The following is a 109,640-nucleotide window of genomic DNA, read 5'->3' on the forward strand; positions in this document are numbered from 1 at the left end:
CCCCCCGAAAAGCAACAAAAGCGCTCCCTCCCGAAGACCAAAAGGTCGTCGGCAATCCAGCTGCCCGAGTCGATTGAGGCCGCGGAACTTAGCGATGAGATCCGACCGAAGCAAGGGCCTTTCGGCCTCGTTTCGAGCGTCTTCGTCAGCGCTGTTCCGAGCGAGGGGCGCATATAGGCGCGTGACGAAAGGATGACAAGCGTGAATCCGCACGCCCCTTCCAGGACCCGCGCAAGACCTGGGGATGACCCGCCCCGGGGCCGCGCCGAGCGGTCTCCACGCCCTTTCTATAGAGAGCCCAATGGAGCGCCTGGCAGGCCCCGCGCCTTGAACCGCCGCCGCCCCATCGCCACTTCCTGGAGACGTTGCGGAATCGGGGCGCCGCTCCAGGGCCCCGGACCTCCGCGAACGAAGTCGCTTGAAGCGAAGGACTTCGCATGACCCGGACGATCCTGTTCGACAGCCCCTTTCTCCTGGGCTTCGAACACACCCGAGATTTGATCGAGCGCGCCGCCAAGGCCGCCGGCGAGAGCTACCCGCCCTATAATGTCGAGCAGACCGACGAGGGGGTGCGCATCACCCTGGCCGTGGCCGGTTTCTCGCCCGACCAGTTGCAGGTCACCGTCGAGGGCGGCCAGCTGGTCGTCGCCGGCCGTCGCGACGGCGACGGCAAGAGCGAGATCGACCGCGCCTACCTGCACCGGGGAATCGCCGCTCGCGGCTTCCTGCGCACCTTTGTGCTGGCGGAGGGCATGGAGGTCTCGGCCGCCACCCTCGAGCACGGCCTGCTGCACGTCGACGTCGCCCGCCCGCCGCCCGAACGACTGGTCAAGAAAATCCCCATCCGCTCGCAGGGCTGAGGCCCTTCGCAATCGCCCTTCCGAAGCTCGGCTGAACCGCGGGGCCTTCGGGGCGTTCCACTATCGAAGGAGGTGGTCACATGACGCCCAATTCGCACACGCCGTTCTTCTCGACCGAGGCCTTCGCCGCGCTGGGCGCACCGGACCTCGTCTATGTGCGCCCGATCAAGGCGGCCGAGATCCTCGCCGACGCCCCCGAGGGGGTGGAGGACTTCGATCTGGCCCCCGACCAGACGCTCTATGCGGTGTGCCGGGCCGACGGGGCCCGCCTGGCGGTGCTGACCGACCGCGACGCGGCCGTGGCGGCCGCCCTGGCCCACGAACTGGCGCCAGTCTCGGTGCACTAGATCTTCGGACCGAAAGACGGCCCAAACGAAAAGGGCGGCGGATCCTGCGATCCGCCGCCCTTCTTCTTTTATGCGACTACCGACCTCAGTTGAGGTTGGCGGCCGGCGCCTGCTGCTGGCGGAACATGGTGATGGCGATCAGGCGATCCCAACCGACCAGCGACACCAGGTGCGCGTAGATCTGGGCCAGGGCGCCCGTCGACTGCAGTTCCTTCAGCTTCTCGATCGGCAGAGCGTTCAGCTTGTCTTCCGAGACGCCGTAGTACTCGGCCACGACCTGCGGCTCGGCCGGCTGGCCGTCGGCGCCCTGCGGGGTGAAGGTGGCCTTCTTCAGTTCGAAGAGGTCGTTGTCCTTCAGCAGCTGCACGAACGAGTCGGTGCGGCGGCGTTCGACTTCGAAGTCGTCGCAGAACTTGATGCAGTTCTGGGTGTATTCGGTCGGCTCGCCCTTGGCGTCGAACAGCGGGGTCTCGCCGCCTTCGGCCAGCAGGTTCGAACCGCGGTCGATGCAGACGATCATCCGGCCCTGGGCGTCGTCATTGGCCAGCACGAACGGATAGCGGCGGACATAGGCCGGGATGTAGACGCCGACTTCGGTCGAGCCGTCGGCGTGGATGAACAGGTTCTCGCCCTGGTTCAGACCCATCACCGCCAGCGGAACGCGCTCGTCGCCGGCGAAGATGATCGGATAGGACAGGCCCGCGGGGCCGAATTCCGTGACCGTCAGCGGCACGGCGGTGCCGGCGGCGGCGAAGCCGTAGGGCTTGTCCCGGTGGACCAGGCCCAGCGCGCCATGCTGCTCGCGGTTCAGCGGCTCGGGCGTCGAGTAGAAGAGAACGTTGCCGGTGATGCCGCCGGCGGACTGGGTCGTTTCCATAAGAAGCTCTACAGAAGGGCTAAGAAGAACGGACGCTCTATCGCTTAGGCGGCCTTTGGTGGTCAGCGCTTCTAGCCGATCTGCGATATCCCGGCAATCGACACCTCCGGAGAGGGAATCTCCGTCCCGACCCTCGCCTGGCGAGCGAAGGCCGGAACCCAGGCCGGCCTAGAACTTCCAGGCGATCCCGGTACGGATTGAACGACCCGGCGACGGGGCGATGTCCTTGAGGAACGAGGCGTGCTCGCGCACCTCCTCGTCGGTCAGGTTGCGGCCTTCGAGGAACAGGCGCAGCGGCTCGTCGGCGAAGGGCTTCACCGTCACCTTCAGGTTCACCACCGTATAGGCGTCGGTCGGCAGCTCGTAGGTCGCCACGCGGTCCTGCTCGACGACATGGCGCACTTCCAGCTCGCTCTCGACGCGCGAGACGGTCCAGATCGCCCGGCCGGTCACCGACCACGGCGGGATGCGGGCCGGCGCGCCCAGGTCGGTGGAGCCGCGCACATAGTCGGCCACGCCTTCCAGGCGCACGGCCTGCTCGCCCGAGCGCCAGGCGTTCCAGCCGACCTCCAGCTCGGCGCCGTGGAACTTGGCGCCGGTCTGGTAGTACTGGAACACCGGCAGGTTATCTTCCTCGGCGCCGGTCGGGGCTTCCTCGATGAAGTTGTCGTACCAGGCGCCCCACAGGTGGCCCTCGACGCGCAGGCGCGCGCCGGTCCAGCGATAGGTGCCCTCCAGCGAGGTGACCTTCTCGGAATCGAGGCTGTCGTCGCCCTTCTCGTAGCCGCCGGTGCCCGGGTGCGGGCCGTCGGCGAACAGTTCGAACTCGGTCGGGGCGCGGCCGTTGCGCGACAGGGTCAGGGCGTAGAACTGATGCTCGGCGGGCTTGTAGAACACGCCCAGCGAGGCCGAGACGTTGTCGAAGTCGCGCTTCTGCGTCGCCGTCTCCAGCGAGCGGGTGTCGAAGCGCAGGCCCGCGTCCACGCCCCAGTCGCCGCGATCGAGGCGCTGCAGGGTGAAGACGCCGTATTCCTTGATGTCGACGCTGGGCACGAAGGCCTCGTCGCCGATCGCCTCGAAGCTGCGGCTCAGGGCCTGGAAGCCGATGGCGCCCTGGTGGCCGTCATGCTCGCGATGGACCAGCTCGACGCGGCCCTCGGTGCCGTCCGACAGGAAGCGGGTGCCGACCTCGCCGTCCTCGACGCTGACCTCGGCGTGTTCGTAGTCCGCATGCCCGATGGAGACGCGCACCTTCTCGAACCACGGATTGTCGAGCTCCTGCTCGCCGCGCAGGTCGTAGCGGGTCTGCTGCAGGTGGATCGAGACCGGGCCTTCGGCGTCCGGGTCGATGGGGGCCAGGATCTGCTCGTAGGGCACGCCGTAGGTGGTGTCGGTGCGCTTGACCGACAGGCCGAAGAAGCCGCGGTCGTGCACATAGGAGACGCCGGCGCCGTAGGCGTCCATCTCGACGTCGGTGTTGCGGACGGTCTTTTCCGGATCGACGGTCAGGCCGTCGCGGGCGGCCAGACGCGAGGAGACCGGCGAGGTCGGGACCGAATAGTCGTCGCTGCGGCGACGATCGGCGTCGACGGCGAAGACCAGCGGGCCGGCGTTGAACTTGGCCGCGCCGCTGACGCCCCAGCCGTCGTCGACGGAAGAGGCCGAGGCGGCGATGCGGCCCTCGATGCCGTTCTCGGCGCGGCTGGCGGGCACGCGATCGTCGATCATGTTGACCACGCCGCCGATGCCCGAGCCGCCATAGGCCAGGGTGGACGGGCCGCGCAGCACCTCGATGCGCGAGGCCTCGGCCGGGTCGGAGGCCACGGCGTGGTCGGGCGACAGCGACGAGGCGTCGACCTGGCCGACGCCGTTCTGCAGCACCATCACCCGCGGACCGGCCAGGCCCCGGATCACCGGACGCGAGGCGCCGGGACCGTAGAAGGTGGAGCGCAGGCCCGGCAGGCCGTTCAGCACGTCGCCGAGACCGGCCGGCGGGGCGGTGTCGAGCTTGTCGCGGGTCAGCACGTTGACGCTGCTGGTCACGGTGTCGAGCGAGACGGCGTAGGGGGCGGCGGTGACCACCACCTGCGAAACGGCGGTGTCGGTCGGGTCGGCGGCGGGATCGGCCGGGGCGGCGACCGCATCGGCGGCCCACACGGGAGCGGCGCCCATGGTCGCGGCGGCGAGCGCGAGAAGGCTGGCGGCCGCGAAAGCGTTGCGGCGGAGCGGAAGGCGGCGGGTCATGAACGACGGATCCTGGAACTGGCCGGAGGAGCGGCTCGCTTTCTGTTATGAAATAACATATCTCGCCGTCAATCCGCTTTCGCTTGACGCGAGCACGAGGCGGCTTTCTGTGTCTTCACGACCTCAGTCCGGGCTTTCCATGATGCGTTTTTCGTCTGCGCTCCCCTTTTCGGCCGCAATCTCGGTCGCTGGCCTGCTCGCCGGCTGCGCCCAGCTGACCGGCGACGCCTCGGCCAAGGCGCCGGCCCAGACCCAGGCAAAGACCTATGCCGAGGCCGGCGGGTCGAGCACCTGGACCAAGCCGCCGAAGGGCTACCTGACCCTGGCCGAACCGTTCGACGCGCCGGGGATCGTCGGCCCGCCGCCGACGCCGGACTCGCCGCGCGGCAAGGCCGACCGCGCCGCCTATGACGACACCCGCAAGCTGGCGGGCACGCCGGCCTGGGACAAAGCGGTGGCCGACGCCGACCTGTCGGGCGCCAACGGCTTCAAGAGCTTCTCCTGCGCCGCGCGGGTGACGATCAATCCGCAGAAGACCCCGACCCTGGCCAACCTGCTGCTGCGCATGACCGACGACGCCGGGACCATCTATCGCCCGGCCAAGCAGGCGTTCTCGCGGCCCCGTCCGCCGGTGGGCAACACCAAGCCGATCTGCGTGCCGCGCGAGAGCTGGATCCAGACCGAGGGCTCCTATCCGTCCGGCCACGCCCTGATCGGCTGGTCGTGGGGCCTGGTGCTGGCCGAGCTCGTGCCCGACCGCGCCGCCGAGATCACCGCCCGCGGCCGGGAGTTCGGCGACAGCCGGGTGATCTGCGGCGTCCACTTCCCCAGCGACCTGGAGGCCGGCCGCCTGCTGGGCGGGGTGATGGTGGCGCGGCTGCACGCCGACCCGGCCTTCGAGGCCGACCTGGAGAAGGCCAAGGCCGAGATCGCCGCGTCAAAGGCCGAGGGTCCGCCCACCGGCTGCGGCGGCTGAGAATCGCTCCAAGGACGCGCGACAGGCCGATACAACTTTGAGCTTGAGCCCCTTTCGGCGGGGCGCCACCCTGGCGCCCTTTCGGGGGAGGGCTGAATGTTCCAGACCATGCGACGCGGCGCGGCCTGCGCCTTGTCGGTCATTGCCTTGAGCGGTTGCGCCATATTCGCGCCGCCCGACGATCCCGTACTCGATGCGAAGATCACCACCGCCTACGAGGGCGTGGCCAAGCTGGCGGCCGAGGGCGAGATGGGCCTCTACGCCGACAAGGCCACCTATGCCGGCGCGATCGCGACCTATGCCGACATCCAGGCCGCCCTGGCGATCGCCGCCGTGCGCGCGGGCAGCCAGCCCTACGCCGCCCGCCCCGCCCAGAAGGCCATCGCCGCGGAAGTGTCGCTGATCCAGGGCTGCAGCGCCCAGGTCAAGGGCCTGGCCCAACTGCACCAGATGGCCGGGATCATCCCCAACACCGGCGCGACCACCGCCATGATGGTCGCTTGCGACCAGGCGGCCAAGGCCGTCACCGCCATGAAGCCGAGGTAGCCCCCATGTCGATCGATTTCTCCACCCTGCAGGTCGACAACGCCGACGAGCTGGCGACCGTGCTGGAACAGCAGCTGGGCGCCACGGCCACCGACTGGTGGAACGCCAACAAGAGCGTCGTGCCGGGCTATCTGCGCAGCCTGGCCGAGGCCGCGATCCAGACCCGCACCGCCCTGGCCAACCACCAGATCACGCCGGAAGCCGCCGACCTGATCCTTCACAACCAGGAACTGGCCTTCAACCAGACCCTGCAGTTCACCAAGTTCATGACCCTGGTGCTGAGCCAGACCCTGCTGAACACGGTGTTCCAGGTGGTCGGCTGGGTGATCTACAACAGGACCGGCATCAACCTGGCCCCGAACCTGGTGCAGCCGGCGGGCGGCGGGACGACGGCCAGCTAGCCCTCGCCGGGATCGCAACGGCCGTAGATGGAATCCATCCGCTTCAGATAGGCCTCCATCGGATCCAGCCCGAGCGCGGCGCGACGGCGGTCCAGTTCGGCCGGCGCCTCGACGCCGTCCGGAACGGCGTGGCGACCATCGACGCAACGCGCCTTCTGGGTGGCGTAGCGTTGCGGCCGCCCCTCCTGCACGGCGACGCGGTCGTAGAGATTGGCGTAGCCGCTCGGAACCTCGCCACTCCCCACCAGCAGCTCCATCTTGGCCAGGGCCTCCTTCTGGAAGGCCAGATCGGGCGAGTGGCTGACGATGTTGAAGGCGCCGTCGGCGGCCCGGCCGCCCACCTCCTCGGGCGTGAACCAGCCGCGCCCGGCCAGCAGCACCTTCAACCTCTCGGTGTGCCGCTGATCGATCGGCGCGTAATATTCGGCCCAGACCGCGTCCAGCGCCTGGCGATCCTCGGGCGAGGCGGTCTTGCGCACGGCCAGGAAGTTCACGCGCGCCGCCTGGTCGACCGCGCCCATGCCGCCCAGTTCCTCGATCAGCGCCTCCCTGGCCGTCAGCGCCTGGGCCTGCGCCCGCGCCTTGGCCACGGCCGGCGATTCCGCCGCCCCGGCCGACCCGGCGGCCAGCATCACGATGGCGATCAGTCCCGCGCGGATCATGCCGCTTCCCTCATCCAACCCAGACCGTGACGGTGGAGAGACCTCGCGGCGCAATCATGGCGACGCTTGTCGCGTCGGCGCGCCTTCCTGCCTAGGATCGCGGAATGACCACCGCCGCTTCGCCCCACGCCGACTGGATCGGTGTGCTGTCCACACTGATCGGCCGCCGGCTCGACGCGCTGATCTGGATGCCGATGACCTCGGACACTCCGCAGCTGGTCGCCGAGTTCGAAGGCCCGGCCTTCAGCTTCACCGGCAGCGTGTTCCTGAGCTTCGAGGGCGCGTCGCTGATCCTGTCCTGGCGGCAGGTCGGCTACGAGATGGTGCTCGGCCATGGACCGAGGGCCAGTTGGGGCGCCCACACGCTCGACCGGGTGCGGATCGCGATGAACGGCGCCTGGACGCAGGTCGAAGGCTCGGTCCTGAAGCAGGTGGAACTGTTCACCGGACCGACGATGGTCGATCCCGAAGGCGAGGTCATGGCCCTGCGCCTGGCCCTGGAGAGCGAGACCAGGCGCTCCCACGTCTGGATCGGCGTTGGCGGCCCCGCCGGCGTGTTCAGCATGGACGATCTGTGGGTGGCAGTGGATGTCGACCCGCCCAACCGGAGCGACCTGACCCTGCTGGCGACCGTCCCCGCCTAGGCAAAGAAAAAGCCCCGCCGTCGCCGGCGGGGCTCGATCCTATCGAAGCTTCGAAAAGCCTCAGCCGCGCTGGTCGCGCTTGGCCAGCACGCGCAGGCGCAGGGCGTTGAGCTTGATGAAGCCGCCGGCGTCGCGGTGATCGTAGGCGACCTTGCCCTCTTCGAAGGTGACGAGGTCCTGGTCGTACAGGCTGTAGGCGCTCTCGCGGCCGATGACCGTGACGTTGCCCTTGTAGAGCTTCACGCGGACGCGGCCGGTGACCTTCTCCTGGCTGTAGTCGATGGCCGCCTGCAGCATCTGGCGCTCCGGCGTGAACCAGAAGCCGTTGTACACCAGCTCGGCGTACTTCGGCATCAGCTCGTCCTTCAGGTGCATGGCGCCGCGATCCAGCGTGATGCTCTCGATGCCGCGGTGAGCGGCCAGCAGGATGGTGCCGCCCGGGGTCTCGTAGACGCCGCGCGACTTCATGCCGACGAAGCGGTTCTCGACCAGGTCCAGACGGCCGACGCCGTTGTCGCGGCCCAGCTCGTTCAGCTTGGTCAGCAGGGTCGCCGGGCTCATGGCCACGCCGTCGATGGCGACGGGGTCGCCCTTCTCGAAGTCGATCGTGATCACCGTCGGGGCGTCCGGCGCGTCCTCAGGCGAAATAGTGCGCATGTGGACGTACTCCGGAGCCTCGACCGCCGGATCCTCCAGCACCTTACCCTCGGAGGAGGAGTGCAGCAGGTTGGCGTCGACGCTGAACGGCGCCTCGTTGCGCTTGTCCTTGGCGATCTGGATCTGGTGCTTCTCGGCGAAGTCCAGCAGCGCTTCGCGCGACTTGAAGTCCCACTCGCGCCAGGGGGCGATCACGTGGATGTCGGGCTCCAGGCCGTAGTAGCCGAGCTCGAAACGCACTTGGTCGTTGCCCTTGCCGGTGGCGCCGTGGCTGACGGCGTCGGCGCCGACCTGACGGGCGATCTCGATCTGGCGCTTGGCGATCAGCGGGCGGGCGATCGAGGTGCCGAGCAGGTACTGGCCTTCATAGACCGTGTTGGCGCGGAACATCGGGAACACGAAATCGCGCACGAACTCCTCGCGCACGTCCTCGATGAAGATGTTCTCGGGCTTCACGCCGGCGGCCAGGGCCTTGGCGCGGGCGGGCTCGATCTCTTCACCTTGGCCCAGGTCGGCGGTGAAGGTCACGACCTCGGCGCCGTACTCGGTCTGAAGCCACTTGAGGATGATCGAGGTGTCGAGACCGCCCGAATAGGCGAGCACGACCTTCTTCACGGGCTTGTCGGCCATGAGCGGGGTCCTTGTCGAAGGCGAAAACACAAAGTCGCGGGGCGTTTAGCGCGCTTTTGCGACGAGGGAAACACACGGCGGAACCGGCGTGGAACTAGAGCCGGATCTTGCCCTCTTCGGCCAGCTGGTTCAGCGCCCGGCGTACCTGGGTCAGGTGGATCACCGCCAGGATCGCCGCCAGGGTGGCGCGCAGGCCCAGCATGGTCAGCCGCAGGGTCAGATCCTCGGCCTGGCGGCTCTCGACCAACAGGTAGAGGCTGATGGCGAAGGCCCCGGCCGGCAGCAGCACCAGGGCCGGGCCGCGCGGCAGACGCAGCAGGGTGGAGCCCTTGGGCGACCAGGCCACCGGGGTCGGCTCGCCCTTGGGGATCTTGCTCCAGGCCATGCGCGACGCCCCGGCCATGATCGACAGGGCCAGGATCCACAACACGTCGCCGATGACGCCGAGAATATCCATCTAGAAGGTCAGCCTCACGCGGTCGCTTGCCTATACGGTCACTTGGGCGCCGAGCTCGACGACGCGGCCCGGCGGGATCTTGAAGAAGTCGGTCGGGTTGGCCGCGTTCTTCATCAGGAAGATGTACAGCCGATCCTGCCACAGGGGCATGCCCGAATTGGCCGACGGCACGATCGAACGGCGGCCGAGGAAGAAGCTGGTCGCCATGATGTCGAACTTCAGCCCCTGCTGCTTACGCAGCAGCGCCAGCGCCTTGGGCACGTTCGGGCTTTCCATGAAGCCGTAGTAGATCTCGACCTTCTTGAAGTCCTCATTGACCTTGAAGGTCTTGATCCGCTCCTCCTCGGGCACGCGCGGCGTCTCGGCCGTGCGCACGGTCAGCACCACGTTGCGCTCGTGCAGCACCTTGTTGTGCTTGAGGTTGTGCATCAGGGCGACCGGGGTCATGTCCGGGTCGGAGGTCAGGAAGATCGCCGTGCCCGGCGCGCGGTGCGGGGCCCGGGCGCGCAGGATCTCCATCAGGTCGGCGAGCGGCACGGAATCCCGGCGTGTCTTCTCGCTGAGGATCTGGCTGCCGCGCACCCAGGTGGCCATGATCGTGAACAGGGCCGCCCCGATCAGCACCGGCAGCCAGCCGCCGGTGAAGAAGCGCAGGGCGTTGGCGCTGAGGAACACCAGATCCAACGTCATGAACGGGATCAGGAAGGCCAGGGCCGCTGGCAGCTGCCACTTCCACAGCTGGCGCATGACGATGAAGGCCATGGCGGTCGTGACGACCATCGTGCCGGTCACCGCCAGGCCGTAGGCGTGCGCCATGGCCGACGAGGTCTTGAAGGTGAACATCACCGCCAGCACGCCCAGCAGCAGCATGGTGTTGAGCTGCGGCACGAAGATCTGGCCCGACTGGGTCTCCGAGGTGCGGCGCACGTCCATGCGCGGCAGCAGGCCCAGCTGGATCGCCTGCTGGGTCAGCGAGAAGGCGCCGGTGATCACCGCCTGGCTGGCGATGACCGTGGCCGCGCCGGCCAGGATGACCAGCGGCAGGCGCAGGAAGTCGGGCGCCATCTCGAAGAACCAGTTCAGCTCCTGGAACGGCACGCCGGCCCGCTCGGCCGCGACCAGGGTGTTCAGCGCCAGGGCGCCCTGGCCCAGATAGTTCAGCGCCAGGCACGGCAGCACATAGAACAGCCAGGCGGCCTGGATCGGCCAGCGGCCGAAGTGACCCATGTCGGCGGTCAGGGCCTCGGCCCCGGTGACGGTCAGGAACACCGCGCCCAGCACGATGAAGCCGGCCATGCCGTGGTGCTGCAGGAAGTGGACGGCGTAGTAGGGGTTGATGGCCCGGAACACGCCGGGGTGGTCGAACAGGTGGTAGACGCCCAGGGCCGCCATCACCGCGAACCAGACTGCGCAGACCGGGCCGAACAGCTGGCCGACCTTGGCCGTGCCGCGGCTCTGGATGAAGAACAGGCCCAGCAGCATCACCGTGGCGATCAGCAGCACCGCCTCGGTGCTGATGCCGTGCTCGAGCGCCGGGATGGTCCGCAGACCCTCGACCGCCGACAGCACCGACATCGCCGGGGTGATCACCGCGTCGCCGTAGAACAGCGCCGCCCCGATCACGCCCAGGCCGAACACCAGGGCCGTGCGCCGGCCCATGGCCCGCTGGGCCAGGGCCATCAGCGACAGCACCCCGCCCTCGCCCTTGTTGTCGGCGCGCATGATGAACAGCACGTACTTGATCGTGACGACCAGGATCAGCGCCCACAGGGCCAGCGACACGATCCCCAGGATCTCGGCCCGGGTCACGCCGTCGGCGGCGGTGACGTGCAGCGCCTCCTTGAAGGCGTAGAGCGGGCTGGTGCCGATGTCGCCGAACACGACCCCGACGGAGCCCAAAGCGAGCGCGAACACGCCATGGCCCTTTGGACCGTGACCATTGGCGGAGCCGCCTTGTTGGGGAATGTCGCACGCCGCGACGGAGGCGTTCTCAGAGGTCGAAACGCCGGAGGCTTCGGAAGCCATTCAATCCCTCCGGGGCCGCGCCCTCGAAAATCTCGCGCGAAGCCCCATATCGATCAAGCGGGGCGCGATACACCCAATCCGATCCGGGTTCAATCGCGACCTTGGCCGCGCGCCTTTACGGTTTTTGTTTCAACGCACGCGTTCCCCCCTTACGTTCCGGACTTAGCAGAAGATCATGTCCGACAGTCAGAAGTTCCCCGTCGCCGCTCACGCCCTGGCCTATCTGGCGCACAAGGAGGCTTTCAGCCCCGACCGCGCCGTGGCCAGCGCCGAACTCGCGGCCTCCGTCCCCACCAATCCGGTGGTGGTGCGGCGCGTCACCGCCATGCTCGGCAAGGCGGGACTGATCGGCGCGCGCGCCGGCGCCAACGGCGGCGCCTGGCTGCTGAAGCCGGCGACGGACATCACCCTCGACACCGTGCTGCGAGCCGTCCACGGCTGCGCCAACCTCGGCACCGCTCCCCCAGGCGTGAAGGGCTGCCCCGTCGGCGCGCGGATCCCCGACGCCGTCCGCGCGGCCCTGATCGCCGCCGACGCCGCCGCCGCCGAGCGCCTGTCGCGCATCTCGGTGGCCGACCTGCTGGCCGACCCGGCCGAGCGCGAGGCCGTGCTGCAGACCGCCTGAAGGCGCCCTGCCTAAAGACGCCCTGAAAGCGGCACGTAGAAAAACTGCACCCGAAATTGTTGCGATTACCCCTGGCGCCGGTCGAGGGCGCTATTACGTAATCGCTACCGATACAGTTCCTGTTCGGAAAACATCATTCTCCTCAGGGGACATCCGCCATGACCACCAAGGTCGCCATCGTCTATCACTCGGGCTACGGCCACACCGCCGTCCTCGCCGACAAGGTCGCCCAGGGCGTCCGCGACGCCGGCCAGACCCCGGTCCTGCTCGCCATCGAAAGCGCGAGCCAGGACTTCAAGCCGATCCTCGACGCCGTGACCGAGTCCGACGCCGTGGTGTTTGGCGCGCCGACCTACATGGGCGACGTCTCGGGCGTGTTCAAAGTCTTCGCCGACGCTTCCTCGGCAGCCTTCTTCACCGGCGCCTGGAAGGACAAGCTGGCCGCGGGCTTCACCAACTCGCACAGCTTCTCGGGCGACAAGGCCCATGCCCTCAACAGCCTGGCCATCCTCGCGGCCCAGCACGGCATGAACTGGATCAACCTCGGCATCGCCCCGCCGAACGTCACCGCCGCCGAGCGTGGTCCGGAAACCATCAACCGCGTTGGCTCGTTCGTCGGCCTGGCCGCCCAGTCGGACAACGTCTCGCCGGAGCTCTCGCCCCCGGCCGGCGACCGTGAAACCGCCCGCCTGCTCGGCGTGCGCGTGGCCGAAGCCGCCGTCCGCTGGACCCGCGGCGCCCAGCCGGCGCTCAGCGACGCGGCCTAAGGACTATCGGGCGCGCCGTCCTCCCCTCAGAGGCGCGCCCCTCGCGGAGGAACGATCGACCCCGCCCCCCGACGGTCGTTCCTCCGCCCCGCCCCTATGTCTTGAACCGCAACCTCCGGCGTGCTCGACTCCGGCGACGCTTCGTTCGCAGGATCTTCGACCCACATGGCCCGCCGCCTCGCCCTGATCACCGGCGCCTCCGCCGGCATCGGGGCCGCCTTCGCCCGCATCTACGCCAGCCACGGCTATGACGTGGCCCTGACCGCCCGCCGGCTCGACCGGCTGGAGGCCCTGGCCGCCGAGATCCGCATGCGCTTCGGGGTCGAGGCCTACGCGATTCCCGCCGACCTGGCCGATCCGGCCGGCGTCGACGCGGTCTTGGCCGGGATCGCCGCCGAGGGCCGCGAGATCGACGCGCTCGTGAACAACGCCGGCTACGGCCTGCCCGGCGCCTACGACAAGACCACCTGGGCCGACCAGTCGACCTTCCTGCAGGTGATGCTGACCTCGGTCTGCGCCCTCACCCACAAGGTGCTGCCGGGCATGGTCGAGCGTCGCTTCGGCCGCATCGTCAATGTCGCTTCTCTGGCGGGCCTGGCCCCCGGCTCGGCCGGCCACACCCTCTATGCGGCGACGAAAAGCTTCCTGGTGAAGTTCTCCCAGAGCCTGCACCTGGAGAACCTGGCGACCGGCGTGCACGTCAGCGCCCTGTGCCCCGGCTTTACGCTTTCGGAATTCCACGACGTCAACGGCACCCGCGCCCAGGTCAGCCAGAGCCTGCCGGCCTGGATGTGGCTGGGCGCCGACGAGGTCGCCGCCGCCGGCTACGAGGCCGCCGAGGCCAACCGCCCCGTCTGCGTCACCGGCGCGCCCAACAAGGCCATCGCCGTGCTGGCCAAGCTGATCCCGGACGAATGGGCCCTGGCCCTGATCGCCAGCCAGGGCGGGAAGTTCCGGAAGGTTTGATCCCCTAGCTCCTCCCTCGCGAAGCGGGGGAGGTGGCGCGCTGCGGATACGCAGCGTGACGGAGGGGGCGACCGCCGGCACGGCGCCCAGTCTCGCCCCCTCCACCACTTCGTGGTCCCCCTCCCCCGCAAGCGGGGGAGGAGCCGACGGCTTCTACTTCTCCGCGGCGTACGGCGCCTTCGCGTCCGCGCGGATCAAGCCGCGCGTCGCATCCCCCACGCCGATCAGCACGAACTGCACCGCCAGGGCGCAGAGGATCAGGCCCAGCACCCGCACGACGATGCTCATGCCGATGCGGCCCAGCACCTTGCTGATCACCGGCGCGGCCCAGAAGGTGGCGACCAGCACCACCGACACCGCCGCGATCACCCCGACGCCCAGGGCCATGCCCGCCAGCCCCAGGTGCTTGGCCTCGCTGGCGTAGATGATCACGGTCGAGATCGCGCCCGGGCCGATCAACAGCGGCATGGCGAAGGGCACGATCAGCCGCTCGAACCGCTTTTTGGCGTAGACCCGGGCCGACAGCACCTCGGTCTCGCCCTCGGCGGCGTCGGCGAACATGGTGGTGAAGTCGTCGCGCACCATGTCCAGGCCCAGGATGAACAGGATGATGCCGCCGGCGATGCGGAAGGCCGGCATCGAGATGCCGAAGAACTCCAGCAAGGAAACGCCCGTGAAGTAGAAGAACACCAGGAAGGCCAGGACGAAGAGGCCGATATAGACGGCCACCATCCGCCGGCCGGCCGAGGCCGCGCCCAGGGTGGCGGCGGCGAACAGCGGCACGTTGCCGATCGGGTCGATCAGGGCGAACAGGGCGACGAAGAAGTTGACGGCGAGTTCGGCCTGGCTCATTCGACGTCCTCAACCTTCATGCCTGTGCGGGAAACGTCGCTCTCTCTAGAGCGATGCGGGCTCGCGCGCCAACACCGGAGCCTTGAAATGACCGCCGATCCGCGCCTGATCGTTCCGCTGGACCTGCCCACGGTCGCCGACGCTCGCGGCATGGTCGACCAGCTCGGCGACGCGGTGTCGTTCTACAAGATCGGCCTGGAGCTGCTGGCCACCGACGGCATGAGCTTCGCTGGCGACCTCAAGAAGGCCGGCAAGCAGGTGTTCCTGGACTGGAAGCTGCATGACATCGGCGCGACGGTGGAGCGCTCGGCCCGGGTGCTGGCCGGGGCCGGCTGCGACCTGCTGACCGTCCACGCCGAGCCGCAGGTGATGCGCTCGGCCGTGAAGGCCAAGGCCGGCTCGGACCTGAAGATCCTGGCCGTCACCGTGCTGACCAGCCTGAACGACGCCGATCTGATCGAGATGGGCTACGCCTTCAGCGCCCGCGCCCTGGTCGAACGGCGCATCCGCCAGGCCGTGGAGTGCGGCGTCGACGGCATCGTCTCCTCGCCCCATGAAGCCGCCCTGGCCCGCGAGATCGGCGGCCCGGACTTCCTGGTGGTGACGCCGGGCGTGCGCCCCTTCTGGTCGGCCAAGAACGACCAGGCCCGCGCCGCCACCCCCGCCGACGCCATCGCCGCCGGCGCCAGCCACCTGGTCTGCGGCCGCCCGATCACCGCGGCCAACGACCCGCGCGAGGCGGCGCTGAAGGTGATCTCGGAGATGGCGGGGGTTTAGCCCTCGCCATCTCTATCTCCCGTCATTCCCGCCCTTGTGGCGGGAAACCCTCTGTCAGCCGCAAGGGCGGGTGGGGCGGCGTGCTCAGCACGCCGCTGGCTCTTCACTTGCGAGCGGAACCAGGGGTTCCCGCCACAAGGGCGGGAATGACGGGAGCTTATAGGTTTGGGTTCAGGCCCAGGCCCCGTAAGGATCCACCGACTCCTTGCCCAGCGCCTGAGCCACGGCCGGGTGGGTCAGCTTGCCGCCCAGGACGTTGAGGCCGCGCGCCAGGTGGACGTTGGTCTTCAGCGCGTCCAGGCCCTTGTCAGCCAGCGCCAGACCGAACGGCAGGGTGGCGTTGCCCAGGGCTTCCGACGAGGTGCGCGGGGCCGCGCCCGGCATGTTGGCCACGCAGTAGTGGACGACGCCATCGACCGTGTAGGTCGGCTCGGCGTGGGTGGTCGGGTGGCTGGTCTCGAAGCAGCCGCCCTGGTCGATCGAGACGTCGACCAGCACCGAGCCCGGTTTCATCTTGGCCAGGTGCTCGCGGCGCACCAGCTTCGGCGCGGCGGCGCCGGCGGTCAGCACCGCGCCGATGATCACGTCGGCCTTGAGAATCTCCTCCTCCACCGCGGCGAAGGTCGAATAGCGGGTCAGGATCCGCCCCTGATAGAGGTCGTCCAGTTCGCGCATGCGCGGGATCGAGCGTTCCAGCACCACCACCTCGGCGCCCAGGCCGGCGGCCATGCGGGCGGCGTTGGAGCCGACCACGCCGCCGCCCAGCACCACGACGCGAGCCGGCGGCACGCCGGGCACGCCGCTCAGCAGCAGGCCCATGCCGCCATTGTGCTTGAGCAGGGTCTCGGCCGCCGAGAACACGGCGATGCGGCCGGCCACTTCCGACATCGGGGCCAGGAGCGGCAGGCCGCCCTTCGCATCCGTCACGGTCTCGTAGGCGATGGCCGCGCAGCCCGAAGCCAGCAGGCCCTCGGTCTGGGCCGGATCCGGCGCCAGGTGCAGGTAGGTGAAGAGGATATGGCGATCGGTCAGGCGCTCCCACTCGACCTTCTGCGGTTCCTTGACCTTCACGATCATCTCGGCGCCCGCGAACACCGCGTCGGCGTCGGGAGCGATGGTCGCCCCGGCCTTCACATAGGCGTCGTCGGCATAGCCGGCGCCCAGGCCAGCACCCTGCTGCACCAGCACCTGGTGGCCATGGGCGACATATTCACGGACGGCGGTGGGGGTCAGGCCGACCCGGTGCTCGCCCGGTTTGATCTCGGAGGGGACGCCAACGCGCATGATGTTTCCTCGGTTTATGGCTTTAACGCTGGTGTACGCCTCTCCGTTCGCAGGTTTCTTGGTTCTTTCGTTCGTGGGATAACGGTGTATGCAGGAATCCTGCGTGAAAGGGCCGGTTCGTTGAAGAAATCCCCGGTGACGCTCGACGTCTTCGACCGAAAGATCCTCCGCTTGCTCCAACGCGAGGGTCGCGCCAGCTATGTCGACATGGCCAGGGCGGCCAATCTGTCGGAATCAGCCTGTCTTAGGCGGGTGCGGGCGCTGGAGGATTCCGGGGTCATCGGCCGCTATGCCGCGGTGATCGACGAGCGGGCCGTGGGCCTGCCGCTCAGCGTCTTCGTCACCGTCACCCTGTCGTCCCAGGCCGAGGCCGCCCTGACCGCCTTCGAGAAGGCGGTGGCGAGCGTGCGCGAGGTGGCCGAGTGCTACCTGATGACCGGCGGCTCGGACTATCTGCTGCGGCTGGTGGTGGCCGACGTCGACGACCTGGAGCGGGTGCACAGCCAGGAACTGACGCGGATCCCGGGCGTGGTGCGGGTCAGTTCGTCGATCGCCATGCGCACCGTGGTCAAACGCGTCGAATTGCCGCTTTGAGGCGAGCGCCAGCGTTGCCGGGGGATTAACCCTCCTTCGCCTAGGGTCGTGTCCGACATTCACTGGCTTCGGGGGAAGACCATGTTTTCACGACGCACCCTGTTGGGCGCGCTGGGCGTTGGCTTGGCCGCGCCCGCCATCGCCTACGCCGAAGGCCTGCACGCGCCCGAACTGCCGGCGGTGACGCCTGCCGCGCGCAAGGCCCGCCGCGTCACCAAGGCGCTGGCCACCCAGCCGGCCGACAAGGCCGCGCTGGACAAGGCCGTCGCCAGCGTGCCGCCGATGGAAGGCGAGGAAGGCCACGCCGCGCCGGGCGCGACCCAGGTCTCCGGCGTCAAGGTCGAGCCGCCCGCCCCGGCCGTCAGCCCCGACGAGGCGCTGGGCCGGCTCAAGCACGGCAACGCCATCTTCGCCCGCGGCGGCGCCAGCCTGGTGCTGCCCTCGGCCGCCCGCATCTCGGAAATGGCCGGCGGCCAGAAGCCGTTCGCCGTCGTCGTCGGTTGCAGCGACAGCCGCACCGCGCCCGAACTGATCTTCGACTGCAATCTGGGCGAACTGTTCATCGTCCGCGTGGCCGGCTCGACCGTCGGCCCCGAGGGCCTGGGCTCGATCCTCTACGCCGTCGAGCACCTGGGCGCGCCGCTGGTCGTCGTGCTGGGCCACACCAAGTGCGGCGCCGTCGGCGCGGCCGTGGACGTCGCCACCAAGCACGCCCATCTGCACGGGGCCTTGCAGGACATGGTCCTGCCGATCCTGCCGGCGGTGTTCGACGCCGACGCCGAGCATCCCGCGGACCTGCAGGACGCCGCCATCCGCCGCAACGTCCGCAACACCGCCGCCCGCCTTAAGGTGGCCGACGGCACGCTCGCCGAGCGCGTCGCCCAGGGCCGGTTGAAGATCGTCTCGGCCTGCTACGACCTGTCGACGGCGCAGGTGAAGTTCGACGTTTAGCGCCATCGGGAAACCTCACCCTGAGCCTGTCGAAGGGCGAGGTTTCCGTTTCCGTGGACGGTACCCCATCACCGTCACATCAGCGCCGTTGACCCCCGCTCGCGCTTAGGTTCAAGTCCCCCCAAATCACTTCGCTTTGGGAGAGACGACGGATGTCGACGGACGAGACGCCGCAGGGCAGCGGCACGGCCAAGTCCTCCGTCTGGACCCGTCTGAAACCCCACCTGCTGACCCCGGCCGCGGCCGTGGCGGCGGTCGCCCTGGTCCTCGGCTTCGGCGGCGGCTTCGTGGCGGCCAAGACCGCCGATCTCGGCTGGTTCGGTGGCGGCGGCGGCAAGGCCGCGGTCAGCGGCGGCGCGGTCAAGGGCGAAGCCTGGTCGCTGTTCGGCAAGCCGCGCGACGCGGGCGCCCGCCGGCGCGGCGTTCCCAAGCCCGAAGGCTTCGCCGTCTGGCGCACCCGCATCGACAGCTCCGGCGGCGATCCGCTGGCCTGCATCCAGATGAGCCGCGAGCTCGACCCGTCCAAGGCCTATGCCGACTTCGTCATGGTCTCGCCCGACCTCGGCCGCACCCCGGCCGTGCGGGTCAAGGGCGACGAGCTGTGCGTCGGCGGGATCGGCTTCACCGACCACCGCGTCACCCTGCTGAAGGGCCTGCCCGCCAAGGGCGGCGACACCCTGGGCGCCAACGCCGACGTCGACTTCACCTTTGGTGAGAAGCCGCCTTACGTGGGCTTCGCCGGCGACGGGGTGATCCTGCCGCGCGAGGAGTCCGACGGCGTCGCCATCGAGACCATGAACGTCTCCAAGCTGGCCGTGGAAGTCTGGCGCGTGTCGGACCGCAACCTGGTCCGCAAGTCGATCAGCGCCCCCGACCCCACCGGCGAAGGCGACTGGAACAGCGACTACGGCGACGACAGCCCCAATGACGACGGCCGCCGCATCTGGAAGGGCGAGGTCAATGTCGACGGCGCCGCCGGCCAGAAGGCGACCACCGTCTTCCCGCTGGGCGCGGTGCTGAAGGAGATGAAGGCCGGCGCCTATGTCATCAAGGCCCGCGACGCCTCGGGCGGCCGCGATCCCGACGGCGAGGGCGACACCCCCCCGGCCCAGGCCCGGCGCTGGATCGTGTTCACCGACATGGCCCTGATCGCCTATGACGGCTCCGAGGCGCTGGACGTCGTGGTCCGCTCGCTGAAGACCGCCAAGACGGTGTCGGGCGTGCGCGTGGCCCTGGTCGCCCGCGACGGCGAGCCCCTGGCCGAGGTCAAGAGCGACGCCGACGGCCGCGTGCGCTTCGCCCGTCCGCTGCTGGAAGGCGAAGGCGCCGAGCGCGCCAAGATGGTCATGGCCTACGGTCCGCAAGGCGACCTGTCGGTGCTCGACCTCGACCGCTCGCCGGTGGACCTGTCCAAGCAGGGCGTCGGCGGCCGCACCGAGAGCGAGGGCGGCCGCGAGGCCAAGACCGACATCGACGGCTGGCTCTATGCCGACCGCGGCATCTATCGCCCCGGCGAGACCGTGCACCTGACCGCCATGGTCCGCGACCGCCTGGCCAAGGCGGTGAACGACCGCAAGGGCTACATCCTGGTCAAGCGCCCCTCGGGCGTGGAGTACAAGCGCTGGTGGTTCGGCCAGGCCAACGCCGGCGCCGTGCCGATCGACATCGCCCTGCCCCGCAGCGCCCCGCGCGGCCGCTGGACCGCAGAACTGCACATCGAGGGCATCGAGGCCTCGTCGGGTTCGCTGAGCTTCAGCGTCGAAGACTTCGCGCCTCAGCGTCTGGCGGTCACCGCCACCGGCCAGGAGAGCGCCCCGGTCCGCATCGGCGAGACCCGCCAGATCAACGTCTCGGCCCGCTTCCTATACGGCGCGCCGGGCTCGGGCCTGCAGACGCAAGGCGAAGCCCGCCTGCGCCGCGACACCGATCCCTTCCCGCAATACAAGGGCTTCGAGTGGGGCGACGCCCAGGAGCCGTTCGACGAGAAGCTGATCGAGCTGGGCAACACCGTCACCGACGGCGAGGGCCGGGCGGTGCTGAACCTGGCGACGTCCGACGTCGGCGAGACCGGCCAGCCGCTGGTCGCGGCCGTCACGGCCTCGGTGTTCGAACCCGGCGGCCGGCCGGTGCGCGAGGGCCTCGAGATCAAGGTCCGCGGCAAGCCGGTCTATTACGGGGTCAAGATCGAGCAGGGCGAGGCCAAGAACGGCGATCCGCCCGTCAGCCTTGAGATCATCGCCGTCGACGCCGCCGGCAAGCGGATCTCGACCACCGCCAACTACACCCTGATCAGCGAGAACTGGAACTACGACTGGTTCCAGCAGGACGGCCGCTGGCAGTGGCGGCGCACCAGCCGCGACGCCGTGGTTATGAAGGGCGCGCTGAACCTCTCGGCCGGCCAGTCAGCGCGCGTGAACCGCCGCCTCGGCTGGGGCGACTACCGCCTGGTGGTCGAGGGCGCCGACGGCAGCAAGACCATCACCCGCTTCTCGTCGGGCTGGGGCTCGCCGGCCAAGGACGCCGAGGCTCCGGACTATGTCCGCGTGTCGGCCGGAACCAAGGCCTATGCGCAGGGCGACACCGTCGAGATCACCCTGAAGGCGCCCTATGCCGGCCAGGCCCAGGTGGCCGTGGCCACCGATCGCCTGATCGACTTCAAGACCGTGTCGGTCGGCGAGAACGGCGCGACCGTGAAGCTGAAGACCAGCGCCGCCTGGGGTGGCGGGGCCTATGTGATGGTCACCGTCATCCAGCCGCGCGACCCCGTGGCCTCGCCCAAGCCCAAGCGGGCCCTGGGCCTCGTCTACGTGCCGCTGGAGCCGAAGGGCCGCAAGCTGGTGGTCGACATCGGCACGCCGGCCAAGATCGACTCCAAGGCGCCGGTCGAAATCCCGCTGAAGGTGCAGGGCCTGGGCTTTGGCCAGAAGGCCCGGGTCACCGTCGCGGCGGTGGATGAAGGCGTGCTGCGCCTGACCCGCCAGGAAAGCCCTGATCCGGTGAAGTGGTACTTCGGCAAGCGCGCCCTGACGCTCGACTACCGTGACGACTACGGCCGCCTGCTCGACCCGAACATGGGCGCGCCGGCCAACGTCAACTTCGGCGGCGACGAACTGGGCGGCGAGGGCCTGACGGTCACGCCGATCAAGACCGTGGCCCTGTGGTCGGGCGTGGTCGAGACGGGCCTGGACGGCAAGGCGGTGATCAAGCTGCCGCCGGCCGACTTCAACGGCGAGCTGCGGATCATGGCCGTGGCCTGGACCGACGAAGCCGTCGGCTCGGGCTCCAAGGCCATGACCGTGCGCCAGCCGGTGGTCGCCGACCTCAACCTGCCGCGCTTCCTGTCGCCCGGCGACAAGCCGACCGCGACGCTGGAGTTGCACAACGTCGAGGGCAAGCCCGGCGCCTACACCGCCGAAGCCAGCGCCTCGGGCGGGCTGAAGGTCGCCTTCAAGAAGGTGATCACCCTGATCCTGGGCCAGCGCGTCGCCGAGAAGATCCCCTTCCTGGCGCCCGACGTCACCGGCGTCGGCAAGATCGGCTTCAAGGTCAGCGGCCCCGGCTTCTCGACCGCCAAGGACTATCCGATCCAGACCCGCCTGGGCTGGGGCGACGTGGTGCGCACCACCACCGAGCTGCAGGCTCCGGGAACCAGCTACACCCCCAACTACCAGCTGCTCTCGGGCCTGGCGGCCGGGGACGTGACGTTGCAGGTCAGCTACTCGCCGTTCAAGGGCTTCGACCCGTCGGCGATCGCGGTGGCCTTGCAGCGCTACCCCTACGGCTGCACCGAGCAGCTGGTCTCGACCGCCTATCCGCTGCTCTACGCCCAGAGCGTCTCCAGCGATCCGAAGCTGAAGCGCACGCCAGCCGCCCTGGCCGGGGCGGTGGGCCGCCTGCTCGATCGTCAGACCCTCGACGGCGCCTTCGGCCTGTGGCGGGTCGGCGACGGCGAGGCCGACGCCTGGCTGGGCGCCTACGCCACCGACTTCCTGCTGGAAGCCAAGGCGCAGGGCGTGGCCGTGCCGGACGAGGCTCTGGACAAGGCCCTGAACGCCATGCGCCAGATTAGCCGTCCCGACGGCTGGAGCTCGGTCTCGTACCGGCTGGAATATCCGGCCTGGTGGGGCCGCAGCCCCGAGGACAGCAAGAAGGCCACCGAACGCATGCGCCGCCGGGCCAGCGCCTACGCCCTCTACGTCCTGGCCAAGGCCGGACGCGGAGACCTGGCCCGCCTGCGCTGGTGGCACGACGTGCAGATGAAGGACGAAGACCAGCCGCTGGCCAAGGCGCAAGTGGCCGCAGGCCTGGCCTTGATGGGCGACCACGCCCGGGCTCGCTCGGCCATGCGCCAGGCGGTGAACTCGCTGAACTGGCGCGACGAGTACGACTGGTACCAGAGCCCGCTGCGCGACGTGGCCGCGGTCACGGCCCTGGCGGTCCAGGCCGGCCAGACCGATGTCGCCGCCCGCCTGCAAGGCCGCCTGGAGAACGTGGTCAAGGATCCCGACGCCCTGAACACCCAGGAACAGGCCCAGCTGCTGTTCGCCGCCCACCAGCTGATGAAGGCCGCCGGCCCGATCAGCATCGACGCCCAAGGCGTGATCGGCCTGCCCCCCGCGGGCGGGGCGCCGCGCTGGGCCGTGGGCAAGCTGGCCGACGCCCGCTTCACCAACAAGGGCAAGGGCGCCCTGTGGCGGACGGTCAGCGTGCGCGGCACGCCGATCGTCGCTCCGGTGGCCTCCAGCAACGGCCTGACGGTGAGCAAGCGCCTGTTCACGATGAGCGGCGGCGCGGTCGATCCCTTCGCCATCCGCCAGGGCGAACGGGTGATCGTGCTGATCCAGGGCCGGTCGCTGCAAGCTCGCTCGACCGCCCTGGTGGTCGACGACGCCCTGCCGGCCGGCTTCGAGATCGAGGCCCCGCTGGGCGCCGACGACGCCCAGAACGGACCGTTCAAGTTCCTCGGCGAGCTTTCCAGCCCCGACGCCCAGGAAAGCCGCGACGACCGCTACATCGCCGCGCTGGACCTGGAGGGCAACAAGCCCTTCGCCATGGCCTACATCGCGCGGGCCGTGACGCCGGGCGAGTTCTTCCTGCCCGGGGCCGTGGCCAAGGACATGTACCGCCCGAGCATCGCCGCCCGGTCGGACGCCGGCCGCACGACGATCGCGGGGCAGTGATGTTCAGCGTTCTCCCTTCCCCCTCGATGGGGGAAGGGCCGGGGATGGGGGTGACGGCGCTTGAAGGTGAAGCGCCGTGACCGCCGCCAACACCGAAGTCACCCCCACCCCTGACCCCTCCCCCCTCACGGGGGAGGGGAAGGTCCCGCTGATCACGCGCGTACTGACCGGCTTCCTCGCCGCCCAGGTCGTGCTGTTCACCCTCAGCGCCGCCTTCCCGCCGGACATGGGCCGCGCCAGGCGTTCTTCACCCGTCGTGCTGGGCGAACGCGGGGCGTGGCTGCGCGCCCTGCCCGTGGAGGACGGCCGCTGGCGGGTGCGCGCCGACCTCGAACGCACCGATCCCACCTTCCTCAAGCGCCTGGTCGCGGTGGAGGACGCCCGCTTCCGCTGGCACCTGGGCGTCGATCCGATCGCCCTGGTCCGCGCCACCGGCTCGGCCGTGATCCACGGCCGGATCAGCAGCGGCGCCTCGACCCTCTCCATGCAGACCGCGCGCCTGCTGGAGCCTCGCCCCCGCAATCTCGGCTCCAAGCTGATCGAGATGGTCCGCGCCGTGCAGCTGGAGAGCCGGCTGAGCAAGGACGAAATCCTGGCGCTCTACCTGACCCTGGCCCCCTACGGCGGCAATCTGGAAGGCGTGCGCGGCGCCAGCCTCTCCTATTTCGGCCACGAACCGTCCAGCCTGACCGACGGCGAGCAGGCCCTGCTGATCGCCCTGCCCCAAGCGCCCGAAGGCCGCCGCCCCGACCGGCGACCCGAAGCCGCGCGCGAGGCCCGGCGGGCGGTGCTGGACAAGATGGTCCGCGCCGGCGTGCTGACCGACATCGCCGCCGTCGAGGCCGAGGGCGAGCCGATCCCTCGCCGCAGCGTCTTTCCGGCCATGGCCTGGCACCTGGCGGGCCAACTGGCCGCCGCCGCGCCGGCCAGCCAGCCCAGCGTCGCCAGCACCATCGATCCCGACCTCCAGGCGCGGCTGGAGCCGATGGCCGCCGCCGTCGCCGCCAGCCAGGGTCCGGAGGCGACCTCGGCCATCATCGTCGTGCGGATCAAGGATCGCGCCGTGCGGGCCCTGGTCGGTTCGGGCGGCCGCGACCGGCCCGGCGGCTGGGTGGACATGACCCGCGCCGCCCGCTCGCCCGGCTCGGCTCTCAAGCCCTTCGTCTACGCCTTCGCCTTCGACGACGGCGCCCTGGCCCCCGACACCCAGATCGACGACGCCCAGACCCGCTTCGCCGACTACCAGCCGGAGAACTTCGACCGCGTGTTCCACGGCAAGGTCACGGCCCGCGAGGCCCTGGCCTATTCGCTGAACGTGCCGGCCGTCGCCACCCTGGAGAAGATCGGACCCGAGGCCTTCGCCGCCCGCCTCGAAGCCGGCGGGGTCAAGCTGCTGCGGCCCAAGGCCGAGGTGAAGGCGGCGGGCCTGGCCCTGGCCCTGGGCGGGGCCGGCATCACCCTGCGCGACCTCGTCACCCTCTACGCCGCCCTCGGCGACGGCGGCGTGGCCAAGCCCCTGGCCTATACGGTGGACGAGGCCAAGGCCCGGGAGCGCTCGGGCGGAACCCGCATCGCCCGGCCCGAGGCGGTCAACCAGGTGCTCGACATCCTGCGCGAAGCCCCCGGCCCGCGTGGCCGCGCCCCCTCGGCCCTGACCCGGGGCGGACCGGCCATGGCCTTCAAGACCGGCACCTCCTACGGCTTCCGCGACGCGGTGGCGGCGGGGATCGTGGGCGGCCACGCCATCGTTGTCTGGACCGGTCGGGCCGACGGCGGCGCGCGCGGCGGGCTGACCGGCCGCGACGCGGCCCTGCCCCTGCTGTTCGACGTCGCCGACCTGGTCGGCGCCCCGCCCACCGCCCCGCGCCCGATCGCGCCGAAGTCGGCGCCCGGCGCCCTGCAACGTCTCCAGACCGTCGCCGACGAGGGGCCGCGCCTGATCTTCCCGCCGGACGGGGCGACGGTGCAGGTCGAGGGGCTGGGCAAGGGCTCGCGCGGCCTCGTCCTGGCGGCCGGCGGCGAGAACCTGTCGTGGTACGTGAACGGCGCGCCGCTCTCGCAGGACGCGGTCAGCGGCAAGCCGGTGTGGCGCCCCCAGGCGGCGGGCTTCTATCGGCTGCGGGTGGTCGACGCCCAGGGCCGGGCGGCCAGCACCCGGGTTCGCATCAAGGCGCCGGGCTAGGCTTTCGCCGGCTGGGCCTTGAACGGCGCGGCGCGGACGATCGCCACGGTAGCGACGAGCAGCAGGGCGCCCACGGCCAGGGCCGTCAGCCACTGGGGATCGGGCTTCCAGTAGCCGAGGTTGCGGGCGGCGAGATAGCCAGGAGCCAGGACCGACACCACCCACAGCGGCGCGGTGACGGTGTTGGCGGCGTGGAAGGTCCAGTCGCGCATGCGGGTCATGCCCGCGGCCATCGGTACAAACGGCCGCAGCGGACCCAGATAGCGGGCGACCAGCAGGGCCAGCACGCCGTAGCGGCGGGTGTAGAGGCGGGCGCGGGCCACGGTGCGGCGATGCCTGGCCACGGCCGGATGACGCACGGCCCTGGCGCCGATCTTCTGGCCGATCAGGTAGGAAATGGCGTCGCCGGCGGCCGCGCCGACGCTGCACCAGATGATGACTTCCACGGGATGCAGCGAGCCGGTGGCGATCAGCGCTCCGGCCGTCAGCATCACCGCCATGATCGGGATCAGCACCCCGACCAGCATCAGGGCTTCCAGCAGAGTGACGAGCGCGAGGATCGCGCACACCAGCAGGCGGTGCTCGACGACCATCTCGTGCAGGGTCTGGAGGAAGGCGTCCATGCGCTCACCGTGCCGCAACAAGGTGACGAACAGGTAAGGGCGAACGCGGTTTTTGTAAGGTGCGGCGATACGGCGCGGGGCGATCGCGACTAGATGCTCCCCCTCTGGGGGAGCTGTCGCGGAGCGACTGAGGGGGTCTGCGCGGCATGGGCCAGCGCTACCCCCTCCGGCCCTTCGGGCCACCTCCCCCAGAGGAGGAGGATCTGAAGACCCCTACTCCGGCTTGCCCGCCAGAACGCGCTCATAGTCCTCGAGGCTGGCGATGCCGACGTTGAGGTCGGTGACCAGGCCGTTGGACAGCGAATAGACCCAGCCGTGCACGGCCAGGCTTTGGCCGCGCGCCCAGGCGTCCTGAACGAAGACGTCCGAGGCGACGTTGCGCACCTGGCGGATGACGTTCAGCTCGCACAGGCGGTTGAGGCGGTCGCGCTCTTCCGGGATCGCTTCCAGCTCGTGCTTGTGCTCGGCGTGGACCTCGCGGATCGGGTGCAGCCAGTGATCGACCAGGCCTCGGCGCTTGCCATCGATGGCCGCCGCCACGCCGCCGCAGCCGTAATGGCCGACGACCATCACGTGCTTGACCTTCAGAACGTCGACCGCGAACTGCAGCACGGACAGGTAGTTGGCGTCCTGCGGCGGGGCCAGATTGGCGACGTTGCGGTGGACGAACAGTTCGCCCGGATCCAGGCCGACGATCTCGTTGGCCGGCACCCGGCTGTCGCTGCAGCCGATCCACAGATATTCGGGGCTCTGCTGGTTCTCCAGGCGCTTGAAGAACTCGGGATCGACCTGGGTCTTGCCCTTGGACCAGTTGGCGTTGTTGGTTTTCAGATCTTCAAGCATCGGCGGCGTCCGGCTGGAGGCTGGGGTGAGCAGCGGCGAAGGCGGGATGGTCGGCGGCGCGGTCGGCGGCCGCGACGATCCGCGGGAAAGGTGAAAGGTCGATCTTGAACCGGCGCGCGCCATAGACCTGCGGCACGAGGCAGATATCGGCCAGGGTCGGCGCGTCGCCGTAGGCATAGGTTCCGCCGTGGGCGGCGACGGCCGCTTCCAGGGCGGTGAAGCCCTCGTTCAGCCAGCGGGCCATCCAGGCGGTGCGGGCGGCCTCGTCCTGGCCGCGCGCGGCCAGTTCGCCGGTGACCCGCACGTTGTTCAGCGGATGGATGTCGCAGGCGATGGTCTGGGCCATGGCCCGCACCCGCGCCCGGCCCAGCGGGTCGGCCGGCAGCAGCGGCGGCTCCGGGTGCGTCTCGTCGAGCCATTCGAGGATGGCCAGGCTCTGGGTCAGCACCACGCCGCCCTCCCCATCGCCACTGATCGCCAGGGCCGGGGTCAGCCCCTGCGGGTTGAGGTCGAGATACGGCCCCTGCCGCTGCTCGCCCTTCAGCAGGTTCACCGGGCTCTGGTCATAGGCCAGGCCCTTGAGATTGAGGCCGATGCGCACGCGATAGGGCGCGGCCGCCCGCCAGTAGCCGAATAGCGTCAGGGTCACGGCTTCCGCCCTCCCGTCAGACCAGGGTGAAGGCCAGGGCGCCGACGCCGTCGACCTCGCCGACGATCCTGTCGCCCTTGACCACCGCGGCCACGCCCTCGGGCGTGCCGGTGAAGATCAGGTCCCCGGCCGCCAGGGTCCACAGCTTGCTGGCCTCGGCGATGATCTCGGGGATGTTCCAGATCATGTCGGCGATCAGGCCGGTCTGGCGCTGCACGCCGTTGACGGTCAGCCAGATGGCGCCGTCCAGCGTGGCGTCGGCCGCCGGGCGGATGGCCGAGATCGGGGCGGAGAAGTCGAAGGCCTTGCCCGCTTCCCACGGCTGGCCCTTGGCCTTGGCCGCGCCCTGCAGGTCGCGACGGGTCAGGTCCACGCCCACGGCGTAGCCGAACACATGGTCCAGGGCGTCGTCGACGGCGATGTCGGCGCCGCCCGACTTCAGGGCGACCACCAGCTCGATCTCGTGGTGCAGGTCGGCGGTGCGCGGCGGATAGGGCACGTCTTCCAGCAGCGGCGCGACGGCGTCGGCCGGCTTGGCGAAGAAGAACGGCGGATCGCGCTCGTCGCCGCCCATCTCGGCGCGGTGGGCGGCGTAGTTTCGGCCCACGCACAGGATGCGGCGGACCGGGAAGACTGCATCGGTCCCTTCCACCGGAACCGAAGCTTGGACGGGCGGGGGAAAGGCGAAGGTCGTCATGGCCGCCTGCTTAGACCCAAACGCTCGCGACCGGAACCCCGGCCGAAAACGGCGCGACGAACGCCGTTCGTCGGGAACCCGACAGCCTAAACGTTCTTTCACTTGCCCATGGTTGCGCCGTCGAGTCATGACGAAGTGGGGACTGTGGCGTTAACACTAGGGGGCGGCGAGCGACGATGCTGATCATCGAAAATCTGACGCATGTGTACGGCAACGGCGTGCGGGCCCTGGACGAGGTCAGCCTGACCATTCCGCGCGGCATGTACGGCCTGCTCGGCCCCAACGGCGCCGGCAAGTCGACCCTAATGCGCACCGTCGCCACCCTGCAGGCCCCGACCTCGGGCCACATCCGCTTCGGCGACATCGACGTGCTAAAGGACCCCGAGGCCCTGCGCCGCGTGCTCGGCTATCTGCCGCAGGACTTCGGCGTCTATCCCCGCGTCAGCGCCTACGACATGCTCGACCACATGGCCGTGCTGAAGGGGATCGCCGGCCGCAAGGAGCGCAAGGACACCGTCGAGAGCCTGCTGGCCCAGGTCAATCTCTGGAACGTCCGCAACAAGGCCATCGCCGGCTTCTCGGGCGGCATGCGCCAGCGCTTCGGCATCGCCCAGGCCCTGATCGGCGACCCGCGCCTGATCATCGTCGACGAGCCGACCGCCGGCCTCGACCCCGAAGAGCGCAACCGCTTCCTCAACCTGCTGGCCGAGATCGGCGAGAACGTGGTGGTGATCCTGTCGACCCACATCGTCGAGGACGTCTCCGACCTCTGCCCGGCCATGGCCATCATCTGCGACGGCCGCATCGTGCGCGAGGGCGCCCCGGGCGACCTGATCCGCCAGCTGGACGGCCGGATCTGGAAGAAGACCATCGACAAGGCCGAGCTCGAAGACGCCAAGACGGCCCACCAGGTGATCTCGACCCGGCTGCTGGGCGGCCGCACCGTCATCCACGTCCTCGCCGACCAGGATCCGGGACAGGGCTTCGCGCCCGTGCCCGGCGGGCTCGAGGACGTCTATTTCTCGACCCTCGCCACGACCCGCTGCGCGGCCTGAGGGGGCGAGGACCATGTTCGGCAAGATCGCGGGCTTCGAGTACCGCTACCAGCTGCGCTCCCCGGTGTTCTGGGTGGTGGCCGTGCTGTTCTTCCTGCTGGCCTTCGGCGCCACCACCATCTCGCAGATCAGCATCGGCCTGGGCCCCAGCGACCACCGCAACGGGCCGTTCGCCCTGTCGATGTCGGCGCTGATCTTCTCGCTGTTCTACATGTTCGTGACGACGGCCTTCGTGGCCAACGTCATCGTCCGCGACGACGAGACGGGCTATGGCCCGATCCTGCGGGCCACGCGGATCGGCAAGTTCGACTATCTCTACGGCCGCTTCGCCGGCGCCTTCCTGGCGGCGGCGACCTCGTTCCTGGCCGTGCCGCTGGCCATCTTCCTCGGCTCGCTGATGCCCTGGGTCGACAAGGAGATGCTCGGGTCGTTCCTGCCGCAGGCCTACCTCTTCTCCTACTTCGCCCTGGCCATCCCCAACATCCTGCTGACCTCGGCGATGTTCTTCGCCCTGGCCACCGTCACCCGCTCGATGATGTGGACCTATGTCGGCGTCATCGGCTTCATGGTGCTGTGGGTCATCGGCAACATCGCCCTCGACAAGCCCGAATTCGAGCACATCGTGGCGATGTGGGATCCGCTGGGGACCAGCGCCTTCGGCCTTCTCACCCGCTACTGGACCGCCAGTGAGCGCAACACCCAGATCCCGGCCCTGGCCGGCGCCCTGCTGTTCAACCGCGCGTTCATAGTCGTCCTGTCGGCTGGCCTGCTGGGCCTGGCCTACGGCCTGTTCCGCTTCCAGTCGGCCGAGCTGTCGGGCCGCAGGAAGCAGTCGCGCAAGGAGGCCAAGGCCGACGCCGAGCTGCCGCCCGCCCCGCGTCCGCTGCCCGCGCCGCGCCATGATCGCGCCGCCGCCTGGGTCCAGTTTTCCGCCCGCACCCGCCTCGACATGGGCCAGGTGTTCAAGAGCCCGGCCTATTTCGTGCTGCTGGCGCTGGGGCTGTTCAACGCCGCCGGCGCCCTGTGGTTCGCCACCGACGCGACCGGCTATGGCGGCGTCATCTATCCGGTGACCCGGGCCCTGCTGGCGCCCCTGATGGGCTCGTTCGGCCTGATCCCGATGATCATCGCCATCTATTACGCCGGCGAGCTGGTCTGGCGCGAGCGCGAGCGGCGCACCCACGAGATCGTCGATTCCACCCCCGTCGGCGACTGGGCCTTCACCGCGCCGAAAGTGGCCGCGATCTCGCTGGTGCTGCTGTCCACCCTGCTGGTCAGCGTGGCGGCGGCGATCATCAGCCAGGTCGCCCACGGCTATTTCCGTCTGGAACTCGACAAGTACCTGCTGTGGTACGTCCTGCCCCAGGCCGTCGATCTGATCCTGCTGGCGGTGCTGGCGGTGTTCCTGCAGGTGCTGAGCCCGCACAAGTTCATCGGCTGGGGCCTGATGGTGGTCTACATCGTCACCGACCTGACCTTCGTGAACCTGGGCCTGCAGCACAATCTCTATCGCTACAGCGGCGCGCCGGGCACGCCGTTCTCGGACATGAACCGCCTGGGCGATTTCTGGGTCGGGGCCTGGTGGTTCCGCGCCTACTGGATCGCCTTCGCCGCCCTGATGACCATCGCATCCTACGCCCTGTGGCGACGTGGAACCGAGGGGCGGCTTCTTCCTCGCCTGCGCCGCCTTCCCTATCGCCTGCGCGGCGCCAACGGCGTCGTCTTCGGCGTCTTCCTAGCGGCCTTCGTCGGCCTGGGCGGCTTCATCTTCGTCAACACCAACGTCTGGAACGAGTACCGCACCAATCTCGACGACGAGCGTTGGACGGCCGATTTCGAAAAGGCGCTGCTGCGCTACGAGAACACGCCGCAGCCCAAGATCATCGGCATGAAGCTGGACGTCGACCTGTGGCCTCATGAACCCAAGGCCGTGACCCGCGGCGCCTATGTCTTCCAGAACAAGACCGGCCAGCCGATCAAGGAGATCCACCTCCGCTTCGACCGCGACCTCGTGGTGCGCGGCCTGTCGATCGAGGGGGCGCGGCCCAAGCAGACCTTCGACCGCTTCAACTACCGCATCTTCGCCTTCGACACGCCGATGGCCCCCGGCGAGACGCGTCGGATGAGCTTCATCACCGAGCGCAGCCAGAAGGGCTTCAAGAACAACGGCGACGAGACCCGGGTCGTCGACAACGGGACCTTCCTGAACAATTTCGAGATCGCCCCGATCCTGGGCATGTCGCGCGAGGGCCTGCTGCAGGACCGCGCCAAGCGCCGCAAATACGGCCTGCCGCCCGAGTTGCGGATGGCCAAGCTGGGCGACGCGGCGAGCCGGCAGTTCAACTACCTGCGCCACGACGCCGACTTCGTGACCTCCGACATCACCGTCACCACCAACGCCGACCAGACGCCGATCGCGCCGGGAACCCTGGTGTCGGAACGGACCTGGACGTCTGGAAGCGACAACCGCCGCACCGCGCGTTTCGTCGCCGACGCCCCGATCCTGCCGTTCCTGTCGATCCAGTCGGCCCGCTACGCGGTCTCGCGCGAGGCCTACAAGGGCGTCGACCTGGCGGTCTATTACGACCCGCAGCACGCCTGGAACATCGAGCGCATGCGCACGTCGATGAAGGCCTCGCTCGACTACTACCAGTCGGCGTTCAGCCCCTATCAGTTCAAGCAGCTGCGCTTCCTGGAGTTCCCGGCCTATCAGAGCTTCGCCCAGGCCTATGCCGGCACGATCCCGTGGTCGGAGGCGATGTTCTTCATCGCCGACTACCGCGATCCGGAGAAAATCGACATGGTCACCTATGTCGGCGCCCACGAGATCGGCCACCAGTGGTGGGCCCACCAGGTGCTGGGCGCCGACCAGCAGGGCTCGACCATGCTGTCGGAGACCTTCGCCCAGTACTCGGCCCTGATGGTCATGAAGCGGATGTACGGCGAGGCCCAGATCCGCAAGTTCCTGAAGTTCGAGCTCAACGGCTACCTGCGCGCGCGCGGCGGCGACGTGCTCGAGGAACAGCCGCTGGCCCGGGTCGAGAACCAGCAGTACGTCCACTACCGCAAGGGCTCGCTGGTCATGTACCGGCTGCAGCACGAGGTCGGCGAGGAGACGGTCAACCGCGCCCTGCGCCAACTGATCGCGGAGTATGGTTTCAAGGGCGCGCCCTATCCGACCACGCTCGACTTCCTGCGCATCCTCCGCGCCGAGGTCCCGGCCGACAAGCAGGCCCTGATCACCGACCTGTTCGAGAAGATCACGCTCTATGACCTGAAGACCAAGAGCGCCTCGGTGAAGAAGCGCGCCGACGGCCGCTATGACGTCAAGCTCGTGGTCGAGGCCCGCAAGATGTACGCCGACGGCCGCGGCAAGGAGACCAACGCGCCCCTGAACGAGGTGCTGGACGTCGGCCTGTTCACCGCCGAGCCGGGCAAGAAGGACTTCGCGCAGAAAAACGTCGTCGCCTTCGAACGCCGCCCGATCCGCACCGGAACCCAGACCCTGACCTTTGTCACGAAGGTCGCGCCGCGCTGGGCCGGCGTGGATCCCTACAACCTGGTGATCGACCGCAACGGCGACGACAACGTCATCAAGACGGCGAACTGAGGGGGCTCCTCCTCCCTCAATCCGCCAAGTCCCCCAAAGGTTCGTCATCCCGGAAATCGCATAGCGCTTATCCGGGACCCAGGGGACTGGGCGCCGCGTCTGAGTTCGCCGCCCTCACGCTAGCCGACGCACTGCGGCGGCCCCTGGGTCCCGGCTCTGCGCTTCGCTCCGGCCGGGATGACGAATGTTGGGTTGCTTCGCCCACGAAAAATCCCCCGGCCTGTCGACCGGGGGATCTTCATTTCGAACTTGAGCTCGAACCCTACTTCAGGCCGTTCTTCAGGCCCTCGGCGTGGTTCAGGTGCTCCTGCACCTTCGGCGCGGTCTCGGCGGCGAAGGTCTTGATGGCGGCGACGTCGCCGTCCTGAGCGTAGCGCTGCAGCAGGTTCAGGGCCGCCTGGTGGGCGTCGACCTGGTCGTCGGCATAGGTCTTGTCGAAGTCCTTGGCGTCGGCCTTGTTCAGGTCGTCCAGCTTGTCCTGCAGGTCCGACGGCAGGGCGGTCGGCAGGGTGATGCTGACGCCCGAGGCGGCGATGGCGGCCTTCAGGCCCGCGCTGGTGGCGGTGTGGGCGTCGATCATGTCCTGGGCGAACTTCTTGACCTCGACGTTGGTCGAGCGCTTCAGCGCGACCTTGGCGGCCTCGATCTCGAACTGATCGCTGGAGGCGGCCTTGGCGGCGAAGTCCGGAGCCTTGGCCTCGTCCGACGGGGTCGGAACGGTGGCGGCGGGATTGGCGTCCGGGGTGGCGGCCTGCTCGGCCGGGGTGGCGGCGCCCTTGGTCTCTTCCTTCTGGCCGCAGGCGGCGAGGCTGAGGGCGGCGAAGGCGGCGCCGACGATGAGGAGCTTGCGGGTCATGGCTTTCTTTCCCTGCGCGTTTTTCTGGGCAAGAAGGGTCGGCGTCGCGCGTCGCCGTGTGGCAGCAAGAAGGTTCACGGCCGCGTGATGGTTCCGTGATCGGGGAGAGGAACAAAATGACCCAGGGACCGTTGGCGGGCGTCCGCGTGATCGAGATGGGCCAGCTGATCGCCGGTCCGTTCTGCGGCCAGGTGCTGGGCGACTTCGGCGCCGAGGTGATCAAGCTGGAAGACCCCAAAGCCGGCGACCCGATGCGCCAGTGGGGACGCTCCAAGCCCCAGGGCCTGTCGCCCTGGTGGCCGGTGATCGGCCGCAACAAGAAGTCGGTCACGGTCGACCTGCGCACCGACGAGGGCCGCGACATCGCCCGCGCCCTGATCGCCAAGGCCGACGTGGTGGTCGAGAATTTCCGCCCCGGCACGCTGGAGAAGTGGGGCATGGGCTACGAGACCCTAGCCTCGACCAATCCGGGCCTGGTCATGGCCCGCGTCTCCGGCTTCGGCCAGACAGGGCCCTATGCCAAGCGGGCCGGCTACGCCCTGGTCGGCGAGGCGATGGGGGGACTGCGCCACATCACCGGCGAGCCCGACCGCAATCCGGCCCGGGCCGGCATCTCGATCGGCGACAGCCTGTCGGGCCTGAACGCCGCCCTCGGCGTGATGATGGCCCTGCACGCCCGTCAGCGCACCGGCAAGGGCCAGGTGGTCGACGTGGCGATCTATGAAAGCGTGCTGACGGTGATGGAGAACCTGGTCACCGAATACGACCTCACCGGCTACATCCGCGAGCGTTCCGGCGCCGTGCTGCCCGGCATCGCCCCGTCCAACGTCTATCCGACCCGGTCCGGCGAACTCGTCTTGATCGGCGCCAATCAGGACACCCTGTTCAAGCGCCTGTGCGAGCTGATGGGCCGGCCGGACCTGGCCGAGGATCCCCGCTATCGCGACCACGCCGCGCGCGGCGTCAACCAGGCCGAACTCGACGCCCGCATCGCCGCCTGGACCCTGGACCAGGACATCGACGACCTGCTGCCGAAGCTGGAGGCGGCGGGCCTGGCCTGCGGCCGCATCTATCGCGCGCCCGAAATGCTGGCCGACCCGCAGTTCCAGGCCCGCGACTCGATCGTCTCGGCGCCTCACCCGGTGTTCGGCCAGGTGAAGATGCAGAACGCCTTCCCCCGCCTCACCGACACCCCCGGCGGCGTCCGCTGGACCGGCCCGACGCTGGGCGAGCATACGGAAAGCGTGCTGGCCGAGGTGGCGGGGCTGGCGGCCGAGAAGGTGGCCGAGCTGAAGGCGCGAGGGGTGGTTTAGGAACCTCCCCCGTAAAATCCCCGCGAAAGCGGGGACCCAGGCGTTTTATCGGCGAGCGCCCCACGTTTCAGAAAAAGCCTGGGCCCCCGCTTTCGCGGGGGTTTTACGGATGGGAAGGCCCCATCCTCACGGGCACGGGTTCGGGTGCACCGCGTGGATGGCGTTGACGGCCGTCTCCAGCTCTTCGGTCCAGGTGACGTCGAAGGCGTCGATGTCGGTCTTCAGCTGCGCCATGCTCGTCGCGCCGATGATGGTGGCGGTGACGAACGGGCGGGCGTCGACGAACTTCAGGGCCAGTTGGGCCGGATCCAGGCCGTGCTGGGCCGCGAGGTCGACATAGGCGCGGAAGGCCTCGAGCGCGCCCGGCCCCTCGTAGCGGTGCATGCGGTTGTAGAGCGCCTTGCGCGAGCCTTCCGGCAGCTTGCCGTCCAGGTACTTGCCGGTCAGCTGGCCCTGGGCCAGCGGCGAATAGGCCAAGAGGCCCACCTGCTCGCGCATGGCGATCTCGGCCAGGCCGTATTCGAACACACGGTTGGCCAGGTGGTAGGCGTTCTGGATCGAGGCGATGCGCGGCAGGCCCCGGGCTTCGCTCTCGGCCAGGAACTTCATCACGCCCCACGGGAACTCGTTGGAGACCCCCAGAGCCCGGATCGTCCCCTTCTTCACGTGGGCGTCCAGCGCCTCGAGGATGTCGCCGAAGCGCTGGTAGTCGTCGTCATAGTCCTTGTAGGTCTGGCCGCCGAACACCCGCACGGCGCGATCGGGCCAGTGCAGCTGGTAGAGGTCGAGATAGTCGGTCTGCAGGCGCTTCAGCGAGCCCTCGACGGCCTCGTCGATCTGGGCCTTGGTCTGGCGGGTGGTCGCCCCGTCGGCGCGCATCCACGACAACCCGCCGAAGGCCGAGCCGCGGCCGGCGACCTTGGAGGCCAGCACGATCTCATCGCGCTTGCCGGTCTTCTTCAGCCACGAGCCGATGTAGCGCTCGGTATGGCCCTGCGTCTCCGGGCTGGGCGGGCTGGCGTACATCTCGGCCGTGTCCCAGAAGGTCACGCCGCGCCCCAGGGCGTAGTCCATCTGGGCGTGGGCCTCGGCCTCGGTGTTCTGCGAGCCCCAGGTCATGGTGCCCAGGCAGCAGCGCGAAACCTGGATGCCCGTACGGCCGAGTTCGACGTAATCCATGAAGTCCCCTAGATGACCCAATAGCCTGGCTTTTTCGCCTATTTAGGCGCTAGCGGCCTCAACCCAAGGCTGGAGCCTTGCGCGCGGGCGCTTTCGACACGATATTTCACACGTGTCCCCTTGGGACGGAAACATAAAGGGCTTCCTTCGATGAACGACTTCAACCGCGATTATGCGCGCTCGATCCCGACGGATCGCGCGGACATGTCGGTTGACGCCGGACTGCGCAGCTTCATGCTCGGCGTCTACAACAAGGTTGCGCTGGGCCTGCTGCTGTCGGCCGCCCTGGCCTGGACGACCAGCTCGTTCCCGCCGGTTCGCGACCTGCTGTTCCAGGTCAACGGCAACCGCGTCAGCTACACCATGCTGGGGATCGCGATCTCGTTCGCGCCCCTGGGCATCCTGCTGTTCTCGAGCTTCGTGATGAAGTCGATCACCCCGCGCACCGCCGGCGTGATCTACTGGACCATCGTGACGCTGATCGGCGCCTCGCTCGGCACCGTGGTGCTGATGTACACCGGCAGCAGCGTGGCCTCGACCTTCCTGATCACGGCCACCGCCTTCGGCGCGCTGAGCCTCGTGGGCTACACCACCAAGAAGGACCTGTCGGGCTTCGGCAGCTTCCTGATCATCGGTCTGGTGGGCCTGATCCTGGCTTCGATCGTGTCGATCTTCTTCCCGTCGGGCCCGCTGGTCTTCGCGATCAACGCCATCGGCGTGCTGATCTTCGCCGGCCTGATCGCCTACGACACGCAGAACCTGAAGATGACCTACTACCAGGTCGGCGGCGACGCGGCCGCCAAGTCGGTGGCCACCAACTATGGCGCGCTGAACCTGTACCTGGACTTCATCAACCTGTTCCGCTTCCTGCTCTACTTCCTGGGCGACCGCCGCTAAGCGGACGCTCCGGCCAGGATCCGGATCAGACGAACGAAGCCCCGGCGGATCGCTCCGCCGGGGCTTTTTCGTGGGCGATCGCCTGGGAAGGCCCTAGTCCACGACCTTGAACCGGCTCTTGTCGAACAGCCGCAGCACCTGGGCCAGCTCGTGCCCGCGCTTGAGCACCACGCCGCCCTGGCCCCGCACCAGCCACTGTCCCTGCTTGCGGGCCAGGTCCGGCCACTTCTCGACGCGGTAGAGCGGCGCCTCGGCGGCGTGGCGGAAGATCGAGAAGGCCGCGTGGTCGATCGCGCCGCCCATGCCGTAGTCGCGCCATTCGCCGGCTGCGACCATGCGACCGTACAGCCGCAGGAGCTGGTCGATCTCGCGCCGCTCAAAGAACACGACGCCGCCGGCGGGGGAGGAAGCATCAAGGGCCATGGATGCGAATCCTACCCCCAAATCAGGCCGACAGGCGAGCGTCGCAAATCCGCAACATCGTTCGACGAAGCGACAAGCCAAGCTGCACCAGGCCACGAAATGACCTTGTTTTGGTCCTGCGCCCGCCTGCTTGGGGGTCGAAAAAGTCAGTGTCGGCTGATCGGACACCCCACGGTCCTGGATCCTGAACAGCCCCCCCAGCCCCCCTCGATCGCGGGCCGGTCAGCCGACAGACCTACAAGAGAACCCCTCTCTTTCTTGCAGAGCCCGTGCGGATCCCCCCTCCCGCGCGGGCTTTCGCATGTCTGGACCGCGCCTGGCGCCAGGACTGCAACGAAGGCCACAGAGGCGCCTCAACCGGTCGCGAAACGACCCTGATCGCGCCCTTCCCCGGCCTCTGACCAGGATCAGATTGTCATGGTCGGTCGATCGGAACGCCAAACGGTCCGGGATCCTGAACAGCCCCTCCAGCCCTCCGGGCCACGAGGCGCGCCGCTCGGCTGACGCGTATTTCTATCCCCTCCCCCTAAAGACCCCGCTTCGCCGATCATCCCCTAAGGCGAGGCGGGGTTTCTTTTGCGCGGAAGGCAGGAAGGAAGCGTGCAGAGAGGGCTCTAGCGGCTCTTGCCGCCCGGCGGCAGCACGCCCAGCACCCGGCCGCCCTTGACGCCCTGGACGATGATCGCCGTCTGCAGTTCGTCGTCATGGCCCTGCGGCAGGCGGTACATCCGCGAACGGCCAGACCAAGTCCCCAGCTTGACCAGTTCGCGCACCACGTTGCGGTGGACGATGGTCTGACCGCGGTTGTCGCCGCGCTTGACGGCGATCTCCTGCTTGCGCGGATCGAAGCGCACCAGCCAGACCTCGGCGCCGCCGCGCGGCACGACGCCCGAGCCGATGGCCACGCGGCCGGTCCCGACGAACTCCATGTCCGGCGCCGGCGGCAGGCGGGTGGTCTCGATCAGCTTGTCGACGGTTTCGGCCTTGGCGCCGGAGGCCTGCACCTTGCCAGCCACCACCACCTGGGGCGTGGGCACGTCCCTAAGCGCGAAAGCCTTGGCGTAGACGCGCTGGCGCTCGACGAAGGCCGGCTTGGCGAAGGTGTCCTTCCAGCCGAGATAGTCCCAGTAGTCGACCGAATAGGTCAGGGCCAGGACGTCCTCGCGCTCGGCGAGCTCGGCGGCGGCCTGGTTGGCCTTGCCGCACGACGAACAGCCCTGGGCTGTGAACAGCTCGACCAGCACGGGAGACTTGGCCGCGGCCGGGGCGGCGACGAGGCTCGTCAGGGCGAGGGAGACAACAGAGATCAAGGCCGTACGCATGTGCGGCGCACTTAAGCCAAGAAACCGCTGCGTCGCCGCTCACGAGGCCGTGAAATGACCGCTTCGGGGCCGGTAAATCCACACGACAACGATGTCGGCGGCTTCAAGGGCGATGGACAAAGCAAAACGGCCGGTCCCAGGGGGACCGGCCGTCTCGTTATTCAGCGTCTGAAGCGGCTGCTCAGTCGGCCTTGGCCAGGTTGCGCAGCACGTAGTTTAGGACGCCGCCGTTCTTGAAGTACTCGAGTTCGGTCGGCGTATCGATGCGGCAGCGCACCGGGAAGCGCGCGATGCGGCCGTCGGTCGGGCGGTAGAGCTCGACGATCAGCTGCTTGCGCGGCGCCAGGTCCTGCAGGCCGCGGATCGAGACCAGCTCTTCGCCGGTCAGTTCCAGCTTCTGCCAGCCGTCGGCGATGAACTGCAGCGGCAGCACGCCCATGCCGACCAGGTTCGAGCGGTGGATGCGCTCGAAGCTTTCGGTGATCACCGCGCGGACGCCCAGGAGCTTGGTGCCCTTGGCGGCCCAGTCACGCGACGAGCCGGTGCCGTATTCCTTGCCGGCGAACACGACGGCCGGACGGCCTTCGGCCTGGTACTTCATGGCCGCGTCGTAGATCGGCATCACTTCGCCCGAGGGGAAGTGCTTGGTCACGCCGCCTTCGATCTCCGGAGTGATCTTGTTGCGGATGCGGATGTTGGCGAAGGTGCCGCGCATCATGACTTCGTGGTTGCCGCGGCGGGCGCCGTAGCCGTTGAAGTCGATCGGCTCGACGCCGTTGTTGACCAGGTACTGGCCAGCCGGGCTGGACGTCTTGATCGAACCGGCCGGGCTGATGTGGTCGGTGGTGATCGAGTCGCCGAACACGGCCAGGACGCGGGCTTCCACGATGTCGGTGACCGGGGTCGGGGTCATCGACATGTTCGGGAAGTAGGGCGGGTTCTGGACGTAGGTGGAGTCACCTTCCCAGGCGTAGGTCTGGCCGCCGGTGACCTTGATGCCTTGCCAGTTCTTGTCGCCCTTGAAGACGTCGCCGTAGCGGGTGGCGAACATCTTCTCGTTGATCGACTTGCGCTGCAGGGCGGCAATGTCTTCGTTCGAGGGCCAGATGTCCTTCAGGAAGACGTCATTGCCCTTCTTGTCCTTGCCGATCGGCTGGGTGTTCAGGTCGATCTTCAGCGAGCCGGCCAGGGCGTAGGCCACCACCAGCGGCGGCGAGGCCAGGTAGTTGGCGCGGACGTCCGGGTTCACGCGGCCTTCGAAGTTACGGTTGCCCGACAGCACCGAGCAGGCGACCAGGTCGTTGTCGTTGATCGTCTTGCTGATGTTTTCCGGCAGCGGGCCCGAGTTGCCGATGCAGGTGGTGCAGCCATAACCCACGAGGTTGAAGCCCAGGGCGTCGAGGTGCTTGGTCAGGCCGGCCTTGGCCAGGTAGTCGGTGACCACCTGCGACCCGGGGGCCAGCGAGGTCTTCACCCACGGCTTGGCCTTCAGGCCCTTGGCGACCGCGTTCTTGGCCAGCAGGCCGGCGGCGATCAGGACCGAGGGGTTGGAGGTGTTGGTGCACGAGGTGATGGCGGCGATCACCACGTCGCCGTGGCCGACGTCGAAGTCCTCGCCTTCCACCGGAGCGCGGAACTCGGGGGCTTCGGCCTTGCCGAACTCACCGGCCAGCGACTCGGCGAACTTCGAGGCGGCGTCCGACAGCAGCACGCGGTCTTGCGGGCGCTTGGGGCCGGCCAGCGACGGCAGGACGCTCGACAGGTCGAGTTCCAGGGCGTCGGTGAAGGTCGGCTCGGCGACGCCGGGCTCCCACCACAGGCCTTGCTCCTTGGCGTAGGCTTCCACCAGGGCGACGCGGTCGGCTTCGCGGCCAGTGCCCTTCAGGAAGGCGATGGTCGCGGCCGAGATCGGGAAGAAGCCGCAGGTGGCGCCGTATTCCGGAGCCATGTTGGCGATCGTCGCCTGGTCTTCCAGGGTCAGGTTGGCCAGGGCGTCGCCGTAGAATTCGACGAACTTGCCGACCACGCCCTTCTTGCGCAGCATCTGGGTGACGGTGAGCACCAGGTCGGTGGCCGTCGCGCCTTCCGGCAGAGCGCCGGTCAGCTTGAAGCCGATGACTTCCGGGATCAGCATCGGGATCGGCTGGCCGAGCATGGCGGCTTCAGCTTCGATGCCGCCGACGCCCCAGCCCAGGACCGACAGGCCGTTGACCATGGTGGTGTGGCTGTCGGTGCCGACGACGGTGTCGGGGTAGGCCACCTCGGCGCCGTCGACCAGGGCGGTCCAGACGGTTTGCGCGAGGTATTCCAGGTTCACCTGGTGGCAGATGCCGGTGCCCGGAGGAACGACGCGGAAGTTGTTGAAGGCCGACGAGCCCCAGCGCAGGAAGCGATAGCGCTCGATGTTGCGCTCGTATTCGCGCTTCACGTTGGCGTCGTAGGCCTTGGCGTCGCCGAAGTTGTCGACCATCACCGAGTGGTCGATGACCAGATCGACGGGGTTCAGCGGGTTGATCTTGGCCGGGTCGGCGCCCAGGGCGACCATGGCGTCGCGCATCGCGGCCAGATCGACGACGGCGGGCACGCCCGTGAAGTCCTGCATCAGCACGCGGGCCGGGCGGAAGCTGATCTCGTGCTCGACCGAGCCCTTGTTTTCCAGCCAGTTGGCGACGGCCTTCAGGTCGGCTTCGTTGACCGAGACGCCGTCTTCGTAGCGCAGCAGGTTTTCCAGCAGCACCTTCATCGAGACGGGCAGCGAGCCCGTGCCGGCCAGACCGGCTTCCTCGGCGGCGCGAAGGCTGTAATAGACGTAGGTCTTACCGCCGACGACGAGTTCGCGGCGGGTTTTGAGGCTGTCCACTGACGCCATTTGGAAGGATCCCTTCTCTGTTCACGGCCGCCGGAAAACCACTCCCGGGATCGCGCGATCGAGGGGGACCCACAGCGTCCATCCTCGCGCCGCGTACGCCCCATCCAAAGCGGAGGGTGACGGCCGAGCGCTTCTTAGCGCCGGTTACCCACAACGTCCATGCACGGCGCATGGACTTGCGATGATGAGAGCCGTTCGCATAAAGGGTTTGAGCCTCGCGCGGGGCGAGCGGACCCTGTTTTCGGGGCTCGATCTGGCGCTCGAAAGCGGCCAGGCGGCCGCCCTTCTGGGCCGTAACGGCGCGGGCAAGACCAGCCTGCTGCGCGCTGTCGCCGGCCTGCTGCGGCCCCAGGCCGGAACCATCACGTTCGAGGGCGCCGACGGCGCCTCCTTGGAGGCGGAAACCGCCCGCGCCGAAGGCCTGCACCTGGCCGGCCACCACGACGGCCTAAAGACCACGCGCACCGCTTGGGAGGAACTGCTGTTCCAGGCCCAGTGGACCGGCGGAACCGAGGCCTCGGCCCGCGCCGCCGTCGAGCGGCTGGACCTGTCGCGCCTGCTCGACCTGGAGGTCCGCCGGCTGTCGGCCGGCCAGCGCCGCCGCGTCTCCCTGGCCCGCCTGCTGGCCAGCCCTCGCCCCCTGTGGCTGCTCGACGAGCCGATGGCCCCGCTGGACGCCGGCCACCGCGCCCTGTTCGGCGAGATCCTAGCCGAGCACCTGGCCGGCGGCGGCATGCTGCTGGCCGCCGTTCACGATCCGCTGCCCATAGCCGCTCGAAGCGTGGAGATCGGCGGATGAGGGCCTTCGCCATCCTCCTGCGCCGCGAGCTGGCCCTGGCCTGGGGCCGGGGCGGCGGACCGCTGCTGGCCCTGGCCTTCTACGCCTGCGTCGTCACCCTGCTGCCCCTGGCCGCCGGCCGAGCGCCCGAGCGCCTCGCGGCCCTGGCCCCCGGCATCGCCTGGCTGGCCCTGGCCCTGGCGGCCCTGCTCTCCCTGGAGCGCCTGTTCGAGCGCGACTTCGAGGACGGCGCGCTGGACCTGCTGGCGCTGGGTCCCGCTCCCCTTGAAGCAGTCGCCGTGGCGAAATGCCTGGCCCACTGGCTGGCGGCCGGCGCGCCCCTGGCCCTGGCCGCGCCCATCGCCGCGGTGATCCTCGGCGCCTCGCCCTCGATCGCGCCGCTATTGTTCGTCTGCGCCCTGGCCGGAGGCCTGGCCTTCTCGTTCCTCGGCGGACTGGGCGCCAGCCTGGCCCTGGGCAGCCGTCGCGGCGGCCTGCTGGTGGCGGTGATCGTGCTGCCGCTCTACGCGCCGCCGGTGATCTTCGGGGCCGGCGCGCTCGACAGCCTGGCCGGCGGCCTGCCGTGGACGGGCGGCCTGTTGTTCCTGCTGGCCTACAGCGCTGCAGCCGTGGCGCTGAGCCCGCTGGCCATGGCGGCGGCGTGCAGGAACGCGCTGGACTGAGGGACCGGCGAAGGGGTTCCCCCGCAGGTCGTTTTCACCCATCCTGCTCTCGCCTGAGGCGATCGCCGCCGCGACCGCTCGCAACGTGGCCCAGACGCGATGTTCGAAAACGCTTTCCTCCGCCCCCGCCTCGAAGGACAGCCGCGGGAAGACAAAAGGCGCCTCTACGCGCGTATCGATCATTTCGAACCGGACGCCGCCGTGCTCGAGGCGGTCGATGCGGCCTTCTTCGACACCCTCCCGGCGATCGCCGGCATCGACGCCTGGTCGGAGTTCTCGGCCAGGGCGCCGATCTTCGTTCTTCATGATCGCGACAACCGTCCGATACCGCCGCTTGAAGGCGGGCTCGACGACTGGCCCGACCCCACGCCGTCCCAATGGTACGAAATCTCGATCAGGCCCGGCGGCGAATCCCTGTTGTTTTTCAATCTCTTTCGCGAACCTCAGGCGACCACGGTCGAAGAGGTCAAGGCAGTCGATCCTGGGATCTCGCGCAAACTCGAAGAGATCCTTGATCTGGAGCCCCTGCAGCGCCAGCCCCACGAAATCCAGGACGTGCTCGACGCGGTGACCGGCACGATCGACTGGATCGGCGTCTACGACATCGGCCAGGGCAACGCGAACGGCCTGTGCGACAGCGGCGAGACGCCCTTGGCCTATTTCGATCTCGGCGGCGGCGTGAACACCAATCTCGCCACCTTTCCCGCGGCGCTCACCGACTTCTGCTATCAAGCCTCGCCGCCCGTGGTGCTGTCGCACTGGGACTGGGACCACTGGTCGTCGGGCGCCAAGTTCCCGGGCGCCCAGGACCTGAACTGGATCGCCCCGGTCCAGAGCCTGGGTATGGTGCACAGCACATTCGCCGCGGGCCTGCATAGAGCCGGCAGGCTGTTCATATGGCCCAACACGCTGGCCACCCTGTCGAGCGGCCAGATGACGATCCACAAGTGCACCAGCATGGGCGCCAACAGAAACCACACGGGCCTGGCCATGGAGGTGCGAGGGCCGTCGGGCGAGCCGCCGATCCTGCTGACGGGCGACGCCCGCTACACGGCCATTCCCGGCGCGGTCAACACCACCTTCACGTCGCTCGTCGCCCCCCATCACGGCGCGAACATGTCGAGCCACGCGACGCCCGCCGCCAGCAACCTGCCCGGCGCTCGAACCGCCTATTCGTTCGGCCAGGGCAATTCGCACCATCACCCGACGATGGCGGCCTTCAACGACCACGCGGCGGCGGGATGGCCGCAGTCGATGCTCGGCGCCAGCGTTCCTGTCGATCGCGACACCACCAACCGCACCCTCGGCGGCCTGGGGCACCTGGGCCTTGGTTGGCGATCCCCGGCGTCCTTGCCCGGGCACACCTGCACATCTCCCGGCTGCTCGGTCGCGCTTCGGCACACCTGAGCGGCCTCAGGGCGTCAAACACGCCGCCTCGACCACCGTGGCGTCCAGCGTGCCGACGGCCGGGGCCTGCCAGTCCTGTTCGAAACGGTAGGAGTCCTCGGCCCCTTCGAGATTGTTCTTCGGGTAGCGGAAGGCGGCGGCGTTGCGGAAGCGGCCGGCCGTGCAATCCACCTCGACCAGCACCTTCTCGGAGCGGAAGGCCGGGGCGTCCGGGGCCTGGGCCTCGGTGCGCGGCAGGCGGAACTCGTGGCGGACCCAGACCTGGCCCTGGGGCTTGCGCCCGTCATTGCCCTTGGCGGTCTTGGCGAACATCAGCACCGCCCCCTCCTCGGCGGCGGCGAAATATGGCCAGCCGTCGGCCCGCACCCGCTCGGCCCAGGGCGGCATGGCCTTGGTCTTCTCCTGGGCGGTGACGGTGACGCCGTCGATGTCGGCTGCCGCCTTGGCGTCTGGCTGGGGCGGCGCGGCAGGCGGCGCGGAAGCCTGGACCGCCAGCAGCAGGCCGGCCGCGCCAACGGCGATGAGAAAATGAGCGTCCACCGTGCGGCCTCCCGTCGGACGCGCGTGCGGCGCCCTTTTCTTCTTGCATGGTCACGGTAACATGGGTCGACGAACGATCAACCGGCCGGCAGGGGAGGCCGTACCGAATGAGCAGGATCCGAACAGCCGGCAAGGCGCTGTCGCTGCTGGCCGCCCTCGCCGTGGCGAGCGCCGCCCAGGGCGCGCCGACCCGCAAGGAAAGCTGGGGCAAGCCCGGCGTCAGCTATCTGAAGTACCGCACCGACGCGGCCGAGTGCCTGCACTATGTCGAGACCCTGGCGCCGGTGAAGCTGGCCCTGGTGGACCTGACCTTCGGCATGGACGTTCCGGTCGATCCGGATCTCGGCGCCTTCGAACCCTCCGCCACCGGCGCGGCGCAATCGGCCTACGCCTATGCCGAGGCCTACCGGCTGCGGATGAACCGCAACTGGCGCAACGTCCGCGACCAGGCGACCCCGGCCCTGGAGAAGTGCCTGGCCGAGCGCGGCTACAGCCGGTTCAAGCTCAGCGAGGCCGAGCAGAAGGAACTGAAGGACTTGCGCGTCGGCACGCCGGCGCGTCACCTCTATCTGTGGCGGCTCGGCTCGGAGCCGCGCTGAGGAGGGCAGGCCCATGAGCCTGACCGAGATCGCTCGCTTCGCCGACCTGGCCGAGGCCCAGATCGCCGCCTCGCGGCTGCGGGCCGAGGGCGTGCCGGTGCTGCTGCAGAACGAGCACTGGGGCGCCAGCGACTATCTGATGACCATCGCCATGGGCGGCTTTCGCCTGTGGGCGCCCGACAGCGACGCCGACGAGGCCCGGCGGCTGATCGAGGACCTGCGCGGCGGCGCGATCCCGCCAGAATTGGACCCCGAGACTGAACCCAAATCCGACGTGCTGGCCCACGGCGCCTCGGCCGGCAAGGCGGGCGCGGCCCTGCTGCTGGCGGCGACCTTCGGTCCGGCGGCCGGCCTGCTGCTGGACGGCAAGCGCCGCCACGCCTGGCTGGGCGGCGCAGCGATCAGCGTCGCCGGGCTATGCCTGCTGGTCGGACTGGTCGTCTGGGCGCCGACGCTGTTCGGCTAGGGCGCGGGGGCCGGAACCGCCTGCAGGCCGTCCGGCTCGGCGTGCCGCTCGCCCAGCACCGTGACGAAGCTGCCGGCGATGATCATCAGGCCGCCGACGCCCAGGGCCAGGGTCAAGTGGTCGCCGAACAGCAGCACGCCGATCGAGGCGCCCATCAGCGGCTCGATGTTGATGAACACCCCGGCGCTGGCGCTGCCGACGCGGGCCGAGCCGAACTGCCAGGCGGCCGTCGCCAGCAGGGTCGACAGCACGCCCAGGCCCAGCACGCCGATCCAGGCGGTCGGCGAAAGATCCAGCTTCGGCGGTCCGTGCATGAAGAACGCGATCGGCAGCACGGTGAAGGCGGCGATGATCACCGTGGCGGCCGGCACGGCCATCGGCCAAGCGGGCTTGGGCGCGCGCTTCAGCACCACCAACCAAGCCAGGAAGATGAACAGCGAACCCAGCGACAGGGCCACGCCCAGCGGCGAGCCGGCCCCGTCGGGCTTGCCGGCGATCAGCGCCGCGCCGAGGGTCGCGGCCCCAACGCCCATCCACGAAGCCCGGCTGACCTTCTCGCCCATGACCTTGGCGCAGATCGCGATCAGGGCCGGCATGGCCCCGACCAGCAGGGCCGCCAGGGTGACGCTGACATGAGCCAGACCCTCGAACTGCACCATGAAGGCCACGCCGTAGAGCGCGCCCGACAGCAGCATCACCGGCGAGCGGAACAGGGCCCGGGCCTCCTTCGTCCGCAGGGCGAAGGGCGCGGCGACCACGGCGGCGACGGCGAAGCGCAGCAGCACCATGTGGGCGGCGTCGGTCTCGCGCAGGATCAGCTTGCCCAGCGGGAAGCCGAGACCCCACAGCAGGCCGGCGAGGATCAGGGCGAGGAAGGCGACGCGTTTCATCGGGGGCCTCATGCCGCATTCGGATGCGCGGGGATATGGGCCTTGCCCGTGACAGGACCTGTCAGCAGGCCCGCGCCGAACATGAAATTATCGAAATGAGTCAAGGCGCGGCGCGCAGGCCACACATCCAAGTGCTTGATTTGTCAGTGCTTCGTATCATCGCCCGGAGCAACGCTTCATTCGTGTAACATTGTTCACATCTTCAGACATTTTCGCGCCACAACGGGCTTCAACCTAGGCCGCAGTTCGTATCCGCCCCTGTCCAAGGAGATCGCCATGCGCCCCGCCCTCAAGTCCCTCGCGCTCGCCGCCGGCGCCGCGCTCACGGCCGGCGTCGTCGCCGCCGCGGCCCAGACCGTCGCCCCGCCTGCTCCGCCGCAGCCGCCCGCCCCGCCGGAAGCTCCGGAACCGCCCCCGCCGCCGCCCGGCGTCGATCACCTGACCTTCCGCGGCCCGCCGCCGATGGCCATCCGCGCCCACCGCGATCCGGAAGCTCGCGCCAAGCACCTGCGCGACGTGCTGCAGCTGACCGACCGCCAGGAAGGCGCGCTGAAGGCCTACATCGCCGCCACCGGTCCCAAGGACCGTCCCGAGCCCAAGCCGGTGCGCAACGAAGGCCCCCGTCCGGAAGGTCCCGGCGCCGATGCCGACAAGGCTCCGCCGACCACGCTGGAGCGCCTCGACCGCCAGGCCGAGCAGCTGGCCAAGGTCACCGCCGAGTTCAAGGCCCGGGCCGACGCCACGCGCGCCTTCTACAACGCCCTGTCGCCCAGCCAGAAGAAGGCCTTCGACATCCTCGGTCCCGAGGTCGGCGGCGGTCCCGGCGGCGGCGTGCGCCGCATCGAAACCCGCGGTCCGGGCGGCCCCGGTTTCGAGCGCCACAGCGAGCGTCGCGTGATCATCGAGCGCAAGTCGGGCTCGTAAACAACCGAGACGATTGCGGGCGTCCTTCAGCCGATCTAAGTCAAGGTCGATGGGCGCCCGCAACAACAAGAACCCGTTCGACTTCCTGGCCAACCCCGAGCGGTTCATGGCCTTCTCGCGCTGGGCCGCGCCCATGTTCGGCGCGATCGCCGGCGTGCTGGCGATTATCGGCCTGGTTTTGACCTTCACGGTCCCCGAGGACTACCAGCAGGGCGACACCGTGCGGATGATGTTCATCCACGTGCCGGCCGCCATCCTCGCCAGCTTCGTCTATCTGTGCCTGGGAATCGCCAGCTTCCTGGCCCTGGTTTTCCGCCACGCCCTGGCCGACGCCGCCGCCCAGGCCTGCGCCCCGCTGGGCGCGGCCTTCACCGTGCTGGCCCTGGCCACCGGCTCGCTGTGGGGCAAGCCGATGTGGGGAACCTGGTGGGTGTGGGACGCCCGCCTGACCTCGGTGCTGGTGCTGCTGCTGTTCTATCTCGGCTATCTGGCCCTGCGCGGCGCGCTGGACGACGAGCAGAAGGCCGCCCGGGCCGCGGCCATCCTGGCCCTGGTCGGCGTCATCAACCTGCCGATCGTCAAGTTCTCGGTCGAGTGGTGGAACAGCCTGCACCAAGGCTCCTCGACCCTGTTCGCCAAGAGCGAGGACCGCCTGCCGGCGGTCTACGCCTGGCCAATGCTGGTCATGTGCCTGGCCTATCTGTCGGCCTTTGGATCGCTGTGGCTGGTGCGAATCCGCGCCCTGGTCTGGCGGCGCAAGGCCCGGGCCCTGGCCCTCAAGGCGGCGGAGGCCTGACACCCGTGCACTTCGATTTCGACGCCGGCAAGTACGCCGTCTATGTCTGGCCCGCCTTCGCCCTGTCGGCGGCGGTGTTCGTCTGGATGATCGTCGACAGCCTCTCGTCCGCTCGCCGCTGGCGCGCCGAGGCCGAGCGTCGTCAGGCGGACGCCAAGGGCCAGTCCCAGGATCTCTCCAAGTGAAGCGCTGGCTGGCCTTCGCGCCGCTGATCGTGCTGGCCGCCCTGGCCGTGCTGTTCGCCGGCTACGCCCTGAAGCGCAATCCGCAGGTCAGCCCCGACGCCCTGGTCGGCAAGCCGGTTCCTGCCCTGGCCCTGCCCGATCTCGACAGTGGAACCCCGGCGCCGATCCGCCAGGCCGGCGACGGGCCGATGCTGATCAACTTCTTCGCCTCCTGGTGCGCCCCCTGCGAGGTGGAGCACCCGCAGCTGATGGCCCTGAAGGCGCGCGGCGTGCGCATCGTCGGCGTGGCCTACAAGGACGCCCCGGCCAACACAGAGGCCTTCATCGGCCGCCTGGGCGACCCGTTCGCCGCCCGGCTGGTCGATCGCGACGGCCGCGCGGGGGTCGAGTTCGGCGTCACCGGCGTGCCCGAGACCTTCATCGTCGACGCGAAAGGCACGGTGATCGCCAAGCACACCGGTCCGCTCACCCCCGCCGACCTCGACGCCCTGGTCGCCAAACTGCGGTAAACGGCCGCGCGCCGCCGACCTTAGAACCGCGTTAACCACGCTCGCGCACCATGCATTAACCATGCTAGCTTGCGCGTCATGAGCACTGTTCGCCCCACCGGCTTGCCTGCCGTCCCCGCCCGACCCTCGTCCGGCGGCGTGACACCGGCTGGCCAGTCGCGCGCGGCGGCGTTCTTCCAGGCGGCGGTCACCGAGGCGACCGGGACGACCACCACGCGTCCGACCCAGTCGGCGATGAGCGTGCAGCTTCAGACCCAGACCCAGCCGCAAGCCCAGCGCACGGCCCCCAAGACCTTCACCGCCCCGACCGAGCAGCCGCAGAAGATGCTGCGTCCGGGGTCGCTGCTGAACATCGTGGTCTGATTTCCTTCTCCCCTTGCGGGAGAAGGTGTCGGCGAAGCCGACGGATGAGGGGTCGAAAGGCCTCTCCGAATTTCTGAGAGACCCCTCACCCGACCTCCTTCGGAGGCCACCCTCTCCCGCAAGGGGAGAGGGAACAGGTTACGCCGCCTTCTTGGCGTCCTTGTCCTTCTTGGCCTTCTTTTCCTTCTTCGGCTTGTCCGCCTTCTCGGCCTTGGGCTTCTTGGCCTTCGGCTCGGGCGCAGGCGCGTGGAGGTCGACGGCGGCCATTTCGGCCAGCAGGTCGAGGAAGCCGTCGCGCTTGCTGGCCTTCAGCAGCGAAAGGATCCGGGCGTCGGCCGCGCCGACTTTCGGCAGGCTCTCTTCCAGCACCAGGCGGCCAGCGTCGGTGAGGCGTACGGAGTTGGCGCGGGCGTCCTGCTCCGAGCGCTGACGTTCCAGATGGCCCTTGGCGATCATCCGGGCGACCATGTCGGCCAGGGTCGAGCGGTCGATGCCGGTGGCGCGGACGAGACCCGTCTGGGTGACGCCCTCGTGCTCGGCCACGGCGGCCAGCACGGCGAACTGGCGCTGGGTGATTCCGCCGGCGCCGGTCTCTTCCACATAGATGTCGAGCGCCGTCTGCAGCACCCGGTGCAGCAGGTGACTGGGCGAGCGGTCGAGAACCCCGACCTCGCGCGCGGCGGTCTTGTCGCTCTTGTGCTTGGCCATGTCGTCCGCCCCGTTTCCGTTGACGGACGTCCAGCTAGCACGGTTACGCGTCGGTTTGACGACAGATGGTCCGTGGGCGGCGGATTGCGCGCCCTAGAACCCGGCGTCCGGCGGTTCGGGCGTCTTCTGGTCGTCCGGCTTGGCCATGTGCTTCATGATGAAGGGCGTCTGGGTCAGCGAGAAGACGATCGCCAGCGGCAGCAGGGCGATGCGGAACTTGACCCAGGTGGGCGTGTCCTGGGTTAGGCGCACCACCTCGTTGGCGATGGCCGCCAGGGCGAAATAGCCGCCGTAGCGCAGGGTCAGGGTCCGCCAGGCGGCGTCCGACATGTGCAGGGCCTCGCCCATCAGCGCCTTCAGCGGCGCGCGGCCCATCAGCGCCCCGCCGATCATGAAGGCGGCCAGCAGGCCGTTCACGACGGTGACCTTGATCTTCACGAAGACGTCGCTGTGGAACACCAGGCCCAGCACGCCGAAGAACAGCGCCATCAGGCCCGAGAACAGCGGCAGCAGGGCCACGCGGCGCTCGAGGGCGTAGCCGACGACCAGGGCCAGGGCCGAGGCGGCGACCAGCACCCAGGTGGCGGTCTGGAAGTTCTTGGTGACGAAATAGGTGGCCGCGAAGGCGATCGGCGCGCCGTAGTCGACGGCGGTGCGCACCCAGGCGGTCTTCTTCTTGTTGGCTTCGGCCTGGGCTTCTTGGGGGGCGGAGCTCTGTTCGGTCACGCGCTCAGTCCTCCAGCCCGACCAGCGAGCGCGAGAAGGCGCGGGCGTCGAAGGGCTGCAGGTCGTCCACTCCCTCGCCGACGCCGATCAGCTTGATCGGGCTGTCCGAGGCGCGGGCCACGGGCACCAGCACGCCGCCGCGGGCGGTGCCGTCCAGCTTGGTCATGACGATGCCCGAGACGCCGACGCTGTTGCCGAACACCTTTTCCTGGGCCAGGGCGTTGCGGCCGACGGTGGCGTCGAGCACCAGCAGGGTCTCGTGCGGGAAGTCGGGATCGACCTTCTTGACCACCCGGATGACCTTGAGCAGCTCGTCCATCAGGCCCTGCTTGTTCTGCAGGCGGCCGGCGGTGTCGATCAGCACGACGTCATAGCCTTCCAGCTTGGCGCGCTCGACGGCCTCGTAGGCCAGGGCGGCGGCGTCGCTGCCGGTGGGCCTGGACATGAAGTCGGCGCCGGCCCGGTCGGCCCACACCTTCAGCTGCTCGACGGCGGCGGCGCGGAAGGTGTCGCCGGCGGCGATCAGGACGCGGGCGCCCTTCTCGGTCAGGTCGGCGGCGATCTTGCCCAGGGTGGTGGTCTTGCCCGAGCCGTTGACGCCGATGAACAGCACCACATAGGGGCGCGGTCCGCCCAGCGGGTCGAAGCGGCCTTCGCGGTCGGCCAGCTCGGCGGCGATCAGCTCGGCCAGGGCTTCCTTGATCTCGTGGTCGGTCGAGGCCTTGCCGAAACGGGCCTTGCCGAAGGCGTCGGCGATGCGGGCGGCGATCTGCGGGCCGAGGTCCGCCTCGATCAGCATCTCCTCGAGCGCGTCCAGCTGCTCCTGGTCCAGCGGCTTCTTGGTGAAGGCGCCGGTGACCTGTTCGGTCATCTGCTGGGAAGACCGGGTCAGGCCGGCCGTAAGGCGCTGGAACCAGCCTTGTTTCTGCGAGGGCTTTTCGCTCATCCGCGCTCCTGTAGCGACCCCTGGGGAAAAGTGAAGACGCGATTTACGATTCGAGGTTAGCGGCGCGGGCGACCGCAAGGTTGCGCTTGGAGCCGGCTCATGGCGTCTAGGGCCGATGGATCCCTTGGCCGCCGCCCTTTTCTGGCTCGACTACGCCGCCGCCGCCGTGTTCGGCGCGACCGGCGCCCTGGCCGCCGCGCGGCGTAAACACGACATCGTCACCTTCGGTTTCTTCGCCGCCATCACCGGCGTGGGCGGCGGCACGCTGCGCGACCTCCTGATCGGCGCGCCCGTGTTCTGGATCCAACGGCCCGGTTACATCCTGGCGTGCCTCGCCGCCGCCCTGGTCGTCTGGCTGCTGGGACAGCGCGGCTGGCGCTTCCGGGCCCTGCTGTGGCTCGACGCCCTGGGCATGGCCGCCTACGCCGTGGTCGGCACCGCCAAGGCGCTGAGCCTGGGCGTGCACCCCTTCACCGCCGTGATCATGGGCGTGCTGACCACCGCCTTCGGCGGTGTGGTGCGCGACGTGCTGGCCGAGGAGCCGAACCTCCTCCTGCGCCGCGAGATCTACATCACCGCCGCCCTGCTGGGCGCGGCCGTGTTCGCGGTGCTGCAATGGCTGCACGTGCCGTTCTGGCCGGCCGGGATCGCGGGGTTCTTCGCGGCCTTCGGCCTGCGAGCCTGCGCCATCAAGTTCGGCTGGAGCCTGCCGGGCTTCATGGGCGGGGAAGAAAAGGCGTGACCGAGAAGGCGCGCTTCGAAGGTGACGACCCCGTGATCGTCACGGGCCAACGGCGCGGAGACGTCTTGCTGGCGGTCATCAGCGGCGCCCTGCTCGCGCTGATTGTCTTCGCCGCTGTCGTCGGCTCGTCGGACATGGATGCTCCCACGCTTGTGCTCACGGGCGGAATGCTCGCGTTCCTGACCTGGGCGCTCACCGGAACCCTGTGGCGACTGAGAAAAGGCGGCCCGGTCTTTCAGGCGGACGGTGAAGGCTTTCGCGTCCACCGGTCCATCTCGCCCGACAAGGTCCGCTGGACCGACGTCCGGTCGGTCGCCATCGACAACGGCGCCTGGAGACGGCCGGCGACGGTGCGTTTTCGGCTGAAGCGGCGCCTGAGATCGTTCAACCATCCGATCGGAACCCGCGAGCTGCACCTAGCCCTACCCTATATGGGCCTCAGCCGGCGGAACGCCGCCGATCTGCTGCGGCAGTTGCGGCGCCTGCGAGGCGCGACCGTGACCGCCGATCGGCGGCTCAGGTCTCCCGATCCGGGTGCTGGCGACTGACCACCGCCACGACCGAGCCTCCGGCGGGTGGGCGCACCGGCATGTCAGCCAGATGCTCCATCCAGGCCGGACGGGCCTCGACCGCCAGCTGGACCACCGGCGCCACCGCCGACGGATCGTCGAAGGCGAAGACGGCGAGATCGATCTTGTCGGCGCTCCACTCGAAGGTCAGGGGCGAGCCGCAGGCGGCGCAGAAGCCGCGCTTTATGGCGTCAGAGCTCTGGAAGATCGCGCGCTCGCCGCGGGTCCAGGTCAGGTCGGCGACCGCGACCGTCACCAGCGCCCCGAACGGACCGCTGAACGCCTTCTGGCACATCCGGCAATGGCAGATCGACGCCCGGCCGGGCTCGCCCTCCACCCGGAACCGCACCGCGCCGCACTGGCAGCCGCCGCTCAAAGCCAAGATCCCCTCCACATCCCTTCCACAGGCGCGGCCGCACCAGAGGCGAGATCAGGCGTGACAGCAAGGGCCGACGCGGTGTCCAACGAATGCAGTAATGCGTTCGAGTTAGTAAATCGTGAGAAAATACAACCGCTTCGTTAGAGCGTACCGATTCCTCCCGTGCAAGACGGAGGGGTCGATGATCGGTTGGCGTGCAATCCTGGCGGCGGCGGCGCTGGCCCTGCCCTCCCTCGCCCTGGCGGATCCCTGCGAGGCCCCGCTGCCCGCCCCGAACACCCGCTTCGAAGGCCCCGTGCGCTATGTCGGCGACGGCGACAGCCTGTGCGTCGGCCCGACCAGCGATCCCTCGACCTGGATCGAGGTGCGGCTGTCGGACTTCTACGCCCCCGAACTGCACGATGCGGGCGGCCGGCAGGCCAAGAGCCGGCTGGAGGACGTGGTCTGGCGCCAGTACCTGTCGTGCCGGGCGCTGAAGCACTCCTACGACCGGGTCGTGGCCCGTTGCACGATCGGCGGCGCCGCGGTGGGCGACCTCCTGCGGGCGCGCGGCGGCGTCGAGGGCGGCCGCGGCCGACGGTAGGCCTACCCCTTCGGCGCCAGGCGGAAGGTCACCCGGTAGCCGTCGTGATCCGACAGCACCGGCTCGCTGGCGCCGTCGAAGGTGGCCTCGACCCTGACCGGCGCGACCTGCACCCGCGTCCCGTCGAGGAAGCCGATCAGGTCCTGGGTGTCGAGCCAGGGGGCGTCGCCGTCGTACGAGATCTGGGTGTCGCAGGCGCCTGGCAGGGCGTGGCACCAGCGGCTGACCACCTCGAACGGATAGTCGGCCATCACGTAGTCGAAGCGGTCGGGGGCGTGCATGACGTTGAAGTCGCCGCCGACGATCAGCGGCGCGCCCGGCGTGCGGTCCTCGCGCATGAACATCTTCAGTTCGTCGGCCTGCAGGTGGTGGGCCATGCGGTTGCGCGAACGGGGCACGCGCGAGGCGCCCTTGGAATTGAGGTGAGTGTTGGCGATCTCGACAGGCGTCGGCAGGCCCGGCACGTTCAGCGTCACCAGCATCACGCCCTTGTTGGCCAGGCAGTCCAGGCCCGCGCAGTAGTGATAGGCGTGGGACTTCACGTCCTCGATCGGGAAGTTGCTCAGCACCCACAGGCCGCTGGAGCCCCACTTGCCCAGGCCCTCGCCCTTGCGGCGATAGGCGACGCGGCGATAGTCGGGCTTCTGGCCCTTGGGCCACAGGCTGGCGTCACGCTGGCCCTTCTTGGGACCGCGAGCCACGTAAGGGTAGCCGGAGCGGTCGATCAGATCGCCGATCTCCTTGCGGAAGCCCTCCTGGATCAGGATGACGTCGGGCTCGGTCCCGGCGGCGCGCATCTTGGCCAGCTCGTCGCCGATCCTCTTCAGCGCCTCGCCGCGCCCGGCCTTCACCGGCCAGGGCAGGCCGGCGACGTTGTAGCTCATGACGCTGAGCTTCACCCCGTCATCGGCTTTGGCCGCGATCGGAAAGGTCAGGAGCGCGGCCAGGGCGGCCGCGAGGACGCGCCTCAAGCCGCCCGCTCGGCGATGACCCGGGTCCCGTCGTGGCCGGTGACGCGGAAGTCGACGATCTGGCCGGCCGGCGCCTCGCCGGTGAAGGCGATCTCGGTGAAGTCCTCGGCCCGGGCCAGGCCGTCGCGTTCGACCAGGCCCGCCAGGGTACGGCCGACCTGGGCCTGGAGGTGACGCTCCAGGCCGCGCTGGCCGGCTTCGCGCAGGCGCCTGGCGCGGTCCTTGATCACCGGGCCCTTCACCGGCGGCATCCGCGCGGCCGGCGTGCCGGGGCGAGCGCTGTAGGGGAAGACGTGCAGGAAGGCCAGACCCGCCTCCTCGACGAGGCGGACGGTGTTGGTGAAGGCCTCTTCGCTCTCGGTCGGGAAGCCGGCGATCAGGTCGGCGCCGAAGGCCACGTCCGGACGCACGGCCCGCACGCTGGCCACCAGGTTCAGGGCGTCGGTGCGATTGTGCCGGCGCTTCATGCGCTTGAGGATCAGGTCGTCGCCGGCCTGCAAGCTGAGGTGCAGGTACGGCATCAGCCGGGGCTCCTCGGCGAACAGCTTCAGCAGGTCCGGATCGATCTCGGCCGCGTCGATCGACGACAGCCGCAGGCGCGGCAGGTCGGGGACCATGCGCAGGATCCGACCGACCAGTTGGCCCAGGGTCGGTTGCCCAGGCAGGTCGGAGCCCCACGAGGTCACATCGACGCCGGTCAGCACCACTTCGCGATAACCCTCAGCGGCCAGCTTGCGCACCTGCTCCACGACCTCGCCGGCCGGGGCCGAGCGCGAGTTTCCCCGGCCATAGGGGATGATGCAGAAGGTGCAGCGGTGGTCGCAGCCGTTCTGGACCTCGACATAGGCCCGGGCGCGGTCCTTGAGGCCGTCGATCAGGTGGCCGGCCGTCTCCTTGACCGACATGATGTCGTTGACCCGCACGCGGGCCGTGGTCTCCATCAGCGCGCCGGGTGCGGCCTTTTCGGCGTTGCCCAGCACCAGGTCCACTTCCGGCATGGCGGCGAAGGCGGCCGGGTCGATCTGGGCGGCGCAGCCGGTGACGATGATCCGGGCGTCCGGACGGGCGCGGCGGGCCTTGCGGATCGCCTGGCGGGCCTGGCGCACGGCCTCGTTGGTCACGGCGCAGGTGTTGAACACCACCGCATCCGACAGGCCGTCGGCGGCGGCGCGGGCGCGCATGGCCTCGCTCTCATAGGCGTTCAGGCGACAGCCGAAGGTGACGACGTCGACGCCGTTCGGACCCGAGGCGACCACCGCCGGTCCGCCCTCTTCGCCCACTTCGGGCTTGGGCGTCGGGGTGGCCTTGATGACGGTGTAGACGCTCATGAAGCGACGAACGCCGCGAAGGCGTCCTTCCAGTCGTCATGCCAGCGCGACAGAGCCGGGCGGTTCTCGATGACGTCGCCCATGGCCCAGGCCATGCGCTTTTCGTCCACGGCGCGCGACACGTCGTTGTCCGGACACAGAATGTAGAAGTCGCCGGCGGCGATGCGGGCCAGCATGAAGTGGACGACCTGCTCGCTCGTCCAGGCCGCGTCGGGCTTGCCGCCCGGGCCGCGCTTGGTCATGCCGGTGAAGGTGTAGCCGGGGATCAGCAGGTGGGCGGTGACCTGGCAGTCGACGATCTCGCGCAGGGTGTGGGCGAGGCCCTCGGTCAGGGCCTTCACCGCCGACTTGGAGACGTTGTAGGCCGTGTCGCCCGGCGGCTGGGTGATGCCCTGCTTGGAGCCGGTGTTGATGATCAGACCCGGACGGCCGCTCTCGGCCATGGCCTCGCCGAACACCTGGACGCCGTTGATCACGCCCCACAGGTTGACGTCGAGGATGCGCTTCCAGGCGTCGTCGCCCGAAAAGGCGTCGCCGCCGCCGCCCACGCCGGCGTTGTTCATCAGCACGTCGACGGCGCCGAAGCGTTTCAGCACGACGTCGCGCAGGGCCTCGACGGCGGCACGGTCGGCGACGTCGGTCGGCACGGCCAGGGCGCCGATGGCTTCGGCTTCTGCCTTGAGCTTGCGGCCGGTGACGTCGGCCATGACGACATTGAGGCCCAGCTCGACGAAGGCCTTGGCGGCGGCCAGGCCGATGCCGTCGGCCGCGCCGGTGACGAGCGCCGTCTTGCCGGGCGCGAGGGCGGGGTGCAGCTCGCTCATGCGGCCACGATCTCCGGCAGCTTGCCGGTGAATTCCAGGGCTACCGGACCGGTCATGATCACGTGGCCGTCGGCCTCGCGCCATTCGATGACCAGCGGGCCGCTCTCGAACTCGACGGTGGCGACCCGATCGGTCAGGCCGCGACGCACGGCGGCGACCTGGGCGGCGCAGGCGCCGGTGCCGCAGGCCGACGTCAGGCCAGCGCCCCGTTCCCAAACCTTCAGCTTGATATGGTCGCGCGACACGACGTGGGCGAAGCCGACATTGACGCCCTCAGGGAACAGCGGGTGATGCTCGACCAAGCTGCCGGTCTTCTCGGCGAACTCGTCGCTGACCGGGGCGTCGACGAAGAACACCACGTGCGGATTGCCCATAGAGACGCAGACCGGGGTGTGCACCCACGGCGCGTCGATCGGGCCGACCTGCAGCTCGACGCGGGCGGTGTCCATCTCTTCCGACAGCGGGATCTGCTCCCAGCCCAGGCGCGGCGGCCCCATGTCGACCGTGACGCGCTTGTCGCCGGCCATGACGCCCGACAGGCGCCCGGCGACGGTGTCGAAGGCCACCTCGTTCTTGCCGCCCGACTGCATCAGCAGCCAAGCCACGCAGCGGGTGCCGTTGCCGCAGGCGCCGGCCGGCTCGCCGTCGGCGTTCCAGAAGCGCACATAGGCCGAGGCGCCCTCGGCCTTCGGCGGATCGATGGCCACCACCTGGTCGCAGCCGATCCCGCCCTGGCCGCGTTTGGCGATCTGGCGGATCTCCTCGGCGGAGGGTTCGAACGGCTGGGTGAGGGTCTCGATGACGACGAAGTCGTTGCCGAGCCCGTTCATCTTCAGGAAGGTGCGGCTCATAAGGCCGCTATATAGTGGAAAGCGGTGCAAAATGCACCGCAGCGGGACGACGCAGTGAGATGACGGCCAAGGACACTCGCCAACAGCTGACACGCGCCATGCAGGAGCGCCGGCTGATGCGCTTTCACCGGCGCTTCGAGGACGGCTGGGTGAAGGGCTACGTGGTCGGAATCGGGCCCGTCTTCATCATGCTCAGCGAGGTCGGCGACCATATCCGCTTCAATGGCTTCAGCTGCTATCGCCTGGCCGACGTCAAGAACCTGCAGCCCGCGCCCTATCCGCAATTCGTCGAAACCGCGCTCGAAAAGCGCGGCGAGACCTTTCCCGAAACACCGACCGTGGCGCTGAACAGCGCCAGCGACATCCTGCTCACCGCGAGCCGGGTGTTCCCGGTCGTCACGGTCCACGCCGAAGCCGAAACGCCGGAGGCCTGCTACATCGGCGCGGTCATCAGCATCGAAGGCGGGGTGGTCTGGATGCAGGACATCGGCCCCGACGCGGTCTGGGAGGCCCAGCCCGCCGCGCGACGGCTGGCGACCGTGACCCGGATCGACTTCGGCGGCGGCTACGAGACGGCCCTGGCCATTGTCGGCGGCCCGCCGCCCGCGCCGGTGGCGCGCGAACGGACCCCGCTGCGGCTGGTCGCCGACAATGGCTGAAGACCTTCGTCTCAGGGCCCGGCTGCGGGCGCTCTATCACGGGGCGTCGCCGGCGGCGGTGCGGTTCCGCTATGCGGTGATCCTGATCGACCTGGCGATCATCGCCTTCTTCATCGCCGCGCCGCTGATGCACCGGCACGGCGTGACCTTCTATCTGATCGACTACGGAGTGGCGGCGTTCCTGGCGGTGGATCTCGTGGCGCGGGCCATCGCCCACGGCGACATCAGGAGCTGGCTGAAGAAGCCGATCACCTGGATCGACCTCTTGGTGCTGGCCACCCTGCTGTTCCCGGCCTGGCTGTTCAATTTCGGGTTCCTGCGGGTGCTGCGGCTGTGGACCCTGGTGCGCAGCGAGTTCTTCTGGCGCACGGTGGCGCGCCGCTACGACGACACCCGCATCGAGGATGTCACCAAGGCCGCCTCGTCGCTGCTGACCTTCGTTTTCGTGGTGACGGGCTTCGTCTATACGAGCTTCGCGGGCCGGCACGAGGGCGTGGCCGGCTATGTGGACGCCCTCTACTTCACCGTCACCAGCCTGACGACGACAGGGTATGGCGACGTCACCCTGCCGGGCGTCTGGGGCAAGCTGCTGTCGATGGCGGTGATGCTGGGCGGGGTGTCGCTGTTCATCGGCCTGATCCAGTCGATCCTGCGGCCGCACAAGGTGACCCACCCCTGCCCCGACTGCGGCCTGCGCAAGCACGATCCGGACGCGGTGCACTGCAAGGCCTGCGGCAAGCTGCTGTGCATTCCGGACGACGGCGCCTAGGGACCAATCTTCCGTAAAATCCCCGCGAAAGCGGGGACCCAGGCGTTTTATCGTCGAGCGCCCCGCGTTTCAGAAAAAGCCTGGGCCCCCGCTTTCGCGGGGGTTTTACGGAGGAGAGAACGCTCCACCCTGTCCAGGGTCAAAAATGGCCTAGCCAGCGCCGGGAATGGCATTAACGTCCCCCGCCATGCTGACGCTCCGCTCCGTTTCGACCGCCGCCCTGGCCCTCGCCCTCCTCGCCGCCGGCCCCGTCCGCGCCCAGGAAGACCCCCATCTGGCCCTCGAAGGCGTCGAGACGCCCTCGTCGCTGGATTGGGTGAAGGGCGAGAACGCCAAGACCCTGCCCGTTCTGACCGGCGACAAGCGGTACCAGGGTCTGCACGACGCGGCGCTGAAGGTGCTGGCCGCCAAGGACCGCATCGCCGCCCCCAGCTTCGTCGGGACCACCGTGTTCAACTTCTGGCAGGACGCCGACCACGTGCGCGGCGTCTGGCGCCGCACCAGCCTGGAGAGCTACCGCTCGGCCGATCCCAAGTGGGAGACGGTCATCGACCTGGACGCCCTGGCCAAGGCCGAGGGCAAGAACTGGATCTGGAAGGGCGCCGACTGTCGGCCCAAGACCCATGACCGGTGCCTGGTGAACCTGTCGAACGGCGGCAAGGACGCCGTCGAGGTGCGCGAGTTCGACCTGACGACCAAGGCGTTCGTCAAGGACGGCTTCCTTCTGCCCGAGAGCAAGCAGACGGTCGACTGGCTGGACGCCGACACCCTGATCCTGACCCGCGACTGGGGCGCGGGCACGACCACCGACAGCGGCTACGGCATGGTCGTGAAGACCCTGAAGCGCGGCCAGTCGCTGGGCGAGGCCGTCGAGGTGTTCCGCGGCGAAAAGGCCGACGTCAGCGCCCGCCCGCACGTGCTGCGCGACGCGGAGGGACACCGGGTGGTGCTGATCGAGCGGGCCACCGACTTCTTCCACACCAAGACCTTCCTGCTGGAGGACGGCAAGGCGACCCAGCTGCCGATCCCCGAGCGCTCGTCGATCCGCGGCCTGATCGGCGGCGAGTTGATCCTGACGGTCGAAGAGCCCTGGACCTTCACCCGGCCCTACGCCAACGGCCGGCAGAAGGTCTTTCCGGCCGGCGCCCTGGTGGCGGTCGCGCCTGATCGGCTGTTCCCACTCAAGACCGATGCCAACGGCGACATCACGGTCAGCAACGACTGCAGCCCCTGCCAGATCTTCGCGCCCGGTCCGCGCCAGTCGATCGACCAGGTGGCGGTGACCGACCACCGCGTGGTGGCGGTGATCTACGACAACGTACGCGGCGGCCTGACCAGCTTCACCGATAAGGGCGAGTTCGGCTGGCGCGGCGAGGCCCTGCCGGTGATCGACAACGCCGCCGTCTCGATCGTCGCGACGGCCGACGAGGGCGACCAGCTGTTCTACTCGGTCGAGGGCTTCGTCACCCCGACCCAGCTGAAGCTGGCCGACGCGACCAAGGCCGGCGCCGACACCGTCAAGACCCTGCCGGCCCGCTTCGACGCCTCCAAGCTGAAGGTCGAGCAGAAGGAAGCCACCTCGAAGGACGGCACGAAGATCCCCTACTTCCTGGTCAGCCAGAAGGGCGCGAAGCTCGATGGCTCCGCCCCCACCCTGCTGCACGCCTACGGCGGCTTCCAGCTGTCGAAACTGCCGGTCTACGACCCGCTGGTCGGCAAGCTCTGGCTCGAGCGCGGCGGCAGCTACGCGGTGGCCAATATCCGCGGCGGCGGCGAGTTCGGTCCGGCCTGGCATGAGGCGGCCCTGAAGGCCAACCGCCAGCGGGCCTACGAGGACTACTTCGCCGTGGCCGAGGACCTGATCTCGACCAAGGTCACCAGCCCGCGTCACCTGGGCGCCTACGGCCGCTCGAACGGCGGCCTGCTGATGGGCGTCGCCCTGACCCAGCGGCCCGACCTGTGGAACGCCGTGGTGGTGGAAAGCCCGCTGCTGGACATGATCCGCTACACCCAGCTGCCGGCCGGGGCCTCGTGGATCGGCGAGTATGGCGACCCGGCCATCCCGGCCGAGCGCGCGTGGATCGAGAAGTACAGCCCGTACCAGAACCTGAGGCCGGGCGTGAAATACCCCCTGGCCTACATCACCACCTCGACCAAGGACGACCGGGTGCACCCCGGCCACGCCCGCAAGTTCGCCGCCAAGCTCGGCGATCTGGGCCAGCCCTACCTCTACTATGAGAACACCGACGGGGGTCACGCCAACGGCGCCGACCCGGCGGCCAACGCCAAGCGCTGGGCGCTGCACTACACCTACCTGTCGCGCCAGCTGATGGATCACTAAATGCGTAGCCTTGTCCTGGCCCTCCTTGCCGCATCGAGCCTGATGACCGTTTCCGCCCACGCCGCCCCCGCGCCCGCCGACACCGCCGCCCGCACCCCGCTCACCGAGTTGGGCAAGGACGATCCCTACATCTGGATGGAGGAGATCGAGGGGACGAAGGCGCTCGACTGGGCCAAGGCCCAGAACGACCGCACCCTGCCGATCCTGCAGGGCGACCCGCGCTACCAGGGCCTGCACGACTCCGCCCTGGCGATCGTCAACGCCAAGGACCGCATTCCGGGCGTGGCCTTCATCGACGACCACGACCTGCGGAACTACTGGCAGGACGCCGACCACGTGCGCGGCGTCTGGCGCACCACCACCCTGGAGAGCTACCGCACGGCGCAGCCGACCTGGGAGACCATCCTCGACCTCGACGCCCTGGCCAAGGCGGAAGGCAAGAACTGGGTCTGGAAGGGCGCCAGCTGCCTGGCCCCGGAAAGCCGGTATTGCCTGGTCCAGCTGTCGAACGGCGGCAAGGACGCCGTGGTCGTGCGCGAGTACGACGTCAAGACCAAGACCTTCGTCGCCGGCGGCTTCGAGCTGCCCGAGGGCAAGCACCGGTTCGACTGGATCGACAAGGACACCCTGATCGTCGCCACCGACTGGACCCCGGGCGAGGTGACGACCTCCGGCTATCCCTACGTGGTCAAGCTGGTCAAACGCGGTCAGCCCCTGTCGGCCGCCAAGGAGATCTACCGCGGGACCAAGGACGACGGCGGCTACGGCGTGTCGCCCTACGCCCTGCGCGACCATGACGGCGTGGTGCAGGCGGTGTTCGTCAACCGGCCGCTCGACACCTTCAACGCCGAGACCCACATGGTGGTCGGCGACAAGACGGTGAAGCTGCCCTTCCCGCTGAAGTCGTCGATCCAGGCCCTGGTCAAGGGCCAGCTGGTGTTCAGCGTCGAGCAGGACTGGGCCGAGCAGGGCCTGAAGACCGGCGACCTGGCCGCCTTCGACCTGGCCGCCTTCAAGGCCGCGCCGGAAACGGCCAAGGCGACGCTGATCCTGCACCCGACCGCCCGCGAGGCGATCGAGGGCGTCAGCGCCACGCGCGACCGGCTGGTGGTGGCCCTGTTCCAGAACGTCACCGGCGGCGCCCATGTCTATGACTTCAAGGGCGGCGCCTGGACCCGGACCAAGCTGGACCTGCCGACCAATTCGACGGTCGGACTGGGGTCGGCCTCCGACAAGGACGACCGCATCTTCGTCAGCGTGACCGGCTACCTGACGCCGACCACCTACTGGCTGGCCGACGCGGCCACCGGCAAGCTGGACAAGGTGAAAGCCGCCCCCGCCAAGTTCGACGCCTCGACCCACGTGGTCGAGCAGTTCGAGGCGACCAGCAAGGACGGCACGAAGATCCCGTACTTCCTGGTCCGACCCAAGGGCCTCAAGTACGACGGGACGACCCCGACCCTGCTCTACGCCTACGGCGGCTTCCAGGCCTCGATGACGCCCGGCTATTCCGGCGTGACCGGCAAGCTCTGGCTGGAGCGCGGCGGCGCCTATGTGGTCGCCAACATCCGCGGCGGCGGCGAGTTCGGGCCGAGCTGGCACGAGCAGGGCCTGAAGGCCAACCGCCAGCGGGTCTATGACGACTTCTTCGCCGTCTCCGAAGACCTGATCTCGCGCAAGATCACCTCGCCGCGCCGGCTGGGGATCATGGGCGGGTCGAACGGCGGCCTGCTGATGGGCGTGGCCCTGACCCAGCGTCCCGAGCTCTACAACGCCGTCGTCATCCAGGTGCCGCTGTTCGACATGGTCCGCTACAGCCAGATCGGCGCGGGTTCGTCGTGGATCGGCGAGTACGGCGACCCGCAGATCCCCTCGGAGCTGGCGGTGATCGAGAAGTACTCGCCCTACCAGAACCTCAAGGCCGGCCAGAAGTACCCCGAGGTGTTCATCGAGACCTCGACCAAGGACGACCGCGTCCACCCGGCCCACGCCCGCAAGGCGGCGGCCAGGCTCGAGGCCCTCGGCTATCCGGTGCTGTACTACGAGAACGTCGACGGCGGCCACGCGGCCAGCGCCAACCTGGCCGAGACCGCCCGCCGGGTGGCCCTCGAATACACGTATCTGACCCGCAAACTGATGGACTGACGCTGCAACGTCCGTAAACCGGACCGCAATCTCTGGGCGCTATCACGGTACCTGGCCTTCTGGAGGTCCGTGATCAGCGCTCGGGGGGCGCCCGTGAAGATCGACGTCATCCAGGCTCTGCAGCTTTCGCCGGAGGACAGCGCGCGCTGGACCTCGCTTCAGGCGTTGCAGCCGCGCCTCGACTCTCCGTTCCTGTCGCCGCAATGGGCCAAGGCGGTCGCCACCGCCCAGGGCGAACAGGGCGATCGCGTGAAGGTCGCCGTGATCCGCGGCGACGACGGCCAGGCTCTCGCCTACCTGCCGGTGCGGGTGAAGGCGGGCGTGGCCATGCCGGCCGGCGCGCCCATGTGCGACTATCAGGCCCTGGTCTCCGAACACGACATCGCCGTCGATCCGCGCCGCCTGCTGGCCGCGCTCAAGGCCCAGCGCCTGGACTTCTGCCACATGCTGGCCGACGACGAGACCCTGGCCCGGCACGGCCGCGGCCAGGCCGACTCCTGGATCGTCGACGTCTCCGCCGGCTACGAGGCCTACGCCGCCGACCGCAAGACGGCGGGCGTCGGCGTGCTCAAGGACATCGACAAGAAGCGCCGCAAGGCCGAGCGCGAGGTGGGCCCCGCCCGCTACGCCGCCATGTCCGAAAACCGCGCCGACTTCGACCAGCTGATCGCCTGGAAGCGCGAGCAGCTGCTGGCCACCGGCCAGACCGACCTCTTCAAGACCGACTGGGTCAACCGCCTGGTCGAGGACATGTTCGCCCGTCGCGACCCGGACTTCGGCGGCGGGCTCTACACCCTGCACCTGGGCGACGAACTGGCCGCCGTGCACCTGCACCTGCGCGGGGCGCACACGATCCACGGCTGGCTGATCGCGCACAACGCCAAGTTCGACCGCTATTCGCCCGGCCTGCTGCTGTTCCAGGACATCCTCAAGGGCATGGACGGCGGCCCCCATACGCGGCTGGACCTGGGCACCGGCGACTACCGCTTCAAGCGCGAGCTCTCCAACGCCCGCCAGACCGTGGTGTTCGGCTTCTACGGCGCGCCCTCGCCGGCCACCTTCGTGCGCTCGGCCGCCTGGGGCGTGCGCCAGGTCGCCGAGGCCCTGCCGCTGGGCCGGATGTCGGCCCTGCCCGGCAAGGCCATGCGCCGCATCGACCTGCTGCGCGGACTGCACTGAGGGCCGCGGGGTCTCGACCCGCCCCTTCAGCGAACAGGGTCTTGAAGCCAGATTCCAACGGACCAGCAGGTGCGATCGTCGTTAGCCGTCGGACCTTCGATCCAGACAAGCAACTCGCGCGCCCGTGGCGCGGTCTCGAACAGGTCCAGGGGACAGTCGCCCTCTCCCCAGAAGTAAAGGTCCGGCGCGTCTCGGGTGGCTTCCTCGCTGGCAGGCCTCGCCATGCAGCGGCTCGCGGTCGGCGCGGGTTCGAGCGTAAGCCCGACCCAGCCATGCGGCCCTTCGAACTCGGCTTGGCTGCCACGCACCATGGGATGTGCGCGCCAGTAGTCCGGATCGTGGATCCGGGCCCCGAAGATCAGGTCGTGATGCATGGCTTCGAACATGGGGTCGGATTGGCGGCCGCGCCGTCTCTGGCGAACCGGTCCTACCCGGCCTTGCCCGTCTCCAGATAGGCCTTCAGGCGATCCTGCTGCTGGCCGAGCACCTGGTCGACGACCGGGGCGATCTTGTCGAGACCGCCCTTCATGTAGCCGCCGGCGTCATAGCTCCAGGTCAGGGTGGTCTTGCCGTCGGCCTCGGCCAGGGCCCAGACCAGGTGACCGCTGGCGCCGGAGAACTGCAGGGGTCCCAGGCCGCCGAACAGGGTCAGCTGCTTGCCCGGTTGGGCGTTGACGACGGTCATGTGCAGCACCGCGCCGCTATTAGGCATCTTCTCGCAGAAGCAGGCTCCCGGCGCCGCGCCCAGCGACAGGTTGGCGGCCGAGCCCGACCAGGTGTGGTCGCTGCTCCACCACTTGGCCGGCTGCACCAGCGCCGCCCAGACCTCCGCGGCGGGCTTGGCGATGACCACGGCGCGCTTGGTCTCGAAACCGTTCGGCTGGGCGTCGACCACCTCGGCGCGCGCGGCGCCGGCCGCCAGCAGGGTCAGGACGGCGAGAACGGGGGCGGCGAGTTTCATGGCGCGTCTCCGGAAACGATGTTCGGAGGATCAAGCGCCAGCTGCGCCATTCAGGCAAGAGGAAGCCGTCAGGCCTTCTCGAACACCAGCGGGCCGCCCCAGAAGCTCTGCACCAGGCCGTTCTGCGGACCCGGCTGGCCGGTGGTCAGGAAGACGCGGCCGCCGCCCGTTCCCGGGCCGTACTCGGGGTGACGCTCCAGGTAGCGCTCCAGGGAGTCGGCGGTCGAGGCCGGCTGGTGGATCACCGGGGTGCCGGCCGGCAGGGCGGCGCGGAAGATGTCGGCGATGATCTCGTAGTGGGTGCAGCCCAGCACGGCGCGGTCGGGATAGCGGCCGATGCGGGTCTTCAGCGCCAGGACATAGCCTTCGACGGCCTTGGCCAGGTCGACGACGCCGGCGTCGGCCTCGATCATCGGCACCAGGTCAGGACAGGGCTGTGAGAACACCGCCAGGTCCTGCTTTCGCTTGTCGATCTCGATCTCGTAGACGCGGGAATTGGTCGTCCCCTGCGTGGAGAACACCCCCAGCACGTCGAGCTGCTCGACCTTGTCGCCGCGGCGCTCGGCCTCGTGCTCCCAGGGCAGGCCCGTGGCCGCCTCGATGGTCGGCACGATGATGCCCAGGATGTTGATCGGACGGCCCAGCTGCTTGCGATAGCCCGGCAGCCAGGTCTGCTGCAGGCGGCGAAGGGCGATGGCCGACGCGGTGTTGCAGGCCAGGACCACCAGGCCGGCGCCGGCCTCGAACAGGCGCTCGCAGCCGGCCCGCGTCAGGTCGACGATCTCTTCCCCCGGCTTGCCGCCATAGGGGGCGTTGGCCTGGTCGGCCAGGTAGACGAAGTCCGCCTGGGGCAGACGCTGCACGAGGGCGCGGTGGACGCTGAGGCCGCCCACGCCGGAGTCGAAAACGCCGATGGTCATGGCCTGAGCATTAGCCGCGCCGAGGGCCTCCGTCCATGCGCCCGCACGAGGGAAAAGGGCGGAAAAGGCGTCGGCTTTGAAAAGGTTACGGTCCTGTCATGTGACGGGCGCGCGGGCATGGCCTAGGGTCCGGCCACACTCAACGGAGAGCCATCCGTGCAACGTCGCACCTTCCTGCTTTCGACCGCCGCGGCCGCCGCCGCGAGCGCCGCCGCGCCCGCCCTTTCCTTCGCCGCGGAGACCAATCCCTTGCTCGCTCCCTGGACCGGCCCGTACGGCGGTGTCCCCGCCTTCGACAAGATGAAGGTCGCCGACCTGACCCCGGCCGTCGATACGGCCATGGCCAGGAACCTGGCCGAGATCGACGCCATCGTCGCCAACAAGGAAAAGCCGACCTTCGCCAACACCATCGCGGCGCTGGAAGACACTGGCCGCACCCTGGCCGACGTCGCCTGCTACTACGGCATCTGGGGCTCGAACATGAGCTCGCCCGAGTACCAGGCCATCGAGCCGGCGATCGACGCCAAGTTCTCGGAGATCGGCGACAAGATCACCCAGAACGCCGGGCTCTTCGCCCGTATCGAGGCCGTCTACAACAGCCCCGAGAAGGCCAAGCTGACCGCCGAGCAGCAGCGCCTCGTCTGGATCTACTACACCAACTTCGTGCGCTCGGGCGCCAAGCTGGATCCGGCCGCCAAGGCCCGTGTCGCGGCCATCAACACCGAGCTGTCGGGCCTCTTCACCAAGTTCAGCCAGAACCTGCTGGCCGACGAGGAGACCTATATCGAGCTGACCGAGGCCGACCTGGCCGGTCTGCCCGACGCCATCAAGGGCGCGACGGCCTCCAGCGCCGAGCAGCGCAAGCTCCCGGGCAAGAACATCATCGTCAACACGCGCTCCAGCGTTGACCCCTACCTGACCAACTCGCCGGTGCGCGCCACCCGCGAGAAGGTCTGGAAGGCCTTCGTCAACCGCGGCGACAACGGCGGCGCGACCGACAACAACGCCCTGATCTCCAAGATCCTCAAGCTGCGCGCCGAGCGCGCAAAGCTGCTGGGCTTCGAGACCCACGCCCACTGGCGCCTCGAAAACTCGATGGCCAAGACACCCGACAAGGCCATGGCCCTGATGGAAGCCGTCTGGACCCCGGCCATCGAACAGGTCGCCAAGGACGTCGCCGACATGCAGGCGATCGTCGATGCGGAAGGCGGCGGCTTCAAGATCGAGCCCTGGGACTACCGCTTCTACGCCGAGAAGGTCCGCAAGGCGAAGTACGACCTCGATATGAACGAGGTGAAGCCGTACATGCAGCTGGAGAAGCTGCGCGAAGGCATGTTCTGGGCCGCCGGCCAGGTCTACGGCTTCGAATTCAAGAAGGTGTCGGGCCTGCCCGTCTACCAGGACGACATGACCGTCTACGAGGTGCTGCGCGGCGGCAAGCACGTGGGCCTGTGGTACTTCGACCCCTATGCCCGCCAGGGCAAGCGCTCGGGCGCCTGGATGAACGCCTACCGCAACCAGGAGCGCTTCAAGAAGCCGATCTCGACGATCGTCTCCAACAACTCCAACTTCATCGAGGGCAAGCCCGGCGAGCCGGTGCTGATCTCGTGGGACGACGCCAATACCCTGTTCCACGAGTTCGGCCACGCCATCCACGGCCTCAACAGCGACGTCACCTATCCGACCGTCTCGGGCACCAACGTCGCCCGCGACTATGTCGAGTTCCCCAGCCAGCTGAACGAGCACTGGCTGTCGACGCCCGAGGTGCTGAACAAGTTCTGCGTCCACTACAAGACCGGCGCGCCGATCCCGCAGGCCCTGGTGGACAAGATCAAGAAGGCCTCGACCTTCAACCAGGGCTTCGACACCACCGAGTACCTGGCCAGCGCCCTGATCGACATGAAGCTGCACCTGGCGGGCGGCGTCGATATCGATCCGGACAAGTTCGAGCGCGAGGAACTGGCCAAGCTGAACATGCCCAAGGAGATCGTCATGCGGCACCGCACGCCGCAGTTCGGTCACGTGTTCTCGGGCGACGGCTATTCGGCCGGCTACTACAGCTACCTGTGGGCCGACACCCTGACCGCCGACGTCGCCGAGGCCTTCCAGGAGGCGCCGGGCGGCTTCTACGACAAGCCCACCGGCCAGCGCCTGATCAAGACGATCATGTCGCGCGGCAACTCGGTCGACCCCGCCGAGCAGTTCCGCGCCTTCCGCGGCCGCGACGTCAAGATCGGCGCCCTGATGCGCGACCGCGGCTTCCCGGTTCCCCCGGGGGCGTGATCGGCTGACTTGAGCTGACCTGAAACGAGAACGCCCCGCCCGGTCACCCAGGCGGGGCGTTTTCTTTTTCCCTCTCCCCTTGCGGGAGAGGGTGGCCTCCGAAGGAGGTCGGGTGAGGGGTCGAAAGCCTTGTCCGCCGCGACGACGGATCGACCGGGCGAGAGGTCTAACGTCTGAGAGACCCCTCATCCGTCGGCCTTCGGCCGCCACCTTCTCCCGCAAGGGGAGAAGGAAACTAAGCCGCCCGCTTCGCCGCGCTAGCGCCGCCGCCGATCTTGAACCGGCCGACCAGCCGCGCCAGCTCGGCCGCCTCGTTGGACAGCGAGTGGCTGGCCGCCGTCGACTGCTCGACCATGGCGGCGTTCTGCTGGGTGGCCTGGTCCATCTGGTTCACGGCGACGTTCACCTGGGCCAGACCCGTGGCCTGTTCCTGGGCGCCGGCGGCGATCTCGGCCACCGTATGGTTGATCTCCAGCACCCCGGCGGTGATGCGGCGCAGGGCCTCGCCGGTCTGGCCGACCAGGGCCACGCCCTCGTCCACCTGCTGGCCGGACGCGCCGATCAGGCCCTTGATCTCCTTGGCGGCTTCCGCCGAGCGCTGGGCCAGGGCGCGAACCTCGGAGGCCACGACCGCGAAGCCCTTGCCCGCATCGCCGGCCCGCGCCGCCTCGACGCCCGCGTTCAGGGCCAGGAGGTTGGTCTGGAAGGCGATCTCGTCGATCACCCCGATGATGTTGCCGATCTCGCGCGAGGAGGCCTCGATCTGCGTCATGGCGGCGACGGCGCGCTCGACCACGGCCCCGCCGGCCTCGGCGTCCTTGCGGGCGGCGTCGACAGACCTGCGAGCGGTGCCCGCGCCTTCGGCCGCGCGGCGGACGGTGGCGGTGATCTCGTCCAGCGCCGCGGCGGTCTCTTCCAGACTGGCGGCCTGCTGTTCGGTGCGGCGCGACAGATCGTCGGCGGCGTGGCTGATCTCGCCCGAGCCGGCCCGGATGCCGCCGACCGCACCGGTGATCACGCTCATGGTCTCCTGCAGCCTCTGCATGGCGGCGTTGAAGTCGTCCTGCAGCTTGCGATAGGCGGGCGGGAAGGCGTGGTCGAGGCGAGCGGTCAGGTCGCCCTGCGCCAGGCGCTCCAGCCCCTCGCCGACCTGGGCGACGACCCCGGCCTGCTCGCGGGCCGACGCGGCGCGCTCGGCCTCGTTGGCGCCACGCTCGGCCTCGGCCCGGCGGCGCTGCTCGACGGCCTCGCCCTCGACCCGCAGCTTCTCGATCGCCGCATCCTTGAAGGTCAGCACGGCCTGGGCCATCGCCCCGATCTCGTCCTTGCGGCCCAGGGCGGGCACGGCCACGGCGTTGTCGCCGTCGGCCAGGCGGCGCATGGCCGAGGTCATGGCGTCGACCGGGGCGGCGATGCTGCGGGCCAGAAGCCAGCCCATCAGCACGGCGATGCCAACGGCGGCGGCGCCGCCCAGGGCCAGGGCCAGGCCGGCGCCCGCGAAGGCGCGCTTCTGTTCCTCGATCCGCTGGGCCAGCTGGGCCTGCTCGGCCTCGTCTATGGTCTTCAGCGCCTTGCGCACATTGGTCAGGCGGCCGCTCTTGCCGATGCCGACGCGGGACGCCTCCAGCTTGGCGGGGTCCTTGGCGTCGGCGATCTGGGCCAGGGTCTCGGCGCGGAACACGCTCACCGCCTGGGTCAGGGTGTCGAGATTGGCCTTTTCGGCGTCGTCCTCGGCGCCGGCGGTCAGGGCCTGGAAAGCCTCGTCGTACTTGCCCTGGTAGCTCTGGTACTTTTCGACGAACGACGGATCCAGGCTCGCCACGAAGCCGCGCGCGGCGTTCTGCTGCTCGACGAGATCCGCGCCGGCCTTCTCGACCAGCGCCAGATAGTCGTAGCTGTGGGCGTTGAGGGCGGTGACCCGCTGGATCGACGCCAGGCCGCTCCAGGCCAGGGCCCCTGCGCCGGCCACGGCCGCCACCAGCACGGCGAAGGCCAGGAGCAGCTTGTGCGCCACCTTGAGGTTGCTGAGCATCACGAGACTTCCCAGGAGAGTGTTGAGAGGAGTTTCGCCGATGCGGATTAATGGATATTATTCATGAACACACGAAGTGCATATCGAACGACGTTCTTGATTGTTCCGTGCAATCAAATCATTCTGCCGCAAGGATAGACCATAGGGTGCGACGTGTGGTCGCAGGCTTTGACTCCGCAGGTCGAAGCGGGTGATATTTATCCGTGTTCTGATTATTTTCGAATACAGTGGAGCGGGGCTCTCCACCTTGGAGCATTCGACGATTTTGCATCTTTGACGCGAATCGTGAGATAAAACCGACGTACGGCCGCAACCGGGGGACGGAGCCGCGCGTATTCGAACAAGGCCGAGCTTCGGCCGAACGCGCCAAGGACGCGCCCCCGATGAACGCTCCCCCGCCCCTGCCCCTGGTCCGCCCCATGCTGTGGCTGGCCGCCGCCGCCTTCGCGACCGGTTTTGGCGGCTACCTGCTGGTGGGCCTGAGCACGCGCTGATCCCCTCTCTCAAAGAGAGAGGGGTCACAGCTTGCCTTACCGCCCGCCGGTCGAGCCGAAGCCGCCGGCGCCACGGTCGGTGTCGTCGAGGCTGGCCACAAGGCTCCAGGCCGCCTGCACCACCGGCGCGATGACCAGTTGGGCGATGCGGTCGCCGCGGCGGATCACGAAGTCCTCGGCGCCCAGATTGGCCAGGATCACCTTCACTTCACCGCGATAGTCGCTGTCGATCGTGCCCGGCGAGTTCAGGCAGGTGATCCCCGCCTTGGCCGCCAGGCCCGAGCGCGGCCGCACCTGGGCCTCGAAACCAGCCGGCACGGCGAAGGCCAGGCCCGTGGGGACCATGAACCGCGCGCCCGGCTTCAGGGTCAGGGGCGCGTCCTCCTCGACGGCGGCGCGCAGGTCCATGCCGGCGGCGCCGACGGTCTCGTAGGCGGGCAGCGGCAGGCCGTGGGCGTGAGCGAGCTGGACGACGGGGATGTGGGGCGTGGTGGTCATAGAGCTTCCGCGATGCGTTGGGCGATGGAGCGGGCGACGTCGTCCTTGGACGCGCGTTCCCAGCGTTCGGTGTGGTCCTTGGCGATCAGCAGGACGGCGTTTTCCGTCCCGCCCATGACGCCCGGCTCGGTCACGTCGTTGGCGATGATCCAGTCGCAGCCCTTGCGCGCCAGCTTGGCGCGGGCATGGGCCTCGACGTCGTCGGTCTCGGCCGCGAAGCCGACCACCAGCTTCGGCCGGTTCGGACCGCTGGCGGCCAGGGTCGCCAGGATATCGGGGTTCTCGACGAAGGTCAGGGCCGGCGGGCCGCCCTTGTCCTTCTTCAGCTTGGAGCCGAACACTTCGTCGACCCGCCAGTCGGCGACGGCGGCGACGAACACCCCCACGTCGGCCGGCAGGGCGGCCTGGGACGCGGCCAGCATCTCGCGGGCGGTCTCGACGTCGACGCGCTCGACGCCCGCCGGGGTCGGCAGCGACACCGGCCCGCTGACCAGGGTGACCTTGGCGCCGAGCTTGGCCAGGGCGCCAGCGATGGCGTAGCCCTGTCGGCCGCTGGAGCGGTTGGTGATGCCGCGCACCGGGTCGATCGGCTCGAACGTCGGACCGGCCGTGACCAGGGCGCGCTTGCCGGCCAGCGGCCAGGCCTCGAAGATCTCCTCGGCCGGCGCGTTCAGCATTTTCACGATCGCCGCGAAGATCTCGGGCGGCTCGGCCAGGCGCCCTGGGCCGAACTCGCCGCAGGCCATGGCCCCCTCGTCGGGCCCGACGAAGCTCACGCCGTCGGCCTTCAAGGTCGCCACGTTGCGCTGCGTGGCCGGATGCAGCCACATGCGCACGTTCATGGCCGGAGCCATCAGCACCGGCTTGTCGGTGGCCAGCAGGGTCGTGGAGGCCAGATCCCCGGCCAGGCCGTTGGCCGCCTTGGCGATCAGGTCGGCGGTGGCGGGCGCCACCACCACCAGGTCGGCCGAGCGCGACAGCTGGATGTGGCCCATCTCGGCCTCGTCGGTCAGCGAGAAGAGGTCGTCATAGACCTTGTCCTCGGAGAGCGCGGCCAGCGACAGCGGGGTGACGAACTCCGCCCCGGCCTTGGTCAGGATCGGCCGCACGCCAATGCCCGCCTTGCGCAGCAGGCGGGTCAGCTCCAGCGCCTTGTAGGCCGCCACGCCGCCGCCGACGATCAGGAGCACGCGCTTGCCGCCCGGGATGTCGCTCACCTTGAAGGCCTCTCGTCCGCCGGTTCCCCTCCGCGCATAGAGCGCCTCGCGCCCGCAGGCAATCGCGCTGGAAGGCCGCGCGCGGAAGATGCACGAGGGGACTCGACTCGCGTTCCTTTTTCGTTCACCAATCGTTAAGATTGCAAAATCGGGGAGCGAGCGAGCATGACGGGAGCGTTGCGTTTCGGACTTCTGGCCCTTTCGGCCGCCTTGCTGGCGGGCTGCGACGGCGGGGCCTCGGCGGTGAAGGCCGCCAAGGGCGGCCAGGTCGCCTCCAGCGAAGGAACCAGCAGTAGCGGGGGCGGCGCTCCGGCGGCCGCCGGCGAGGTCGCCGACGCCTCCGGCGCGGCAAGGCAGGCGGCCGACCCGCGCGATGCGCCGGTGCAGCTGATCGCCGGCCGGCCGATGTGGGCCGCCAACAGGACACGCACCGCCGAGGAGAACGCCCAGCGCGGCTTCGAGCGGTTCGGCGAGGCGTTCGGCGCCCGGACCGTCGACGACTATGTGAAGAAGACCCACGCCTTCGTCGCCAAGCCGCCGGCCGGCAGCCAGACGCTCAAGCGCGCCAATGGCGACACCCTGATCTACGACCCGGCCGGCAACGTCTTCGCCGTGGTCACCCGGGTCGGAGCGCCGCGCACCATGTTCAAGCCCGACGACGGGGCCGACTACTGGCGCAAGCAGAAGGAAGGCCAGGCCCGCCGCACGGCGGCGTCCGACCGGCGGGGCAGCGAAGGCGGCAACGGCTGAACGCCGGCGCCCAGAACGAAATGGGGGAGACCAACCATGAGGGAACAGCCGGTTCCGGACGCGGCCCTGCGCGACGGGGGCGCCACCGAGATGGCGCGGGTCTGGGTGGCCGAGCACGGCCTGCACTGCAGCCTGCGCATCGGGGTCTATGACGACACCCCGATCGACGAGGCGCGGGCCTGGGGGATGATGCTGGCCGACCTGCTGCGCCATGTCGGCCGAGGCCTGTCGGCCTATTACCAGCGCGAGGCCGGCGAGGTGGTCGAGGCGGTGCTCGAGGCCATGCGTGACGAGCTGGCCGCCCCCACGACGCCGATCGAAGGCGGCCTGGCCGACGCGCCGGAAACGACGCCCGGCGGCCCGGCGCCCCGGTCGCACTGAGCCGCCAGGCTTGGGTGTCGAGACGAGGGGGATGTGTCCCGGCAAGGCGTGCGCTAGGTCACAGTCATGGACGAGGCGCGGTGGCTAAGGGGCCTGGATCCTGCCGGACCAAGGGCCTGCGCCGCCGGGGCGTGCATGCCGGACATAGACGAGGGGGGAAGGACGATGATCGATCGGCGGGCGTTGCTGGGCCTCCTGGCGACCACGGGCGCGGCGACGGCGCTCGATCGGGCGGTCGCGCGGGGTCTTGCGCCAGAGGAACGGCAAGGGGGACGGCCGGCGACCTTCGCGCCGCCCGACCGCGCCCTGAAGGTCGAGGTTCCCGGCGGCCGGGTTTATGTACGGATCAACGGGAGGCTGGATGGCCCGCTGGCGCCGGTGGTCTTCGTCCACGGCGGGCCAGGCGGCACGCACGCGGGCTTCCTCGACGCCCTGGCCCTGGCCGACGAGCGGGCGGTGATCCTCTACGACCAGCTGGATTCCGGCCTGTCGGACCATCCGATGAACCCGGCCAACTGGAACGTGCCGCGCTTCGTCGACGAGCTGGAGGCCGTGCGCGCGGGCCTGGGGGTGTCGCGCTGGCACGTGGTCGGCCACAGCTGGGGCGGTACGGTGGCCCTGGAATACGGCGCGCGGCGGCTGCCGGCCCAGGCGGGGCTGTGCCTGGCCAGTCCCCTGGTCTCGACCCGCAGCTGGATCGCCGATGCGGAGACCTTGCGCGGCGACCTGCCCGCGCCCGTGCGCGACCAGTTGGTGCAGTGCGAGGCGCCCGCTCCGCCGCCGCCCAAACAGGCCTGCGCGGCGGCCACCGACGCCTTCTACGCGGCCTTCCTGACTCGTGAGCGGCCCTCGCCGGCCCACCGCGCCTATCGTCCGCCCGGCGATCGCGGCTTCAACGAGACCCTCTACCGCGCCATGTGGGGTCCGACAGAGTTCTCGTCGACCGGAACGCTGAAGACCTATGACGGCGAGCCGCTGCTCGACCGGCTGGAGGGCAGGCGCACCCTGTTCATGGTCGGCCAGTACGACGAGGCCCGCCCGGTCACCGCCGAACGCTTCGCCCGCCGCGTCGCCGGATCAGAACTGGCCGTCGTCCCCGGCGCCGGCCACGCCACCTTCACCGACCGCCCGGAGGAGACCGTGACAGTGCTGCGCCAATGGCTGAGGCGGCAGGACAGGCTGGGCTGAGGGCCGGGCCGGCCCGCCCCTCCCTGAGGGGAGGGGCTATCACATATGGAATTGGCCACGGGTCTCGTCCCTAAAGACCTGCCTTCCTGGGCCTTGTGCCCAGGGTCCATCGTTCAGCCTTCGTTGAATCTGGCGGGCGCCCTCGGACTTTCGGCTCCACCAGACGTCAAAATCACAGCCATGCCGCAGGCATGGATCCTGGGCACAAGGCCCAGGAAAGCATCCTCAATTTGATAGCCCTGCCGTGAAGCGGGAGGATCTCGGGCGACGACCTCGGCTTCACGGAGCCGCTGTCCCTACCGGCGCTTCTTGCCCTTCGCGGCGGTCGCCTTCTTCTTGCTGGCGCCCTTGGCGGACTTGCCCTTCACCGCCTTGCCCTTGGCGGCCTTGCCCGAGCGCAGGGCCGAGGCCTTGCCGCCCTTCTTCGCCGCGGCGGCGCACTTGGCCTTGGCGGCCTTCAGGGCCTTGCCCTTCTTGCCCTTGGTGACGCAGGGCGCGGCCTTGGCCGGGGCGGCGGCCACAGGGCGGGCGGCAGGAGCGACGCGGGGCGGCCAGATCACCGGTCCGCGCGCGGCGCTGGCGTAGCCGGCCGGCAGGATCGGCATGCCGGTGCGCTCGACGCTGACGGCCACGGGAGCCGCGCCATCCTCGGCCAGGCGGCCGCTCCAGTCGCCGTCGGAACCGCCGCTCAGCGATAGGGTCGAACCGACCCCGGCCCTGGCCATGAACCGCACGGCCGCGCCACCGTCATAGGTGCGCTCGACGCTGTCGATCAGGCCTGTGGAGCCCACCGCGCCCTTGCGGCGCAGGTCGCGCCAGGCGCCCTCGACCGGACCATAGCCGCCGGCCGGATCGACGATCTGCAGGGCGTAGAGGGCGGTTCCGTCGGCGCCCCGGATCGTCCAGCCGCCGTCGAGCGGACCCTGCAGCCCTTGCGCGGCGGCGATCGAGCCCTTCACCCGCAGCTCATAGGCCTGCTCGACGCTCATCGCCCCGCCGGCCGCGGCCGGGGCGGCGGGCTCGGGGGCCGGGATCGGCAGGATGGTCGCCTTGTGGCGCGGAGCGGGCGCGGAAGCGGCCTCGTCCTCCTCGTCGGTGGTCTGGGGGCCGCTGGCGGCGATCAGATCGGCCAGCGGATCGGCGGCGGGCTGGGCCGCGGGCGGAGCTCCAGGCTGAACGGCCGGCGGCGCGGCGACCACCGGGATCGCCGGCGCGGAAGCCGGGGCCTGGGCGACCACAGGCGCCTGGGGGACTGTCGTCACCACCGCGTCAGACGCAGAGGCGGCCGGAACAGCGGTGGGGGCCGAGGCCTGGGCCAGGGCGACGACCGGGATCGACAGCAGGGCAACCAGCGAGACCGAAAGGAAAACGGGCGGCAAGACGAGGCGACGCATAGATTTCCCTATCAGCCCGCCGTCTTCGCGGCGATGGCTTCCGACACGGCCACGAGGCGTTCGGCCTGAACCAGATGCAGGCGCTCGGCCATCTTGCCCTCGACCCGCAGCGCGCCCTTGCCGGCGTTGTCCGGGTCGGCGAAGGCGGCGATCACCGCCCGGCTCCAGGCGATCTCGTCGGCCGAGGGCGAGAACACGCGGTTGCAGATCTCGAGATGCTTGGGGTGGATCAGGGTCTTGCCGTCGAAGCCGAAGTCCACCGCCTGGCCGCAGACGACCTCCAGGGCCTGGAGGTCCTCGATGTCGTTGTGCACCCCGTCGAGGATGGACAGGCCGTGCCCCCGCGCGGCCGCCACCGACAACGACAGGATCGGCAGGAAGGCCTCGCGACCCGGCGTCTGCCGCGCCCGCATCTCCTTGGCGAGATCGTTGACCCCCATCACCCAGGCCGACAGGCGCGTGGTCTTCGAAGCGCCGGCGATCTCCCACAGATGGAAGGCGGCCTTGGCGGTCTCGATCATCGTCCAGAGTTTCGTGTGGATCGGGGCGGCGTGCAGCGCCGCGTCATAGGCGTGGACGTCGGCGGCGTCGTTGACCTTCGGCACAAGCACCGCGTCGGGGCCGGCCTCGGCGGCGGCCTTCAGGTCGTCGGCGCCCCAGGGGGTGTCCAGGCCGTTGGCGCGGATGACGATCTCGCGCGGGCCAAAGCCCCCGGCCTTGACCGCGGCCACGGCGGCTTCGCGGGCGGCGAGCTTCATCTCCGGCGCGACGGCGTCCTCCAGATCGAGGATGATCACGTCAGCGTCCAGCGTGCGCGCCTTCTCCACGGCCTTGGCGTTGGAGGCGGGCATGTAGAGGGCGCTGCGGCGTGGCCGGGCGATGTCGGTCATGAGGCTCTCGAGGCGCGGGATCGCGAAACCTGTAAAGCACCTGCCGCGCGGGCCGAAAAGCGGAGATATCGCGGCGGGCGAAGCGCCCGCTACCGTCTCGGGGGAAGCCATGGCGGGAAAGCGGCAAACGGGGTTAAGCTCGCCGCATGACGACGCGCCCCACGCCCACGCGATATGACGAGACGGCCCGCAACGTCCTGGGCGGCGAACTGGTCCCCTGCTCGCTGGATCCGGTGACCGGCTTCTACCGCAACGGCTGCTGCGAGACCGGCCCGCACGACCTGGGCCTGCACACCGTCTGCGCGGTGATGACCGAGGAATTCCTCGCCTTCTCCAAGGCGTCCGGCAACGACCTGTCGACCCCGCGTCCCGAATTCGCCTTCCGCGGCCTGCGGCCCGGCGACCGCTGGTGCCTGTGCGCCGGCCGCTGGCGCGAGGCGCTGGACGCCGGCATGGCCCCGCAGGTCATTCTGGAGGCCACCCACGAGGAGACCCTGGCGATCGTCTCGCTGGGCGTGCTGAAGGACCACGCGTCGGCTTAAGGCCGACGCGCCTGGCAGCCGGACGGGAGCCCCGATGGTCGATTACGAGCGCAGGCTGCTGATGCTGGTCGGGCTGATCGCCCTGGCCTTCCTGCCGCTGCTGGCCGCGTCCCTGGTGTTCCTGTCACAGGTCTCGACCGCGCAGGACCGGCTGGACGCCCTCTACGCCCGCACGGTGATCCTCGCCCACGAGCTGCGCGGCGAGAAGATGCGGCAGAATTCGCTGGTGCCGGTGATCGTGCTGACCGGCGACGCCGCGCCGCTGGGCGAGCTGAAGCGTTCGAACGAGCGGTTCGACAGCCTGCTGGGCCAGCTGCGCGGTCTGGCGCGCGACACGGACGCCCACACCACCCTCGACACGGTGGCCGCCCTGCAGCGCCGGCTGCTGACCATGCAGGACACGGGCCTGGCCAAGCGGCTGGGCGGCGCCTCGCCGGCCGAGGCCAACGCCTATTTCCAGCGCAACGCCGTGCCCCTGTCGGCGGAGCTCAACGCGGCCATCGACCGCTTCGCCGACCAAGCGACCGCCGGCTACCAGGCCGAGCGGGCCCACAGCCAGCGCGTGGTGCGGGGCGTGTTCTGGGTGCTGGCCGTCGCCTCGGTCTGCGCCTTCGCCTTCTGCGCCTTCCTGGGCCGTCTGCTGCTGCGCCTCGTCGAGCAGAAGCGCGCCTACGACCAGGCCGCCGCCCGCCTGGCCGAGCGGGAAAAGTCCATCTCCCTGGCCCGCAAGGAGGCCGTCGAGATCGTCGCCCACGACCTCAACAACCCGATCACCACCATCCTGTTCGCCAGCGAGAACCTGCTGGCCGAGCCCGAGCTCGACCATCAGCCGCGCATGAAGGGGGCGATCGAGAACATCCGCATGGCCACCGAGACCATGCGCCGGCTGATCCGCAACATCCTCGACCATTCCAAGATCGAGGCCGGGGGGCTGGTGCTGTCGAAGGAGACGGTCGACCTGCGCCGGCTGCTGGCCGACGTCGCCGGCCAGTTCGAGGTCTCGGCCGCGCGCAAGGGCGTGGCCTTCTCCTACGCGCCGCACGGCGACCTGGACGCGGCCGACGCCTTCCTCGAAGCCGACGGCGCCCGCCTGGAGCAGGTGGTGGCCAACCTGCTGTCCAACGCCATCAAGTTCACCGCCCCCGGCGGCCAGGTGTCGCTGACCAGCGAGATCTCCGACGCCGCCGTAGTGGTCGAGGTGCGCGACACCGGCTGGGGCATGACCGAGGAACAGGCCGCCCGGATCTTCGACCGCAACTGGCAGACCGACGCGGCGGCCGCCCACGGCAACGGCCTGGGCCTGACCATCAGCAAGGCCATCGTCGAAGCCCACGGCGGCCGCCTGGGCGTCGACAGTCGCCCCGGCGAGGGTTCCGCCTTCCGGGTCACCCTGCCGCTGGCGGCCTGAGGCGGCGAGGCGTCAGACCCGCATGCCCCTGACCTTCGCGGCCAGGGTTTCCAGCCTGTCCATGTCGGCCTCCGACAGCGTCAGCGTCGCCGCCGCGAGGTTCTCTTCCAGGCGCGTCCGCCGGCGCGTGCCGGGGATCGGAACCATGGCCACGCCCAGCGCCCGGGCCCGGGCGTAGAGCCAGGCCAGGGCCGTCTGGGCAGCCGTGATCCCATGCGCGGCGGCGATCGCCTCAACCTCGGCGACCAGCCGGTCGTTGCCGTCCAGGTTCTCCAGTGCAAAGCGCGGGAAGTTCAGGCGCGCATCGTCCTTGGGCAGCGCGCGGGCGAAGTCGCGGGCGGTCAGCAGGCCCCGGCCCAGCGGCGCGAAGGGCACGAGGGTCACGCCCAGCTCGGCGGCCAGCGGCGCGATCTCGTCCTCGATATCGCGACTGAACAGCGACCATTCCGATTGCAGGGCGGCGATCGGATGGATCGCATGAGCCTGGCGCAGTTCGTCGGGCTCGACCTCGCACAGGCCCAGCTGACGCACCTTGCCGGCGCTCACAAGCTCGGCCATGGCGCCGACGGACTCGGCCAGCGGCACGGCCTTGTCGCGGCGGTGCATGTAGTAGAGGTCGATGGCCTCGACCCCGAGGCGTTGCAGCGACCGTTCCACGGCCGCGCGGATGTGTTCGGGGCGGTTGCTGAGGCTCCAGTCGTCGGGCGTCTGCGGCGTGCGGACATAGCCGAACTTGGTGGCGACCAGGGCCGAGCCCCGGTTCCGGCGCAGGAAATCCGCCAGGAAGGCCTCGTTGCCCCCCAGCCCGTACATGTCGGCGGTGTCGAACAGGGTCACGCCCAGTTCCAGGGCGCGGTCCAGCGTGGCGCGGGCCTCGGCCTCGTCGGTCGCGCCGTAGAACTCGCTCATACCCATGCAGCCCAGCCCCTGGGCGCCGATGGAAGGGCCGCCGCGCCCGAGTTCGACCTGGGGAAGGGCGTGCGAAAGGTTCGTCATGGAAAGGCTCCGGATGGATGACGAACAGCCCTATAAGTGTGGACCATGGTCCATGGTCAAGGAGCCGCCGGCATGCTGATCTCGGAGTTCGCCCGCGTCGCCGGCCTGCCCGTCGACACCGTCCGGTTCTATGTCGGCAAGGGGCTGCTGCGGCCCGAACGGGGCGGCAAGGGCGGCGGCAATCCGTACCAGGTCTTCACCCGCGACGACGTCACCACCGCCCGCATGATCCGCCTGCAGCAGTCCCTGGGCTATTCGCTGCGGGAGATCGCGGCGCTGAACGAGGAGTACCGGGCGGGCGGCGGCGGGGACGAGCGCACGGCGCAGGTCCTGCGCCTGCAGATCGAGCGCCTGCTGCAGCGCCGGGCCGAACTCGACGCGGGCCTCGACTTTCTGCGGGGCAAGCTCGACTGGCTGGCGGCGGGACGCCCCGGCGACGTCCCGCGCCTGGAGGACTATCTCTGCCGCGCCGACGCCGCCAGTTCCGAGAGTCCTTCGGCCAGGGAGACAACCGGCGCATAGCCGAGTTCCCGGCGGGCCTTGCCGATGTCGAGCGTCACCTCCACGGCCGAGGCGGCGAAGCCTTGCAGGGTCAGCGGCACGGGCTTTACGCCCCGCGTGACCAGGCCGATCAGGTCGCCCACGGCCGCGACGGCACGCACCACGCCGCGCGGAACGACCTTGTCCGGCGCCGCCATGCCTTGCGTCTCCAGCAGCGCCGAGACGAAGGTCCGGAACGCCATCGGCTCGCCGTCCGACAGGAAATAGACCTCGCCGCCGCGTCCGGCCCGCAGCGCCAGGTCGATCCCGTGGCAGAGGTTGTCGATGTGGGTGGTCGAGGTCCGATAACCGCCGCCGTCGATCCAGGCCAGTTGGCCCGAACGGGCGGCCTCGACCAACGTCGGCAGGGCCGTCGTGTCGTCGCGCCCCCAGACGAAGCGTGGCCGCACGACGACGACCGCGAAGGTCTCGTCGTTCATGGAGAGGGCGATCTTCTCGGCGGCGATCTTGCTGCGGGAATAGGAGCCGGCCGGCCGGGCCGGATAGGGCCGGGTCTCGTCGACATGGCGCAGCGGCCGCCCGTCGCTCAGCACCGACTCCGTGCTCAGGTGCACGACGCGGCGCACCCCGGCGGCCCGGGCGGCGCGCAGGGTTGTCCGGGTCCCTTCGGCGTTGGTCCGCATCTGCGCCGCGCCGCCATGGCCGTGGTCGGTGTCGGCGGCGGCGTGGACCAGGGCGTCGCAGCCGGCCATGGCCTGGCCGACGCCCGGATCGAGGATGTCGCCGACCACGGCGATCGCGCCCAGGGCCCGCAGGCGGTCGGCGGCTTCGGGGCTGCGCGCCAGGGCGACCACCTCGACGCCGTCGCTCAGGAAACGGCGCACCAGATTGCGTCCGACATAGCCGGCCGCGCCGGTCACGAAGAGGCGTCGCGGGCAGGCGTGCGCGTTCGTCGCCGCGCCAAGCGCGGCGGAGGGAGGGTTGGTCATGGTCTTGAAGTCCGGTTTGGAGGAGGGATCAGTTGCCCGTCGGCGGCGGGCCGTCCTGCGGCGTCGCCGAGGACAGCCATTCGATCTCGCGAACGATCCTGTCGCGCTCGGCCGGCGGGAAGTGGTGGAAGTCTAGGAACTCGAGGAACTTCAGGCCCTCGAGGGCGAGATAGGCCAGCAGGGCCCCGCGCGGCGCGGCCGAGGTGTCGAGCACGCGGGCGACGACGCCGGCCTGGTTGGCCTGCATCTTCCGGCGAAGGTCGGCGTCCAGCACCAGGGCGGCGCTGAGGTTCAGGGCGACGGCGCGGAAGTCCTCGGGCGGGGCATGGGCGCCGCCGCGGATCCGCCCGCGGATGACCGGGCTGTCCTGGCCCGCCAGTTCGGCTTCGAGCGCCGCGTGGCGGGCGTTGTCGGCCGCGAACGAGCGATCGACCACCGCCTCGATCAGGGCCTGCTTGGTCTTGAAGTCGTAGATCACCGTCGCCTTGCCGACCCCGGCCTCCTTGGCCACGGCGTCCAGCGTCAGATTGGCCGCGCCGTCCCGCGCGACGACGCGCTCGGCGGCGTCGAGAATGACCTGCTGGTCGATGACGCGCTTGCGTCCCATCTTGGCTCCGATTCATAACCGACCAGATGGTTATAAATTGAGAGCAAGCGATCCGTAAAGACCGTGACGCGCATTCGCGGCGTTCTGTCGCCCCTCAGGCCAGCGGCTTCAGCTCGCCCAGCACCGTCGGGATCAGCTCCGACACCGTCGGATGGATCGGCACGGTGCGCTGGAGCACCGTGTAGGGGGCCTTGGCGTACATGATGTCGAGAATGCCGTGGATGGCCTCGTCGCCGGAGACCCCGAGGATCGAGGCGCCGAGGATCTGCTTGGTCTCGGCGTCGACCAGCACCTTCATGAAGCCCTGGGTCTCGCCCTTCTCGATGGCGCGGCCGACGCGGGTCATGGGTCGGGTTCCGACCAGGGCGGGACGGCCGCTGCTGCGGACCTCGGCCTCGGTCATCCCCACCCGGCCCAGCGGGGGGTCGATGTAGAGGGCGTAGGCGGTCAGGCGGTCGGTGACCTTCCTGGGATCATCGTCGAGCAGGTTGGCGGCGATGATCTCGAAGTCGTTGTAGGCGGTGTGGGTGAAGGCGCCCCGGCCGTTGCAGTCGCCCATGGCCCAGATCGACGGGACATTGGTGCGCAGGGCCTCGTCCACCTGGATGTAGCCGCGCTTGTCGAGCGTCACGCCGGCGGCGTCGAGGCCCAGGTCGTCGGTGTTGGGCTTGCGGCCGACGGCCAGCAGCACGTGCGAGCCCACCACCGCCGGCTCGCCTTCGCGGCAGGACACGTGGACACGAACGCCTTCCTCACAGGGCGAGAAGCTGATGCACTCGGAATTGAGCCGGAAGGCTACGCCCTCGGCCTCGAGGATCTCGCGCACCGTGTCGGAGACCTCCGGGTCCTCGCGGCCGATCAGGCGCGGCCCCATCTCGACCACCGTCACCGAAGCGCCGAAGCGCCGGTAAATCTGGGCGAACTCCAGGCCGATATAGCTGCCGCCGACGATGACCAGATGCTCGGGCAGCACGTCGAGCTGCATCATGCCGGTGTTGGTCAGGTAGGAGACGTCATTGACGCCCGGCATGTCGGGCACGTTGGCGCGGCCGCCGACGTTGAGGAAGATCTTCGGCGCCTCCAGCACCGCCTCGCCGACCTGCACAGTGGTGGGCGAGGTCAGGCGGGCGTGGCCTTCGAAGACGGTCAGGCCGTCCATGCCTTTCAGCCATGTCTCCACGCCGCCGCGGGCGTTGTGGACGACGGTCTGCTGGCGGGCCTTGACCGCCTTCATGTCGATCTCGACAGGGCCCTGCAGCACGACGCCGTAGTCGGCGGCGCGGCGGGCCAGGTGCGCGGCGTAGGCGCTGGCCACCAGGGTCTTGGTCGGCATGCAGCCGGTGTTGACGCAGGTGCCGCCGAACAGCTTGCGCTCGACCAGGGCCACCTTCCAGCCGGCGGCCGTCAGGCGCCCAGCCAGCGACGGCCCCGCCTGCCCCGCCCCGATGATGATCGCGTCGAACACCTGCGCGGCCATCAGGACACCGCCGAGACGATCAGCCAGGCGCCGCCCAGGGCGACCAGGTCCTCGATCAGGGCCGCCGGTGTGTCGCGCTTGAAAGCCTTGGCCAGGCGCCCGCGCGCCTCGGCCCCGCCCAGGGTGCCGATCACCGCCCCGACCACGCCGAGGACGGCCCCGACGATCCACGAGCCGCCGGCGAAACCGATGGCGGCGCCGCAGAAGCCGCCGCTGACGATGCGGGCACCGAACTGCGGCGGAACCTTGCGGCTGGGGGTGAAGGGCAACTGGTCGGTGACCAGCTCGACCGCCGCCAGGGCGGTGAAGATCCAGACGGCGATGTTGTTTCCCAGCCAGGCCAGCGGCGTGCCCGCCAGCGGAATCCAGCCCAGATGCGCGGCCCAGGCGACGGCGGCCGGAGCGGTCATGGCCCGCAGGCCGGCGATCACGCCGATCAGCAGGGCGAGGACGTAGAGGGTCATGCGAGAACTCCCGAGCGTCGCCGCGATCAGGCGCGCCCTGGGAGCAAACCGCAAGCGGAGCGTGCAGGCTTGGACGTTTCGGCTTTAGCGGAAGGCTGTGCTTCGATCCCTGCCTATCCCATTTATCCCGTCATTCCCGCCCTTGTGGCGGGAACCCCTCTGTCAGCCGCAAGGGCCGGTGGGGCGGATCGCCGGCGATCCGCTTGCGCTTCACCTGCAAGCGGAACCAGGGTTTCCCGCCACAAGGGCGGGAATGACGGGAGGTATCGAGAACTACCCCTCCAGTCCGTACTCCCGCTCCAGCCGGTAGACCGAGCCTTCGCGGGTCTGCCAGCTGGAATAGAGGCCGAAGCGGTCGACCCTGAAGGCCGGCGAGTGCAGCAGATTGTTGCGCTGGATCCAGGCGGCGACCTCGGGAACCGTTGCGCGCTTCAGATAGGCCAGAGTCACGTGCGGCAAGTAGGTGCGGGTCTCGGGCTTGAGGCCGACATGCCGGGCGGCGCTTTCGTTGGCCTTCTGCAGGCGGCGCAGCAGGGGCTGCTCCTCGACCCCCGCCCAGACGGCGTGCATGTCGGGTCCCTCACCGAAATGGCCGGCGCCTTTCAGCTCCAGGTCGAAGGCCGGGGCCTGGATCTCCGCCAAAGCCTCGTCGAGGTCGGCCGCGTCCGGCTCGGCCACGTCGCCGATGAAGCGCAGAGTGATGTGGAAGGCGTCCAGCGGCCGCCAGCGGGCGCCCTCGATACCGGACTGGCGGTCTTGCAGGGGCGCGCCGATCTCGGGCGGCACGGCGATCGCGGTAAACAGACGGATCATGCCGCCAGCTTAGACGCCGGGCGGGCGAGACGTCCATGCAGCTCCGCCCGGACTTCCGCCGGGGAACACAAACCGATAAGGGCGGGCGGCGGCTTCCTCCCCGGCCGCGACAGTCGAGGACGTTTCCATGCCGCGCTCGCCGGAGATCATCGCGCTCAGCGCCGGGTCGCCCAACCTCGTCGAAGGTCAGTGGCCCGACCGCGTGATCGACACCGTCTCGCGGGCCGAACTGCACGCCTTCAAGATCGAGGCGCCCAAGGCCCGGGTGCTGGTCTGCGCCGGCGGCGGCTATCTGCGGCTGATGCTCGACCGCGAGGGGGTCGAGGTCGCCCTGTGGCTCAACGGCCTGGGCTACGACGCCTATGTCCTGGCGCACCGCCTGCCCGGCGCGGCCGATCCCGCGACCGGCGAGCCCCACCCCGCCGACATCGCCCTGACCGACGCCCTGTCGGCGCTGGAGACGATCCCGCGCGACCTGCCGCTGTTCGTCATGGGCCTGTCGTCGGGCGGCCACCTGGCCGGAACCATCGCCTGCCAGCCGGGCGTCGATGCGGCCGGCGTGCTGATCGCCTACGCCCCGATCAACGCCAACCACAAGGACTACAAGGCCCCGGCCGGCAAGCCCGACTATCCGCCGGTGGAGAAGCAGGCCTTCTACGACGCCTGGCCGATCGGCATCGCCGCAGAGCCGCACGGCGTGCCGGCCTGCCCGGTGTTCCTGGCCTACGCCCTGCTCGACGAGGCCGTGCCGGTCGAGCACGCACTGAACTTCATCAGGACCGCCCGCGACCTGAAGCTCGATCTGGACGCCCACGTCTTCGGAACCGCCCCGCACGGCTTCGCCTTGCGCGAATTGGACGGCCCGCAAGGCGCCTGGCCGGCCCTGGCGGCCGACTGGATGGTCCGCAAGGCGGCTTCTTCTCAGATCTGACCCCAACACCGAGCATCCCCGCGAAGGCGGGGATCCAGGCTGGCTTTCAGGAGCAGGCGCGGCCGTGGGTCATCCTCGGACTCGGCTTGGATCCCCGCCTTCGCGGGGAAGGTCGGAAGTGGGATGGAGTTGCACCAGAGAGCGTCAATGCCGATGCTTGTTGCAACTCGCGCCACCCAAGCCCCTCCAGCGGATTCGACCATGTCCGACGATCCTGACTACAGCCGCGGCTTCGGCGGCGCGGCCCTGGCCGCGCGACTGCGGCGGGCGTCCGAGCGCCTCGACCGGGACGGCGCCCGGGTCTACGCGGCCCACGGCGTGCGCTTCGAGCAGCGCTGGTACGGCGTGATGCGCCAGCTGATCGAGCATGGCCGACCGATGGCCGTGGGCGAGATCGCCGCCATCCTGCACATCACCCACGCCTCGGTCAGCGAGACCAGCCGGTCGATGGAAAAGGCCGGGGTCGTCGCCTCGGTCGCCGCGCCCGAGGACGGCCGCCGGCGCCTGCTGGACCTGACCGACGAGGGCAGGACCCTGGCGGCGCGGCTGACCCCGCTGTGGGACGCCTTCAACGCCGCCGCCCGCGAGCTCGACACCGAGGCCGGCGAGGTCACCCGCCTGCTCGACCGCCTCGACGACGCCCTGGAGGACCGGTCGATGTTCGACCGGATCATGGCCCGGATGGCGGCGCGCGAGCCTACCGATTGACAGATATGTAGGCACCTACATAAATGGCCGCCGAACGGAGATCGCTGGTCATGACCCCCACCCGACGCGCCCTGCTGGGCGCCCTGCCCGCCCTGGCCTGCCTGCCGCGGCCCGCCTTCGCCACGCCCCCGAAGAGGCTCTCCGCCGCCGACCTCTATCGCGACGCCGTCGTGATCAACGGCAACCTGCTCCTGCCCTTCGACGACGAAAAGCCGCTGGACAAGGAGACCCGCGACCAGATCAAGGCCTCGGGCCTGACGGCGGCCAAGATGACGATCGGCGGTTCGGGCGGCGAGACCCGGGCCGAGGTCGTCGAAAGCATCGCCGGCTTCGACAAGGCCATCGCCCTGAACCCCGACCTCTACATGAAGGTCGCCGGCCCGGCCGACTTCGCCCGCGCCAAGGCCTCGGGCCGGCTGGGCGTGATCTATTCGTTCGAGGCGGCCGAGATGCTGGAGGGGGATCTGGCGGCCATCGACCAGTTCCGCGACCTCGGGGTGCTGATCATGGGCCTCAGCTACAACCGCACCACACCGTTCGCCTCGGGCACGATGTCGAAGGAATCCACGGGCCTCACCGCCCTGGGCCGCCAAGCGGTGGCGCGGATGAACGCCAAGGGCGTGACCATCGACGTCAGCCACAGCGACGAAAAGTCGAGCCTGGCCGCCATCGAAGCCTCCGACCGGCCCGTGCTGATCACCCACGCCGGCTGCAGCGCCGTGCATGCCCATCCGCGCAACAAGTCCGACGACCTGATGCGCGAACTGGCCGACCGCGGCGGGGTGATCGGGATCTACGAGCTGAGCTACCTGACGACCGCGCCGGCCCAGCCGTCGCTGGATGTCTATCTGGCCCACCTGACCCACGCCCTGAAAGTCTGCGGCGAGGACCATGTCGGCATCGGCAGCGACGCCCTGCTGTGGCCCTTCGACACCTCGCCCGAGAGCATGGCGGAGTGGAACAAGAGCCTGGAGGATCGCAAAGCCGCCGGCGTCGCCGCCCCCGGCGAGGGTCCGCCGCCGTTCGTCACCGAACTGAACCGGCCCGACCGCTGCGCGATCATCGCCGACGCTCTCTTGAAGCGGGGCTACAAGGCGCGGGTGGTGGAAAAGGTGCTGGGCGGCAATTTCCAGCGGGTCTTCAACGAGACCTGGACCGGCTGAGGCTTACCCTTACTCGTCATCCCGGGCGGAGGCGCGCACAGCGCGCCGCAGACCCGGGACCCAGGGGACGGGGCTCGGAGAGTCGATCAAGCGCCCAGGCGATGGCCGACGCCGTGCGGCGGCCCCTGGGTCCCGGCTCTCCGCTTCGCTGCGGCCGGGATGACGATGATTGGGGTCGTGGCCGCGATCGCGCGGCTACTCGTCTTCCGAAGGGCCTTCGGGCTCGCCCACCAGGTTCGGCGGATCGATCAGCACGACGCGTTCGGCCAGCTTCACCTCGGGCGCGGCGGCGCGGGTGAAGGGCAGGTACCAGGTCTGGCCGCCGAGCGGAGGCGTGATCTCGAGCAGGTCGCCGGCCCCGAAGTCCTGGACGCTCTTGATCTTGCCCAGGTCCTCGCCGGTGGCGACGTGGCGCACGGCCAGGCCGATCAGGTCGGTGAGGTAGAACTCGTCCTCGTCCGGCTCGGGCAGGGTCGAGCGGGGGACGAACAGCTTGAGGCCGCGCAGGGCGTCGGCGGCTTCCTTGGTGGTGATTTCAGCGCAGCGGCAGATCAGGCCGTCCTTGACCGGACGGGCCGAGCCGATGCTCAGGGCGGTCGAACCGTCCTGGCGCAGGAGCCGCTTGAAGCCCTTCAGGGCCATCGGCTCCTCGGTATAGGTCGAGATCCGCACCTCGCCGCGCACGCCGAAGCCGCCGGCCACGCGGCCGACCAGGATCAACGGGTCATCGGGAGAGATGGGCATCGACGGGAGACTTTCCGGGATAGAGCGCGCCAGGGTTAAGTGTGCGCGGTTAACCCGCCCGGGCGCGCTCTAGAAGAACGAAAGCCTGCCAATTGGCAGGCTCAGGCCGGTCGTAGGGGTAAAGAAGAGAATGGCGCCGCTCCCACGAGGAGAGCGGCGCCGTATCCCTTAGCCTTCCGAAGCTTCTTCAGCCGGGGCCTCGGCGGCCGGGGCTTCTTCAGCAGCCGGAGCCTCTTCGGCCGGAGCCGGAGCAGCGGCGGCTTCGGCGGCCGCGGCGGCGGCGGCTTCAGCGGCGGCAGCGGCGGCGGCCTTGGCGTCTTCCTTGGCCTGGGCTTCGGCGGCGGCGCGCTCTTCTTCGCGCTGGGCGCGCTCGGCGGTGCGTTCCTTGGCCTTCTTGCCCGGCTCGCCCTTGTTCGGGTTGTTGCCGACGGTCCAGGTCGACAGGCCTTGGGCGGCCAGGAAGCGCGCGACGCGGTCGGTCGGCTGGGCGCCCTTCTTGAGCCACTCTTGGATCGACTCGACCTTCAGGGTCACGCGAGCCGGGTCGTCCTTCTTGAGGAGCGGGTTGTAGGTGCCGACCTTCTCGATGAAGCGGCCATCGCGCGGCGAGTGGCTGTCGGCGATGACGATCGAGTAGTACGGACGCTTCTTGGCGCCGCCACGGGCGAGACGGATCTTCAGCATTGCATTAGTCCTTGGATTTGAAGTCTATTTTTTCTTGAACGGATTGAAGCCGGGCGGCAGGCCACCCAGGCCGGAGAGCGGGTTGGCCCCGCCCCCGAGGCCCGGCAGACCGGGCAGCCCCGAAAGGCCTTGGCCTCCCGTCGCGTTGGGATCGGCCGCGGGCGCCTTGCCGCCGCCGAGGGATTTCAAACGGGCCATGTCGCCGCCGCCGAGCATGCCGGCCATGCGGGCCAGGCCCTTGCCGCCGTCCTTGCTCATCGACTTGAACATGTCGGCCATCTGCCGGTGCTGCTTGAGCAGGCGGTTGACCTCGGCCACGTCGACGCCGGCGCCGGCCGCGATGCGGCGCTTGCGCGAGGCGGCCAGCACGTCGGGCTTCTTGCGCTCCAGCTTGGTCATCGAGCTGATGATCGCCTGCTGGCGGCGGAAGATGCTGTCGTCGATGCCGCTGTCGGCGATCTGCTTCTTGACCTTCTGGACGCCCGGCAGGAGGCCCATGATGCCTTCCATGCCGCCCATCTTCTGCATCTGCGAAAGCTGGGCCGACAGGTCGTTGAGGTCGAACTGGCCCTTGGCCAGCTTCTTGGCCATGCGCTCGGCTTCGGCCGCGTCGAGGTCGGCGGCGGCCTTCTCGACCAGCGCGACGACGTCGCCCTGGCCCAGGATCCGGCCGGCGACGCGACGGGCGTCGAACACGTCGAGCTGGTCGATCTTCTCGCCGGCGCCGAGGAACTTGATCGGCAGGCCGGTGACGTGGCGCATCGACAGCGCCGCGCCGCCTCGGCCGTCGCCGTCGGCGCGGGTCAGGATCAGGCCGGTCAGCGGCAGGCGCTCGTGGAAGGCCTTGGCCGTGCGCACGGCGTCCTGGCCGGTCAGGCTGTCGGCGACCAGCAGGGTCTCGGACGGATTGGCGATGCGAGCGATTTCCGCCGCTTCGCTCATCATCGCCTCGTCCAGCGTGGTGCGGCCGGCGGTGTCGAGGATCAGGACGTCGTAGCCGCTGAGGCGGGCGGCCGTCATGGCGCGCTTGGCGATGTCGACGGCGCTCTGGCCGGCGACGATCGGCAGGCTCTCGACGCCGACCTGCTGGGCCAGGGTCGCCAGCTGCTCCATGGCCGCCGGGCGGCGGGTGTCGAGCGAGGCGACCAGAACCTTCTTGCGCTCGGTCTTGGAGAGACGCAGCGCCAGCTTGCCGGTGGTGGTGGTCTTGCCCGAGCCCTGCAGGCCGGCCATCAGGATTATGGTCGGCGGGTTCAGCGCCAGGTTCAGGCCGGTGGGGACTTCCCCGCCCAGCATGTCGACCAGGCCGTCATAGACGATCTTGACCACCTGGTCGGCCGGCTTGACCGAACGGATGACGGCTTCGCCGCCGGCGCTTTCCTTGGCCTTGGCGATGAAGTCCTTGACCACCGGCAGGGCGACGTCGGCTTCCAGCAGGGCGACGCGGACTTCGCGCAGGGCCTCGTCGATGTCCTTTTCGGACAGCACGCCACGACCGCCGAGGCGGTCGAAGACCCCTGAAAGTCGCTCTGTAAGCCCGTCGAACATGTCGAACCCTGATTAGAACCAAAGCTCCAAACGCGATCAGCCCCCGTGGACGATAACGTCGACGGGGGTCCTCGCCGTCCTCGTCCGCATGGGATCCCGGGCTACCGGGGCGGGGTCGTGACGGTGGAGGCGCTGCTGATAAAGCGCCGGAAGTGGGCGCTTATGCCGGGCGGCTGTGGAAAATGCAAGGATTTCGAGTCGCTTGCGGGGCTGCGGCCGGGAAGACACGGTGCGGCCGGAACCGCTCCGACAAGGAATGCCGAGCCTTTGCCTTTCCGCCTGCGGAGGATTATGGGCTTCATCGAACGCGTTCGACGGGATGCGGTCAGGGATTGGGGTCCCGTTTCTTCTGGTTTGATCGCAAGGACTCCATGTCGACCAAGCGCCTGACCGCCGTGATGGCGGTCGCCCTCGCCCTGCCCGCCAGCGCCCTGGCTCAAGCCCTGCCCTACAAGGACATCGAAGCGCCCTCGACCTGGGAGGTCGATGTCGGCGGCGGTCCCGTCTACGGCTTCAGCCCGGGCGGCAAGGACCCGCACAAGACCAACTTCACCCTCTGGGGCAGCGCCACCTGGAAGGACAAGGTCTACGCCAACGGCCTCGACGGCCTGGGCTACAACGTCGTCAAGCAGGACGACTTCCGCGCCGGCGTGCAGCTGCGCCCGCGCTGGGGCGGTCCGGACGACACCTCCAGCGGCATCGAGAGCCCCGACACCGGCGCGGACCTGGCGCTCTACGCCTACAAGCGCACCTGGAAGGACTGGGTGGTCGGCGGCCGCATCGGCCGCGACGTCACCGGCGTCTCCGACGGCTGGGACTTCTGGGGCTCGGTCTCGCGCCAGGACGTCACGCCCGTGGGCCTGCTGCAGTCGATGGTCTACGCCCGCGGCGGCGACAAGAACACCAATCGCACCTTCTACGGCGTCAGCGCCAAGGACGTGGCGGCCGTGCCGAGCCTCACGCAGTACGACCCCAAGGCCGGGCTGAACCAGGTGGGCGTGGCCTTCCTGATGATGACCCCGATCGGCGACAAGTACGCGGTCGGGACCTTCGCCAACTACGAACGCATCCTGGGCGAAGCCGCCGACAGCCCGCTGACCGAGCGCTACGGCCAGCAGGACGAATACCGCGGCGGCCTGATCGTCGTGCGGCGGTTCATCGGGCGGTAGGCTCGACTTTTCTTCCGTAAAACCCCCGCGAAAGCGGGGGCCCAGGTGTTTTATCGTCGAGCTCTGCGCGTTTCAGAAAAAGCCTGGGTCCCCGCTTTCGCGGGGATTTTACGGGTTTTGGTAGCGTCCCTGTCTCACTGGGGCGAGGTGACCGGCGCCCCCTACCCCCGCAGCTCCACCCCGTTGCCCTCGGGGTCGGCGAGGTAGATCGACACCGCCTCGCCGGTCGAGCCGTAGCGCAGGCCCTCGGCGCCGACCACAACGCCACGGGCCTCCAGATAGGCCCGCACCTCGCCGGCGTCGAAGCCTTCCACCCGCAGGCAGAAGTGGTCGAGATTGCGGCCTTCGACGCCCGGGGCCGCGCCGCCCATCAGGCCCAGGCGTCCGGCGACATCGACCAGGTCGATCAGCTGGGCGCCGGCCCGCAGCTGGGTCAGGCCGACCGCGTCCTGGCGGTTCTCCACCGTGCAGCCGAGCACATCCACATAGAAGCGCTCCATCGCCTTGGGGTCCCTGACCCGCAGGACGAGGTGGTCGAGGCCGATCAGGCGCATGGCGGGCGGTCCTCCTGGTTCGGCCCTAGTTCGGCGAGGTGACCGTCGCGCCCTGGGCCTTCAGGCGATCCAGCACGCCGTTGCTCGGCAGCAGGAAGGCCAGGTCGACCACCGCCACGGTGACGCCGGGGCGGTTCAGGGCTTCGGTCAGGGCCTTGGCCGACTGGCCGATCTGGTCGTCGAGCAGGCCCGCCCCGCCCGGCGCGCGCAGCAGGCAGCGCTGGGCGGCGCTGGACGAGTAGCGGGCGCGGACGGCGGCGATGTCGCCGTCGGCCCAGTCGCGGCCCAGGGTGTTCCAGCGCGGGGCCTCGTAGTCGATCTCGTTGAGGGCGTCGCGCAGACAGGCGAGGTTGGCCTCGTCCGACAGCTTGCCGGCGCTGGAGAGCACCGGACCCAGGCGATACTGGCTCATCGCCTTGACCTTGACGCCCTTCGCCTTGGCCATGCGTTCGATGGTGCTGACTGGCTTGGCCTCCGAAAGGCCGGCGGCCTGGCGGAAGTCGGACAGCAGGATGAAGCCCGCCACCGCCGGCTTCCAGTCCTTGTAGGGCACGGCGGTGCGTCTGGCCTGGGTGCGGGCCTTGACGAAGCGGTCCTTCAGGTCGGGCGGCAGGCGGTCTTCCAGCTTATTGCCGAAGCCCTGGCGCACCCCGCCCCCGCCGGTCAGCACGAACTTGGTGATCTGCATCGGCCCCACCGAAGCCTCGGGCGGCACCAGCACGAGACTGGCCTGATCGAGGGCGCGGTTGAGGCGCGGGCTGTCCCACTTCAGCTGGTGCGGCAGGGGCGCGGCCGAGCCGACCACGTAGAGCTTGGCGCCGTTCTTCTCGACCAGCCACAGGGCCGGACCCGGCGGCCTGGCGACGACCAGCAGCTCCTCGACCACCGCGCTGCCGGGATCGGCCGGTTGCAGCTCGACGGTTGGAGATGGCGTCTGGGCCAGGGCCGGAACCGAGACGGCGAAGGCCAGCGCGGCGACGGCGGCGATCCGGGCGGTCTTGGCGGCCATGCGTCGTTCTCCTGGGTAGGCTCACAGACATAATGCGCGTCGGCGGATGGCGAAACGGGGGCCTGTCTTGCGCGGGACGGCCGACGCATGGCTGTCTGCCTGCGCCGTTCGGCGATCCTGGAGGGGGAAACATGCGCGGATTGATGAGCGCGGCCTGCGTGGCCGCCGTCCTGGTCGGAACGGCCGCTTCGCCGGTCCTGGCCCAGACCCCTGCCTCAGCCGTCGCGCCCTCCCCCGACACGACTGCACTGAAGACCCTGATCGACGAGCACTGGGCCTGGTGGCTGAAGGGTTCGCCGCTACAGGCCACGCTGCTCGGCGTCCGCACCTATGACGACCAGCTGGACGATCCGTCCCTGGCCTTCGCCGACCGCCGCGCCGCCGAGGCCGCCGCCTTCCTCAAGCGCCTGGACGCTATCTCGGATGCGGGCCTGTCGCCGGCCGACCGGGTCAACAAGGCGATCCTGCACCGGATGCTGAGCGAGCAGGTCGAGGGCAACACCTTCGGCCAGCGCACCATGCTGTTCTCCAGCATCGGCAGCTGGCACCAGTCTTTCGCCGCCCTGCCCGATATGCTGCCGTTCTTCACCAAGGCCGACTACGACAGCTACCTGACCCGGCTCGACCTCTATCCGGCCTACAACAAGGCCTCGATCGAGACGGTGCGCGCGGGCCTGAACAAGGGCTACGTCCAGCCGTGCGAGCCGATGAAGGCCTTCGGCGCGACGATCACCGCCTCGATAGCCAAGGATCCGGAGGCCTCGACCTTCTACAAGCCGTTCAAGGCCAAGAAGCCCTCGACGATCTCCGACGCCGACTGGGCGGCCATGCAGGCCCGGGCCAAGGCGGCGATCACCGGCAAGATCAATCCCGCCTACCAGGCCCTGTCGGACTTCTACGAGAAGGACTACGCGCCCAGGTGCCGGACCAGCATCGGCGCCTCGGCCCTGCCCCAGGGCGCCGCCTGGTACGCCTACCAGGTGCGGGTGATGACCACGACGACCCGCACGCCCGAAGAGATCCACCAGTTGGGCCTTTCGGAAGTGGCCCGCATCCGCGCCGAGATGGACGAGGTCGCCCGCAAGAGCGGCATCGCGCCCGACCGCAAGGCCTTCATCGAGAAGCTGCGCACCGACCCGAAGTACTACGCCAAGACCCCGGGCGAGCTGATGCGCGAGGCGACGTTCCTGGCCAAGACCATCGACGGCTGGATGCCCAAGCTGTTCGGAACCCTGCCCCGCCTGCCCTACACCGTGCGCGAGATCCCGGCCGAGATCGCCGAGGGCAACACCACCGCCTATTACAGCGCCGGCTTCGCCAGCACCGGCGCGCCGGGGGTCTATTTCGTCAACACCACCCACCTGGACCAGCGGCCGCTCTACGAGATGCCGGCCCTGACGGTGCACGAGGCCGTGCCCGGCCATCACCACCAGATCTCGCTTCAACAAGAATTGGACCTGCCGGAGTTCCGCAAGAACGCGGCCTTCTTCACCGGCTTCGTCGAAGGCTGGGGCCTCTATTCCGAGCGGTTGGGCATCGAGATGGGCCTCTACGACACCCCCGAGAAGGACATGGGACGCCTCTCCTACGAGATGTGGCGCGCCTGCCGGCTGGTGGTCGACACCGGCATCCATGCCAAGGGCTGGACCCGCGACCAGGCCATCGCCTTCATGCTCGACAATACGGCCCTGACCCGCACCAACATCGAGGCCGAGGTCGACCGCTACATCACCTGGCCCGGCCAGGCCCTGGCCTACAAGCTGGGCGAGCTGAAGATCCGCGAACTGCGAGCGCGGGCGGAGACGGCGCTGGGTCCCAAGTTCGACCTGCGCGGCTTCCACGACGCGGTGCTCAAGAACGGCGCCGTGCCGCTGGACGTGCTGGAGACGCAGGTGGACGCCTGGATCGCGGAGAAGAAGGCGGGCTAGAGAGCTTCACGCTGAGCACTCCCCGTAAAATCCCCGCGAAAGCGGGGACCCAGGTGTTTTATCGTCGAGCGCCTGGGGCTTCAGAAAAAGCCTGGGTCCCCGCCTTCGCGGGGATTTTACGGATTTGGAGCAGCTGAGTAGAGCCAGACGGATCCCGCTCCCGATAAACCATGCGGCGCCGCACAATGACGCGCCGATCTCGGCTTGATTTTTGGACGAAGTCGTCCATTTATCCCGCGACGCGTCCGCCAGGCGAATAATCGCCCCGTCCGGACGCCCTCCTTTCTTGCAGGATCAGGCCATGGCCGAGGCGAAGAAGAAGAAGCTGGTTCCGCTGCTGGTCGCCGGCGTCGCCGGCGCGGCCATCCTGGTCGGCGGCGTGTTCTGGTACATCGACAAGCAGCGCTTCGAGAGCACCGACAACGCCTTCGTCCAGGCCGACACCGTCTCGGTCAGCCCGCAGGTCACCGGCTATGTCGCGCAGGTCCTGGTGGCCGACAACCAGCGGGTCGAAGCCGGCCAGGTGCTGGCCAAGATCGATCCCTCGACCTTCCAGGCCAAGCTGGACCAGGCGATCGCCAACGCCGCTGCCCTCGACGCCGCCATCAAGAGCGTCGACGACAAGGCCATCCTCGAACAGGCCCTGATCCAGCAGCGCCAGGCCGGCGTGAGCAGCGCCCAGGCCGACGCCGGCCGGGCCCGCGCCGATGTCGAGCGCTACGACGCCCTGGCCAAGCAGGGCTGGGTGTCGCAGCAGAAGGTCCAGACCGAACGCGCCGGCGCCAAGCAGTCGGACGCCGCCGTCGCCAGCGCCCAGGCCGCCCTCGAGGCCGAGCGCCGCACCGCCGGCGCTCTCGGCTCGGCCCGCGCCCAAAGCATCGCCCAGGCCGCCGCGGCCCACGCCGCCGTCGACCAGGCCCGCCTCGACCTGGAGCGCACCGTGATCCGCGCCCCCGCCGCCGGCGTGGTCGGCGCCCGCAGCGTGCGTCCGGGTCAGCTGGTGCAGCCGGGCACCTCGCTGATGTCGGTCGTGCCGCTGGGCCAGAGCTTCATCGTCGCCAACTTCAAGGAGACCCAGGTCTCGCGCCTGCGCATCGGCCAGCCGGTCGAGATCAAGGCCGACGCCTTCGGCAAGCAGAAGATCGTCGGCAAGGTCGACAGCTTCGCCCCGGCCACCGGCCAGGAGTTCGCCCTGATCCCGGTCGAGAACGCCGTCGGCAACTTCACCAAGATCACCCAGCGCCTGCCGGTGAAGATCGTCGTCGACCGCAGCAAGCTGGGCGCGGCCCTGCGCCCCGGCCTGTCGGTCGAGGTCAAGGTCGATGTCCGCGACCGTTCGGGCGCCTCGTTCGCCGACGCCGCCCAGGGACCGCAGGTCGCCCGCCAGGACGCCCCGCACCCGGCTCAAAGCCGCTAAGGCCGCGCCGTCGTGACCGACGCCGCCCTCCCCGCCTCCGCCAAGGCCCCGCCGGCAAAGCCGGCGGCCGAGGTCGACTGGACCAAGCTGTTCCTCGGCTTCGGGGCCATGGTCATCGGCCAGTTCATGGCCATCCTCGACATCCAGATCGTGGCCGCCTCGCTGCCGCAGATTCAGGCCGGCGTCGGGGCCAGCACCGACCAGGTCAGCTGGATCCAGACCGCCTATCTGATCCCCGAGGTCGTGATGATCCCGCTGTCGGGATATCTGTCGCGGCTGTGGGGCACCCAGCGCCTCTACATGGCCTCGTGCCTGGGCTTCATCGTCATGAGCGTGGCCACCGGCCTCAGCTCGTCGATCGACATGATGATCCTGACGCGGGCCCTGCAGGGCTTCATCGGCGGGGCGATGATCCCGACGGTGTTCGCCGTGGCCTTCACCGCCTTCCCGCCCGAGCGCCGGATCACCGCCAGCGTCATCATGGGCCTGATCGTCACCCTGGCCCCGACCGTCGGCCCCACCCTAGGCGGCCACCTGACCGAGTGGCTCAGCTGGCGCTGGCTGTTCTTCATCAACGTCCCGCCCGGGATTCTGGTGCTGTTCGCGGTCGCCAAGTGGGGCGACTTCGACAAGGGCGACCCGAGCCTGGCCAAGGGCTTCGACTGGACGGGCCTGGCGGTCATGGCCGCCTTCCTGATGAGCATGCAGTACGTGCTGGAGGAAGGCGCCAAGGAGAACTGGTTCGACGACGACCTGATCCTGGGCCTGACGGTCGTGGCGGTGACCACCGGCGTGGTCTTCATCTGGCGGCAGCTGACCTACAAGAATCCGATCGTCGAGCTGAGGGCCTTCGCCAACCGCAACTTCAGCATCGGCGTGCTGATGACCGCGATCTCCGGCGCCAGCCTGTTCGGCGGCACCTTCCTGCTGCCGCAGTTCCTGAGCCGCGTGCGGGGCTATTCGGCCTCGGAAGTGGGCACGACCATGGTCATCTCGGGCCTGTCGATGTTCGCCACCGGCCCGGTCGCCGGCCGTATCGTGCGCAAGATGGATCCGCGCATCCCCATGTGCATCGGCTTCCTGCTGGCGGGCTGGGGCATGTACATGGCCCACGGCGTGACCAAAAATTGGGGTTTCTGGGAATTCGCCGGGGTCCAGGCTTGTCGCGGCGTCGGGGTCATGATCGCGATGATCGCCACCCAGCAGATCACGATGAGCACCCTGCCCCAGCACATGGTCAAGAACGCCTCCGGCCTCGTGAACCTGGCGCGCAACACCGGCGGCGCCATCGGCCTGGCCTTGCTGGCCACCAGCATCACCCAGCAGACCGCCCTCTACTTCAACGACATGTCGTCGAAGGTGATGGCCGGCGGCGAGACCTCGACCATGATGGCGGGCCTGGCCGCACGGATGCAGCAGTTGGGTGTCACCGATCCGGACGGCGCGGCGCGCAAGGCGATCGGCCAGATGCTCACCCAGCAGTCAACCGTGCTGGCCTTCGGCGACAGCTTCACCCTGCTGGCCTACGGTTGCTTCGCCGCCGCCGTGGTCAGCCTGCTGGCGGCCCCGCCCAAGGTGCTGCCGCCTCCGCCTTCGGACGCCCACTGATGCCCAGGATCGCCGGCCAGATCGACGTCGCCAAGACCGAAGCCATCCTCGACGCCGCCGTCGAGGTGATCGGCCAGCGCGGCCTTTCCGCCCCGATGGAGGAGATCGCCCGCCGCGCGGGGGTCTCCAAGCAGACGGTCTACAACCACTACGGCTCCAAGGCCGAGCTGGTGAAGGCGCTGATGGCCCGCCGGGTGGCGCGCATCACCGCGCCGCTGCACGAGCCGGGCGCGGTCGATAATCCGCAGGAGGCCCTGGAGGCCTTCGCCCGCTCGATGCTGGAGACGGTGATCACCACCAACGGCTATTCGGTGCTGCGGGTGATCATCCAGGGCGCGGGCGAGATGCCCGACGTCGCCAACGAGGTGTTCGAGGCCGGCCCCCGCCAGGCCCGCCGCCAGCTGGCAGTGTTCCTGGAGACCGAGACCAGGCTCGGCCGCCTGGCCGTCGACGATCCCGAACAGGCCGCCGAGTTCTTCGCCGGCATGGTCCTGGGCCACAGCCAGCTGCGCGCCCTGCTGCGCCTGCCGTCCGACCGCACACCAGCCCAGTTCGACGCCCAGGCGGCGGCCGCCGCGGCGCGGTTCATGCGGGCTTACGCGCCTTAGGGCTTTTGCTTTCCGAGAATTCTGGCGCGCAGCTCGTCGAAATAAGCGTCGTCCGCTGGCTGGCCCAAAGGCGATCGTCCGCCTTCAAGGATCTTTTCTCTCAGCGCCTCGATATCACGGGCGCGCTGCGCTTCATCGGGCATGTCCATAATCCGAAGATAGCACACGAAAAAGCCCGGCGGATCGCTCCACCGGGCCCGTTCGTCAGTGGGAACCGAAGGGGATCAGCCCTCGGCTTCGTCGGGCATGCCCATCATGTGGAAGCCGGCGTCGACGTGGACGACTTCGCCCGTGGTCGAACGGCCGAGGTCCGAGACCAGCCACAGGGCGGCGCCGGCGACGCCTTCCATCGAGGTGTCTTCCTTCATGGCGCTGAAGGCGCGGCCCTGGGCGATCATGCCGCGGCCGCCGGCGATGCCTGCGAGAGCGAGCGTGCGCATGGCGCCGGCCGAGATCGCGTTGCAGCGGATGCCCTTGGGACCCAGGTCGCGAGCGATGTAGCGGGTCGCCGCTTCCAGGGCGGCCTTGGCCACGCCCATGGTGTTGTAGTTCGGGATGGTCCGCTCCGACCCCAGATAGGTCATGGTGATCAGCGAGCCGCCGTTCGGCATGATCTTGGCGGCGCGCTTGGCCACGTCGACGAAGCTGAAGGCCGAGATGTTCATCGCCGTGAGGAAGCCCTCGCGGGTGGTGTTGTCGACGAACGAGCCCTTCAGCTCGTCCTTGTTGGCGAAGGCCACCGAGTGCACCACGAAGTCGATCGTGCCGAACTTCTCCTCGATGGCGGCGAAGGCCGCGTCCATCGAGGCGTCGTCGGTGACGTCGGCCGGGATCAGGGTGTTGACGCCGATGCTCTCGGCCAGCGGGCGCACGCGGCGCTCCAGCGCTTCACCCTGATAGGTGAAGGCCATTTCGGCGCCCTGGGCGGCCAGTTGGCTGGCGATGCCCCAGGCGATGGAGTTGTGATTGGCCACGCCCATGACGAGGCCTTTCTTGCCCGCCATCAGCTCGCCCTTGGGGAATGCGTAGTCGTCGGCCATCGGTCGGCTCCTTGATCTTTGGCCGCTGGTTAGCAGTCCCGTCGCGACGACGGAACCCCGGCGCCCTAGAAACGCGGCGTGTGGCGGGTCAGCCGGTAGACGATCGCGGCTGCCAGTTGCTTGGCAGGAACCGCCACCCGACGGCCCGCGCGGCGCGGCCAGCGCCAGCCGCCGGTGGCGATGTCGGCGGGCAGGCGGCGCGCCTGGCGGTCCTTCGTCGACAGCATCGGCGTGTAATAGACGCAGTCCTCGAAATAGTAGTGCAGCACCAGCGAGCGCCGCGTGGACGCCGGGTCGAGCATCTTCGAGCCGCCATGGGCGAGATTAGCCGCCCACACCGCGATCTGGCCCTTCTTGAGCATGGCCAAGCTCGGCTTCAGCCCGGCCTCGTCGAGCTGCCGCCGGATCGCCGGGGCGTATAGGTCGTTGTAGTTGGCCGCCGTCGTCGCGCCGTCCTCGGCGCCGGCTTGCGCCATGGTCAGCACCGGCAGGCGGTGGCTGCCGGGATAGTAGACCAGGGGACCGGCCTCGGGCCGCACATCCTCGAGCGCCAGCCAGACGCCGCACATGAAGCCGCCCGGTTCGGCGTGGAAATGCAGGGTGTCGGCATGGACGTCCTGCTGGCTGCCACGGTGGAAATTCAGGCTCTGGAACGGGAAGGGCTCGCGGCCATAGGCCAGGGCCAGGCGGGCAAGGATCTCCGGATGGGTGGCGACCCGCCGGATGGCTTCCGACCGCCGCCAGGCGTCGTGCACCCGCGTGGCGCCGCTCTCGAAATGGTGGGCGGTCTCGGCGTCGATGCGGTCGCAGAGGTCCAGCAGGTCGTCGCCGAGGTCGATGATCGCCAGGCCGTCGCGGGTCAGGTCGCGGGCGAAGGCCTTGTGCGTCTCGGGCGCGTCGGCGCACGCCAGGCGATCTTCAAGGTCCTCGGCCTCGATCCACGGCTTGGAAGCTGCCTGGGCCGGCCCGTCCGCAACACGAGATGACATTCTGTAACGCCCCGAACTGTGGCGATACTCAATCGACGATCGACCAAATCCGGTCAAGCATCGCGTGGCGCGAAGCGCGGAAGTCGAGATGATGGTCGCGGTTGGCCTCGGGGCCGAGCAGAGCGGGATCGACCAGCCCGTCCGATCCCAGGAACGGGGCCAGATCATCGACGAAGGCCAGGCCTTCGGCCTCGACCGCCTCGCGCAGCCGCTCGCCCACGCGGCGGTGCAGCGCCGTGCGTCGCGCCAAGTCAGGGATCTCCAGTCCGGCCAGCGCCGTCGCCAGGTCCTGGCCGGCCGGACCATGCTGGTCGACGATGTGGCCGTTGACGTAGCCGGCGCGCCAGGCGGCGTCGGACAGGGCAGGCGGGAACAGCGACATCACCCGCACGCGGGCTCGCTGGCTTGCTGGAACGGCATCGACCAGGAACGCGACATAGCGGGCGATCGTCTCCTCGGCGAAGGCGTCGAACTCGGCTTCGTCGAAGGCCAGGGCGCCGGCCGCCAGCCGCTTGAAGGGGTGCACGAACTCGATGTCGACCTGGCCGAACTTGGCGAGGATCGGCAGGCCGTCGATCGCCAGCAGGCGGGCAAGGGCGGCGCGGACGCGGGGACCCGCGCCCGAACGGCCGCCATCCCCGGCGAGGCCGCGAGCCGAGGCGCCGGTCTCCAGGCTCCAGATCGGCAGCAGCCAGCGCCCGTCACGTCGGCCGCGCCGGCAGAGCAGGCGGCCGTGACTATCGCCGACCAGGCCGTAGGGCAGGGCGCCGGCCGCGATCAGGGCCGGCAGGCGGGCTTCGAGGCGCGAGGCGGGATCGGCGGCGGCCCGGCAGATCTCGGCCCAGGCCCCGTCGAGCGGGCGGAAGGCCGGCAGGGGCGAGGCGCCTGCCGACCGGACCACGGCCACGCCGGGCCCATCCGCCATGGACCACAGGCGGCGGGCGCCGCCGCGAACCGTATCGATCGCGGCGGCCCGGATCAGGTCAGTCGACCTGGCCGAAGATCAGCGTGCCGTTGGTGCCGCCGAAGCCGAAGCTGTTGGACATCACCGTGTCGAGCGGCTTGTCCGAGCGCTGGCGCAGGATCGGCAGGTCGGCGAACTCGGGGTCGAGGTTCTCGATGTTGGCGCTCTCGGCCGCGAAGCCGTTCTTGAGCATCAGGATCGAGTAGATCGCTTCTTGAGCGCCGGCCGCGCCGAGGCTGTGGCCGGTCAGCGACTTGGTCGACGAGATCAACGGCGCCTTGTCGCCGAACACCTCGCGCACCGCGCCCATCTCCTTGCTGTCGCCGACCGGCGTCGAGGTGCCGTGCGGGTTCAGATAGTCGATGGTGCGGCCGCCGGTCTCGGCGATCGCCAGCTTCATGCAGCGGGCCGCGCCTTCGCCCGACGGAGCGACCATGTCGTAGCCGTCGGAATTGGCGGCGTAGCCGATCAGTTCGCCATAGATCTTGGCCCCGCGCGCCTTGGCGTGCTCGTATTCCTCGAGCACCACGATGCCGGCGCCGCCGGCGATCACGAAGCCGTCGCGGTCCTTGTCGTAGGCGCGGCTGGCCACGGCCGGGCGGTCGTTGAAGTTGCTGCTCATGGCGCCCATGGCGTCGAACAGGTTCGACAGGGTCCAGTCCAGCTCCTCGCAGCCGCCGGCGAAGACGATGTCCTGCTTGCCCAGCTGGATCTGCTCGGCGCCCGCGCCGATGCAGTGGGCGCTGGTCGCGCAAGCCGAGCTGATTGAATAGTTGATCCCGCGGATCTTGAACCAGGTCGACAGCACCGCCGACGGACCCGAGCTCATAGCCTTGGGCACCGCGAACGGACCGATCCGCTTGGGACCGCGTTCCTTGGTCGTGGCCGCGGCCTCGACGATGACGCGGGTGGACGGGCCGCCCGAACCGACGATCAGGCCGGTGCGCTCGTTGGAAATCTCGGACTCTTCGAGACCGGAATCCGCGATCGCCTGCTCCATGGCGATGTGGGCGTAAGCCGTGCCGGGCGCAAGGAAGCGCGCGGCCCGGCGATCGACCAGGCCTTCCCACTCGATCTGAGGCGCGGCGTGCACCTGGCAGCGGAAGCCGAGCTCGGCATATTCCGGTGCGGCGACCACGCCCGACTTGGCTTCGCGCAGCGAAGCCAGCACCTCGTTGGCGTTGTTGCCGATGGACGAGACGACGCCCAGTCCCGTGACGACGACGCGACGCATATCTGTACCTCTTTCTCCCCGATCCGCCGGAGCCGGCTCCTTGCAGAACGGCCGGCTAGTCGGTTGGATCAACCCGCCATCTGTTCGGCCGTGAACAGGCCGACCTTGAGGTCCTTGGTTTCGTAGATGACCTTGCCGTCGGCTTCCAGAACGCCGTCGGCGATGCCCATGACCAACTTACGCATGATCACACGCTTCAGGTCGATCTTGTAGACCACCTTCTTGATGTCCGGCGTGACCTGGCCCGTGAACTTCACCTCGCCGACGCCCAGGGCGCGGCCGCGGCCGGGGGCCCCGGACCAGCCGAGGAAGAAGCCGACCAGCTGCCACAGGGCGTCCAGGCCCAGGCAGCCGGGCATCACCGGGTCGCCGATGAAGTGGCAGCCGAAGAACCAGAGGTCCGGATTGATATCGAATTCGGCTTCGATGTAGCCCTTGCCGTGCGCGCCGCCGTCGGCCTCGATGCGGACGATGCGATCGAACATCAGCATCGGCGGCACGGGCAGCTGGGCGTTGCCGGGTCCGAACAATTCGCCCCGGCCGCAGGCCAGGAGCTCTTCGAAGGTGTAGGCGCTCTTTTGCATGGGAACGCCCCTAGCACGGCGCCGGGGCGGGCCTCAATGTTACATTCGGCGACAATTGGTGAGCACCGCCCGTTCGAGCGGCTCTTTTGGGGTTTAAATCGTCCGTATCAGCGTGCTTCCGGACACTGCAGCGCCTCCTTGGCGCCCCAAAACTGGTCCTCCGGCGCCCAGCCCGAGGCCCCATCGGCCTTCAGGCGGCACCAGCCCTTCTCGCACTTGTCGAGCGTGGCGATCGAGCGGCCGCGCAGATAGGCGCTGATCCGCGACTCGGCCTTGGGCGAAGAATGAAGGGGCAGGGGAGCGTCCTGCACGCGCATGGCGGTACGGCGGCCGTCGGTGGTGCGCTTGTGCACCCAGGCCAGGCCGCCCTCGGGATCGCAGATCCTGCGCCACTCGCGGGTTTCGGCCACCACCTGCACCGGCAGGCCCTTGGCCTTATAGATCCACAGCAGGCGGTGATCCTCATCCGGACCCTGGCGGGCGTTGACCTCGCCGTACTTGAGCACGACGTAGCGCGGCACCGGCAGGCCCGACGGGGTCGTGGTCGGCGGCTGGGCGAGCGCGGCGCCCGCCGCCAGCAGGGCGGCGACCGCGATCAGACCGCCCAAGCCGCGAAAACCACCAAGCGAACGATGTTTGCTTTTCACCGGCATGTTGCTTGGCCGCTTCCGGCCCCTTTGCTACAGATTTAGAACGCCCGTCAGGGAAGGCTTTTCAGACCGCCCATGCCCGTTCGCAAGCTCAAAGTCGTCGTCACGCGCAAGCTGCCCGATCCCGTCGAGACGCGGATGTGCGAGCTGTTCGACACAGAACTGAATCTGGCCGACAAGCCCCTGACGCCCGACGAGCTCGTCGACGCCATGGGACGAGCCGACGTGCTGGTGCCCACCATCACCGATCGGATCGACTCGCGCCTTCTGTCGCGATCCGGCGACCGGCTCAAGCTGATCGCCAATTTCGGGGCCGGGGTCGACAATATCGACGTCGCCACGGCCAACGCCCGCGGCATCATCGTCACCAACACCCCCGGCGTCCTGACCGAAGACACGGCCGACCTGACCATGACCCTGATCATGGCCGCCGCGCGTCGCGTGGTCGAGGGGGCCGAGGTGGTGAAGGCCGGCGATTTCCACGGCTGGTCGCCGACCTGGATGCTGGGCCGCCGCCTGTGGGGCAAGCGCCTGGGCATCGTCGGCATGGGCCGCATCGGCCAGGCCGTCGCCCGCCGCGCCAAGGCCTTCGGCATGCAGGTGCACTATCACAACCGCAAGCCCGTCAGCCCGCGCATCGCCGAAGAGCTGGGCTGCACCTACTGGGAAAGCCTCGACCAGATGCTGGCCCGGATGGACATCATCTCGATCAACTGCCCGCACACCCCGGCCACCTACCACCTGCTGTCGGCCCGCCGGCTGAAGCTGCTGCGGCCGCACGCCATCGTCGTCAACACCGCCCGCGGCGAGGTGATCGACGAGGGCGCCCTGGCCAACATGCTGGCGCGCGGCGAGATCGCCGGCGCCGGCCTGGACGTCTACGAGCACGAGCCGGCCATCAACCCCAAGCTCCTGAAGCTGCCCAACGTGGTGCTGCTGCCGCACATGGGCTCGGCCACGGTCGAGGGGCGCATCGACATGGGCGAGAAGGTCATCGTCAACGTGAAGACCTTCATGGACGGCCACCGCCCGCCCGACCGCGTCATCCCGGCGATGCTGTAGAGAAGGGCTTTCCGGGGGCGATCCGCCCCGGAAGCTTCAGCTCCGTGCTCGGGGATCAAACAGCCTTCGCCAAGGTGATGGCCGGACGGCGATCGCCGCACCCTGTAATTGCAAAGCTTGCGAAAACTCGCGAGTGTGCCGACGCGCGGATCGTATCGGTTCGCGCCTGTATCCAGTCGCGACCGGGGGGCCGCCGCTTTGCTTACTCGACGCCTTATCATCGCGGCCGCCTCGGCGGCGCCGCTGCTCATCGATCGCGCCCTGGCCGGCGACGACAAGACAGCCAAGGCCGCGCCGGTTCCACACAGCATCGACGACCTGCTGAAACCGCCGGTCATGCTGGACGTCGCGCTGTCGCCGGACGGCACGCGACTGGCCTTCCTGGTCGAACGCCGGCTCGGCGACAACAAGCGCGACCTGCAGCTCGTCTATCGGCGAACGGTGGAGACCAAGGCGCCGAAAGGCCCGGTCAGCCTGGGCGACTACGCCGGCGAAAAGATCGTGTGGGCCAGCAACGACCGGCTGCTGGTCTGGCTGCGCAGAGAATTCGAGATGCGCTATTCGAAGGGTCGAACCAACGCGTTCGGCTCCTATGTCGAAAAGAGCTACACACAGCACGTCATGGCCATCGGCGAGAACGGCGCCGACCCTGTGCTGCTGCTCTCGCCAGGGAACGGAGGGACTGTCTGGCTCGGCGACAGAGGCAAGGTCGCCGACATGATGATTGACGATCCGCGCCATATCCTCATGCAGCCCGGCAACAGCCTGGTGAAGGTCGATATCCTGACCGGCGCGACGGAAGAATTCGAACGCGGAACTTCGGACACCGTGGGCTGGGTGACCCAGCGGGGCATGCCGATCATCCGCTACGACACCAACAACACGGGCTCCAAGCTCGCGGTGATGACCCGGCCGCCCGGCGCGAAGGCGTGGAAGCACTACCGCACCATCCGCCGCGACGAACGCTACGAGGCGCCGGAGCTGCGTTTCATCGCCCCCACGGCCGAGCCCGGCATGTTGCTGGTGCTCGACAACGACCAGGCCGCGGACCTGCCAGCGATCCGGCTGTTCGACACCCGAACCATGACCATGGGCGAGGTTTTCGCCCAGCATAACAAGCGCCCGATCACCGGCCTCTTCATGGATGAGGAGAACCGGCCGATCAGCATCAGCGTCAGCGACGACCGGGCCAAGGACTGGTTCGTCGACCCCGACCTGGCGGGCCACTACGAGCGGGTCGTGGCCACCTTCGACAAGACCGAAAGCGTCAGCCCCTACGAGGTCAGCCGCGACCGCAAGTGGCTGGTCTTCGCGGTCAGCGGGCCACGCAATCCCGGATCCTTCTGGCTGTACGACGTCACGCGCGGCTCCCTGAAGTTCCTGGCCGACCGCCAGCCCTGGCTGAAAGCCGAACGCCTGGCCCCGATGGAGGCCCTGCGGGTCGAGACCCGCGACGGCGCGACGATCACCGCCTATCTGACGACGCCGGTCGTTCCGTCGGACAAGCCACGCCCGCTGGTGGTGTTGCCGCACGGCGGACCGGAAGTGCGCGACACCCTGGCCTTCGACATCTTCGTCCAGGCCTTCGCCGCCCAGGGCTGGATGGTGCTGCAACCCAATTTCCGCGGCTCAAGCGGCTATGGCCGCGCTTTCGCCGACAAGGGGCGCCGCCACTGGGGCGACCTGATGCAGGCCGACGTAGAGGATTGCGTGGCCAAGGTCCTGGCCTCGGGCGCGGCGGATCCGAACAAGGTGGCGATCTACGGGATGAGCTACGGCGGCTATGCGGCCCTGATGGGCGCTGTGCGCAAGCCCGACCTCTACAAGGCCGTGGTCTCGGTGGCCGGCGACGCGGAACTCTCCAAGACCCTGTCCTTCGCCCGCCAGCAGGAAGGCTACGATTCCGACGCCTACGCCTACTGGATCCGGACCATCGGCGATCCCAAGACCGACAAGGCCATGCTGGCCGAGGCCTCGCCCGCCCTGCGCGCCGGCGAGATCAAGGCGCCGGTGCTGCTGATCCACGGCGTCGACGACACCATCGTCGGCGTCGAACAGTCACGGATCATGGCCAAGGCCCTGAAGGCGGCCGGCAAGCCCTGCGAAGTGATCGAGATGAAGGGCGTCGGTCACCGCGACTGGGGCGATGAAAATCTCAAGATGGTCCTGGAGAAGTCCATCGCCCACATCGGCAAGGCCTTCGCCTGACGCTTAGGACCGCATCGACCCCGTCTCCATGAACCGCTGGTGCCACGACAGCGCCTCGCCCGGCAGGGTCGGGGTCTGGCGGCCGTAGGCGCCGACCTGGGCGCGCTGGAAGTAGTCCTCCAGGCCCGGGCGGAAGTCGGGGTGGGCGCAGTTGTCGATGATCACGCGGGCCCGCTGCTTGGGCGACAGGCCGCGCAGGTCGGCCAAGCCCTGCTCGGTGACGATCACCTGGACGTCCTGGTTGATGTGGTCGACGTGGCTGACCTGCGGGACGATGGCCGAGATCTTGCCGCCCTTGGCCGTCGACGGGGTCATGAAGATCGAGACATAGGC

General features: G+C 69.3%; 108 protein-coding genes (1 of these 108 running past the window's edge). 54 read left to right on the plus strand and 54 right to left on the minus strand.

What is annotated here, in order from left to right:
- Positions 1-437: 437 nt before the first annotated feature.
- Together AC2YHT_RS18170 and AC2YHT_RS18175 are read left to right on the plus strand one after the other, a co-directional pair.
- Positions 438-860: an Hsp20 family protein gene (locus tag AC2YHT_RS18170; RefSeq protein WP_487291189.1), complete on the plus strand. Its 423-nt coding sequence runs from the start codon at positions 438-440 to the stop codon at positions 858-860.
- 80 nt (positions 861-940) lie between these two features.
- Complete coding sequence (locus tag AC2YHT_RS18175; RefSeq protein ID WP_110122192.1) at positions 941-1,207, plus strand: DUF1150 family protein; 267 nt, start codon at positions 941-943, stop codon at positions 1,205-1,207.
- 85 nt (positions 1,208-1,292) lie between these two features.
- Here AC2YHT_RS18175 and AC2YHT_RS18180 read toward each other — a convergent pair whose 3' ends face one another.
- Positions 1,293-2,084, minus strand: coding sequence for a SapC family protein (locus AC2YHT_RS18180; protein ID WP_487291191.1), 792 nt, complete (start codon positions 2,082-2,084; stop codon positions 1,293-1,295).
- Between the two features lie 168 nt (positions 2,085-2,252).
- Positions 2,253-4,328, minus strand: a complete 2,076-nt coding sequence (locus AC2YHT_RS18185; protein ID WP_487291193.1) for a TonB-dependent receptor — start codon at positions 4,326-4,328, stop codon at positions 2,253-2,255.
- A gap of 142 nt (positions 4,329-4,470) precedes the next feature.
- Between AC2YHT_RS18185 and AC2YHT_RS18190 the strand changes: the two genes are divergently transcribed.
- The 3 genes from AC2YHT_RS18190 to AC2YHT_RS18200 all read left to right on the plus strand — a co-directional run bounded on the left by AC2YHT_RS18190 (position 4,471) and on the right by AC2YHT_RS18200 (position 6,251).
- Positions 4,471-5,304 carry an acid phosphatase gene (locus AC2YHT_RS18190; RefSeq protein WP_487291194.1) on the plus strand — a complete coding sequence of 278 codons (834 nt, stop codon included), beginning with the start codon at positions 4,471-4,473 and terminating at the stop codon, positions 5,302-5,304.
- 96 nt (positions 5,305-5,400) lie between these two features.
- Positions 5,401-5,850: a hypothetical protein gene (locus AC2YHT_RS18195; protein WP_487291196.1), complete on the plus strand. Its 450-nt coding sequence runs from the start codon at positions 5,401-5,403 to the stop codon at positions 5,848-5,850.
- A gap of 5 nt (positions 5,851-5,855) precedes the next feature.
- Positions 5,856-6,251 (plus strand): hypothetical protein, encoded by a 396-nt coding sequence (locus tag AC2YHT_RS18200; RefSeq protein ID WP_487291197.1) that lies wholly within the window; start codon positions 5,856-5,858, stop codon positions 6,249-6,251.
- Here the strand turns inward: AC2YHT_RS18200 and AC2YHT_RS18205 are convergent.
- Positions 6,248-6,913 (minus strand): DUF6624 domain-containing protein, encoded by a 666-nt coding sequence (locus AC2YHT_RS18205; protein ID WP_487291200.1) that lies wholly within the window; start codon positions 6,911-6,913, stop codon positions 6,248-6,250. The two genes, AC2YHT_RS18200 and AC2YHT_RS18205, sit on opposite strands and share 4 nt — an antisense overlap.
- Positions 6,914-7,017: 104 nt before the next feature.
- On the opposite strand from AC2YHT_RS18205, the gene AC2YHT_RS18210 reads away from it, so the two are divergent.
- Positions 7,018-7,557, plus strand: coding sequence for a hypothetical protein (locus tag AC2YHT_RS18210; protein ID WP_487291202.1), 540 nt, complete (start codon positions 7,018-7,020; stop codon positions 7,555-7,557).
- 60 nt (positions 7,558-7,617) lie between these two features.
- On the opposite strand, the gene AC2YHT_RS18215 is transcribed toward AC2YHT_RS18210, so the two are convergent.
- The 3 genes from AC2YHT_RS18215 to AC2YHT_RS18225 all read right to left on the minus strand — a co-directional run bounded on the left by AC2YHT_RS18215 (position 7,618) and on the right by AC2YHT_RS18225 (position 11,326).
- Entirely contained in the window at positions 7,618-8,844 is a 1,227-nt protein-coding gene (locus AC2YHT_RS18215; RefSeq protein ID WP_487291204.1) for an argininosuccinate synthase, read from the minus strand.
- A gap of 94 nt (positions 8,845-8,938) precedes the next feature.
- Complete coding sequence (locus tag AC2YHT_RS18220) at positions 8,939-9,301, minus strand: hypothetical protein (protein ID WP_487291206.1); 363 nt, start codon at positions 9,299-9,301, stop codon at positions 8,939-8,941.
- 30 nt (positions 9,302-9,331) lie between these two features.
- Entirely contained in the window at positions 9,332-11,326 is a 1,995-nt protein-coding gene (locus AC2YHT_RS18225) for a potassium transporter Kup (RefSeq protein ID WP_110122201.1), read from the minus strand.
- Positions 11,327-11,501: 175 nt separating this feature from the next.
- On the opposite strand from AC2YHT_RS18225, the gene AC2YHT_RS18230 reads away from it, so the two are divergent.
- From AC2YHT_RS18230 to AC2YHT_RS18240, 3 genes are all read left to right on the plus strand, one after another.
- Positions 11,502-11,951 (plus strand): Rrf2 family transcriptional regulator, encoded by a 450-nt coding sequence (locus AC2YHT_RS18230; RefSeq protein WP_487291207.1) that lies wholly within the window; start codon positions 11,502-11,504, stop codon positions 11,949-11,951.
- 158 nt (positions 11,952-12,109) lie between these two features.
- Positions 12,110-12,718 carry a flavodoxin family protein gene (locus AC2YHT_RS18235; protein WP_487291209.1) on the plus strand — a complete coding sequence of 203 codons (609 nt, stop codon included), beginning with the start codon at positions 12,110-12,112 and terminating at the stop codon, positions 12,716-12,718.
- A 165-nt stretch (positions 12,719-12,883) separates the two neighbouring features.
- A complete protein-coding gene (locus tag AC2YHT_RS18240; protein ID WP_487291211.1) occupies positions 12,884-13,684 on the plus strand; it encodes an SDR family NAD(P)-dependent oxidoreductase in 801 nt (266 codons plus the stop codon).
- A 153-nt stretch (positions 13,685-13,837) separates the two neighbouring features.
- Here AC2YHT_RS18240 and AC2YHT_RS18245 read toward each other — a convergent pair whose 3' ends face one another.
- Positions 13,838-14,536 (minus strand): MarC family protein, encoded by a 699-nt coding sequence (locus AC2YHT_RS18245; RefSeq protein WP_110122205.1) that lies wholly within the window; start codon positions 14,534-14,536, stop codon positions 13,838-13,840.
- A gap of 87 nt (positions 14,537-14,623) precedes the next feature.
- On the opposite strand from AC2YHT_RS18245, the gene pyrF reads away from it, so the two are divergent.
- Positions 14,624-15,313, plus strand: a complete 690-nt coding sequence (pyrF, locus tag AC2YHT_RS18250; protein ID WP_487291212.1) for an orotidine-5'-phosphate decarboxylase — start codon at positions 14,624-14,626, stop codon at positions 15,311-15,313.
- Between the two features lie 171 nt (positions 15,314-15,484).
- On the opposite strand, the gene ald is transcribed toward pyrF, so the two are convergent.
- Positions 15,485-16,597, minus strand: a complete 1,113-nt coding sequence (gene ald / locus AC2YHT_RS18255; protein ID WP_487291214.1) for an alanine dehydrogenase — start codon at positions 16,595-16,597, stop codon at positions 15,485-15,487.
- A 120-nt stretch (positions 16,598-16,717) separates the two neighbouring features.
- Here ald and AC2YHT_RS18260 point away from each other — a divergent pair, with 120 nt between their 5' ends.
- From AC2YHT_RS18260 to pbpC, 4 genes are all read left to right on the plus strand, one after another.
- Complete coding sequence (locus tag AC2YHT_RS18260; protein ID WP_110122207.1) at positions 16,718-17,191, plus strand: Lrp/AsnC family transcriptional regulator; 474 nt, start codon at positions 16,718-16,720, stop codon at positions 17,189-17,191.
- 81 nt (positions 17,192-17,272) lie between these two features.
- Positions 17,273-18,142, plus strand: coding sequence for a carbonic anhydrase (locus AC2YHT_RS18265; protein WP_487291216.1), 870 nt, complete (start codon positions 17,273-17,275; stop codon positions 18,140-18,142).
- 152 nt (positions 18,143-18,294) lie between these two features.
- Complete coding sequence (locus AC2YHT_RS18270) at positions 18,295-23,322, plus strand: alpha-2-macroglobulin family protein (RefSeq protein ID WP_487291218.1); 5,028 nt, start codon at positions 18,295-18,297, stop codon at positions 23,320-23,322.
- A 148-nt stretch (positions 23,323-23,470) separates the two neighbouring features.
- The gene (gene pbpC, locus AC2YHT_RS18275; protein ID WP_487291365.1) at positions 23,471-25,504 is read left to right on the plus strand and encodes a penicillin-binding protein 1C; all 2,034 of its coding nucleotides are present in this window, start codon (positions 23,471-23,473) and stop codon (positions 25,502-25,504) included.
- Here pbpC and AC2YHT_RS18280 read toward each other — a convergent pair.
- From AC2YHT_RS18280 to AC2YHT_RS18295, 4 genes are all read right to left on the minus strand, one after another.
- Complete coding sequence (locus tag AC2YHT_RS18280; protein ID WP_487291220.1) at positions 25,501-26,127, minus strand: DedA family protein; 627 nt, start codon at positions 26,125-26,127, stop codon at positions 25,501-25,503. The two genes, pbpC and AC2YHT_RS18280, sit on opposite strands and share 4 nt — an antisense overlap.
- A 213-nt stretch (positions 26,128-26,340) precedes the next feature.
- Positions 26,341-26,970: a carbonic anhydrase gene (locus AC2YHT_RS18285; protein WP_487291222.1), complete on the minus strand. Its 630-nt coding sequence runs from the start codon at positions 26,968-26,970 to the stop codon at positions 26,341-26,343.
- A complete protein-coding gene (gene maiA / locus AC2YHT_RS18290) occupies positions 26,963-27,619 on the minus strand; it encodes a maleylacetoacetate isomerase (RefSeq protein ID WP_487291224.1) in 657 nt (218 codons plus the stop codon). The genes AC2YHT_RS18285 and maiA overlap by 8 nt, the downstream gene beginning before the upstream one ends.
- Before the next feature lie 16 nt (positions 27,620-27,635).
- On the minus strand, positions 27,636-28,316 hold the full coding sequence (locus tag AC2YHT_RS18295) for a fumarylacetoacetate hydrolase family protein (RefSeq protein WP_487291225.1): 681 nt from the start codon (positions 28,314-28,316) through the stop codon (positions 27,636-27,638).
- 176 nt (positions 28,317-28,492) lie between these two features.
- Between AC2YHT_RS18295 and AC2YHT_RS18300 the strand changes: the two genes are divergently transcribed.
- Both AC2YHT_RS18300 and AC2YHT_RS18305 read left to right on the plus strand, forming a co-directional pair.
- A complete protein-coding gene (locus AC2YHT_RS18300; RefSeq protein ID WP_487291227.1) occupies positions 28,493-29,371 on the plus strand; it encodes an ABC transporter ATP-binding protein in 879 nt (292 codons plus the stop codon).
- Positions 29,372-29,384: 13 nt separating this feature from the next.
- On the plus strand, positions 29,385-32,981 hold the full coding sequence (locus AC2YHT_RS18305) for an ABC transporter permease/M1 family aminopeptidase (RefSeq protein WP_487291228.1): 3,597 nt from the start codon (positions 29,385-29,387) through the stop codon (positions 32,979-32,981).
- A 262-nt stretch (positions 32,982-33,243) separates the two neighbouring features.
- Here AC2YHT_RS18305 and AC2YHT_RS18310 read toward each other — a convergent pair whose 3' ends face one another.
- The gene (locus AC2YHT_RS18310; RefSeq protein ID WP_110120004.1) at positions 33,244-33,837 is read right to left on the minus strand and encodes a DUF4142 domain-containing protein; all 594 of its coding nucleotides are present in this window, start codon (positions 33,835-33,837) and stop codon (positions 33,244-33,246) included.
- Positions 33,838-33,953: 116 nt separating this feature from the next.
- Here AC2YHT_RS18310 and AC2YHT_RS18315 point away from each other — a divergent pair, with 116 nt between their 5' ends.
- On the plus strand, positions 33,954-35,150 hold the full coding sequence (locus AC2YHT_RS18315) for a CaiB/BaiF CoA transferase family protein (protein WP_487291230.1): 1,197 nt from the start codon (positions 33,954-33,956) through the stop codon (positions 35,148-35,150).
- A 126-nt stretch (positions 35,151-35,276) separates the two neighbouring features.
- Here the strand turns inward: AC2YHT_RS18315 and AC2YHT_RS18320 are convergent, their stop codons facing one another.
- Positions 35,277-36,329 carry an aldo/keto reductase gene (locus tag AC2YHT_RS18320; protein ID WP_487291232.1) on the minus strand — a complete coding sequence of 351 codons (1,053 nt, stop codon included), beginning with the start codon at positions 36,327-36,329 and terminating at the stop codon, positions 35,277-35,279.
- A 150-nt stretch (positions 36,330-36,479) separates the two neighbouring features.
- Between AC2YHT_RS18320 and AC2YHT_RS18325 the strand changes: the two genes are divergently transcribed.
- Positions 36,480-37,226, plus strand: coding sequence for a Bax inhibitor-1/YccA family protein (locus tag AC2YHT_RS18325; RefSeq protein ID WP_487291233.1), 747 nt, complete (start codon positions 36,480-36,482; stop codon positions 37,224-37,226).
- A gap of 93 nt (positions 37,227-37,319) precedes the next feature.
- Here the strand turns inward: AC2YHT_RS18325 and AC2YHT_RS18330 are convergent, their stop codons facing one another.
- From AC2YHT_RS18330 to acnA, 3 genes are all read right to left on the minus strand, one after another.
- Complete coding sequence (locus AC2YHT_RS18330; protein ID WP_487291235.1) at positions 37,320-37,649, minus strand: DUF2794 domain-containing protein; 330 nt, start codon at positions 37,647-37,649, stop codon at positions 37,320-37,322.
- Between the two features lie 614 nt (positions 37,650-38,263).
- On the minus strand, positions 38,264-38,971 hold the full coding sequence (locus AC2YHT_RS18335; protein ID WP_110119998.1) for a DUF1223 domain-containing protein: 708 nt from the start codon (positions 38,969-38,971) through the stop codon (positions 38,264-38,266).
- A 181-nt stretch (positions 38,972-39,152) separates the two neighbouring features.
- Positions 39,153-41,840, minus strand: a complete 2,688-nt coding sequence (gene acnA, locus AC2YHT_RS18340) for an aconitate hydratase AcnA (RefSeq protein WP_487291237.1) — start codon at positions 41,838-41,840, stop codon at positions 39,153-39,155.
- A 181-nt stretch (positions 41,841-42,021) separates the two neighbouring features.
- Here acnA and ccmA point away from each other — a divergent pair, with 181 nt between their 5' ends.
- From ccmA to AC2YHT_RS18355, 3 genes are all read left to right on the plus strand, one after another.
- Complete coding sequence (ccmA, locus tag AC2YHT_RS18345; RefSeq protein ID WP_487291239.1) at positions 42,022-42,639, plus strand: heme ABC exporter ATP-binding protein CcmA; 618 nt, start codon at positions 42,022-42,024, stop codon at positions 42,637-42,639.
- Positions 42,636-43,301, plus strand: coding sequence for a heme exporter protein CcmB (ccmB, locus tag AC2YHT_RS18350; protein WP_487291241.1), 666 nt, complete (start codon positions 42,636-42,638; stop codon positions 43,299-43,301). Before ccmA ends, ccmB begins: the two co-directional genes overlap by 4 nt.
- A gap of 201 nt (positions 43,302-43,502) precedes the next feature.
- Positions 43,503-44,708 (plus strand): ComEC/Rec2 family competence protein, encoded by a 1,206-nt coding sequence (locus tag AC2YHT_RS18355; RefSeq protein WP_487291243.1) that lies wholly within the window; start codon positions 43,503-43,505, stop codon positions 44,706-44,708.
- Positions 44,709-44,714: 6 nt separating this feature from the next.
- On the opposite strand, the gene AC2YHT_RS18360 is transcribed toward AC2YHT_RS18355, so the two are convergent.
- Positions 44,715-45,248: a surface-adhesin E family protein gene (locus AC2YHT_RS18360; RefSeq protein WP_487291244.1), complete on the minus strand. Its 534-nt coding sequence runs from the start codon at positions 45,246-45,248 to the stop codon at positions 44,715-44,717.
- Between the two features lie 107 nt (positions 45,249-45,355).
- On the opposite strand from AC2YHT_RS18360, the gene AC2YHT_RS18365 reads away from it, so the two are divergent.
- Both AC2YHT_RS18365 and AC2YHT_RS18370 read left to right on the plus strand, forming a co-directional pair.
- Positions 45,356-45,847 carry a hypothetical protein gene (locus tag AC2YHT_RS18365; RefSeq protein ID WP_487291246.1) on the plus strand — a complete coding sequence of 164 codons (492 nt, stop codon included), beginning with the start codon at positions 45,356-45,358 and terminating at the stop codon, positions 45,845-45,847.
- 13 nt (positions 45,848-45,860) lie between these two features.
- A complete protein-coding gene (locus tag AC2YHT_RS18370) occupies positions 45,861-46,313 on the plus strand; it encodes a putative signal transducing protein (protein WP_487291248.1) in 453 nt (150 codons plus the stop codon).
- Here AC2YHT_RS18370 and AC2YHT_RS18375 read toward each other — a convergent pair.
- A complete protein-coding gene (locus AC2YHT_RS18375; protein ID WP_487291250.1) occupies positions 46,310-47,203 on the minus strand; it encodes a DMT family transporter in 894 nt (297 codons plus the stop codon). The two genes, AC2YHT_RS18370 and AC2YHT_RS18375, sit on opposite strands and share 4 nt — an antisense overlap.
- Positions 47,204-47,479: 276 nt before the next feature.
- Between AC2YHT_RS18375 and AC2YHT_RS18380 the strand changes: the two genes are divergently transcribed.
- From AC2YHT_RS18380 to AC2YHT_RS18400, 5 genes are all read left to right on the plus strand, one after another.
- Positions 47,480-48,127, plus strand: coding sequence for a Spy/CpxP family protein refolding chaperone (locus AC2YHT_RS18380; protein ID WP_487291252.1), 648 nt, complete (start codon positions 47,480-47,482; stop codon positions 48,125-48,127).
- A 49-nt stretch (positions 48,128-48,176) separates the two neighbouring features.
- Positions 48,177-48,923 (plus strand): heme ABC transporter permease CcmC, encoded by a 747-nt coding sequence (gene ccmC, locus AC2YHT_RS18385; RefSeq protein ID WP_487291254.1) that lies wholly within the window; start codon positions 48,177-48,179, stop codon positions 48,921-48,923.
- A gap of 5 nt (positions 48,924-48,928) precedes the next feature.
- A complete protein-coding gene (gene ccmD / locus AC2YHT_RS18390) occupies positions 48,929-49,108 on the plus strand; it encodes a heme exporter protein CcmD (protein WP_487291256.1) in 180 nt (59 codons plus the stop codon).
- Positions 49,105-49,617, plus strand: a complete 513-nt coding sequence (locus AC2YHT_RS18395) for a DsbE family thiol:disulfide interchange protein (protein ID WP_487291258.1) — start codon at positions 49,105-49,107, stop codon at positions 49,615-49,617. Before ccmD ends, AC2YHT_RS18395 begins: the two co-directional genes overlap by 4 nt.
- 78 nt (positions 49,618-49,695) lie before the next feature.
- Positions 49,696-49,980: a hypothetical protein gene (locus AC2YHT_RS18400; RefSeq protein ID WP_110121154.1), complete on the plus strand. Its 285-nt coding sequence runs from the start codon at positions 49,696-49,698 to the stop codon at positions 49,978-49,980.
- A gap of 138 nt (positions 49,981-50,118) precedes the next feature.
- Here AC2YHT_RS18400 and AC2YHT_RS18405 read toward each other — a convergent pair whose 3' ends face one another.
- From AC2YHT_RS18405 to ftsY, 3 genes are all read right to left on the minus strand, one after another.
- Positions 50,119-50,688: a MarR family winged helix-turn-helix transcriptional regulator gene (locus AC2YHT_RS18405; protein ID WP_487291260.1), complete on the minus strand. Its 570-nt coding sequence runs from the start codon at positions 50,686-50,688 to the stop codon at positions 50,119-50,121.
- A gap of 93 nt (positions 50,689-50,781) precedes the next feature.
- Positions 50,782-51,414, minus strand: coding sequence for an inner membrane-spanning protein YciB (locus AC2YHT_RS18410; protein WP_487291262.1), 633 nt, complete (start codon positions 51,412-51,414; stop codon positions 50,782-50,784).
- A gap of 4 nt (positions 51,415-51,418) precedes the next feature.
- Complete coding sequence (ftsY, locus tag AC2YHT_RS18415; RefSeq protein ID WP_487291263.1) at positions 51,419-52,360, minus strand: signal recognition particle-docking protein FtsY; 942 nt, start codon at positions 52,358-52,360, stop codon at positions 51,419-51,421.
- Between the two features lie 115 nt (positions 52,361-52,475).
- Between ftsY and AC2YHT_RS18420 the strand changes: the two genes are divergently transcribed.
- Entirely contained in the window at positions 52,476-53,102 is a 627-nt protein-coding gene (locus tag AC2YHT_RS18420) for a trimeric intracellular cation channel family protein (RefSeq protein WP_487291265.1), read from the plus strand.
- Positions 53,099-53,650 carry a hypothetical protein gene (locus tag AC2YHT_RS18425; protein ID WP_487291266.1) on the plus strand — a complete coding sequence of 184 codons (552 nt, stop codon included), beginning with the start codon at positions 53,099-53,101 and terminating at the stop codon, positions 53,648-53,650. The genes AC2YHT_RS18420 and AC2YHT_RS18425 overlap by 4 nt, the downstream gene beginning before the upstream one ends.
- On the opposite strand, the gene AC2YHT_RS18430 is transcribed toward AC2YHT_RS18425, so the two are convergent.
- On the minus strand, positions 53,619-54,053 hold the full coding sequence (locus tag AC2YHT_RS18430) for a GFA family protein (protein ID WP_487291268.1): 435 nt from the start codon (positions 54,051-54,053) through the stop codon (positions 53,619-53,621). The genes AC2YHT_RS18425 and AC2YHT_RS18430 overlap by 32 nt on opposite strands.
- 178 nt (positions 54,054-54,231) lie before the next feature.
- Between AC2YHT_RS18430 and AC2YHT_RS18435 the strand changes: the two genes are divergently transcribed.
- Entirely contained in the window at positions 54,232-54,633 is a 402-nt protein-coding gene (locus AC2YHT_RS18435) for a thermonuclease family protein (RefSeq protein WP_110133020.1), read from the plus strand.
- Positions 54,634-54,635: 2 nt separating this feature from the next.
- On the opposite strand, the gene AC2YHT_RS18440 is transcribed toward AC2YHT_RS18435, so the two are convergent.
- Genes AC2YHT_RS18440 through dapF form a run of 4 tightly spaced genes read right to left on the minus strand, consistent with a single transcriptional unit; the run spans position 54,636 to position 58,607 of the window.
- Positions 54,636-55,604, minus strand: a complete 969-nt coding sequence (locus AC2YHT_RS18440) for an endonuclease/exonuclease/phosphatase family protein (protein WP_487291270.1) — start codon at positions 55,602-55,604, stop codon at positions 54,636-54,638.
- Positions 55,601-56,932, minus strand: a complete 1,332-nt coding sequence (gene mtaB, locus AC2YHT_RS18445; RefSeq protein WP_487291271.1) for a tRNA (N(6)-L-threonylcarbamoyladenosine(37)-C(2))-methylthiotransferase MtaB — start codon at positions 56,930-56,932, stop codon at positions 55,601-55,603. Before mtaB ends, AC2YHT_RS18440 begins: the two co-directional genes overlap by 4 nt.
- Positions 56,929-57,840 (minus strand): SDR family NAD(P)-dependent oxidoreductase, encoded by a 912-nt coding sequence (locus tag AC2YHT_RS18450; protein WP_487291273.1) that lies wholly within the window; start codon positions 57,838-57,840, stop codon positions 56,929-56,931. The genes mtaB and AC2YHT_RS18450 overlap by 4 nt, the downstream gene beginning before the upstream one ends.
- Complete coding sequence (gene dapF / locus AC2YHT_RS18455; RefSeq protein ID WP_487291275.1) at positions 57,753-58,607, minus strand: diaminopimelate epimerase; 855 nt, start codon at positions 58,605-58,607, stop codon at positions 57,753-57,755. Before dapF ends, AC2YHT_RS18450 begins: the two co-directional genes overlap by 88 nt.
- A gap of 116 nt (positions 58,608-58,723) precedes the next feature.
- Here dapF and AC2YHT_RS18460 point away from each other — a divergent pair, with 116 nt between their 5' ends.
- The 5 genes from AC2YHT_RS18460 (at position 58,724) to AC2YHT_RS18480 (ending at position 65,700) form a co-directional block, all read left to right on the plus strand.
- Positions 58,724-59,266 (plus strand): hypothetical protein, encoded by a 543-nt coding sequence (locus AC2YHT_RS18460; RefSeq protein WP_487291276.1) that lies wholly within the window; start codon positions 58,724-58,726, stop codon positions 59,264-59,266.
- Positions 59,259-60,035 carry a potassium channel family protein gene (locus AC2YHT_RS18465; RefSeq protein WP_487291278.1) on the plus strand — a complete coding sequence of 259 codons (777 nt, stop codon included), beginning with the start codon at positions 59,259-59,261 and terminating at the stop codon, positions 60,033-60,035. The genes AC2YHT_RS18460 and AC2YHT_RS18465 overlap by 8 nt, the downstream gene beginning before the upstream one ends.
- Positions 60,036-60,201: 166 nt before the next feature.
- Positions 60,202-62,376 carry a prolyl oligopeptidase family serine peptidase gene (locus tag AC2YHT_RS18470; protein WP_487291280.1) on the plus strand — a complete coding sequence of 725 codons (2,175 nt, stop codon included), beginning with the start codon at positions 60,202-60,204 and terminating at the stop codon, positions 62,374-62,376.
- Positions 62,377-64,521, plus strand: a complete 2,145-nt coding sequence (locus AC2YHT_RS18475) for a prolyl oligopeptidase family serine peptidase (RefSeq protein ID WP_487291281.1) — start codon at positions 62,377-62,379, stop codon at positions 64,519-64,521.
- Between the two features lie 93 nt (positions 64,522-64,614).
- Positions 64,615-65,700, plus strand: a complete 1,086-nt coding sequence (locus AC2YHT_RS18480; protein WP_487291283.1) for a GNAT family N-acetyltransferase — start codon at positions 64,615-64,617, stop codon at positions 65,698-65,700.
- A 26-nt stretch (positions 65,701-65,726) separates the two neighbouring features.
- Here AC2YHT_RS18480 and AC2YHT_RS18485 read toward each other — a convergent pair whose 3' ends face one another.
- The 3 genes from AC2YHT_RS18485 to AC2YHT_RS18495 all read right to left on the minus strand — a co-directional run bounded on the left by AC2YHT_RS18485 (position 65,727) and on the right by AC2YHT_RS18495 (position 67,581).
- The gene (locus AC2YHT_RS18485) at positions 65,727-66,086 is read right to left on the minus strand and encodes a hypothetical protein (protein WP_487291284.1); all 360 of its coding nucleotides are present in this window, start codon (positions 66,084-66,086) and stop codon (positions 65,727-65,729) included.
- Between the two features lie 41 nt (positions 66,087-66,127).
- Positions 66,128-66,661, minus strand: a complete 534-nt coding sequence (locus tag AC2YHT_RS18490) for an SRPBCC family protein (protein ID WP_487291285.1) — start codon at positions 66,659-66,661, stop codon at positions 66,128-66,130.
- A 68-nt stretch (positions 66,662-66,729) separates the two neighbouring features.
- The gene (locus AC2YHT_RS18495) at positions 66,730-67,581 is read right to left on the minus strand and encodes a glutamate racemase (protein ID WP_487291287.1); all 852 of its coding nucleotides are present in this window, start codon (positions 67,579-67,581) and stop codon (positions 66,730-66,732) included.
- 156 nt (positions 67,582-67,737) lie between these two features.
- Between AC2YHT_RS18495 and AC2YHT_RS18500 the strand changes: the two genes are divergently transcribed.
- On the plus strand, positions 67,738-69,864 hold the full coding sequence (locus tag AC2YHT_RS18500) for a M3 family metallopeptidase (RefSeq protein ID WP_487291288.1): 2,127 nt from the start codon (positions 67,738-67,740) through the stop codon (positions 69,862-69,864).
- A 235-nt stretch (positions 69,865-70,099) separates the two neighbouring features.
- Here the strand turns inward: AC2YHT_RS18500 and AC2YHT_RS18505 are convergent, their stop codons facing one another.
- Positions 70,100-71,896: a methyl-accepting chemotaxis protein gene (locus tag AC2YHT_RS18505; RefSeq protein ID WP_487291290.1), complete on the minus strand. Its 1,797-nt coding sequence runs from the start codon at positions 71,894-71,896 to the stop codon at positions 70,100-70,102.
- A 383-nt stretch (positions 71,897-72,279) separates the two neighbouring features.
- On the opposite strand from AC2YHT_RS18505, the gene AC2YHT_RS18510 reads away from it, so the two are divergent.
- Complete coding sequence (locus AC2YHT_RS18510) at positions 72,280-72,390, plus strand: hypothetical protein (RefSeq protein ID WP_487291292.1); 111 nt, start codon at positions 72,280-72,282, stop codon at positions 72,388-72,390.
- 36 nt (positions 72,391-72,426) lie between these two features.
- Here AC2YHT_RS18510 and dut read toward each other — a convergent pair whose 3' ends face one another.
- Complete coding sequence (gene dut / locus AC2YHT_RS18515; protein WP_487291294.1) at positions 72,427-72,888, minus strand: dUTP diphosphatase; 462 nt, start codon at positions 72,886-72,888, stop codon at positions 72,427-72,429.
- Positions 72,885-74,096, minus strand: a complete 1,212-nt coding sequence (coaBC, locus tag AC2YHT_RS18520) for a bifunctional phosphopantothenoylcysteine decarboxylase/phosphopantothenate--cysteine ligase CoaBC (RefSeq protein ID WP_487291367.1) — start codon at positions 74,094-74,096, stop codon at positions 72,885-72,887. The genes dut and coaBC overlap by 4 nt, the downstream gene beginning before the upstream one ends.
- Positions 74,097-74,270: 174 nt before the next feature.
- Here coaBC and AC2YHT_RS18525 point away from each other — a divergent pair, with 174 nt between their 5' ends.
- The 3 genes from AC2YHT_RS18525 (at position 74,271) to AC2YHT_RS18535 (ending at position 76,424) form a co-directional block, all read left to right on the plus strand.
- On the plus strand, positions 74,271-74,855 hold the full coding sequence (locus AC2YHT_RS18525) for a hypothetical protein (RefSeq protein WP_487291295.1): 585 nt from the start codon (positions 74,271-74,273) through the stop codon (positions 74,853-74,855).
- Between the two features lie 36 nt (positions 74,856-74,891).
- Positions 74,892-75,236 carry a DUF5076 domain-containing protein gene (locus AC2YHT_RS18530; protein ID WP_487291297.1) on the plus strand — a complete coding sequence of 115 codons (345 nt, stop codon included), beginning with the start codon at positions 74,892-74,894 and terminating at the stop codon, positions 75,234-75,236.
- 165 nt (positions 75,237-75,401) lie between these two features.
- Positions 75,402-76,424: a proline iminopeptidase-family hydrolase gene (locus AC2YHT_RS18535; RefSeq protein ID WP_487291299.1), complete on the plus strand. Its 1,023-nt coding sequence runs from the start codon at positions 75,402-75,404 to the stop codon at positions 76,422-76,424.
- A gap of 296 nt (positions 76,425-76,720) precedes the next feature.
- Here AC2YHT_RS18535 and AC2YHT_RS18540 read toward each other — a convergent pair whose 3' ends face one another.
- Positions 76,721-77,818 carry a hypothetical protein gene (locus AC2YHT_RS18540; protein ID WP_487291301.1) on the minus strand — a complete coding sequence of 366 codons (1,098 nt, stop codon included), beginning with the start codon at positions 77,816-77,818 and terminating at the stop codon, positions 76,721-76,723.
- An 11-nt stretch (positions 77,819-77,829) separates the two neighbouring features.
- Positions 77,830-78,708, minus strand: a complete 879-nt coding sequence (locus AC2YHT_RS18545; RefSeq protein ID WP_487291303.1) for an HpcH/HpaI aldolase/citrate lyase family protein — start codon at positions 78,706-78,708, stop codon at positions 77,830-77,832.
- 146 nt (positions 78,709-78,854) lie between these two features.
- Here AC2YHT_RS18545 and AC2YHT_RS18550 point away from each other — a divergent pair, with 146 nt between their 5' ends.
- Both AC2YHT_RS18550 and AC2YHT_RS18555 read left to right on the plus strand, forming a co-directional pair.
- Positions 78,855-79,250: a DUF2237 family protein gene (locus AC2YHT_RS18550; protein WP_487291304.1), complete on the plus strand. Its 396-nt coding sequence runs from the start codon at positions 78,855-78,857 to the stop codon at positions 79,248-79,250.
- Positions 79,251-79,284: 34 nt separating this feature from the next.
- Positions 79,285-80,658, plus strand: a complete 1,374-nt coding sequence (locus AC2YHT_RS18555; RefSeq protein ID WP_487291306.1) for a sensor histidine kinase — start codon at positions 79,285-79,287, stop codon at positions 80,656-80,658.
- A gap of 12 nt (positions 80,659-80,670) precedes the next feature.
- Here the strand turns inward: AC2YHT_RS18555 and AC2YHT_RS18560 are convergent, their stop codons facing one another.
- Positions 80,671-81,654: an aldo/keto reductase gene (locus AC2YHT_RS18560; RefSeq protein ID WP_487291308.1), complete on the minus strand. Its 984-nt coding sequence runs from the start codon at positions 81,652-81,654 to the stop codon at positions 80,671-80,673.
- Positions 81,655-81,726: 72 nt separating this feature from the next.
- On the opposite strand from AC2YHT_RS18560, the gene AC2YHT_RS18565 reads away from it, so the two are divergent.
- On the plus strand, positions 81,727-82,176 hold the full coding sequence (locus AC2YHT_RS18565; RefSeq protein WP_487291309.1) for a MerR family transcriptional regulator: 450 nt from the start codon (positions 81,727-81,729) through the stop codon (positions 82,174-82,176).
- On the opposite strand, the gene AC2YHT_RS18570 is transcribed toward AC2YHT_RS18565, so the two are convergent.
- The 5 genes from AC2YHT_RS18570 to thpR all read right to left on the minus strand — a co-directional run bounded on the left by AC2YHT_RS18570 (position 82,110) and on the right by thpR (position 86,505).
- Positions 82,110-83,144, minus strand: a complete 1,035-nt coding sequence (locus AC2YHT_RS18570; protein WP_487291311.1) for an NAD-dependent epimerase/dehydratase family protein — start codon at positions 83,142-83,144, stop codon at positions 82,110-82,112. The genes AC2YHT_RS18565 and AC2YHT_RS18570 overlap by 67 nt on opposite strands.
- 28 nt (positions 83,145-83,172) lie before the next feature.
- Positions 83,173-83,751: a TetR family transcriptional regulator gene (locus AC2YHT_RS18575; protein WP_487291313.1), complete on the minus strand. Its 579-nt coding sequence runs from the start codon at positions 83,749-83,751 to the stop codon at positions 83,173-83,175.
- 94 nt (positions 83,752-83,845) lie between these two features.
- Complete coding sequence (locus AC2YHT_RS18580) at positions 83,846-85,228, minus strand: FAD-containing oxidoreductase (RefSeq protein WP_487291315.1); 1,383 nt, start codon at positions 85,226-85,228, stop codon at positions 83,846-83,848.
- The gene (locus AC2YHT_RS18585) at positions 85,228-85,692 is read right to left on the minus strand and encodes a DUF4126 family protein (protein WP_487291316.1); all 465 of its coding nucleotides are present in this window, start codon (positions 85,690-85,692) and stop codon (positions 85,228-85,230) included. Before AC2YHT_RS18585 ends, AC2YHT_RS18580 begins: the two co-directional genes overlap by 1 nt.
- 273 nt (positions 85,693-85,965) lie before the next feature.
- The gene (gene thpR / locus AC2YHT_RS18590; protein WP_487291318.1) at positions 85,966-86,505 is read right to left on the minus strand and encodes an RNA 2',3'-cyclic phosphodiesterase; all 540 of its coding nucleotides are present in this window, start codon (positions 86,503-86,505) and stop codon (positions 85,966-85,968) included.
- A gap of 127 nt (positions 86,506-86,632) precedes the next feature.
- On the opposite strand from thpR, the gene AC2YHT_RS18595 reads away from it, so the two are divergent.
- The 3 genes from AC2YHT_RS18595 (at position 86,633) to AC2YHT_RS18605 (ending at position 89,307) form a co-directional block, all read left to right on the plus strand.
- On the plus strand, positions 86,633-87,436 hold the full coding sequence (locus AC2YHT_RS18595; protein WP_487291319.1) for an alpha/beta hydrolase: 804 nt from the start codon (positions 86,633-86,635) through the stop codon (positions 87,434-87,436).
- A gap of 201 nt (positions 87,437-87,637) precedes the next feature.
- Positions 87,638-88,144, plus strand: a complete 507-nt coding sequence (locus AC2YHT_RS18600) for a MarR family winged helix-turn-helix transcriptional regulator (protein ID WP_487291321.1) — start codon at positions 87,638-87,640, stop codon at positions 88,142-88,144.
- Positions 88,145-88,194: 50 nt separating this feature from the next.
- Positions 88,195-89,307 carry a dipeptidase gene (locus AC2YHT_RS18605; RefSeq protein ID WP_487291323.1) on the plus strand — a complete coding sequence of 371 codons (1,113 nt, stop codon included), beginning with the start codon at positions 88,195-88,197 and terminating at the stop codon, positions 89,305-89,307.
- Between the two features lie 195 nt (positions 89,308-89,502).
- Here AC2YHT_RS18605 and rimM read toward each other — a convergent pair whose 3' ends face one another.
- From rimM to ffh, 3 genes are all read right to left on the minus strand, one after another.
- Positions 89,503-90,051 (minus strand): ribosome maturation factor RimM, encoded by a 549-nt coding sequence (gene rimM / locus AC2YHT_RS18610; protein WP_487291325.1) that lies wholly within the window; start codon positions 90,049-90,051, stop codon positions 89,503-89,505.
- A 168-nt stretch (positions 90,052-90,219) separates the two neighbouring features.
- Complete coding sequence (rpsP, locus tag AC2YHT_RS18615) at positions 90,220-90,735, minus strand: 30S ribosomal protein S16 (RefSeq protein WP_487291327.1); 516 nt, start codon at positions 90,733-90,735, stop codon at positions 90,220-90,222.
- A 24-nt stretch (positions 90,736-90,759) separates the two neighbouring features.
- Positions 90,760-92,283 (minus strand): signal recognition particle protein, encoded by a 1,524-nt coding sequence (gene ffh / locus AC2YHT_RS18620; RefSeq protein WP_110121191.1) that lies wholly within the window; start codon positions 92,281-92,283, stop codon positions 90,760-90,762.
- 371 nt (positions 92,284-92,654) lie between these two features.
- On the opposite strand from ffh, the gene AC2YHT_RS18625 reads away from it, so the two are divergent.
- Entirely contained in the window at positions 92,655-93,452 is a 798-nt protein-coding gene (locus tag AC2YHT_RS18625; RefSeq protein ID WP_487291329.1) for a MipA/OmpV family protein, read from the plus strand.
- 161 nt (positions 93,453-93,613) lie between these two features.
- Here the strand turns inward: AC2YHT_RS18625 and AC2YHT_RS18630 are convergent, their stop codons facing one another.
- Both AC2YHT_RS18630 and AC2YHT_RS18635 read right to left on the minus strand, forming a co-directional pair.
- A complete protein-coding gene (locus tag AC2YHT_RS18630) occupies positions 93,614-94,006 on the minus strand; it encodes a VOC family protein (protein ID WP_487291331.1) in 393 nt (130 codons plus the stop codon).
- Positions 94,007-94,031: 25 nt separating this feature from the next.
- On the minus strand, positions 94,032-95,015 hold the full coding sequence (locus tag AC2YHT_RS18635) for a TraB/GumN family protein (RefSeq protein ID WP_487291332.1): 984 nt from the start codon (positions 95,013-95,015) through the stop codon (positions 94,032-94,034).
- Between the two features lie 131 nt (positions 95,016-95,146).
- Here AC2YHT_RS18635 and AC2YHT_RS18640 point away from each other — a divergent pair, with 131 nt between their 5' ends.
- The 4 genes from AC2YHT_RS18640 to AC2YHT_RS18655 all read left to right on the plus strand — a co-directional run bounded on the left by AC2YHT_RS18640 (position 95,147) and on the right by AC2YHT_RS18655 (position 100,576).
- Positions 95,147-96,943 (plus strand): DUF885 domain-containing protein, encoded by a 1,797-nt coding sequence (locus AC2YHT_RS18640; RefSeq protein ID WP_487291334.1) that lies wholly within the window; start codon positions 95,147-95,149, stop codon positions 96,941-96,943.
- Positions 96,944-97,244: 301 nt separating this feature from the next.
- Positions 97,245-98,360, plus strand: coding sequence for an HlyD family secretion protein (locus AC2YHT_RS18645; protein WP_487291335.1), 1,116 nt, complete (start codon positions 97,245-97,247; stop codon positions 98,358-98,360).
- Positions 98,361-98,372: 12 nt separating this feature from the next.
- Positions 98,373-99,968, plus strand: a complete 1,596-nt coding sequence (locus tag AC2YHT_RS18650) for a DHA2 family efflux MFS transporter permease subunit (protein ID WP_487291337.1) — start codon at positions 98,373-98,375, stop codon at positions 99,966-99,968.
- Positions 99,968-100,576 (plus strand): TetR/AcrR family transcriptional regulator, encoded by a 609-nt coding sequence (locus AC2YHT_RS18655; RefSeq protein WP_487291338.1) that lies wholly within the window; start codon positions 99,968-99,970, stop codon positions 100,574-100,576. The genes AC2YHT_RS18650 and AC2YHT_RS18655 overlap by 1 nt, the downstream gene beginning before the upstream one ends.
- Here the strand turns inward: AC2YHT_RS18655 and AC2YHT_RS18660 are convergent.
- The 7 genes from AC2YHT_RS18660 to AC2YHT_RS18690 all read right to left on the minus strand — a co-directional run bounded on the left by AC2YHT_RS18660 (position 100,573) and on the right by AC2YHT_RS18690 (position 106,040).
- Positions 100,573-100,719 (minus strand): hypothetical protein, encoded by a 147-nt coding sequence (locus AC2YHT_RS18660; RefSeq protein ID WP_487291340.1) that lies wholly within the window; start codon positions 100,717-100,719, stop codon positions 100,573-100,575. The two genes, AC2YHT_RS18655 and AC2YHT_RS18660, sit on opposite strands and share 4 nt — an antisense overlap.
- Before the next feature lie 81 nt (positions 100,720-100,800).
- Positions 100,801-101,616, minus strand: a complete 816-nt coding sequence (locus AC2YHT_RS18665; protein WP_058348535.1) for an enoyl-ACP reductase FabI — start codon at positions 101,614-101,616, stop codon at positions 100,801-100,803.
- Between the two features lie 65 nt (positions 101,617-101,681).
- Complete coding sequence (locus AC2YHT_RS18670) at positions 101,682-102,605, minus strand: phytanoyl-CoA dioxygenase family protein (RefSeq protein ID WP_487291342.1); 924 nt, start codon at positions 102,603-102,605, stop codon at positions 101,682-101,684.
- A gap of 28 nt (positions 102,606-102,633) precedes the next feature.
- Positions 102,634-103,512, minus strand: a complete 879-nt coding sequence (locus AC2YHT_RS18675) for a hypothetical protein (RefSeq protein WP_487291343.1) — start codon at positions 103,510-103,512, stop codon at positions 102,634-102,636.
- Between the two features lie 76 nt (positions 103,513-103,588).
- Positions 103,589-104,803, minus strand: coding sequence for a beta-ketoacyl-ACP synthase I (fabB, locus tag AC2YHT_RS18680; RefSeq protein ID WP_487291344.1), 1,215 nt, complete (start codon positions 104,801-104,803; stop codon positions 103,589-103,591).
- Positions 104,804-104,871: 68 nt separating this feature from the next.
- Entirely contained in the window at positions 104,872-105,387 is a 516-nt protein-coding gene (gene fabA / locus AC2YHT_RS18685) for a 3-hydroxyacyl-[acyl-carrier-protein] dehydratase FabA (protein WP_110119995.1), read from the minus strand.
- 107 nt (positions 105,388-105,494) lie between these two features.
- Positions 105,495-106,040, minus strand: coding sequence for an SH3 domain-containing protein (locus AC2YHT_RS18690; RefSeq protein WP_487291346.1), 546 nt, complete (start codon positions 106,038-106,040; stop codon positions 105,495-105,497).
- A 72-nt stretch (positions 106,041-106,112) separates the two neighbouring features.
- Here AC2YHT_RS18690 and AC2YHT_RS18695 point away from each other — a divergent pair, with 72 nt between their 5' ends.
- Together AC2YHT_RS18695 and AC2YHT_RS18700 are read left to right on the plus strand one after the other, a co-directional pair.
- Positions 106,113-107,099 (plus strand): 2-hydroxyacid dehydrogenase, encoded by a 987-nt coding sequence (locus tag AC2YHT_RS18695; RefSeq protein WP_487291348.1) that lies wholly within the window; start codon positions 106,113-106,115, stop codon positions 107,097-107,099.
- Between the two features lie 198 nt (positions 107,100-107,297).
- Positions 107,298-109,307 carry an alpha/beta hydrolase family protein gene (locus AC2YHT_RS18700; protein WP_487291350.1) on the plus strand — a complete coding sequence of 670 codons (2,010 nt, stop codon included), beginning with the start codon at positions 107,298-107,300 and terminating at the stop codon, positions 109,305-109,307.
- 3 nt (positions 109,308-109,310) lie between these two features.
- Here the strand turns inward: AC2YHT_RS18700 and scpC are convergent, their stop codons facing one another.
- Positions 109,311-109,640: the end of a succinyl-CoA:acetate CoA-transferase ScpC gene (gene scpC, locus AC2YHT_RS18705; protein WP_487291352.1), read on the minus strand. It continues 1,185 nt past the right edge of the window; only the last 330 of its 1,515 coding nucleotides appear in the window; the start codon falls outside the window, past its right edge — the gene reads right to left on this strand; its stop codon occupies positions 109,311-109,313.

This window comes from Caulobacter sp. SRI_008 (assembly GCF_057586355.1).

Bases quoted from the DNA above. Each gene is read 5' to 3' on its own strand.
- AC2YHT_RS18170 (WP_487291189.1), top strand. From the start codon at position 438: ATGACCCGGACGATCCTGTTCGACAGCCCCTTTCTCCTGGGCTTCGAA.
- AC2YHT_RS18175 (WP_110122192.1), top strand. From the start codon at position 941: ATGACGCCCAATTCGCACACGCCGTTCTTCTCGACCGAGGCCTTCGCC.
- AC2YHT_RS18180 (WP_487291191.1), bottom strand. From the start codon at position 2,084: ATGGAAACGACCCAGTCCGCCGGCGGCATCACCGGCAACGTTCTCTTC.
- AC2YHT_RS18185 (WP_487291193.1), bottom strand. From the start codon at position 4,328: ATGACCCGCCGCCTTCCGCTCCGCCGCAACGCTTTCGCGGCCGCCAGC.
- AC2YHT_RS18190 (WP_487291194.1), top strand. From the start codon at position 4,471: ATGCGTTTTTCGTCTGCGCTCCCCTTTTCGGCCGCAATCTCGGTCGCT.
- AC2YHT_RS18195 (WP_487291196.1), top strand. From the start codon at position 5,401: ATGTTCCAGACCATGCGACGCGGCGCGGCCTGCGCCTTGTCGGTCATT.
- AC2YHT_RS18200 (WP_487291197.1), top strand. From the start codon at position 5,856: ATGTCGATCGATTTCTCCACCCTGCAGGTCGACAACGCCGACGAGCTG.
- AC2YHT_RS18205 (WP_487291200.1), bottom strand. From the start codon at position 6,913: ATGATCCGCGCGGGACTGATCGCCATCGTGATGCTGGCCGCCGGGTCG.
- AC2YHT_RS18210 (WP_487291202.1), top strand. From the start codon at position 7,018: ATGACCACCGCCGCTTCGCCCCACGCCGACTGGATCGGTGTGCTGTCC.
- AC2YHT_RS18215 (WP_487291204.1), bottom strand. From the start codon at position 8,844: ATGGCCGACAAGCCCGTGAAGAAGGTCGTGCTCGCCTATTCGGGCGGT.
- AC2YHT_RS18220 (WP_487291206.1), bottom strand. From the start codon at position 9,301: ATGGATATTCTCGGCGTCATCGGCGACGTGTTGTGGATCCTGGCCCTG.
- AC2YHT_RS18225 (WP_110122201.1), bottom strand. From the start codon at position 11,326: ATGGCTTCCGAAGCCTCCGGCGTTTCGACCTCTGAGAACGCCTCCGTC.
- AC2YHT_RS18230 (WP_487291207.1), top strand. From the start codon at position 11,502: ATGTCCGACAGTCAGAAGTTCCCCGTCGCCGCTCACGCCCTGGCCTAT.
- AC2YHT_RS18235 (WP_487291209.1), top strand. From the start codon at position 12,110: ATGACCACCAAGGTCGCCATCGTCTATCACTCGGGCTACGGCCACACC.
- AC2YHT_RS18240 (WP_487291211.1), top strand. From the start codon at position 12,884: ATGGCCCGCCGCCTCGCCCTGATCACCGGCGCCTCCGCCGGCATCGGG.
- AC2YHT_RS18245 (WP_110122205.1), bottom strand. From the start codon at position 14,536: ATGAGCCAGGCCGAACTCGCCGTCAACTTCTTCGTCGCCCTGTTCGCC.
- pyrF (WP_487291212.1), top strand. From the start codon at position 14,624: ATGACCGCCGATCCGCGCCTGATCGTTCCGCTGGACCTGCCCACGGTC.
- ald (WP_487291214.1), bottom strand. From the start codon at position 16,597: ATGCGCGTTGGCGTCCCCTCCGAGATCAAACCGGGCGAGCACCGGGTC.
- AC2YHT_RS18265 (WP_487291216.1), top strand. From the start codon at position 17,273: ATGTTTTCACGACGCACCCTGTTGGGCGCGCTGGGCGTTGGCTTGGCC.
- AC2YHT_RS18270 (WP_487291218.1), top strand. From the start codon at position 18,295: ATGTCGACGGACGAGACGCCGCAGGGCAGCGGCACGGCCAAGTCCTCC.
- AC2YHT_RS18280 (WP_487291220.1), bottom strand. From the start codon at position 26,127: ATGGACGCCTTCCTCCAGACCCTGCACGAGATGGTCGTCGAGCACCGC.
- AC2YHT_RS18285 (WP_487291222.1), bottom strand. From the start codon at position 26,970: ATGCTTGAAGATCTGAAAACCAACAACGCCAACTGGTCCAAGGGCAAG.
- AC2YHT_RS18295 (WP_487291225.1), bottom strand. From the start codon at position 28,316: ATGACGACCTTCGCCTTTCCCCCGCCCGTCCAAGCTTCGGTTCCGGTG.
- AC2YHT_RS18300 (WP_487291227.1), top strand. From the start codon at position 28,493: ATGCTGATCATCGAAAATCTGACGCATGTGTACGGCAACGGCGTGCGG.
- AC2YHT_RS18305 (WP_487291228.1), top strand. From the start codon at position 29,385: ATGTTCGGCAAGATCGCGGGCTTCGAGTACCGCTACCAGCTGCGCTCC.
- AC2YHT_RS18310 (WP_110120004.1), bottom strand. From the start codon at position 33,837: ATGACCCGCAAGCTCCTCATCGTCGGCGCCGCCTTCGCCGCCCTCAGC.
- AC2YHT_RS18315 (WP_487291230.1), top strand. From the start codon at position 33,954: ATGACCCAGGGACCGTTGGCGGGCGTCCGCGTGATCGAGATGGGCCAG.
- AC2YHT_RS18320 (WP_487291232.1), bottom strand. From the start codon at position 36,329: ATGGATTACGTCGAACTCGGCCGTACGGGCATCCAGGTTTCGCGCTGC.
- AC2YHT_RS18325 (WP_487291233.1), top strand. From the start codon at position 36,480: ATGAACGACTTCAACCGCGATTATGCGCGCTCGATCCCGACGGATCGC.
- AC2YHT_RS18330 (WP_487291235.1), bottom strand. From the start codon at position 37,649: ATGGCCCTTGATGCTTCCTCCCCCGCCGGCGGCGTCGTGTTCTTTGAG.
- AC2YHT_RS18335 (WP_110119998.1), bottom strand. From the start codon at position 38,971: ATGCGTACGGCCTTGATCTCTGTTGTCTCCCTCGCCCTGACGAGCCTC.
- acnA (WP_487291237.1), bottom strand. From the start codon at position 41,840: ATGGCGTCAGTGGACAGCCTCAAAACCCGCCGCGAACTCGTCGTCGGC.
- ccmA (WP_487291239.1), top strand. From the start codon at position 42,022: ATGATGAGAGCCGTTCGCATAAAGGGTTTGAGCCTCGCGCGGGGCGAG.
- ccmB (WP_487291241.1), top strand. From the start codon at position 42,636: ATGAGGGCCTTCGCCATCCTCCTGCGCCGCGAGCTGGCCCTGGCCTGG.
- AC2YHT_RS18365 (WP_487291246.1), top strand. From the start codon at position 45,356: ATGAGCAGGATCCGAACAGCCGGCAAGGCGCTGTCGCTGCTGGCCGCC.
- AC2YHT_RS18370 (WP_487291248.1), top strand. From the start codon at position 45,861: ATGAGCCTGACCGAGATCGCTCGCTTCGCCGACCTGGCCGAGGCCCAG.
- AC2YHT_RS18375 (WP_487291250.1), bottom strand. From the start codon at position 47,203: ATGAAACGCGTCGCCTTCCTCGCCCTGATCCTCGCCGGCCTGCTGTGG.
- AC2YHT_RS18380 (WP_487291252.1), top strand. From the start codon at position 47,480: ATGCGCCCCGCCCTCAAGTCCCTCGCGCTCGCCGCCGGCGCCGCGCTC.
- ccmC (WP_487291254.1), top strand. From the start codon at position 48,177: ATGGGCGCCCGCAACAACAAGAACCCGTTCGACTTCCTGGCCAACCCC.
- AC2YHT_RS18400 (WP_110121154.1), top strand. From the start codon at position 49,696: ATGAGCACTGTTCGCCCCACCGGCTTGCCTGCCGTCCCCGCCCGACCC.
- AC2YHT_RS18405 (WP_487291260.1), bottom strand. From the start codon at position 50,688: ATGGCCAAGCACAAGAGCGACAAGACCGCCGCGCGCGAGGTCGGGGTT.
- ftsY (WP_487291263.1), bottom strand. From the start codon at position 52,360: ATGAGCGAAAAGCCCTCGCAGAAACAAGGCTGGTTCCAGCGCCTTACG.
- AC2YHT_RS18420 (WP_487291265.1), top strand. From the start codon at position 52,476: ATGGATCCCTTGGCCGCCGCCCTTTTCTGGCTCGACTACGCCGCCGCC.
- AC2YHT_RS18435 (WP_110133020.1), top strand. From the start codon at position 54,232: ATGATCGGTTGGCGTGCAATCCTGGCGGCGGCGGCGCTGGCCCTGCCC.
- mtaB (WP_487291271.1), bottom strand. From the start codon at position 56,932: ATGAGCGTCTACACCGTCATCAAGGCCACCCCGACGCCCAAGCCCGAA.
- AC2YHT_RS18450 (WP_487291273.1), bottom strand. From the start codon at position 57,840: ATGGCGCGAGGCCGACGGCCACGTGATCATGACCGGTCCGGTAGCCCT.
- dapF (WP_487291275.1), bottom strand. From the start codon at position 58,607: ATGAGCCGCACCTTCCTGAAGATGAACGGGCTCGGCAACGACTTCGTC.
- AC2YHT_RS18460 (WP_487291276.1), top strand. From the start codon at position 58,724: ATGCGCTTTCACCGGCGCTTCGAGGACGGCTGGGTGAAGGGCTACGTG.
- AC2YHT_RS18465 (WP_487291278.1), top strand. From the start codon at position 59,259: ATGGCTGAAGACCTTCGTCTCAGGGCCCGGCTGCGGGCGCTCTATCAC.
- AC2YHT_RS18470 (WP_487291280.1), top strand. From the start codon at position 60,202: ATGGCATTAACGTCCCCCGCCATGCTGACGCTCCGCTCCGTTTCGACC.
- AC2YHT_RS18475 (WP_487291281.1), top strand. From the start codon at position 62,377: ATGCGTAGCCTTGTCCTGGCCCTCCTTGCCGCATCGAGCCTGATGACC.
- AC2YHT_RS18485 (WP_487291284.1), bottom strand. From the start codon at position 66,086: ATGTTCGAAGCCATGCATCACGACCTGATCTTCGGGGCCCGGATCCAC.
- AC2YHT_RS18490 (WP_487291285.1), bottom strand. From the start codon at position 66,661: ATGAAACTCGCCGCCCCCGTTCTCGCCGTCCTGACCCTGCTGGCGGCC.
- AC2YHT_RS18495 (WP_487291287.1), bottom strand. From the start codon at position 67,581: ATGACCATCGGCGTTTTCGACTCCGGCGTGGGCGGCCTCAGCGTCCAC.
- AC2YHT_RS18505 (WP_487291290.1), bottom strand. From the start codon at position 71,896: ATGCTCAGCAACCTCAAGGTGGCGCACAAGCTGCTCCTGGCCTTCGCC.
- AC2YHT_RS18510 (WP_487291292.1), top strand. From the start codon at position 72,280: ATGAACGCTCCCCCGCCCCTGCCCCTGGTCCGCCCCATGCTGTGGCTG.
- dut (WP_487291294.1), bottom strand. From the start codon at position 72,888: ATGACCACCACGCCCCACATCCCCGTCGTCCAGCTCGCTCACGCCCAC.
- AC2YHT_RS18525 (WP_487291295.1), top strand. From the start codon at position 74,271: ATGACGGGAGCGTTGCGTTTCGGACTTCTGGCCCTTTCGGCCGCCTTG.
- AC2YHT_RS18530 (WP_487291297.1), top strand. From the start codon at position 74,892: ATGAGGGAACAGCCGGTTCCGGACGCGGCCCTGCGCGACGGGGGCGCC.
- AC2YHT_RS18535 (WP_487291299.1), top strand. From the start codon at position 75,402: ATGATCGATCGGCGGGCGTTGCTGGGCCTCCTGGCGACCACGGGCGCG.
- AC2YHT_RS18540 (WP_487291301.1), bottom strand. From the start codon at position 77,818: ATGCGTCGCCTCGTCTTGCCGCCCGTTTTCCTTTCGGTCTCGCTGGTT.
- AC2YHT_RS18545 (WP_487291303.1), bottom strand. From the start codon at position 78,708: ATGACCGACATCGCCCGGCCACGCCGCAGCGCCCTCTACATGCCCGCC.
- AC2YHT_RS18550 (WP_487291304.1), top strand. From the start codon at position 78,855: ATGACGACGCGCCCCACGCCCACGCGATATGACGAGACGGCCCGCAAC.
- AC2YHT_RS18555 (WP_487291306.1), top strand. From the start codon at position 79,285: ATGGTCGATTACGAGCGCAGGCTGCTGATGCTGGTCGGGCTGATCGCC.
- AC2YHT_RS18560 (WP_487291308.1), bottom strand. From the start codon at position 81,654: ATGACGAACCTTTCGCACGCCCTTCCCCAGGTCGAACTCGGGCGCGGC.
- AC2YHT_RS18565 (WP_487291309.1), top strand. From the start codon at position 81,727: ATGCTGATCTCGGAGTTCGCCCGCGTCGCCGGCCTGCCCGTCGACACC.
- AC2YHT_RS18570 (WP_487291311.1), bottom strand. From the start codon at position 83,144: ATGACCAACCCTCCCTCCGCCGCGCTTGGCGCGGCGACGAACGCGCAC.
- AC2YHT_RS18575 (WP_487291313.1), bottom strand. From the start codon at position 83,751: ATGGGACGCAAGCGCGTCATCGACCAGCAGGTCATTCTCGACGCCGCC.
- AC2YHT_RS18580 (WP_487291315.1), bottom strand. From the start codon at position 85,228: ATGGCCGCGCAGGTGTTCGACGCGATCATCATCGGGGCGGGGCAGGCG.
- AC2YHT_RS18585 (WP_487291316.1), bottom strand. From the start codon at position 85,692: ATGACCCTCTACGTCCTCGCCCTGCTGATCGGCGTGATCGCCGGCCTG.
- thpR (WP_487291318.1), bottom strand. From the start codon at position 86,505: ATGATCCGTCTGTTTACCGCGATCGCCGTGCCGCCCGAGATCGGCGCG.
- AC2YHT_RS18595 (WP_487291319.1), top strand. From the start codon at position 86,633: ATGCCGCGCTCGCCGGAGATCATCGCGCTCAGCGCCGGGTCGCCCAAC.
- AC2YHT_RS18600 (WP_487291321.1), top strand. From the start codon at position 87,638: ATGTCCGACGATCCTGACTACAGCCGCGGCTTCGGCGGCGCGGCCCTG.
- AC2YHT_RS18605 (WP_487291323.1), top strand. From the start codon at position 88,195: ATGACCCCCACCCGACGCGCCCTGCTGGGCGCCCTGCCCGCCCTGGCC.
- rimM (WP_487291325.1), bottom strand. From the start codon at position 90,051: ATGCCCATCTCTCCCGATGACCCGTTGATCCTGGTCGGCCGCGTGGCC.
- rpsP (WP_487291327.1), bottom strand. From the start codon at position 90,735: ATGCTGAAGATCCGTCTCGCCCGTGGCGGCGCCAAGAAGCGTCCGTAC.
- ffh (WP_110121191.1), bottom strand. From the start codon at position 92,283: ATGTTCGACGGGCTTACAGAGCGACTTTCAGGGGTCTTCGACCGCCTC.
- AC2YHT_RS18625 (WP_487291329.1), top strand. From the start codon at position 92,655: ATGTCGACCAAGCGCCTGACCGCCGTGATGGCGGTCGCCCTCGCCCTG.
- AC2YHT_RS18630 (WP_487291331.1), bottom strand. From the start codon at position 94,006: ATGCGCCTGATCGGCCTCGACCACCTCGTCCTGCGGGTCAGGGACCCC.
- AC2YHT_RS18635 (WP_487291332.1), bottom strand. From the start codon at position 95,015: ATGGCCGCCAAGACCGCCCGGATCGCCGCCGTCGCCGCGCTGGCCTTC.
- AC2YHT_RS18640 (WP_487291334.1), top strand. From the start codon at position 95,147: ATGCGCGGATTGATGAGCGCGGCCTGCGTGGCCGCCGTCCTGGTCGGA.
- AC2YHT_RS18645 (WP_487291335.1), top strand. From the start codon at position 97,245: ATGGCCGAGGCGAAGAAGAAGAAGCTGGTTCCGCTGCTGGTCGCCGGC.
- AC2YHT_RS18655 (WP_487291338.1), top strand. From the start codon at position 99,968: ATGCCCAGGATCGCCGGCCAGATCGACGTCGCCAAGACCGAAGCCATC.
- AC2YHT_RS18660 (WP_487291340.1), bottom strand. From the start codon at position 100,719: ATGCCCGATGAAGCGCAGCGCGCCCGTGATATCGAGGCGCTGAGAGAA.
- AC2YHT_RS18665 (WP_058348535.1), bottom strand. From the start codon at position 101,616: ATGGCCGACGACTACGCATTCCCCAAGGGCGAGCTGATGGCGGGCAAG.
- AC2YHT_RS18670 (WP_487291342.1), bottom strand. From the start codon at position 102,605: ATGTCATCTCGTGTTGCGGACGGGCCGGCCCAGGCAGCTTCCAAGCCG.
- fabB (WP_487291344.1), bottom strand. From the start codon at position 104,803: ATGCGTCGCGTCGTCGTCACGGGACTGGGCGTCGTCTCGTCCATCGGC.
- fabA (WP_110119995.1), bottom strand. From the start codon at position 105,387: ATGCAAAAGAGCGCCTACACCTTCGAAGAGCTCCTGGCCTGCGGCCGG.
- AC2YHT_RS18690 (WP_487291346.1), bottom strand. From the start codon at position 106,040: ATGCCGGTGAAAAGCAAACATCGTTCGCTTGGTGGTTTTCGCGGCTTG.
- AC2YHT_RS18695 (WP_487291348.1), top strand. From the start codon at position 106,113: ATGCCCGTTCGCAAGCTCAAAGTCGTCGTCACGCGCAAGCTGCCCGAT.